Genomic DNA, 113478 nt, shown 5'->3' with positions numbered 1-113478 from the left:
GGTCGGCTCGGCGACGCGGTCCTGCTGCGCACCTCGGCGATGACCGGGCTGCGCGTCGATGCCGCCCGTCGTACGGCCCGTGCCGAGGCCGGCGTGCTCTGGGGTGACGTCATCGCCCGCGCCGGCAAGGTCGACCTCGCCGCGAGGCACATGTCCAGCCCCGGTGTCGGGGTGGTCGGCTCGTCGCTCGGCGGCGGCGTGAGCTGGTACGCCCGGCGGCACGGCCTGCAGTGCAGCGCGGTCACGGCCGCCGAGCTGGTGCTCGCGGACGGGACCTTCGTGCGCGCCACCGAGACCCAGGACGCGGACCTGCTGTGGGCGGCCCGCGGCGGCAGCGGCGGCTTCGGGGTCGTCACCGCCCTCGAGTTCGACCTGCTCCCGATCCCCACGGTGTACGCCGGGATGCTGGCCTGGGACTGGCGGCACGCCGGGCGCGTCCTCGCGGCGTGGGGCGAGTGGACCGCGGACGCACCCGAGTCGGTGACCAGTGTCGCCCGCATCTTCCAGGTGCCCGACGAGGAGTGGATGCCCCCGGACGTGCGCGGCCGGCAGTTCCTCATGCTCCATGCGGTGGTGGAGGGTGACGCCGAGGCGGGTGCCCGCATCCTCGCCCCGCTGCGTGGCCTGAGGCCCGAGACCGACACGTTCGCCCAGGTGCCCGCGGCCGACATCGCCCACCTCCAGCTCGACCCCCAGGAACCCACCGCGGTCTACGCCAACAGCGTCCTGGTCCACGGTCTTCCGCTGGAGGCGGTGGAGGCCCTGGTCGCCTCGGCCGGCCCCGGCTCCGGCAGCAACCTGCTCTTCGTCGAGCTGCGCCACCTCGGTGGCGCCATCGAGCGCCCCGCCCCTCGCGGCGGCGCGCTCGACCACCTCGACGGCTCCTTCCTGGTGCTCGGCGTCGGGCTCGACGTGGGCACCGGGTGGAGCGCCGTACGCGAGGACGCCACGCGGGTCCTGGAGTCACTCGCCCCCTGGACCTCCAGCGCGTCGTACCTCTCGATGGCCTACGAGGCGGCCGCCCGGCGCGGGAGGTCGGCGTCGGCGTACGAGCGCCTCCACCGGATCCGTCGTGCTGCGGACCCGGATGGACTGTTTGTCGCTCCCCAGCGCGCCTCAGGCGACTGATTCCGCACCTCGGGCTCAAGTCGGGCGCAAGTCCACCTCAACCGCGTGGGTGCACCTTCGTCGGGTCAACGACGACACCACACGGAGGAACAATGACCATCGCACAGACCAGCCCCGCGTACGCCGTACCGTTCGCGGAGCTGGACGCACTCACCATCGGCACCGTCGCGGTGCCTGGCGACAAGAGGTACGACGCGCTCGTGGCGCCGTGGAACGTTGCCATCCCCGTCCGCCCCGCGGCCGTCCTCGCGGCGCACGACGCCCAGGACGTCGTCGAGGCCGTGCAGTTCGCGGCCCGGCACGGCATCCGCGTGACACCGCAAGCCACGGGCCACGGCCCGATGGCCGACCTGACCACCGAGCTGCTGGTCACCACCAAGGAGCTCGACGAGGTGGTCGTGCACCCGGAGGAGGGCTGGGCCCGCGCCGGGGCCGGCGTGAAGTGGCTCCGCGTCGTGGAGGCCGCCGCGCCCTACGGCCTCGCGCCGCTCTCGGGCTCGATCACCGACGTCGGCATCGTCGGCTACACCACCGGTGGCGGGCTCGGGCCGATGGCCCGCACGTACGGGCTCGCCATCGACAAGGTCCGCGCCATCGAGGTCGTCACCGGCGACGGCGTGCTCCGGCGGGTGACGCCGACCGAGTACCCGGAGCTCTTCTTCGCCCTGCGCGGCGGGAAGGGGATGCTCGGGATCATCACGGCGATCGAGTTCGACCTCGTCCACCAGCCGAGGTTCTACGGCGGCTCGCTGTGGTTCGACGGGGACGACGCGGCGACCGTCATCGAGCGCTGGCTGCACTGGTCCGACGACCTGCCCGAGCTGGGCACCACGTCGATCGCCCTGTTCCAGCTCCCCGACATGGAGGGCGTGCCGCCGATGCTGGCCGGCCGGTTGACGTTGTCGGTCCGCTACGTGTGGACGGGGTCGGCCGAGGTGGGGGAGCGCTGGTTCGCCGCGATGCGTGCCGCCGCTCCGGTCATCCTCGACGACGTGGCCGACAAGCCCTACACCGCGATCGACTCGGTCCACACGGACCCGCTCGACCCGACGCCGGCGCACGAGGCTGGCGAGGTGCTCACCGACTTCACGGCCGAGACCGCTGACGCGCTGCTCGCCCTGACGGGGCCGGGTGTGGCGTCGCCGCAGATCCTGGTCGAGGTGCGCCAGCTGGGCGGCGCGTTCGCCCGGCCGGGGGAGCACCCGAGCGCCTTCGCCTCGCGCGACGCGGCGTACTCGCTGCTCGTCGTCGGCATCGCGGAGATCCCGGGGGTGGAGGACCACGCCGAGGCGATCCTCACCGCGATGCAGCCGTGGGTCGGCGGCCATCGGCTGCCGAACTTCACGTTCACGCCCGAGGAGTACGTCGACGCGTACGACGAGGTCACCCTCGCCCGGCTGCGCCGGGCGGTCCGGACCTACGACCCGGACGGCGTGATGAGGATCGGCGGCGTGCTGGGGTGACCCCCGCGACTCGTGGCCCTCGCCGGTGGCGGGGGCCACGATCGTGTTGCGGCCGTGGGGACGGAGCACCCCAGGCTCAGACCAGCCCGTGCTCGTAGGCGTACGCCGCGGCGGCGGTGCGCGAGGCGACGTCGAGCTTGCCGAAGATGTTGGACAGATGCCGGGCCACGGTCTTCTCGCTCAGCACGAGCTCGGTCGCGATCTGCGGATTGCTGCGGCCCGAGGAGACGAGGCGGAGCACCTCGACCTCGCGGGCGGTCAGGCCGCCGGGAAGGGAGGGAGGGGCCAGGAGCGACGAGGTGAGGTCGGCCATCGGCGCCGCACCGACCTGCCGGAAGGCGGCGCGTGCGGCGGTCATCTCGCGCTCGGCGGAGGACGTGTCGCCGAGGGCCAGGAGGCAGCGGCCGATGAGCAGTCGCGTGACGGCGGCGTCGTACGGCGAGGACGACTGCGTCCAGAGCTGGTGCGCCTTGCGAAGGTAGGGCAGTCCACCCGCAGCATCCCCGGCGGCGAGCTCGACGGCCCCGTGGGCCTGGGCGGCGGCCGCGGACAGGACCGCCGACCCGGCCGCCGATGCCAAGGACTCCAGCTCGAGCGCCAGCGGTCGCGCGCGCTCGACCGCGTCGCACGCCAGCAGGACCTCGATGGACCCCGGCAGGATCCGGCACCGCTCCAGCGGTCCGGTCGACGAGGCGAGCAGCCGGTCGACGGCCGCGACCGCCGGCGACGACCGCCGCTGGGCCAGCCACAGCAGCGCCAGTCCGGGCTGCGGGTCGACGCCGAGATCGGCGGCGCGCTGGTAGCACTCGTCGGCAGCGGAGAGGTCACCACGCAGCCGCAGCACGTCGCCGGTCTCGAGGGCGGTGAGGCCGATGGGGCCGGGCGTGCCCAGGGCGACGTACCGCTCGGCGGCCAGCGACCACTCCCGCAACGCGCTGTCCCAGGCGCCGCGCAGCCGCATCAGCTGCCCACGGTGCACGGCGCACTGGCCGGTGAAGGCCAGCAGCCCGGGCTGTGCCTGGCACCACCGTTCGAGGGCGGCCGTCCACTCGGCGACCCGGCCGAAGTCGCTGACCTCCTGGGCGCCCTCGATGGCGGTGCAGTAGACGTGCCCCGCGATCACCGGGGACAGCTCGCCCGCCACGACCCGGACCATGGAGTCGTCGAGCTGCGCCAGCCCCTCGGCGAAGTGCCCGGTCATGATCGACACCCGCCCCTGCGCACACGTGCTCATCGCCGTGAGGTCCGCGTCGTGGAAGCGGCGGCCGGCGTCGTGGGCCTCGTCGGCCATCCGTCTCGCCTCCGCGAGGTCACCCTCGCCGAGGGCGCGGAACATCATGAGGAACGCCATCCAGCCGCGCTCCACGCAGTCCGCGCCGATCTCGTCGACGAGCTCGGCCGCCCGGGCGGCCCAACCGCCGGCGAGCGCGTGCTCGCCGTGCTCGGCCAGGCCCATCGACAGACGGACCGCGCACCCTGCGGCGGCGTGCAGGTCGCCCGCCTCCAGGTGCGCGCGGAAGGCGCGCTGCAGGACAGGGACCGCCTCGTCGTGCGTCCCGACGAGCTCGACGACCGCGCCGAAGCAGTCGAGCTCGGCGGCGCTGAGGCCGTCCGGCCCGGTGCGCGACCACGCGTCGTACGCGGCTTGCCAGTCGCCGCGTGTGTAGTGGTCAGCGGCCGTGTCCACGTTTCGAGGGTACGGCGGGTCAGGCGGCACCGGGCAGGCTCGGCGTCGCCTTTCCGAGCGCGCGGGATCGGGCCGCGACCCGGTCCGCGACGTACGCCGCGTCGCGACCGACCCCGGGGAGGACCATCGAGCTGAAGGCGTACTGGAAGCACAGCCCGCAGAAGAACAGCCCGGGTGCGTCGGGGGAGACCCCGCGCATCTCCCGAGGCCAGCCGTCGTCACCCAGCACCGGCAGGTGGATCCAGTCGAAGACCTGCCGGAAGCCGGTCGCCCACACGACGGTCGAGACCTCGCGCGGCGTGCCGTCGACCACGGGAAGGCCGTCGCGGACCTCCTCGACCCGGCTGGTCGTCCGCTCGACGCCGCGCTCGAGCAGGTCCCGCCGTTTCACCCGGAGCATGGGTCCGCCATGGTGGCGGAGCTCGTCCATCAGCGTGGCTCGCATGGGGCTGCGCCGGGTCAGCACGTGCTGCCACGCGAAGAGCAGGACGGGGAAGACGACCCGGAACGCCGGGGACCCGAGCCGGGGCGGGATCTCGCCGCAGTCGCGACCGGCGAGGATCGTCGGGTGCGTCTCGGCCAGCTCGTAGGCGATGTCGGTGCCGGAGTGGCTGGCGCCGACGACCAGCACCGGTCCGTCGTTGACCTGGCCGGGCCGGCGGTACTCGCTGGAGTGCAGCTGGAGGATCGTCGGGTCGAGCGCGGCGGCGATGTCGGGCACGGCAGCCGTGCGCCCGAACGTGCCGGTGCACACCACGACGTTGCGGCAGGTGTAACGGCCGCGGTCGGTGGTGACGACGTACCCGTCGTCATCGGCGTCGAGGGCCTGGACGCGGGTCTCCAGGCGGACCGGGAGGGAGAAGGTGCGGGCGTAGGACTCGAGGTAGTCGCCCACCGCGTCCTTGCCGGGGAAGGTCCAGCGCGGAGCCGGGAACGCCAGGCCGGGCAGCCCGTCGACGTGCGCGGGGGAGTAGAGCTTCAGGCTGTCCCACTGCCGGCGCCAGTTGTCGCCCACCCGAGTGGCGCTGTCGAGGATCACGAACGAGGTCCCTCGCTGCTGGAGGAAGTAGCCGGTCGCCAGGCCGGCCTGGCCCGCGCCGATGATCACGGTGTCGATGTCTGTGTCGAAGTCGGTGGTGTCCATGCGCTCACCGTCGCGCGTTGCGTACGCCGCTCGCGTCGGGCGCGATGCCCATCTCCCGCGATGCGCCGCATGGGTGGATTCACCCATGCGGGGGACCGGACCGAGGACGGAGAAGGCAGACCTCGACGTCGAGCAGGTATGTGTCGCAGCGTCTGAGCCGACCCGATCGCATCGTGCCTTGGTCTAGACCGTGCGCCGAGCGGTGTCGGTGGGCGTCCCTAGGGTCGGCATCGACGGGTCGCGGGGGCGGCCCGGATCGGGGGTCGAGATGAGTGGAGAGCTGGAGCGTCGCTGGGACGACGCGGTGGAGACGGCCTGGCGGGAGCTGCGCCAGCGGCTGGCCGATCGGCTGGCGGAGATGGCCGAGGACGAGTCGCTGGTCGTCGAGCTCGCCGAGGAGACGTCGGTCGGCGCGGCGCCGTACTGCCAGGTGCTGGCCGGCCCGGGCGTGCTCCGGGTGGAGGCGGTGAGCAACGTCTACCTCGCCGAGGAGTACGCCATGGACGTGTTCCAGGAGGGACTCCTGAAGCACCTCGGGTTCGCGGAGCCGGACGCGACGGAGCTGCCGGGCAACACCAACTTCTGGATCGACCTCGACCAGCGCGAGGCCGATCGCGCGGCGGTGATGATGGTGCGGGCGCTGCGCGAGGTGTACGCCGTCGTGCACCCGGTCTACCTGTCCGCGGACGGCCTGCTCGACGAGGTCGCGGACGAGCCGCTGCGGGCGATCCCGCCCAGGCCGCGGCCCGAGGTCGTCGTCCACCCGGAGGGGCCCGACGAGGTGCGGGCGGCGGTCGACCTGGCGGTACGCGGACTCCAGGACGAGCGCCCGGAGTGGGACGAGGACGGCGACCTGCCGCTCGACACCACCCGCGGTGTCGTGTGGGTGACGATCGGCGCCCACCTGCCGCGCATCCTCCTGCACGCGCCCCTCGTGGGCGACGTCGTCGACGAGGCGCGCGCCCTGGTCGAGGTCAACCTGCTCAACCAGCGCGAGTTCGGACTGACCTTCTCCCTGCGGGACGGTCAGATCACCGTCTTCCGCGAACTGGACGCGTCCGCGCTGGTGCCGGCGCAGCTGCGCCTGGAGATCGAGCGCCTCACCACGCAGGTGGACCGGTGGGCCGGTGACCTCGTCACCCGCGTCGGCGGCAGGTGCATGGACGAGCAGACGCCCCGTCAGCCCGCGGACGTGACGGCCCGTCCGCCGGCCCACGGCCGCTTCGCCACGGCGTACGGCGTGATGGTCGAGCTCGAGCGGGGACAGCGCGGCTCGGTCGGGCCCGCCACGATCGCGCGCATCTTCGACAACGACACCGGCCTGCTCCTCAAGGCGGTGCGCATCAACGAGCAGCGCCGGCGCGAGATGCGCGCCAAGGCACGCGCCGCCCGTGAAGAAGGACGGGGTCGCGCCGAGCAGGTGGCCCGGGCCCGGCAGGAGTACCTCCGCGAGCTGACCGCGCGGATGCGCGCCGCGTTGCGCCTGATCGTCGACGCGCCGGTGCGCAAGGTGCAGCTCGACCAGATGGCGCTCTTCGACGAGGACGAGTGCGGGACCGGGCGGTGACGGGGCCGATTCGCGCACGCGCGGACCCGATCGGATGTGAGGGTGAGCGCATGCCGCGCCTGATCCCGGAGTCGCCGACCTTCCAGACGACCTCGGAGGAGCTCGTGTGGGAGCGGCTGCGCGACAGCCTCGGTCCCGACGACGTGCTGCTCGCCAACCTGCGCCTCACCGACGAGGAGAAGGACGTCGAGGCCGACCTGGTCGTGCTCATGCCCGAGGTCGGGATCCTCGTCCTCGAGGTCAAGGGCGGCAGCGTCCACGTGACGCCCGACGAGGCTGACGGACATGCGTGGTGGATCCAGCGCCGGGGCGCGCACCGGAGGATCACGCCGGTGGACCAGGTCCGCACCGCCAAGCACGCGCTCAAGCGCTACGTCGAGCAGCACCCGGACGGCGGGCTGGCGCGGCGCGTCGGCTGGGGGCACGGCCTCGTCACGCCCTACTCCGCGTTCGCCCCCGACTTCACCGTCCCCGAGCTGCCGCGCTGGGCGCTGCACGACAAGGACGACCTGTCCGCGCTCGCCGACCGGGCCCGGGACAACGCGCACGCTCTGCTGCACGGGCAGCGCCCCCCGACGCACGACGACGTCGAGGCGATCGCCGACATCCTCACGGGGCGCTTCGCGGCGCCGTACGACGTCAACGCCGAGTCCGACGACCGCGCGGCCGAGTTCGACCGCCTGACCATGGAGCAGGCCACGATCCTGCGCGTCACCCGGTTGCTGCCGCGGGTCGAGGTGCGTGGCGGTGCCGGGAGCGGCAAGACCGTGCTCGCGCTGCAACAGGCCAAGGAGCTCACCCGCGGTGGTCAGGGCCGCCCTGCGCAGCGGGTCGCGCTGCTCTGCTACTCGATCGGGCTCGCCGAGCACCTGAAGCGGCAGGTCGCCACGTGGGACCGCCGCCACCGCCCGGCGTTCGTCGGGACGTTCCATGCCTTTGGCCAGCAGTGGCGTGCCGCCGACGGGGACCGGTCGGACAGCCAGTTCTGGGAGGAACGGCTGCCCGCCGAGATGGCCGAGCTGGCCGCCGCGCTCCCGGACGGCAAGAAGTACGACGCGGTCATCGTCGACGAGGCCCAGGACTTCGCCGACTCGTGGTGGACCCCGGTGCTGCGCTCGCTGCGGGACGAGGAGGAGGGCGGACTCTTCGTCTACTCCGACGAGAACCAGCGGATCTTCGCGCGGTTCGGGCGCCCGCCGGTGGCGCTCGTCCCGCTGGTCCTCGATCACAACCTCCGCAACACCAGGCAGATCCACGAGTCCTTCGGTCCGTTGGCGCCCAGCCGAATGTACTCACGCGGTGGCGACGGGCCGGTCGTCCGCTTCGTGGAGTCGACGCTGGACGAGGCGATCGGGGCGGCCGACGACGAGGTGGATCGCCTCCTCGACGCGGGCTGGGAGCCGCGCAACATCGCGCTCCTCACCACCGGCCACCGCCACCCGATCCAGGTGGAGCGGACCGCCTTCCACGACCAGGAGGGCTACTGGGGGACGTACTGGGACGACGACGTCTTCTACGGGCACGTCCTCGGCTGCAAGGGGCTCGAGCGCCGCGCCGTCGTGCTGTGCCTCAACGAGGACGGAGCCCGCGACCGGGCTCGCGAGCGGATGTACGTCGGGATGTCGCGCGCCACCGACGAGCTCGTGGTGGTCGGTGATCCCGAGACCGTACGGCGCGTGGCCGGCGACGAGGTCGCCCGACGGCTCGGCGTGTGCTGAGGGCGACTCTCACAGGTCCGCGGTCACGACGTAGGCGTCATGGTCGGAGAGCCGCTTGCCCTCGTTCGCGGCGTCGATCCGCGAAGCCGTCGTGTCGAGTCCGACCGGCACGGCCACGTGGTCGATGGTCAGCAGGCCCTCGATCGCGTGCGGCAGTGCCGTCGTCGCTGCCTCCAACCTGAGGGACTCGAGAGCATCGTGGAGGGCTCGACGACCTCCTTGCGAGCCGGCGTACTCCTTGCCGGTCAGGGCGTGGTTCCAGTCCCCGCCCCAGACGAGCGGCGAGACGCCGCGCAGGTGGACGGCCAGCTCCTGAACGGCATTCTCGGTCCTGTCGACGTGACGGGCTCCGACCCAAGGAGACGCGGAACCGCACGCGCGCCAGGGCAGGACCGAGCTGACGTACGTCGTCGAGCCGATGCGTGCACGCGCGCTCGCGGGATGTGGGTCGGCCTCCGGCGTCAGCGGCAGCCTGCTTGCGACGGCGGCCCAGCGGCGCTTCGCGGCCATGACCGCGGTCGACAGGTGGAGGGAGTGGCCCGCCAGGTCCGTGCGCTCGTTGACCTCGGTGAGCAGCCAGACGTCACAGTCCTCCGCCTCGATCAGGGCGGCGTGCTGGTCGGACCAGCGGCCGGCGAGGTTCCAGGTCCCGATGCGCACGGGCGCAGCATGACCTAGGAATCCGCGTGGCGGGCGCGAATCTCGCTACCCCGCATCTCAAACCGTGAGTGGTCCGCGCCGTACGACGACGTCGGCCGACTCGCGGGTGGCACTCACCAGCGCCGCGTTGGCCTCGTCGCTGCGCTCGACCCAGGCCCGTGCGTCGGCCGGGGACTTCCCGAACTCCTCGTGCCGCTGCACCAGTCGCTCGCGGCGTACGTCGTCGTCGAGGACCACGAACCACGCCTCGGCCAGCAGCGGGCGGACGCGCTCCCAGCCGCCGTCGCGGAGCAGCAGGTAGTTGCCCTCGGTGAGCACCAGCCGCGCGGACGGCGGGATAGCGATGGCCGCGGCGATCGGCTGCTCGAGGTCGCGCTCGAAGCCGGGGACGAACAACGTGCGGTCGGGTCGGTCGTGCAGGCGCTGCAGCGCTGCGACGTAACCGTCGACGTCGAAGGTGTCCGGAGCTCCCTTGCGGTCGCGGCGTCCGAGCCGCTCGAGCTGGACGTCGGCTAGGTGGAAGCCGTCCATCGGGAGGTGGCCGACGGCGTCCGGTCCGAGGCGCGTGAGCAGGGAGTCGAGCAGCGATGAGGTCATCGTCGACTTGCCGGCCCCGGGAGGCCCGGTGATGCCGAGCACCACCCGTCCCGGCCGGTCCAGCAGACGTGTCGCCCGGTCGACCAGCTCAAGGAGGGAGGGCGCGGGCACCTACCGCGTCCCGAAGGTCCGGCTCACGACCTCGTCGAACACCCGGTCCGGCAGCAGGTCGCGTGAGGTCGTGATCATCCGCGCACCCTTGCCGACGGGGTAGCGCGCAGCGGGCCGCTTCGCCACCGCCGCCTTCACGATCTTGTCCGCGACCTCCTCGGGCGTGGAAGCACGCGACGGCTTGTCGAACTCGGTGAGCACCTCGTGCGCCTTGCGGGCGTGCTCGGCGTACGCGCCCGTCCCCGACCGCTCGAGGAGGGAGTCGCGGGCGATCTCGTTCCACTCGGTGAGGATCGGACCGGGCTCGATCAGCACGACCTTGATGCCGAAGGGCCGCAGCTCCATGCGCAGGCTGTCGCTGAAGCCCTCCACGGCGAACTTGGTCGCGTGGTACCACGCGCCGAACGGCTCGTAGAACTTGCCGCCGATCGAGGAGATGTTGATGATCCGGCCCGACTTCTGCGCGCGCATGTGCGGTGTGACGAGCTGGACCAGGCGGGCCAGGCCGAAGACGTTGACCTCGAACTGGCGACGGGCCTCGTCGATCGGCACGTCCTCGACAGCGCCGTACGACCCGTAGCCGGCGTTGTTGACCAGGACGTCGATCCGCCCCTGCTCCTCGACGATGCGGGAGATCCCGGCGACCATCGAGGCGTCGTCGGTGACGTCCATCGCGAAGGTGTGGACGCCGTTCGACTGCAGCGCGGCCATCCGGTCGACGCGGCGGGCGACGGCGTACACCGTGAAGCCCTTGGCAAGCAGGGCGCGCGCGGTGCTCTCGCCGATGCCGGACGAACCACCTGTGACGAGGGCGACGGGGGAGGCCATGCCTGCGAGCGTAGTGCGGGGTCGGGTCCCCCGCCGGTGCCACACCCTCAGAGGGGAGGCGCCTCACCGCAGCATCGTTAGCGTGGGGCGCATGACTGACGAGACCCAGCAGGCAGCGACCGAAGCAGCGCAGCGCGTGGTCGAGGAGGTGAGCTCGTGGCAGTACAGCGCCGACGACTCCACCATCGAGCAGCAGCTCGACGAGGGCCTGCGGAAGGCCGGCGTACGGATCGACGACGAGGAGCGCACGCGCATCCTCGCCGAGATCGACGGCATGAAGGACGAGCAGTCGAGCGCGCCGCAGGTCCGGTCCGCGACGCCGGTGGAGTGAGGCGGCCATGGACGTCAGGGGAGTGCTCACCGAGGGCTTCGGCCGGATCGCCGAGCTGTACGACGACGTGGCCCAGGACCTCGACCAGCGCACGCTCCACGAGCGTCCCGGAGGCACTGGCAACCCGATCGGCTGGCTCCTGTGGCACACCGCCCGCGGGCAGGACGCCCAGGTCGCCCACCTCGCGGGTGAGCGGCAGGTCTGGGAGCGGCACCAGGAGCGCTTCGGGATGGAGAGCGGCGCCGACGACATCGGCTACGGCCACACCAGCGAGCAGGTCGACGCGATCCGGATCGCGGATCCCCAGCTGCTCGTCGACTACCACCACGACGTGACGCTCGCGACCGCGCGCTACCTGCAGACGGTCGACGAGCAGGAGCTCGAGCGGGAGGTCGACCAGAACTGGGACCCGCCGGTCACCGCCGGCCAGCGCCTGATCAGCATCCAAGGTGACTGCCTCCAGCACCTCGGCCAGGCGGCGTACGTCAAGGGACTGCTGTAGCGCCGGCGGCGTACGGTCGCAGCATGGCTGATCTCGCGGCCGCGCTGCGACCCCACGTCGACGCCGGCGAGATCCCCGGCCTGGTGGCGCTCGTCGCCCGCGGGGACGACGTACGGCTCGAGGTCCTCGGCACCCAGGGCACGAGCGGCCGTCCGATGGCTCGCAACTCCATCGTCCGTGCTGCCTCGATCACCAAGCCGCTCACCGCGGCGCTCACGATGATGCTGGTCGAGGACGGACGCCTCACCCTCGACGGCCCCGTCGGCGAGCTGCTGCCCGAGCTCGCCGCACCGCGCGTGCTGCGGACACCCGGCAGCGGGCTCGACGACACCGTGCCGAGCGACCGCCCCATCACCACCCGCCACCTGCTGACGTCGACCGCCGGGCACGGCTTCGCCACGTTCGACTCGGTCGTCGTGCCGCTGCTCATGGAGCAGCTGGGACAGGCGTCGATGGAGGTGGGCACGGTCCCGGCTCCTGACGAGTGGATGCGCCGGCTGGCGGGGATCCCGCTGATGCATCAGCCGGGGGAGGGCTGGACCTACAACGCGTCGTACGACGTCCTCGGCGTCCTGCTCGCCCGCGCCGCCGGTGCGTCGTTCGCCGACCTGATGGCGGAGCGCCTGCTCGAACCGCTGGGCATGGTCGACACGAATTTCCACGTGCCGGCCGACAGGATCGACCGCTTCACCACGCTCTGCGGGCACGACGACCAGGGAGACCTGGAGGTCAGCGACGAGCCCGAGGGACAGTTCGCCACCGCACCCGCGTTCGCCTCGGGCGCCGGCGGTCTCGTCACCACTGCCGACGACTGGCTCGCCTTCGGCCGGATGCTGCTCGCCGGCGGAGGCGGACTGCTGACCCGGGAATCCGTGGAGCTGATGATGACCGACCACACGACGGCGCAGCAGCGCGAGATGGCCGGCTTCTTCCTGGACGGCCAGGGGTGGGGCTTCGGTGGCGGGGTCGACACCGCGGTCCTCAACCCGTGGAACGTCGTCGGTCGCTACGGCTGGGTCGGTGGCACCGGCACGGCGGCGTACGTCGATCCGGTGCACGGCGTCGTGACGGTGCTCCTCACGCAGGTGGAGCTCGGCGGGCCGGACTCGGCCGGCGTGCTCGAGTCGTTCTGGGCGGCCGCGGCGAGCTGAGGAGCGCGCCGACGGGTCACGTTGGACATCGCGGACGCGCGAGTCGTCCTCAGGGAGCCGGCCGCCGGGAGGTGGGTTGGCGGGACGGAGGTGGCGCGGTGGCTGAGTCTGCGCTCCACTTGGGGCATTGCCCCGTCGCGCACATCATCCGGCTCGGAGGGTCTGAGTTGCCTCGATACGGATCCGGCGCAACCACTCTCTGGCGTCGCCGCCTCGAGCGGACGGAACGAAGAACGATCCCAGGCCCAGAATCGCGGCCTCGGCTTCATCAGCTGTGGACGTCGAGTTCAGAAGGTGGTCGATCTCAGTGGCGAGGATCGGCGCGAACGTGGGCTCGTTGGTCATGAAGTCCGACAGCGCTTCAAGGGTATTCGCGTAGTCCTCTTGCCAGTCCTGGTGCAGGTAGGCGCCGAGGAACTGCCACAGAGCGGGATATTCAGCCTGGTTCACTCTGACTCCCTACGGTTGCGGGAACGCGGTGTGGATGCGGTACCCCGACTCGGTCTCATCAGTCCGCCTCAGGATCATTCTGACACCGGAGACCTCGTGGACGTCACCCGCCGCATTCACAGATGTCCCTGTCGGTCGACCCAACAACGCATCAATACGCAACTGGCCCCGGCCGCTTGCGAGCCACTCGTCAACTTCCCGAGCACGACTGCGCAGCACGCTGGCGATGACGCGCTCCGCGTCAGCCTCGTTGGCAAAGGTCGAGGCGAACTTGATTCCCTGCGTCCGAGCACGGTCTGCGAGCTCTTCGGCGCTCTTGCCCACGTGCTTTGACGCAATGTGACCACCCACCGAGTCCTGTCCCGAGAGTGATGTCCTCCAGCCGCCAGGCAGCTTCATCTCCCCCCGCTCGTCCCGGACCCTCACGCGCGCGAAGCGCTCGACCCGAGCCCGTACGACTCCGAGCCCCTCGCGAGCGGTCCGCAGCCGGCCGGCGGTGGCAGCTCCGGTGGCCCGCAGGCTGACGAGCAGCGCGTGGAAGCGCGGTGCATGGGCGCTGATCCGAGCCAGCGCCGCCGAGCCGGCGGCCCCGGCGCCGAGCCCACCGGTGATCCCGCCGACGATGGCGGAGATCGCGACGCCCTCCACGACCATCCTGCCGACCTCGACGAGCAGCGCACGGGTGCGCTCGTGGGTCTCACGGACCGCGGCGGCGTACTCCTCGCACGCCGTCCCCACCGCGATCAAGGCACCAGCCGTGTCGCCGATGAGCGACCGGAGGTCCGCCAGCGCGGAGAGGGCGAGCGGGACCTCGGGGGAGACCTGGTGCTCGATGAAGCCGGCGGCGATGTCGCAGTGCGCGTCGAGGTCGGCAACGGCGGCGCCCGCGCGGCGCCAGGTGGTGGCCGCGTCGAGGAGCAGGTCGACGTCCGCTCCGGGCCACACGAAGCCCTCGACCTGGTCGAGGATCCACGTCTCCACGGTGCCGAGCGACACGGGGTTCGCGCCCAGGCACGACTGCGGCGGGGTGGGGGAGACCCGGACGTAGTCGTCCTCGTCGAGCGAGCCGCCGCTGTAGGACGACACCGCCGCGGAGGCGGCCTCCGCGTCGCGGTGGTTGGCCCCGGTCGCGGTGAGCAGCCGACCCAGTCCGATGAAGGCGTGGGTGAGCTCGGTCAGGGTCTCGAGCGCCTGCCGGGCCCCGTCGTCGTACGACGTCGCGAACTCGGCGCTGGTCGCGTCGTCGCCGGCCATGCCGGCGTACCCACCGAGCTTGCCGGCGAGCGACTCGCACAGCAGTGCGGAGATCTGGTTGCCGGTGCGGCACGCGTCGGCGGCCGAGGTGAAGCCGCCGGTCTCGACCGCGATCCTCACCTGACCTGCTCCCACATCGCGAGGTTGGCCTCGACCGCGACCGCGTAGTTCGCCCGCGCGGTCTCCCCGACCGACCGGAGGCCCGCGAGCGCGGTGCCCATCTCCGCGAACGACGTCCGCCACGACGCGTGCGACGCCGTGTGCGCCTCGCCGGCCAGCCCCGTCCAGTCCGCGTGCAGGGCAGCATGCGCGGCCTCGACGTCCGCGGCCAGGTCGGCGAGCTCTCGGCCGCAAGCGTCCATCGCGGCGATGACGGACGCGAGCTCGTCGACGTCCACGTCGTACGCCGTCATCCGAGCCTCCGCGCCAGGTCGGCGTGGTTCTCGGACGACGAGCCGTCCGCGAGAGTCGCGTCGTCACGAGCCGCCCGTAGGGCCACCGCGCTCGAGGCCAGGCCGGCGATGACGGTGTCCGCGCCGGCGCACCACTCCTCCCACAGCCCGGCGAAGCGGTCGGCCGCGGCGCCGTGCCACCCGGCGAGGAGCGCGTCGACCGACGTCTCGATCCGGGTACGACGGGTCGCCATGTCGGCGGCCCGCGCCTCGACGGCGTCGGCACCGATCGACAGCTGGGCAGGGTCGAGCCTGAGGTTCATCGTGCCTCCCGAGATGCACCCGGCGACGACGCCGGACGAGTACGACTGGAGTCGACTCTTCCCGTCGGGGAGGCGCGACGGAACCCGTCAACCGCGATCTGTGGACAACCCGACGCGGCGGCCGGCCCGCCTCAGGAAGGCCCGGACGATCAGACGCCGATCTTGTGCCACGGCCCCCAGATCGCGAACGACATGCCCCGGCTCGCCTGGATGTTGACGAAGAGCGTCTCGCCGCCCGGGCTGAAGGTCGAGCCCGCGAACTCGTCGTTGGAGCGGTCGGCGCCCGACGCGCTGCGCAGCCGGTTGAGCGCGATGTCCCAGAGCTTGCCGTTCTTGGACAACCCGCGGACGTAGTTGTCGTTGACGTTGTCCTCGCAGACGACGAGGGTGCCGCGCTTGGACGTGGTGATGTTGTCCGGCAGGTCGAGCTCCATCGGTCCCGACGACTGGAAGACGCAGCGCAGCTTGCCCGACGCGGGACGGTAGGCCCAGACCTGGCCGGAGCCGCGCCCGAAGCCCGCGGGGTTCTCCGTGCCGGTCTCGGCCGGCCCGCCGCCCTGGGTCGAGGTGAAGTAGACGACGCCGTCGCGGGCGACCTGTCCCTCGAGCCGGGAGAAGTACGCCGCGCCCTGCGCCCAGCCCTGGCGCGCGACGTGGGTGATCGCGTCGTTGTTGCTGGTCGGTGCCGTCTCGCCGGGCGTGTAGGGGAACTCGGGGGCGGGGTCCTCGATCGGCACCCACTCGACGTCGTACGTCGCGCCCTGCTCCTGCGCGCCCTCGAGGTGGGCGTTGTCGACGCCGACGACCTTGAGCATCTCCAGCGTCCCGCCGTCCTCCAGACGGCCGACGACCATCGGGTCGCTGGGCGGGCGGTAGCGGTAGAAGCCCGACGCGAAGCCGAAGTCGTCCTCGGTGAGGTACAGGTAGCCGCTGCCCTCGTCGTACGACACCGCCTCGTGGGCGAAGCGTCCGGCCGAGCGGATCGGCTGCCGCGACGACTGGCCCTCGCCCGGGAACACGCTGACCGGCACCTCGAAGACGAAGCCGTGCGCCTGGGTCAGCGGGACGTTGGACGTGCCGGTGAAGTCGGGGCCGACGTCGGGACCGTTGACGGTCTCCTCACAGGTCACCCACGCGCCCCACGGCATCTGCCCGCCCGAGCAGTTCATCATCGTGCCGTTGAGGCTGGTGAAGGAGCGGACCACCTCGCCCTTGGTCGTGACCTGGATCGTCGTCGTGCCGCCACCCGCGCGGGGGTCGTACGGCGTGCCGGTGCCGAACGCTGCCGGCACCGGGTTGTTGACCTCGTGGTTGCGGACGAGCACCACGGTGCCGTCGGGTCCCGCGAAGGCGCCCATCCCGTCGTGCCGGCCCGGCAGGACGGTGCCGTCGGTGAGGGTCACCGTCGACTCGGTGTCGTGGAAGGAGCGGTAGCGGAAGCCCTCAGGCACGTGCAGGCGGACGACGCCGTCCCGCTCGTCGGGCACGGCCCGCAGCGGCACCGGCCTGGGGTTGGTCGCCGCGGAGGCCGGCGCGGCCACCAGGCCGGCGAAGGGACCGGCCAACGACGCGGCGGCGGCGGCGGTCTTGAGGATGGTGCGGCGCTCGACGGTCTCTTCGGTCGACATGCTGGTCCTCCCGGGTCGGCTGCTGATCCCGGGACGTTAGCCCCGCACCTCGCCGGGTGTAAACGCCCTTGTCGTCGGGGGCAGGCTCAGGCCAGCCCGAGCTCCGCGCAGCGACACCCGGGGCAGTGACCGGCGGCCTCGGCCGGTGCGGGAGCCGGCGAGGTGGGGGTGCCTGCCGCCTCGATCGCGGTCAGCTGCTCCACCAGCCGCGCGAGGTGGTTGTCGACGTCGTCCATCTGGTAGCCGGTGCGGAAGCGCACCGGCGAGAAGCGGACCTGCTCCACCTCGCGCGCGGTCACGGACCCGTCGCGCATGCTCACCGCCCGGTCGGCGCGGGCCACGAACTGGTCGACCGCGGCCACCTCGTATCCCTCGAGCAGCTTGGTGGTCGGGAAGCGCGTGCCGGCCTGCGGGTCGTAGGTGCTGCTGTCCATGGGGTCTCCTCCGAGTCGGCGATCCCCTGCAGGGTAGTCAGGCCTGGCGCGCCGCCTTCTTCGCGGCCGCGGCGTCGCGACGCTCGACGAAGCGGGTTGCCTCCTCGTCCAGCGCGGCGACGGCGTGGGCGAGCTCGTCGCGGGCCTTCTCCCCGTCGTCGTCGAGACCCTCGAGGTCCCAGACGCCCCACTGCCGCAGCAGCGGCGTGACGATCGCGTCGTGGTGGATCCGCAGGTCGTAGATGCCGGCCTTGGCCATCTGCACCGCCTTGCGGGAGAAGCCGGGGATGACGCTGCCCGGCATCTCGAAGCCGACGACCTCCTCGGTGATGGCGCGCATCGTCTGGCTGGGCGCGAGCTCGAGGGCCGCGGTGACGATGTTGCGGTAGAAGATCATGTGCAGGTTCTCGTCCATGGCGACGCGGGCCAGCAGCTTCTCCGCGATGGGCTCGTCGGTGTAGCGGCCGGTGTTGCGGTGCGACACACGGGTGGCCAGCTCCTGGAAGGACACGTAGGCGCAGACGTTGAGCACCGACTTGTCGAGCGCCTCGTAGCCCGTCTCCATCGTCTCCATCCGGGCCCGCTCGAGCTCGACGGGATCGACGCCGCGGGTGACGAGCAGGTAGTCGCGGATGCAGAACGCGTGCCGGCCCTCCTCGGCGGTCCACCGGTTGACCCACGTCCCCCACGCGCTGTCGCGGCCGAAGGCCCGGTCGATCTCGCGGTGGTAGCTCGGCAGGTTGTCCTCGGTCAGCAGGTTGACCTCGAGCGCCGTACGGGCGATGGGGGAGAGCTGTGACTGGGCGACCTGCCAGGGGTCGCCGCCCAGGTCGGCGAAGTCCCGGCCCAGGCTCCACGGCACGTACTCGTGCGGCATCCACTCGTCCGCGATGCCCAGGTGCCGGTTGAGGTTCTCCTCGACCACCGGCTCGAGCTCGGCCAGCAGCTGGGTGCTCTCGAGTGCTGACATGTCCATCTCCTCGCCGGGGGGACGCGGGGGCTGCCGCCCTCACGGTCCCTGCCTACACCCGTGGCGGCCCGCTGACCATCCCCAGGCACCTGACGAGCGGGACTTCTCCACAGATGGGCGGCAAGGGCTGGTACCGCACAGGGGCCGACGGGTTTGGTGGGGTCATGCCCAGATCCCGTTCCAGGACCCCTCGCAATCGCTCGACCAAGCAACGGCGCCGCACCCGGCAGGCTCGCGCCGTCGCGGATCGGGATGTGGTCGCCACCCTGCGGCCCGGGGAGTCCCTCGACCACCTGCTGACCGCGGCAGACCACGCTCACATGCAGCAGTCGTTGGACGCGGCCGCTCGGGGCGACGCCCAGACGGCGTGGGAGCAGCACATGTCCGGCCTTGTGGTCGAGGAGAGCCTGACCCATCACCGGCTGCACGAGCTCGTTCTGCTGGGGGACGACGCCCCGGCATGGATGTACTCCCGGTGGGCGATGGACCAGGCCGCGCTGTGGATGCTCCACACGAAGGACCCGCGGTGCGACGACCTCGTTCGCCTGGTGCTGGCGGCACTGCACACCGACCGGGTCGCGGCCCTCGCGGACGACCCCCGGGCTCTGCGGGAGTACGGGACCATGATCGCCGCGACGGACTGGGCCTACCAGCAGGTGGCGGTCTTCGAGGCGGGCGGGCTCCGCGACTTCGTCGACGTCCGTGCGGAGGGTGGCCTGATGGACCGGACGGACGAGCTCGACCTCTGGGAGCAGGCGGCCGTCACGGCGTACGAGCTGGAGACGACACTCGAGGGCACCTTGAGAGTGCGACGTCTGGCTGACGACACGACTGTGGAGCTGCTCAACCTCGGAGCCGCTACGGACATCGGCCTCGGCCGCACGGTGCTCGGCAGGGTCGTCCCAGTCTCGGTGTGGCCCTTCGCGATGTTCGCGTCCCGCCCGTTGCCGGTCGACCGCGCCACTGCCCTGGACGCCGCCCAGCACCTCGAGGAGGAGGACGGCCTGGGGTGGCTGTGGGCGCTGTCGCGGGCGCACGACGCGGGCCGGTTGCCGGCCGGGTCGACCTGGGGTCACGGGACCCTGTACTCGACCGACCTGCTCCCGATGGACGACGTGGCCGACCCGGACCGGGCCGCGCAGCCCGGGCGGATGCGAGACCTTCTCGACGTCGGTCTGTCGGAGCAGCTCGCCAACGGTGTGTGCGTAGCCGAGGTGGCGTTGATCGCGGCGCGGGTCAGCCCGACGGGGGCGTCCGCGGTCGCGCCGCACCTGGCAGCCGTGCTCATGGATCCCCGCGTCCACGAGGCGCTCAGGGCGCATGCAGTCCGTCCGGGCGAGGCACCTCAGTGGGAGACCCTGGCGGCGGTGACGCCGTCACCGGTGCGCGAGAGGTGCCTCGACCTGGCGAGGTTGTGCGAGGTGAGAGACGCATCCTGAGCAAGTGCTACGTGGTGCTACATTTGTCGAGGTGAGGACCATCAGTCAGCGCGAGCTGCGCAACGACAACGCGGAGATCATGCGAGCCGTGGAGCAGGGTGAGACCTTCACCGTGACCAGGCGCGGCGTCCCGATCGCTCGGGTGACTCCCGTGCCGGCGGAGTCAGACCTGCGCTGTGTGCGACCGGCGCAGCCGGAACGACGGATCACCGACCGGCAGCGCGTCGTACCGTCTGTCCCCACCGCCGAGCTCCTCGACGACCTACGGGGCGATCGATGAGTCGGTGGTACATCGACACCTCGGCCGCGCTCAAGCTGCTCGTGGAGGAGAGTGAGTCGACAGCACTGGTGCAGGCCCTCGACGACGAGGCCCCGGACATCGTGGCCAGCCTGCTGCTCGAGACCGAGCTACGACGCGTCGTCGCTCGCGAGCCAGCCCTGTCGCAGGCCGCGGTCAGTGACCTGCTCGCGTCCATCAGCGTCTTCGAGCTCTCGCCGTCGGTCTTCACAGAGGCAGGGCTCCTGCCGGGGCCCACCCTTCGGTCACTCGACGCGCTGCACCTCGCAGCGGCCATCCGTCTGTGCGTCGACCAGGTGGTGACCTACGACCGCCGGATGGCGGGCGCAGCGCGAGATCTCGGGCTCGCCGTGCTGGCTCCCGCCTGAGTCCGTCGGCGCCGCCGGGTCGAGCCCGCTCGCACGTTGGATGTGGGATCGGTGTCACCTGGTGGCACCGATCCCACACCTACGAGGCGACGAGCGCCTGGGGGACCCTCAGAGGGCGCCCAGCACCGCTGAGGAGATGAGGTGGTCGAGCCGGCGGATGTCGACCCCCTTGTTGAGCTTGACCTTGATGTGCCCGGCACGGGTCCACAGCTCGAGCTCGGCGTTGAAGTCGAGCATCCGGCCCGCGTTCTCCGAGGACCACATGTTGATGGCGGAGTAGGGCAGCGAGTACATCTCGACCTTCTTGCCGGTCAGCCCCTGGGCGTCGCGGACGATGAGCCGCTTCGTGGTGAAGACGGCGCTGTCGCGGAACGTCTTGTACGCCACGACCGGCTTCTCGCCGGCCACCAGGATGGGACCGATGTCGTCGGGGATCGGGATCTCGGACACGAAGGTCCAGGCAACGATGGGTGCGGTTTCCACGGGTGGGTCTCCTTGTTCGACTGAGAGCGCAACCCTGCTCCACCACGCGCCTGCGCGTCGGCGAATCGGAGAGATCCGAGTGCTCGCGGGCCGGCAACTACGGTGGCGCCATGACGACGCGGTGGCTCTTCGGGGACCAGCTCGGCCCGCACTTCACCGACGACCACCGCGGCCCGCTGCTGATGGTCGAGTCGAGGGCCGTCTTCCGGCGCCGGCGCTTCCACCGGGCCAAGGCGCACCTCGTGCTCAGCGCGATGCGGCACCGCGCGGCCGACTTCGGCGACCGGCTCACCTACGTGAAGGCCGACACGTACGCCGAGGTCGTCGCGCAGCACGACGACATCGAGGTGGTGCACCCCACGTCGTACGCCGCCCTCGGACTGGTCGAGCGCCTCGGCGCGACCGTCCTCGAGCCGCGCGGCTTCGCGACCCCACGCCAGGACTTCCAGCGGTGGGCAGCCGGACGCGGCAGCAAGCGCCTGCTGATGGAGGACTTCTACCGCCGGGCGCGGCTCGCCCACGGCGTGCTCGTCGACGGTGGCGAGCCGGCCGGCGGGCAGTGGAACTTCGACCACGACAACCGCCAGCCCCCGCCCAGGGGCGCGACGACGCTCGGGGTCGCCGAGCCGTGGTGGCCGACCGAGGACGACATCGACGCCGGGGTGCGCGAGGACCTCGACCGGTGGGAGCGCGACGGCGACGTGCAGTTCATCGGGCGCGACGGCGTACGCCGCTTCCCGGCGACGAGGCGTGAGGCGCTGGCCGCGCTGGACCACTTCGTCGAGCACCGGCTGCCGGAGTTCGGCGCGCACGAGGACGCGATCCTCGAGGGCGACCCGTGGATGGCCCACAGCCTCGTCAGCGCGCCGATGAACCTCGGGCTCCTCGACCCGCTCGAGGTCGTCGAGCGCGCTGAGGCGGCGTACCGCAGCGGGGCCGCGCCCATCGCGAGCGTCGAGGGCTTCGTGCGGCAGGTCATCGGCTGGCGCGACTACGTGTGGCACCTCTACTGGCACCAGGGTGACGGCTACCGCCGGCAGAACGCGCTCGGGGCCCGGCAGCGGATCCCGCAGTGGTTCGCCGAGCTCGACGGCGACGCGACCGACGCGCGCTGCCTGTCCCACACCCTCGACCAGGTCGCCGAGCACGGCTGGGTCCACCACATCCCGCGGCTCATGGTGCTCGGCTCGTACGCCCTCCAGCGCGGGTGGGCGCCGACCCAGGTGACCGACTGGTTCCACCGCGCCTTCGTCGACGGCTACGACTGGGTGATGGTGCCCAACGTGGTCGGGATGTCGCAGCACGCCGACGGCGGGGTGATGGCCACCAAGCCCTACACGTCGGGCGGCGCCTACATCAACACGATGAGCGACCACTGCGGGTCGTGCCGCTTCGACCCGAAGGTCCGCGTGGGCGACGACGCGTGCCCCTTCACCGCCGGCTACTGGTGGTTCCTCGACCGGCACCGCGACGCCTTCGCCGGCAACCACCGGATGGCGCGGGGGGTCAACGGCCTCGACAGGCTCAAGGACCTCGACGGGCTCGTCGAGCAGGAGGACGCCCGCGGCAACCGCGCACCGTGAGTGCTCAGCTCGCGCCCGGCCGGTCCCGGGTGGGGGACCGACCGGACGCGGGGCTCAGCTGAAGACCGAGGCCGCCCACTCGGGGTGGTCGACGAACGGGTTGCGGTTGCCCTGCCAGGTGGAGTGGATACGGTCGTTGCGGCGCATCTCGAAGGCGTCGACGGGGTCCGCTGCGCTCCAGGCGAGCAGGACGTCGAGGTCGCCGAGGCGCGGGACCGCGCTGCCGGAGACGGTGCTGAGCTCGAGGTCGTCGAAGCCGTCGCCGCCCTCGTAGCGCACCGCCATGTAGAACAGCATCCGCGCCACGTCGCCCTTGACCGCGTCGCGCGGCTCGAAGGAGTCGGCGTCGGTCCAGCAGTCGGTGCAGCCCGGGACCGCGGAGCCGCCGTCGTCGAAGTCCTTGTTGCCGCGGGTGCCGTTGACGGTCACGTCCTCCGCACGGAGGTGGTGCAGGTCGGTGCCGGGCCCGGCGCCGGTGTCGAATCCGCCACGGGACTGCGCGAAGACGTGCTCACGGTTCCACTGGCCGCTCCCGCCGCCGTTGTTGGTCTTGGCGATGGAGCGACCGGTGTAGAGCTCGATGACGTTGGCGGTGTTGCTGGGGTCCTGGTCGGTGTCCTTGAGCGCGGTCCACACCTGGTCGTAGGAGAGCCGGGTGTTGCCGTCGATGATGTCGTGCAGCGAGGTGCGCAGCGCCGTACCGGTCTTGCCGATCGCGGGCGCGTAGTAGGTCGAGTCCCACGGACTCGTGCCGCCGGTGGGCGGCGGGTCGGTGGGCGGCGTCGTGCCGCCCGACAGCGCGAAGGCCGACGTGCTGGTCATGCCGGGGTGGGAGAAGTACGCCGACAACGCACCGGTCACGTCGATCTGCTTGCCCATCAGCGACGGGTTGGTCCGCAGGCCCCACTGCGCGCGGAACGCGGAGGGGATCTGCACGTAGAGCATCTGCGACGTGCTGGTCTGGCCGGCGGTGTCGGCGATGGCCAGCGCGTAGTCGTTGGGGAAGCCCGACGTCACGACCGTGCTGGTCGCGGTCGGCTGCCCCACGACGTAGCCACGCACGGTCTGGGTCGTGCCGCCCTGCTGGGAGACGGCCTGCGACACCGTGATCGGTGTCGCCGCCTGCGCGGCGGGGGTGGTGGAGGGGATGAGGACGAGGAGGGCACCGACGAGCGCGAGCGCAAGCGCCCGACCCGTCCCGAGATGACGGTTCATGGCCGGAGCCTGCCGTACGGCGGCGGCCGTGGAAAGGGGTCCTGGGTGACGCGGGGGTGTACGGCGAGGTGGGGGGTCAGATCGTGGTGTCGGCGTCGTCGGGGGTCGCCTCGTGGCCCTCGCGGCCCCGGGTGCGTCGCAGCTCCTTCATCTCGGCCTCGAAGACGTGCCGCCGCCCGTCCATCAGCTCGTCGATGGCGCGCTGCTGGATGCCCTTGGCCTCCGCGTAGTAGCCGTCGTCGAAGGACTCGACCATCTGGAAGGACCACATGCCCGGCAGCGGGTTGCGCCCCAGCACGCCCCGGTCGAGGGCGTCGGCGATGTCGTCGTGGCCGGCGTCGCGGACCATCGCCGTCGCCTCCTCGAGCGTGGTCTCGGCGCTGCCCATCAGGCGGTGGAAGGCGTAGAGGTGGCCGCGCGCGTCCTCGACGTGGTCGAGTGCGGCGGACAGCTTGCCGAGGGCCTCGACGGTGGCGTCGGTGACCCCGTCGGGGCGGCGGTGCTCGGGGGCGGGTACGTCGTGGCTCATCCGGCGAGCATCACACGGCCCCGTCGGGCCCACCACCCCCTCCGGGGCCCACTCGGTCGCGGTGGGCCAGCGACTCGCCCCACGCCTGCGCGCGTCCGAGCTCGCCGGCCGACAGCGGGCCTTGGCCCTCGTCGACGTAGCAGCTCTCGCTGGCCACCAGCCGGCCGACGTGGTGGTGCCGGACGTGCCTGCCCGCTGCCTTGGCGGCCGAGCCGGGCAGGTGCTGCATCGGCCCACCGATCCGGGTGTCGAAGGTCGCGACGTCCACCAGGTCGGTGACCTCGACCTCGTCCAGCCACTCGCGGATGCCGCGCTCGACGTGAGCGGGATCGGCCCCCTGCTCGACCGCGCTGCGGCGGGTCTTGGCGCGCGTCATGGAGAAGGCGTGCGTCGGCCCGCCCACGACCAGCAGGTCGAGGCCGGCGGGCAGCCGGGCCGGGGCGTCGGACACCTCGACCACGGTCACGTCCTCCCCGAGCCGGTCGGCGACCGCCTCGGCGACCGCGCGGGTGTTGCCCCACATCGACTCGTAGACCATCAGTGTGCTCATGTCTCCTCCTCCAGGGTGCGCCACCAGGCGGTGACCAGCCAGCCGCTCGCGGCCAGCAGCAACAGGCTCGGGCCGGCGTCCGGTCCGAGGTCGACGGGCCCGCCGGTGGCCAGGGCGTAGGCCGGTCCGGCCCACAGCGCGACGAACAGCGTCACGATCTTGACGAGGGCGACCATCGCGAGCGGCGGCCCGAGCCGGTGCCGACGCAGCAGGAGCACCCCGACGGCAGCCATGGCCGGCAGCACGACGACGAGGTCGAGCACGAAGACCGGGTACGGCGTCCCGCCGACGCCCTCGGGGTCGGGCGGGCTCCCGCCCAGCGCGAAGGGGAGCAGCGTCGACAGCCACAGGCCGGCGAACAGCACGGCGACGACCACCAGCATCCAGCCGGTCCCGCGGCGGAGCCGGGGCGTCGGCACGTTCGGCCAGCGCATCGCGGTCACCCGCCACAGGCCGGCGAGCAGCGCCGCCCCGGCCACCGACTCGATCACGACGTAGACGAGGAACACCCGGTTCATCGGCACGCCGGTGAGGTAGATCGCGTAGCTGTAGACGACGTACGCGAGCACCCCCAGCCAGGCCAGCAGGCGTGGGGGCGTGAGGCGCGCCGGCAGTGCCAGCACGACCAGGAGCAGGGCCGCCACGAGGCTGACCACGTCCTGCCCGCGGGCACCGAGGACGGTGGCCTCCGGCAGGTCGCGGTAGGGATCGTCGGCCAGGAGTCCGTAGGCCGAGGCGGCCACGATGCCGAGCGCGACCACGATGCTCGCGCCCAGCATCGCCTGGGCGCGGGTGACGGCGGGGCGCGCCGGCCCGGCCCGGTGCACGACCGTCGGGCCGGTGAGCTGCGTCGAGCCCATCAGTGCTCCTGTCGTGGTGGCGTCGCACCCATCCTCGGGACGCCGGGAGCGGGGCGGCAGGGACCTCGGTCCCCGCACCCGCCGCCGTTGGTCCCGGTGCCTCACCGATGCGGCTCCGGGCGGCGTACGGTCGCGGGGTGGACGTCCGCACCCTGCGTCGCGATCAGGGCACGGCGGTCGGAGCATGTCCCTTGACGTACGCGGCCTGGCCGAGGTGCTGACGGCAGTCGCCCTGGATGCTGGCCGGCCAACCCGAACCGCGGCTGCCAGCGCTCCCTCGCCTGCGTGCGCACCTGCGCAGCCCTGAAGGGTGGGACGGTGGCACCGAGGCCTCCATGACTGCGCGGGCGCGCGGGCAAGGGCGCCGCGCTGTCCCCGACGCTGCGCATGCGCGCAGTCGAGGCCAGGAGCGCAGTCCGCGTCAGGCCTGCGAGGACCGCCGACGGGTGAGGAGCCGGTACAGCAGGTAGCCGACCGCGAGCAGCGCCAGCGCGAGCGGCACCCAGTCCGCGGTGTTCCCGGACGCCTCGGCACCCTCGGCGGCACCCTCGGCGGCGGACCCGTCGGCCACCGCGGCGGACGCGGAGGAGCCGGAGCCCGCCCCCGCGCCGGTGCTGGGGTCGACGACCTCGGTCACCGGCCCGAGCACCACGTCGGAGGCCGCGAGGTCCCCCCGCAGGGCGCGCGCCAGGCCGGGCGTGTGGGTGGCGCGCCAGTCGGCCACCTCGCCGTCGATCTCGGCCTCCGGGCGGGTGAGCTCCAACCAGCTGATGGCGCCGATCGCAGGGTGCGTCGCGGTCGAGTCGAGCACCTGGCGCCACCACGACCGCTTGAGGTCGCGCTGGGAGTCGCCGCCCTCGTACGCCGTGTTCCACAGCGCCGACGTCTCCACCAGCATCGGCCGGTCCGGGCTCGCGAAGCGGCCGAGGAAGGGCTCGCGCCGACGCGCGACGCCGTACCCGAAGCGTTCGTCGAGGCGGGCCTCGAGCTCGCCGGGGGCCGGAGCCGTGTTGTCGCCGAAGTCCTGTCGGGCGCCGTAGTGGTAGAGCGACAGCCCGACCCAGTCGACCCAGCGGTCGCCGGGGAAGTAGGGCGCGTACGGGTCGTCGCCGTCGTCGACAGAGCCGTTCCCGTCCGTGTCGAGGACCTCGGCGACGCGGGCACCGGCCGAGTCCACGGCGCCGTACGCGCGACCGAAGGGGTAGCCCGCGCCGTACGCCGGGGACCACACCATCTCGGCGTGGTCGGTCGCGCCGTGCACGGCATCGGCCACGGTGCGGAAGGCTGCGACGTAGCGGTCCGGCTGCTGGCCCCAGATGACCCACGACCCGTTCATCTCGGGGGCGAAGCGGACCAGGAAGTGGGCGTCGTAGTGGTGGTGCAGGTCCGCCAGCTCCTCGGCCAGCACCTCCGCGTCCCGCGAGGTCAGCGCCGGGAGCGCGACCTGCGGCTCCAGCGTCAGCACCGCCACGGCACCCTGGGTGGCGGCCTGCCGCGCGAAGTCGTCGAGGTAGCCCCGGTCGTCCGCCGTCAGCGGGTAGTGCACGCGCTGGGCGTAGAGCGACGGCGCCTCGCCGAGGCGCTCGGCGTAGTCGGCGGGCAGGTCCCGCGTCCAGTCCAGGCCGGGACCGAACCACGGCCGACCCGGCTCCGGGGACGGCGCGGAGCCGTCAGGCGGGCCGTCGGCGGTGTACGTCGGGGTGGTGCCGGAGGCGGGCAGGGCACCCGCCACCAGGAGCACCCCCAGGACCATCGCGCCCGCCAGCGCGGGCCACCGCCGACCGAGGAGCGTCAGTCGGCGTTCCGTCGGCACACGAGCCTCCAGTGGTTGCGGCCCTCGACCCGCTCGTAGCCGACCTCGTCGACGGCCGCGACGGCGAGCGCGAGCCCGCGCCCGGAGGTGGCCTCCTCGCCGGGCATCGTCGCCGACTCGAGGTCGATCGCCGCCGGGAGGCCGTTGTCGGAGAGCACGGCCTCGATCTGGTCGGGACCCAGCGTGAGCGCCACGGTGAGCAGGCGACCGCGGGCGTCGGCGTCCAGCTCGAAGGCGTGCTCGACGATGTTGCCGACGATCTCCACGAGCGCCATCTCGAACCGGATCCGGTCCGCGGCGGACACCGACTCGTCGTGGGACCACAACGTCTCGAGCCGGTCCTGGACCAGGTCCAGGCTCTCCGGCTCGACGGGGGCCTCGAAGACGTCCACGGCCTCCCGCCCCTCAGACATCGAACGCGCTCTCGACGTCGTCGCGCGCACGCAGCACCTTGTCCATGTTGGTCAGCCGGAAGACCGTCATCACCGACTCGGTGGGCCGCGCGATCCGCAGGTCCCCACCGGCCTGCCGGGCCGTCTTGAGGCCCGCGACCAGCGCGCCGAGCGCGGACGAGTCGAGGAACGTCGTACCGGCGAGGTCCACGACGATGCGGCGCGTACCGCCCTCCACGAGGCCGGTCAGGGTCTCGCGCAGCTGCCGCGCCGCGACCATGTTGAGGCGTCCCCGCGGGGCGACGACGCCGATCCCGTCGTCGGTGGTGCGGACGTCGAACTCGATCATGCTGCTCCTTCGTCGGACGGACGGGCGGACGCGGTCTCCGGCGGGGACGCGTCGAGGTCGCTGTCGGGGGCCGTGTCGGGCTCGAAGCCGCGGTAGCGCACGGCCGAGATGATCACCGAGAAGACCACCAGGTCGAAGACCACCCACACCATGTTGAAGACGGTGCCGAACGGGCTCGCCTCGCCCAGCGCGAGGCGGACCGCGCCGGCGACCAGGGCCAGCACCAGCAGGCCCATGGCCACCAGCTGTGGCTTGACCAGGTCCCAGCGGTGCCCGGTCGGGGCGCGCTTCTCCTTCGGTGTCACCGCGAAGTCCAGCGACCGGCCCAGGAAGACGTTGCCGAACGCGGAGGTGAAGGAGCGGATCCACACCGGGAAGAGCGCGAGGGAGTACTGCTGGCCACGCCAGGTCGGTCTGCCGTCGGCGACGACGAAGAAGAGCAGCTGGTTGACCAGCAGGAACGGCACCAGGCGGACGAAGAAGTCGGTGCTCAGCGCCTGCACCGGCAGCACGCCGAGGGTCAGGTAGGTGATCGGAGCGGCGATGTAGACGAGCGCGGCGAAGCCGGAGAGGTAGGTCCACATCGTCGCGAAGTACATGAGCCGCTGCGCCAGGGTGAGGCCCTTCTGGACGAGCGGGTTCTCCCGGAACATCACCTGCATCGTGCCCTGCGCCCACCGCAGCCGCTGGGTCAGCATCGTCTGCAGGTCCTCGGGAGCGAGGCCCTTGGCCAGGATCTCGTCGTGGTAGGCCGTGCGCCAGCCGAGGCCGTGCAGCCGCATGCAGGTCGCCATGTCCTCGGTCACCGAGATGGTGGCCATCGGCATCACCGGCTGCGCCTCGCCACCCCGGTCGACGTCGATGGAGCGCACCAGCGCCTCGACCGTCTCGACCGCACCGAGCGGGGACCACTCGCGGTCGGCCAGCTGGAGCAGCGCGGTCTCGTCGATGGTGGCGAGGCTGACGTCGGGGTCGTCGGCCACCCGGTCGAGGCCCGCGATGATCGCCAGGTCCTCGTTCAGGGTCCGCAGGTCGGCGTCGACCAGCTCGCGCCGGGTCGTGGCCACCCGCTTCTGGAAGCGGTAGGTGACGTCGAAGAGCGCCTCGCCGCGGTCCAGGTCGCGCCGGGCCCGGGCGATCGCGTAGTCGATCTCCTCGAGAGCACCGAGCACCTGGACCTGGTCGGCGTCGAGGTCCTTGCGCGCCTTGCGGATGACCGAACGGGCGGTGCGGAGCGCGCGGTGGACGCCGACCTCGACCTCCCCGGCGTACCGGGCGACCCCGAGCTGCATGAGCGCCTCGCGCCGGATCACGGCGTTGGAGCCGCAGAAGAAGGCGGCGTTCCAGCCGTCCTTGCCCTCCTGGATCGGGCCGTAGAACAGCGGCGCCTGGCTGCCGAGGGGGTCGTGGTCGGGGACGTTGACGAAGTACTGCGGGGTCTGGACCAGGCCCATCCGCTCGTCCTCGAAGTAGCCGAGGGTGCGGTCGAGGATCTCGGGGGACGGGACCATGTCGGCGTCGAGGATCAGCAGGAACTCGCCCTCGGTGACCGACAGCGCGTTGTTGAGGTTGCCGGCCTTGGCGTGCCGCGGCATGTCGGCCCAGTCGGCCGACCGGGTGATCCAGCCGATGCCCTCCGCCTCGGCGCGGGCGCGCAGCTCGGCGCGGTTGCCGTCGTCGAGGATCCACGTCCGGTGGGGGTAGGCGATGCGCTGGGCCGCGCGGGCGGTGTCCAGGACGAGGTCGAGAGGCTCGTTGTACGTCGCGATGAAGACGTCCACGGTCAGGTCCCGGGCCGGCACGGGGGGCTCGCCGCGGCCCTTGAGCCGCCACACGGTCATGCCGAACAGCAGCGAGTCGACGAGGCTGTAGGTCTCGGCGAGGACGAGGGGGACCGCGATCCACCACGCGTCCCAGTTGACCGAGAACAACCAGCGCCAGGCGACGTAGTTGATCCCGAGGATCGCAGTGACGAGCGCGACGACCCGGACGAAGAAGCGCCGGGCGTCGCTCACTCGCGGGCCTCCGGGCTGCGGTACACCGCCACGGCGGTGACGTCGTCCAGGGCGACCTGCGCGGCGGTCAGCTCGCGCACGGCCAGCAGCAGCCCGGCCGGGTCGGCGTGCTCGCCGACCAGGGTGCCCACCTCGGGCCACCACTCGACCTGGTCGTGGAGGAGGTCGAGCAGGCCGTCGCTGAAGACCAGCAGCCGGTCGCCGGGGTCGATGGTCGTGCGGTGCTCGGTCCAGGTGTCGTCGGGCAGGATCCCGAGCGGGCGGTCCTCGCTGGTCAGCCGCTCCACGGTCCCGTCGACGCGGAGCAGGACGCACAGGCCGGCGCCGGCGTCGGCGTACCGCACGGACCCGCTCGCCACGTCGATCGCGCACTGGAACAGCGTCACGAAGGACTCGTTGCGCTCCAGGTCGCCGCGCAGGGTGCGGGCGACGCGGTGGGTCGTGGTGCCGAGGTCGGTGCCGGTCACGACCTCGGGGTGGGTGCTGCGGACGGCGGCCCGGACCCCGGCGCCCACGAGGGCGGCACCGGTGCCCTTGCCCATCACGTCGCCGAGCCCGATGTGGATCACGCCGTTGGTGAGCGCGAAGTCGAACAGGTCGCCACCGACTGCCAGGGCCGGCAGGCAGATGCCGTCCACGTCCCAGCCGTCGCGGTGGAGGGGGGCCGCGGGGAGCATGGCCTTCTGCACCTGGCCGGCCCGGAGCATCTCGCTCGACCCGACGAGCTCGGACTGGGCCCAGGCGGCCAGGTCCTCGAGCGTCTCCAGGTCCCGACCGGGCATGGTGCGGGGGGAGTGGTCGTAGACGCAGAAGACCCCGATGACGTTGCCCAGCGTGTCGGTCATCGGCACCCCCGCGTAGAAGCGGATCCCGTCGTTGACGACCGCCGGGAGCCCGGCGTAGTCCGGATCGAGGGTCGCGTCGGGCACCACCGTCAGGCGGGCGTTGCTCGTCGTGCGCGAGCAGAACGTGTCCTCGCGAGGCATGAGCGGGATGTCGAAGCCCTGCGCGCTGGGGAACCAGGCCTGGTCGCCGTCGAGCACGGTGATCCCCGCCCAGGAGGCGTCGAAGATCCGCGCGGCCAGCCGGGTGATGCGGTCGAAGCGGTCATCGCGCTGCTGCCGGGCCGGGACGCTGAGCCCCAGGCTGTCCACGGCCCGCTGCCGGCGCCGCTCCACCCCGTCCGGTGGCGTCCCGGCGCGGTCGGCACGGTCGGCCCGACGCCGTCGCTCGACCGGACGCCCGTCGGGACCTGCGTCACGCGTCGACGTAGGACGATCTTCCGAGAACATGCGGTGGCCTTCAGTGCGACGCGATGGGACGGCGCCAATCTAGCGGGTCATGCCGGTGGGTAAAGAGGACTACGTGCCATCGGGTACGGATGTCCACCGGACGAGACGCAGGGCTCATCCCCACGCACTGAGGTCGGGCGGCACGTCCACCGAGAGCTCGCGGAGGATCTCGATCTCCACCACCTCCAGCGCCCGCTCGGACGTGGAGGCCAGGACGACGGGCGCGGGTACGCCGGCGGCGTACGCCTGGAGCCAGCGCGCGGCCACGACGCACCAGCGATCACCGGGCACGAGTCCGGGGAAGCCCCACTCGGGCCGGGGGGTCGACAGGTCGTTGCCGACCGCCGCCTGGTGGGCGAGGAACTCGTCGGTCATCACCGCGCAGACGGCGTGCAGGCCCGCGTCGTGCGGACCCACGGTGCAGGAGCCGTCACGGTGGAAGCCGGTCATCGGGTCGGTGCCGCAGGGCTCGAGCTTGCCGCCGAGCACGTTGCGCTCGACCGCCGGGGGGCCGGAGGCGGTGGGCTCGCTCATCCGCCCACCAGCCGGCGCAGGGCGAGGCGGGCCAGGGGAGCGTAGGCGCGCACGAGCAGCGCGGGGGCGTGGACGTCCGCCCACGCCGTCGTGCCTCCGGTGCCACCGGGCTCGACGGGGTCGACGCCGTGGTCGAGGACCACCGTGACGGGCCGGATGCCGACCCGCCACCGCCAGCGCCGGGCGTCCGGGTCGACCGAGACGATCGTGAAGGGCACCCGGACCGGGAAGGGGCCGTGGACCACGCCACGGTCGCCGGCCGCGATGCGTCCGCCCACCCCGCGCACGCTGCGGATCTGCGGCGCCCACTCCGCCCACGCCGCGGGCCGGGTGTACTGCTCCCAGCTGTCGTCGACCGGGCGCGGTCCGCTGGCCTCGATGCGCACGGCTTCCTCCTGGGTGGGTCCGGCTGGGGGTCCGGGTGCCGCGAGCGGCCCCGGGGGCATGTCGCCAGCCAACCACCCGGCCGGTGACCCGGGTCCACCGCGGTGAGGCAGGTCGCACGCGCGGCACCCGTGGGGAGGGTCCCCCGCCACGGGTGCGTGGCTAGCGTCGACCGCAGGACGAGCCCGTCGTCCGCCACCCGAGGAGACCCATGGCCCCCGTGCCGCGACGACCCGACCAGCCGGCTCGCCCCGTGCTGCTCGCCGACCTGCCCGACGACCAACGCGACGCGCTGGCCGCCCTGGCCGATGGGGCCCGGTCCGCGGCGGCCGACGTCCCTGCCGCCATCGCGCTCGCGTCCCAGGTGGGCGCGACGCTGCCGCAGCCCGGGGGAGGCGCGACGTCGCTGCTGTGGTCGGCGCTCGCCACCCTCGGCGCCACCGACCTGACGGTCGCCCGGGTGCTGGAGCCGCACCTCGACGCCCTCGCGATCCTCGGCCAGGCCGATGTCGAGCCGTCGCCGGGCGCCTGGGGCGTGTACGCCGCCGAGGGTCCGGGCACCCCGCTGCAGGGCGCGTACGACGGTTCGTCGTGGACGCTGACCGGCCGCAAGCACTGGTGCTCGCTCGCCGGGCAGCTCGACCGGGCGCTGATCAGCGCGTGGGTCGGGCAGGAGCGCCGGCTCTTCGAGGTCGACCTGCACCACGCGGGGGTCGCCCCCGTCGCAGGCACCTGGGTGGCGCGCGGGCTGCCGGACGTCGACTCCGGGCCGGTCGACCTCGACGCCGTGCCGGCGCGTGCGGTGGGCGAGGCCGGGTGGTACCTCGAGCGTCCCGGCTTCGCCTGGGGCGGCATCGGCGTGGCCGCCGTCTGGTACGGCGGAGCGGTCGGTGTCGCTCGCCGGATGCTGGCCGCCGCGACGGGGGGCCGCGAGCCCGACCAGGTCGCCCTCATGCACCTCGGTGCCGTCGACGCCCTGCTGCACGCCGCCCGCTGCGCCCTGACCGACGCCGCGGGGGCGATCGACGCCGGCCTCCTGCTCGGCGTCGACGGCGCCCGGGCCGCGCTCCGGGTCCGCCAGGCGGTGGCCGCGGCGGCGGAGGAGGTGCTGGCCCGGTCCGCCCACGGGCTCGGCCCCGGACCGCTCGCCACCGACGAGGACCACGTGCGCCGGGTCGTCGACCTCGAGCTCTACGTCCGGCAGTGGCACGCCGAGCGCGACCAGGCCGCCCTCGGCGGCCTGGTGCTGGACGCTTCTGGGCACGCTTCTGGGCACGCCTCTGGGCCCGCATGGTGAGCGCCCCCGGCACCGGCCCGGGGGCCCGTCCGGCGGTGGACGCCCGCGGTGGCCCGGCCTTCCGGCACGACGAGGCAGGCACACCCGCGGCCGCCTGGACCCGCGCGCTCGCGGAGCGGTCGCTGCCCGGGCTCGACCCGGGCACCCGGGCCGTGGGCACGCTCGACCGCCTCGTCGTGGTCGGGGCGCACCCCGACGACGAGACGCTCGGCGCGGGCGGGCTCGTGCACGTCGCGGCCCGCGCCGGCTGGGAGGTGCTGGTCGTCTCGGCGACCGCAGGCGAGGGCTCGCACCCCGCCTCCCCGACGCACGACCCGGCCACGCTCGCCGACCGGCGCCGCGACGAGCTCGAGCGGGCCGTCGCGCTGCTGGGCCGCCAGGCCCGGGTCCGGTGCCTCGGCCTGCCCGACGGCACGCTGGCCGGGCGCGAGGAGGCGCTCGTCGCCGAGCTGGTCGACGTGATCGGGGTCGCCGGCGGGCGCACCCTGCTGGCCGCGCCCTGGCGCCACGACGGGCACCCCGACCACGAGGCGGTGGGACGCGCGGCGGCCGTGGCCGCGCGTCGTACGGACGCACGGCTGGTGGAGTACCCCGTCTGGGCGTGGCACTGGGGGACGGCAGCGACCCTGCCGTGGCCCGACGTCCGCGTCGTGCGGCTCGACGCCGCCGCCCGCGCCGCCAAGCGCGCCGCGGTCGCCGCCCACGCCAGCCAGGTCGCCCCGCTCTCGCCCGCGCCCGGTGACGAGGTGCTGCTCGGCCCCGCGCTGCTCGAGCACTTCGACCGCGACGTCGAGGTCCTCCTCGAGACGGGCGAGCCGGTGCCCGACGACGCCCTCGACCGGGTGCACCGCGACCGTGACGACCCGTGGGACGTGGACGGCTGGTACGAGCGCCGCAAGCGCGCGATCACCCTGGCCAGCCTGCCCCGCGAGCGGTACGGCCGGGTGCTGGAGGTCGGCTGCTCGGTGGGCGCGCTGGCCGTCGACCTGGCCACCCGGTGCGACGCCCTCGTGGCCCTCGACTCCAGCGCGGCCGCGGTCGACGCGGCCCGGCGGCGGCTCGCCGGCACCGACCACGCCGACGTACGCGGCCACGTCGACGTCCGTCGCGCCGACCTGCCGGCGCAGTGGCCGGAGGGCCGCTTCGACCTGGTGTCCGTCTCCGAGGTCGGCTACTTCCTCAGCCCCGCGGCGCTGGGCGAGCTCGTTGCGCGGGCGCTGGCGGCGCTCGGCGAGGACGGGCACCTGCTGCTGTGCCACTGGCGCCACGACCTCGTCGGTTGGCCGCTCACCGGGCCCGGCGTGCACGACGTCTTCCTCGCGACCGGTGCGCGGGTGCTGGCCGAGCACCACGACCCGGACTTCGTCCTGCACGTCCTGGGGGTCGGGCCGTGACCGTCCCCGTCGCACTGGCCGTGGTCGTCCCCGCCCGGGACGAGGAGCGGCTACTGCCCGACTGCCTCGACTCGCTGGCGCGAGCGAGCGACGAGCTGTCCCGCACCCGCCCCGGCCTCGAGTGCCGGGTCTTCGTGGTGCTCGACTCGTGCGTGGACGGGACGGCCGAGGTCGTCGCCGGACGGCCCGGCGTGACCGCGGTGCCCGTGTCCTCCGGGCAGGTCGGGGCCGCGCGGGCCGCCGGTGTCGACGCCGCCGCGGCGTGGGCCCGCGGCGCCGACCCGGACCGGGTCTGGATCGCCAGCACCGACGCCGACACGGTCGTGCCGCCGCACTGGCTCGACGCCCAGGTCGCCCTCGCCGACGGTGGGCACGCGCTGGTCGTCGGGACCGTCCTGCCGGACCCCCGCGACCTCAGCGACGAGGAGCACGCGCTGTGGCGGGCGCGGCACTCGCTGGGCGACGGCCACGAGCACGTGCACGGGGCCAACCTCGGCTTCTCGCTCGCCGCCTACCGCGCGGCCGGGGGCTTCCCCCACCTGCCGGTGCACGAGGACGTCGAGCTGGTCCGGGCGCTGCGTGGCTCGGGGGTGCGGTGGATCGCGGCCGGCGGACTGGCGGCCGTCACATCGGGGCGCCGGACGGCCCGCGCGCCGCACGGCTTCGCGGCGTACCTCGACAACCTCGGGGTGTGACCCGTTGTCCCCGGCCGCTGGCATGCTGCGACCCATGAGCATCCGCACCGGCACGAGCGTGAAGTGGAAGTGGGGCAACGGCTGGGCCGAGGGCACCGTCTCCGAGGTGCACCACGACACGGTCTCCCGCACGACCAAGGGGGAGGAGGTCACCCGCCACGGCAGCGACGACGACCCGGCCTACGTGATCGAGCAGGAGGACGGCACCACCGTGCTCAAGCTGGGCAGCGAGGTCGAGCGCGCCTGACGCAGCCGATACGCTCGTCCCCGATGGCTGACGAGTACTGCGACCTGTGCGACCTGCCCAAGGCCCACTGCATCCACGGGATGCCCCCCGCGCCCCCGCCCGAGGCACGGACGGTGGCACCGCGCGCGACCGCGCGGAAGGCCAGCACGCCGCGCGCCACCAAGGAGTCGACCCCGGCCGCGCCGGTGCGTCGCGCCCCGCGCAAGTGGACGCCGCCGGAGGCGATCGCCCCGGTCATCGTGGCCGTGCTCGACGAGGCCGGGGGACAGCTGGCCGCCGACGACGTCCTCGAGGCGGTCGGCGCCCGCATCGACGAGCACCTGCTCGAGGGCGACCGGCAGCTCACGCCCGAGGGCGAGCTGCGCTGGCGGTACGCCGCCCGGCGCGCCCGCCAGCAGCTGGTCAAGGAGGGCCTGCTGACGACGCCCCGCCCCGGGATCTGGGAGCTCACGTCCGCCGGCCGGGGGCGCTGACCCCTCGCCGTACCCCACCCGGGGACCGCTCGGGAAGTCGACACACGGGGCGAACATCAACATGTCTGCCCCAGTATTGGTGAAACGCCTGCACGGGCCCGTCGCACTGCCTATCTTCGTCCTCGCCCCCTGTTGAGGGGCCGGTCGCCACGGTGGCGGCTGACACCTCGAAGTAGGGGGCACGATGAGCAACAAGCGCCCGTCCGACGAAGGACGAGCCTCGACGCTCGCCATCTCCGGCTGGCCTCTGAGCCGCAAGGTCGCGCTCGCGCTGGCGATCCCGCTGCTGCTCGCCGCGACCCTCGGTGGCCTGCGGGTGAAGTCGGACCTCGACGAGTCGTCGAACGCGTCGGCCAGTGCCAAGCAGGTCACCGTCCTGCGGCCGGCCGTGGACTACCTGACGGCTGCCGAGCGCGCGATGGTCGCGGCCCAGTCGTCCACCGGCGCCAGCCAGACCGAGCTCGACGAGGCGGTCGAGGACATCAAGGCCGCCGCCGACGACCTCACCGCGACGGTCGACACCGCGGACCTGACCTTCGAGCAGCGCCTCCAGGTCGCCACCCTGCTGGACCTGAGCCGCTCCATCCGTGACGACAACACCGCCACGCTGAGCGCCGACACCTGGATCGCGCAGCTGCGCCAGCTCCAGTCCGGTGTCACCAAGCTCATCACCACGATCACCAGCGCGCAGAACACCCCCGAGCCCCGCCTCGAGCTCCTCGCCCAGGCGCTCGGCGGTCGCTTCTCCCTCGCCATGCAGCAGGCCCTCGGCACCGACGAGAACCGCAGCCGCAGCGTCTCGCAGGCCCTCTACTCCGAGCTCGGCGCCGAGAGCGCGGCCATCGACCGCCTCGCCGGTGCCCTCGATGACGCCGAGAGCGCCGTCCGCACCCTGCGCACCAACAACGGCGAGCGCACCCGCGCGGTCCGTACCGGCACCAGCACCGAGCTCGGCGGCGCCGACGCGTACGACGAGTACGACAACCTGTCCGAGACCCTCCTGCTCGAGGTCGACCAGGGCCTCGCGGCCACCGCGACCAACGCCCGCGAGCGGGCCCTCTTCGACGCCGCGGTCACCCTCGGCGCACTGCTCGCGGCCATCGCCCTCGCGCTCGTCATCTCCCGCTCCCTGCTCGGCCCGATCCGCAAGGTCCGTGAGGGCGCCCTCCAGGTCGCCAACGAGGACCTGCCCGACGCCGTCGCCCGGATCCGCTCCGGTGGCGAGCCGGCCGAGTTCGTGCCGATCGACGTCCACACCCACGAGGAGATCGGCCAGCTGGCCCGCGCCGTGGACGACCTCCACCGCCAGGCCGTGACGCTGGCCTCCGGTGAGGCCCAGCTGCGTAGCCAGGTGGGGGAGATGTTCGTGACGCTGTCGCGTCGCAACACGACCCTCATCAACCAGCAGCTCAACCTGATCGAGACGCTGGAGAAGGACGAGGAGGACCCCAAGCGACTGGAGAGCCTCTTCCGTCTCGACCACCTCGCGTCCCGCATGCGTCGTACGTCGGACTCGCTGCTGATCCTCGCCGACGCCCCCACGCGGTCCAGCGGCTGGGAGAGCCTGTCGGTCACGGAGGCCACCCAGGCCGCGACCGCCGGTGTGCAGGACTACCAGCGCGTGCGCATCGACTCGACCCTGGACAGCCGGATCGGCGAGGCCGCGGCCGGCGACCTGATCCACCTGCTCACCGAGCTCGTCGACAACGCGCTGTCCTACTCCTCCCCGTCGACCCACGTCACGCTGTCCACGGCCCCCGCGCCGGGCGGCCTGACCATCGACGTCAGCGACTCGGGCCTCGGCATCCCCGAGGAGTCGCTGCGCCAGATCAACAAGACCCTGGAGTCGGGCGCCGACGTCACCCCGGACACCGCCCGCCGCATGGGCCTGTTCGTGGTCAGCCGTCTCGCCAAGCGCCACGGCATCGACGTCGCCCTCGCCACCAACGCGGCGTCCGGCATCACCGCCACCGTGTTCGTGCCGGAGTCGGCGCTGCGCGACGGCGCCCCGCCGATGCCGGAGGCCCCCGCCGAGCTCGAGCCCGCCCTCGACGAGAGCGTCGAGGCCGAGCAGGCACCGGTCGTGCCCGACGTCGAGGCCGACGAGACCTCGGTGCCCGAGGTCGAGCCCGCTGCGGAGGAGACCGAGCAGCCGGCCGCCTCGGCCACCGTCATCGGCCTGCCGACCCGCTCGCCCGGCTCGTCGATCGCTGACCGCGCGGCCGCGACCGGCCTGCCGTCCCGCGCTCCCGGTGCGACGATCCCGTCGACCGACGCAAGCACCGGCCTGCCGTCCCGCCAGCCCGGCGGCACCCTGGCCCAGCGTGGCCTGGCCACCGGTGCCGACGTCGCCTCCAACACGCCCTCGGCGCTCAACACGGCGGCGCCCAAGCCCAAGCGTGGCGCCATGCCGCTGCGCTCGCGGCGGACGCTCGCCGGCACGCCGTCGGCCACCGAAGAGCCCACCGCGACCGGTGCCCCGGCGCCCGCGGAGGAGCCCGCCATCGCGTCGGTGACCCCGCTGCACGACGACGTCGTCACCGAGGACACCTCAGTCGACAGCCCCGCGGTCGAGAGCCCGGCGGTCGAGAGCCCTGTGGTCGAGACCTCTGTGGTCGAGACTCCTGTCGTCGACGAGACCGTCGCCGAGCCGACCGTCGAGACCGACGCGGAGACTGCTGCCGAGACTGCTGCCGACGACTCCGTCGAGGAGCCCGAGGTCGCGACCGCTGACGCCGGCACGGACGCGGACGCCGAGACGGACACGGACGCCGAGGCGCCGTCGTACGACGAGGCGCCCGCCGAGACGGAGACCGTCGCCGAGGCGTCCCCGCAGCCGGAGCTTCCGGCCCCCGCGGTGATGGCTCCCGTGTCGAGCCTGCTGACCGACCCGCTGTTCGACCCGCTGACCGACCCGCTCCCCGAGGAGCAGGCCGACGAGTCGGCCGAGCAGGACCGGACCGCTCCGGAGCCCGAGGCGCCCGTCGCTCCGGCCGCGTTCGGCGGCCTGCCGACGCGTCAGCGTGGCGGCACCCTGTCCGACCAGGAGGCGGCGACCAAGCCCTTCCGTGACGCGGCCCCGATCGCCTCGGCAGCTCCGGTTGCCCCGGTGGAGCCGGCGGCCCCGGCAGCCCCGGCTGCGATCGGCGGCGGTCTCGGCAGCGGACTCGGTGGCCTGCCGACGCGTCAGCGTGGCGGCACACTTTCGGACCAGGAGGCGGCGACCAAGCCCTTCCGTGACGCGGCCCCGATCGCTCCGGCAGCTCCCGTTGCCCCGGCGGCGTCCGCGCCCGCCGAGGTCACTGTCGAGGAGCCCGTCGAGGAGCCCGCAGCCAAGGCTCCCGAGGTCGAGACGCCGGAGACCCCGGCCGCGCTGGTCGACGGTCCGGGCAGCAGCTCGGGTGGCAGCCTCACCGGCCTGCCGACCCGTCGTCGCGGCGGCACCCTGTCGGACCAGGAGGCGGCGACCAGCCCCTTCCGCGAGTCCACGATCGAGGCGCCCGTCGCCCCGTCGAGCCCGGCCGCACTGGCCGGGGTCGGTGGTCCCGTCCCGTCCGCCGGTCCGTCCGGGGGTCTGGGCTCCTTGCCGACGCGCCAGCGCGGCGGCACCCTCGCCGACCAGGCCGACGCCAACAAGCCCTTCCGTGACGGTGGCCTCGGCGCCCGCCCGGCAGAGGTCACCTCGCTCGCCGAGCGGCGTGAGCACCAGGCGCCGGTCCAGGCGCCGGTCCAGGCGCCGGTCGCCCGTACGACGCCCGCTCCCGCCCGCCCGCAGGTCGGACGCGCGTCCTCGCTCACCCGCTTCCGCCCGGCGTCCGCGACCCGCCGCGCCAGCTACGAGGCGTCCGGCGGGGGACCGCAGCAGCCGCTGCGCACCCCTGCTGTCGCCCTCGGCGGGAGCTCGCGCACGGCCCTGGACGGCGACGTCCAGGTCGAGCCCGACTCCGAGGACGGCTCGATCTTCGGCACGATGCGCTCGAGCTGGCTGACCGCCGACGGCGGCTCCGGCTGGCAGTCCACCGAGGTGGAGGCCGGCTGGCAGCGCGCCGAGCAGGTCGAGAAGTCCGCCAAGGACGCCCCCGCCGCAGGTGGTGGCCTCCCGATCCGTCGCCCCGGCACGCTCCTCGTGCCGGGTGGCATCACCAAGCCGACGACCGTCGCGCCGCGTGATCCCGAGGCCATCCGGGCCCGCTACGCCGCGTACGCGGCCGGCGTGTCCCGCGGCCGCCAGACGTCACACCAGTCCACCGACGACCGCACCAACTAGCAGGAACGGAAGTAGTCCCCATGACCGAATACGACTCTGCTGCCTACGCGCAGCCCGACGAGCGCAACCTCGACTGGCTCGTGTCGCGCTTTGTCGAGGAAGTCACCGACGCGGCGCACGCCATCCTCGTGTCCGCCGACGGGCTCCTCATGGCCATGAGCGAGAGCATCCCGGACGAGCGCGCCGAGCAGGTGGCAGCCGTCTCCTCGGGTCTCGCCAGCCTCGCCGTCGGTGCCGCCCGCCTCTTCGACGGCGGAGCAGTGCTCCAGACCGTCGTGGAGATGGAGCACGGCTACCTGATGCTCATGAGCGTCGGCGACGGCTCCAACCTGACCGTCCTCACCGAGGAGGCCGCTGACATCGGCCAGGTCGGCTACGAGATGGCCCTGCTGGTCGAGCGCGTCGGCCGGATGGTGCAGGCCGAGGCCCGCGTCACCACCGGATGACGTGAGTGGCCGTGGCACCCCTTGACCTCAGCGGCATGGACGACGAGGCGACTCCCAAGCCTCGCTTCGTCCGGCCGTACACCATCACGTCAGGTCGCACCGAGGCTTCGGTCGACCTGCCGATGGAAGCCACCCTCCGCACGCAGGAGGAAGGCACCGGTGCCCTCAGCGCAGCCGCGCTGCAGGTCCTGGAGGTCTGCGACACCCGTTCAGTCGCCGAGGTAGCTGCTCTGGTCCACATGCCGATAGGCGTGGTCCGGGTGCTGCTGAGCGACCTGGTCGAGCACGGACACATCCGTGTGCAGGCCACCATCACCAACGACTCGTCTCGTGACGAGCGTATTGAGCTCATCGAAAGGACCCTCCGTGGACTTCGCACCTACTAGCGCCTCGCGCAAGGCGGCGTCGACGAAGATCGTGATCGCCGGTGGTTTCGGCGTGGGCAAGACGACGCTGGTGGGCTCGGTCTCCGAGATCCAGCCACTGCGTACCGAGGCCCTCGTCACCAACGAGTCGGAGGGTGTCGACGATCTCGCCGCGGTGCCCGCCAAGTCGACGACCACCGTGGCCATGGACTTCGGACGCCTCACCCTCGCCGAGGACCTCGTCCTGTACCTCTTCGGCACCCCGGGCCAGCGCCGCTTCTGGTTCATGTGGGACGACCTGTGCCTGGGCGCGATCGGGGCGATCGTCCTGGTCGACACCGCCCGCCTGGACGAGTCGTTCTCGCCGCTGGACTACTTCGAGCACAAGGGGCTGCCGTTCATCGTGGCGGTCAACCAGTTCGAGGGCGTGCAGCAGTACTCGCTCGACGAGATCGCCAATGCCTTGGCACTGCCCCCCGAGGTGCCGATCATCGCGATCGACGCGCGGGATCGTGAGTCTGCCAAGACCGCGCTGCTGCGCATCACCGAGTACTCGCTGGAGAAGCTGACCGCCCAGCTGTCCGTGGGAGTCCACTGACATGTCCATCACGTCTCGTGTCCGGCGACCGTCCGGCCCGTCCTCGCGCCGTACCGCTCCCGGTCTCGCCCTCCTCGCGGTGGTCCTGACCGCCGCGGGGTGTGGCGGCACCAGCTCGGCCGCCAGCACCGACCCGGACCCGCAGGTCATCCGGGCGGGCTACCTGACCGTCTGCACGTCACTGCCCTACGAGCCGTTCGAGTTCGAGCGGAACGGCGAGACGGTGGGCTTCGAGATCGACCTGGCCAAGGCCGTGGCCAAGGAGCTCGGCGTCGAGCCGGACTTCAAGAACGACGACTTCGACGCCGTGCAGTCGGGCCAGCTCCTCAACGAGAACGCCTGCGACCTCGCGGCCGCCGGACTCACCATCACCGGTGACCGGGCCCGCGTGCTCGACTTCTCCAGCCCGTTCTTCAACGCGGCGCAGGCGCTCGTCGTCACCGGCGACAGCGGCATCCGCAGCCTCGACGACCTGCGGGGCGGACGGATCGCCGTCCAGGCCGGCACCACCGGCGAGCTCTACGTCACCGACAACGCGCCGCGCAACGCGCAGGTCGTCGCCTTCGACGACATCGGCGAGATGTCCAGCGCCCTCAACGGCGGGACGGTCGACGCCGGCGTGTACGACAACACCGTCGCCGGCTCCGCGATCAAGGAGTACCCCTCCTTCGAGATCGCCGCGGAGTTCGACACCGGTGAGCAGTACGGCATGGCCGTCAAGAAGGACGGCAACGTCGACCTGCTGTGCGTCGTCAACACCGTCATCGCCGACCTCAAGGCCGACGGTGGCTACGACAAGCTGTACGCCGAGTGGTTCGGCGCCAAGAAGAAGTCCTGATCCTGCTGGACTGATCCGGCTGTCCTGATTCTGCTCGGCCGGTCGCGCTGTCGGCGAGGAGCTCCCGCACCCGCGGGACGACCTCCTCGCCGTACAGCCGCACCCAGCCGCACTCAGCCGCACCCGGTCCCGCATCACCAGAGACGTCGGTCCCGCGTGTGACCATATGGCGGTGACGGCCACCTTCGTGAAGCACCGGGAGCCGGCCCGGCCGGGATCCATCCCCGACCGGCTGCAGATGTTCACCCGGGAGGTCCGGTTCTACACCGAGGTCGCGCCCTCGGTCGGGGTGAGGGTGCCGACGGCCTTTCGCGCCGAGGTCCGCGACGGGTCCACCGTCCTGGAGCTGGAGGACCTGTCGTCCTGGCGTGCCGGCGCCGACCCGGTGGCTGCGGCGCGAGCGCTCGCCTCGCTGCACGAGCGGTGGGTCGGGCAGGCGGAGGCCAGCTGGCCGTGGCTGCCCCGGCCCGACGCGTCCGACCTGGTGGGTGCGCTGTACGAAGAGCGCTGGCCCGTCCTGCGGGGTCGGTCCGACGTCACGGACGCCGTACGACGTATCGGCGACGCCCTGGTGGGCGAGGTCAGCGCCGTCGAGCGCGTGGCGCACACGGCTGGTCACAACACCCTGACGCACGGCGACGCATCGGCGCCCAACCTGCGTACCGGCCCGGACGGGGAGGTCGCCCTCCTGGACTGGGAGGACGTCGGGTCGGGTCCGGGGATCTGCGACGTGGCGTGGTTCCTCATGTCGTCGGTCGAGCCGGCCGACTGGGACCGGGTGCTGGATGCCTACGGCGATGCCTCCGGCCTCGGCGAGGCGCTGCCTGCCATCAGCGTGCAGGCCCTTCTCTCCCTCGACGGTGAGGAGGAGGGGTCCGTGGACGCGCTCGAGTGGATCGGCTGCCTCGAGGAGGCGACCGGACGCCTGTAGGCCGTTGCCCGCAGCATGCGGGGTGCTCGTGCCGTTGCTATCTGCGGCGGTGGAAGCGGAGGTCGCCGTTGGGGAGTCGGTCGTGGAGGTAGCGGTCGTCGTGGGCTCGATGGTGGTGATGCGAGCAGAGCAGGAGGCCGTCGTCGAGGTCGGTCCTGCCGCCCTGGCTCCACGGGATGAGGTGGTGGGCCTCGCACCAGGCGGCGGGGATGTCGCATCCCTGGGCGCGGCAGTGTTGGTCCCGGATGCCCATCGCCTTGCGCTGGGCGGTGTCGTAGAGCCGCTTCGCGCGTCCGAGGTCGAGGACCTCGGACGTCCCGCCTAGGACGGCGGGGACGATCTTGGCGGTGCAGGCGAGTCGGCGGGCCTCGGCGGCGGTGATCCGGCCCCCGGTGCTGGTGGTCGCGACCCCGAGCCCGGACGTGAGCTTGTCGAGGTCCATCGTGATCACCACAGTGGTGGCGGTGCCGCCATGGACCGGAAGCTTCGTCGGGTCGAGGTGCTCGAGCAGTGAGCAGAACGCGTGCCCGAGGCGGGTGGAGTACGGCACCGTGCTCCGGTCGTCCGCACCGTGCGTGCCCTCCGGGCCGGCGCCGTCGTGTGTTCCGGCGTGCTTGCGGGGGTTGGTCCAGGCGTGGAGGTAGGTCAGCAGCCGGCCTGCGGTCGCGTCGGGGACCCGGATCCGGATGGTCGTCGTACCGTCGCCGTGCGAGCGAGTCGTCAGCGACGTGGTCCTGCGGGCATGACGCTCCTCGTCCTCCAGCTTGCGGCGTTCCTGCTCCTCACCGACCTCGGGAGCGACGACGTCGAGGATGCGGCTGCCCAGGACCCGCAGCTCCTGCGGCGCGAACGACGCCGCGTGCGCGACCAGCACCCGCTCCGCCTTCAACACGACGTCCGAGGGGGTGTCGTCGGGCAGTTCGTCCAACGCGTGGGCGATGACGTCGGCCTGCGCACTCGACACCTCACCCGACGCGTGACCCTCCGCCAGCATCGCCCACCGCAGCTCGAGCGCGCGAGCCAGGCGCATGTCCCGACGAGCCGGACCACGGTCCACTCGCGCGGTGCAGGCGAACCACGCCGCGACATCCCGATCACCCGACTCCTCGGCCACGTCATCGGCCACCGCCATCAAACGCAGCCGAGTCGATGCCACCCGGGACTCCAGCCGGGCCAGCTCGACCAGCGCGGCCGCCTTCTCGGCCGGGGACAGGTAGAGGAGCTCGACCCGTTGCACCTTGTCCAGGGCGGCTGAGATCGCCTCACCACACTCCTGGACCAGGTGTCCGGTCGTCATCTCAGCCCCCCGCTGATCCCCCGCTGCGCATCCCCTCCGAGTGAGGCTGGCTGCGTACAGACAGTCTAATCGAACTCCTGTTCGAATCACATACTCACAATCGGGGATGATCCTGCGCGGCAACAGGCCACGCGGTCCCGCGCGAGCGCTCGCTGAACCCGCCGTCCAAGGATGGGGAGCTCGACGTACCCCAGCGGCCAGGATGTGCCCGCTCGCCGTACCCAGCGGTCAGAAGGTGCCCACTCGGCGCCTCCCAAGCGCAAAGAAGTGCCCGCTCGGCGCTCCTGAAGCGCCAGGAAGTGCCCGGTCGGTGCCTCCCAGCGGCCAGGAAGTGCCCGGTCGGCCTCAGCCCTGGGCGAGGAGCTCCCGCACCCGCGGGATGACCTCCTCGCCGTACAGCCGCACCGACTCCAGCCGCTGGTCGTGGGGGAGCGCCCCCACGGAGTACTTCAGCTGGAAGCGGGACAGGCCCAGCGTCGTGATCGCCCACGCGATCTTGCGGGCCACCGTCTCCGGCGAGCCGACGAACATCGCGCCCTCGGGACCGGCCGCCTGGTTGAACGCGATCTGCGAGTAGGGGCCCCAGCCGCGCTCGCGGCCCAGCCGGGTGTAGAGGTCGGCCTGGTGCGGGTACAGCTGCTCGCGCGCCAGCTCGTCGGTGGCCGCAACGTGCCCGGGCGAGTGCATGCCGATGGGCAGCTCCTCGCGGCCGTACTCGGCCAGGGCGCGGCGGTAGAGGTCGGCGAACTGGACGAAGCCGCGCGGCGAGCCCCCGATCACCGCCAGCACCAGCGGCATGCCGTAGTGCGCCGCCCGCACGACCGACTCCGGGGTGCCGCCGACGGCGATCCAGGCGGGGAGCCGGCCCGCGGCGGTCGTGGGGTAGACCTGCTTGCCCTCGAGCGGCGGGCGGATCGTGCCCTCCCACGACACCGGCTGCTCGGACTGCAGCGCCGAGAACAGGTCGAGCTTCTCGGCGAAGAGCCGGTCGTAGTCGTCGAGCGAGAGCCCGAAGAGGCCGAAGGACTCGATGAAGGACCCGCGCCCTAGCTGCACCTCCGCGCGCCCCGGCGCGATCGCGTCCAGGGTCGCGAAGCGCTGGTAGACGCGGATCGGGTCGTCGGAGCTGAGCACGGTCACCCCGGTGCCGAGGCGGATCCGCCCGGTCTGCCCCGCGATGGCGGCCAGCACCACGTCGGGCGCCGAGACGGCGTAGTCGGCGCGGTGGTGCTCGCCGAGGCCGAGGTAGTCGACCCCGACCCGGTCCGCCAGCACCCCCTCGGCGACGACCTGCCGGATCACCTCGGCGTGGTCGCCGGGCCGGCCCTCCGGGTCGAGGGGCACGTCACCGAAGGTGTCGAGGCCGAGGGTCGGGCGGGCGCGGGTGCCGAGGGCGTCGTACGACATGTGAGTGAACCTATCGACCCCGGGCTAGCGGCAGGGCGTGTCGCCGAGGCGTGCGAGGCCCTCGAGATCGCCCGGCCCGTAGGTGGTGCGGGTGTTGGTGGGGTGCATCAGCTCGCCGGCGTCGTCCACGTGCGCCAGCCCTACGAGGTGTCCGAGCTCGTGCAGCACCACCGCCTCGAGGGGTTCGCGCCCGCCCGGGATCCAGCCGGACACGTCGAACTGGTCGCGGTCCAGGGTCAGCGCGCCGGTGGCGTACTGCCGCAGCCCCGGGCGCACCTCGTACGACGCGCTGCCGCCGAGGCCGACCACGTCGCCCTCGAGGTCCGGCACCTCCTCGGGGGTCGCCCACGCGACCAGCACCGGCGGCGCGTCCGCGGCGACGAAGCCCGCGTCGTACGACGCCGGTCGGGCCTCGCTCGTGCCCTCGTAGGTGAACTCCAGGCCGCTCGCGCGGCTGGTGGACTCGACGGCGTCGCGGATGAGCGTCTCCCAGCCGTCGGGAGCACCCTCCGGGTTGACGACGTACTCGATGGGCCGGCACGGGCTGTAGCCGACCGGGTCGTCGCTGCCGGGCTGGGTCTCGGCGAACGCGAAGGACCCCTCGCCCACGGCGTACGCCGGGATCTCGCGCAGCCGGTCGTCGCCGAGACCGAAGAGCTCGCGCACCCGCGCCATCTCGCTGCCCGGGTGGAGCAGGACGATCCCGGCGAGCAGGAGCGCGGTGATGAGCAGGCCCGGCAGCACGGGACCGTGGCCGCGGCGCGGGCCGGTGCTCAGCGCGTGACCAGCCAGATGCCGATGGCCGCCGGGACGAACCCGACGAGCAGCCACGGGGTGAGCGGGCGGCGGCCGTGGATGAGGAAGGCCAGCGCGACGCCGATGACGCCGAAGGCACCGGCGATCAGGCACAGGCCGACCTGCGCGCCGGGGCGGGGGTCGTCGAGGAAGTACGCCGCTACGATCAAGCCCACCTCGAGGTGCAGGATCGTGGTGACGGCGAGGACCGACATGACCCAGCGCTGGACCCGGGAGAGCGACTTCTGCTCGCGCTCGCGCTCGTCGAGGGTGCGGCGCGGCGCGTTCGGGTTCATCAGGTGCCGCGCGCGGCGCGGCTGCTGCTGCTCGGTCACCCTCCGAGTATCGCCGGTGGCCCCTAGGCGCCGGTCAGGGCGGTCGCCGCGGCCTCGACGGCCTCGGGGGACAGCACGTGCTCGATGGCCATGGCGGCCGCGCCGAGGACGCCGGCCTCTGCGCCAGCGCGGCTGGTCTGGATGGACAGGTGCTCGGTGGCCAGCGGCAGCGAGCGCTGGTAGACGACCTCGCGGATGCCGGCCAGCAGGTGCTCGCCGGCGGCCGAGAGCTGGCCGCCGATGACGACCGTCGAGGGGTTGATGACGTTGACCATCGTGGCCACGACGCCGCCGATGTCGCGGCCGGCCTGGCGGACCACGTCGATGGCGTTGCCGTCGCCGGCGCGCACGAGGTCCACGACGTCCTGCCCGGACGTGGCCGGTGACCCCCGCGAGGCGAGCGCGGCGGCCAGCGCCGGACCGGCCGCGACGGCCTCGAGGCAGCCGAGGTTGCCGCACCGGCACCGGACGTCGTCGTGGCCGGCGACGTGCACGTGCCCGAGGTCGCCCGCGGTGCCCTGGGCGCCGCGCTGGAGGCGACCGCCGGAGACGATGCCGCCACCGATGCCGGTGGCGACCTTGATGAAGACCAGGTCGTCCACGTCGGACAGGTGGGTCTGCCGCTCGCCGAGGGCCATGATGTTGACGTCGTTGTCGATGAGCACCGGGACGGCGAAGTGCTTCTGCACGAAGCCGGGGACGTCGTACCGGTCCCAGCCGGGCATGATCGGCGGGTTGATGGGCCGACCGGTGGAGTGCTCGACCGGACCGGGCAGTCCGATGCCGATCGCGGCCAGGGCGTCCATCCTGCGCTGACCGCGCCGCAGCAGCGACCGCACCGTCGAGACGACCCACCCCAGCACGACCTCGGGTCCCTCGACGACGTCGATCTGCTCGGAGATCTCGGCCAGCAGCGCACCGGAGAGGTCGCTGAGGACCGCACGGGCGTGGGTGGCGCCGATGTCCACCCCGACGACGACGCGTGCGGCCGGGTTGAGCGCGAAGAGGGCGGGCGGCCGCCCGCCGGTCGACTGCCCGCCGCCGAAGGGGGCGATGAGGCCGAGCCGCATCAGCGTGTCGATGCGCGCGGCCACCGTCGAGCGGGCCAGTCCCGTCGTCTCGGCGAGCTCGGAGCGCGTCCACGGACGACCGTCGCGCAGGAGCTCGAAGACGTCACCGGTGCGCATGGGGGTCAGTAGACCACCTCGCACTTCTCGCGTCTAGGCGGCAACTTTTGTCAGGTGCTCGACAAAAGTGTGTGAGGCGTGCCACAGTGCTCGCGTGGACAGCCTCGACACCCCCGCCAGCACCCCGGACACCCGTCCCGTGCTCACCGTGCGCGGGCTCCGCAAGAGCTTCGTGGGCAACCTCGTCCTCCACGGCGCCGACCTCGACCTGCTCCCGGGGCGGGTGCTCGGGCTCGTGGGGGAGAACGGGGCCGGCAAGTCGACCCTGATGAAGATCCTCGCCGGGGTGCACCAGGCCGACGAGGGCACGGTCGAGATCGCCGGCGAGCCGGTCTCCTTCAGCCACCCGGTGCAGGCCCAGCAGGCCGGGCTGTCCACGGTCTTCCAGGAGTTCAACCTGCTGCCCGAGCGCTCGGTCGCGGAGAACATCTGGCTGGGTCGCGAGCCGCGGCGGCGCGGTCTCGTCGACACCCGCGCGATGAACCGGGACACCGACGAGCTGCTCACCGGTCTCGGGATCACCGGCCTCGCGGCGACCCGCCGGGTCCGCTCGCTGTCCGTCGCCGAGCAGCAGGTCGTCGAGATCGCGAAGGCGGTGAGCTTCGACGCGCGGATCATCCAGATGGACGAGCCGACCGCCGCGCTGGCCGACCACGAGGTCGAGCTGCTCTACACGATCATCCGCCGGCTCACCGAGCGCGGCGTCGCGATCATCTACGTCTCCCACCGGCTCAAGGAGGTCTTCGACCTCTGCGACACCATCACGGTGCTCAAGGACGGCGTGCAGGTCACCACCCAGCCGGCCGCCGACCTCGACGAGGCCGCCCTGGTGCGCCTCATGGTCGGCCGCTCGATCTCCTCCTTCTTCCCCGACCCCCTCGAGGGCACGGCGGTGGGGGAGCCGCGACTCGAGCTGCGCGGGGCCGGCAACGGCTACGTCGACGGCATCGACCTGACCCTGCGCGGCGGGGAGGTCGTCGGCATCGCCGGGTTGCAGGGCTCCGGACGCACCGAGCTCCTCGAGGGGATCTTCGGCGTCACCCCCTTCACCCGCGGCGAGCTCCTCGTCGACGGGTCGGCGGTCACGATCCGGACGCCCCGCCGGGCCGTCCGCCGCGGGCTCGCGCTCATCACCGAGGACCGCAAGGCCACCGGCCTCGCGCTGCACCAGTCGATCCTCGACAACGCCCTGGGCGTGGTCCGCGCGGTCTTCCCGTCGCGCACGGGTGCCGCGCGCTCCGCCGTACCCGCCACGCTCTCGACCCTGGCGGTCTCGGCCCGGTCGCTGGCGCAGGAGGCGCAGTTCCTCTCCGGCGGCAACCAGCAGAAGGTCGTCCTGGCCCGGTGGCTCTCCGCGCACCCCGGCGTCGTGCTCATGGACGAGCCCACTCGCGGCATCGACGTCGGGGCCAAGCACGCCATCTACGAGGTCATGCGCAGCCTGGCCGCCGAGGGAGTCGCGGTGCTCATGGTCTCCAGCGAGCTGCCCGAGGTGATCGGCATGTCCGACCGGATCCTGGTCATGAGGGACGGCCGGATCGCGGGCGAGCTGCCGCGCGGGTCCTCCGAGGAGGAGGTCCTGTCCGCGGCCACCGGCGTCGTCGCGGGCGCGCCGGCGCCCGACCAGCAGCAGGCAGACCGAGAGGTGGCGCGGTGAAGGTCCGTCCGAGCACAGTCACGTCCACGACCATCGTGTACGGCGTCCTGGTGATCGCCGTCGTCGTGGGGGCGATCCTCACGGCCGTCAACGGCCGCAACTTCTTCAGCGTCGGCAACATCGACAACATCCTCACCACCACCAGCATCCTGGGCTTCATCGCGATCGGGCAGACGTTGGTGATCCTCGGCGGCTCGCTGGACCTGTCGGTGCCCTTCGTGGTGAGCCTGTCCAGCGTCGTGGGCGCCGGGATCATGGCCGGCGACCCGGGCAACATCGTGCCGGCGGTGGTGGTCACCCTGGCCCTGGCCATGGCGGTCGGCTTGGCCAACGGCCTCATCGTCACCTTCCTGCGGGTGCACGGCTTCATCGCCACCCTCGGCACCGGCCTGATCATCTCCGGCTACCTCGCGAGCAGCTACAAGGGCAGCCACGGCCGCGCCCCGCTGGACTTCCGGCTCCTCGACGGGACCCGCATCGGGCCCGTGCCGATCTCCACCCTGATCATGCTCGGCTGCGCCGGCCTGGCGATCCTCATGCTGCGGCGCACCCGGCTCGGCCTGCACCTGTACGCCGTCGGCGGCAACGCCGAGGTCGCCCGCCTGTCCGGCCTGCGCACCTCGGTGCCCGTCATCGCCGCGCACGTCCTCTGCTCGGCCCTGGCCGCGGTGGCGGGACTGCTGCTGCTGGCCCGCCTCAGCGTCGGCAACCCGACCATCGGCTCGCAGGGCGGCTACGACCTCATGTCGATCGCCGCGGTGGTCCTCGGCGGCACCCTGCTGTCCGGCGGCAAGGGCAACATCACCGGCACCCTCGCCGGCGTCGCCATCTTCGCCGTGATCGACAACGTCATGGGCGTCATGCAGGTCAACCCGTTCCTGCGCGACGTCGTCCGCGGCGTGGTCATCGTGGTCGCCGTGGCGGTCTACGCCCGCCGTGAGCTGGACACGCGCCCGCCGCGCTTCGAACGACCCACCGGACTCGACGCCGCCCTCCAGGAGGCCCGATGAATCACCCCACGCAACCGCTCGCTGCACTCGCGCTCCCGCGGGGACCCCGATGAGCACCGCCACGCCCGCGATCACCACGACCGAGACGAAGGCCCGTCCCGAGCTTCCCGCCCACCAGGGCAGCCTCGGGTCGCGCATCGCGGCCGGGCTCGCGACCCCCGGCGGCGCCGTCTTCGTGCTGGTCGGCGTGCTCCTGGTCGCGATCATGGTCTCCAACCCCAACTTCACGGACCCCGGTGCGCTCATCCGCTTCGCCGGGCGGACCGCGCCGATCGCCATCGCCGCGATGGGGCAGTACTACGTCATCGTCAGCGGCGAGTTCGACCTCTCCATGGGCGCGGTGATCGCCACCCAGGTCGTGCTCGCGGGCAACTTCATCGGGCAGGACGAGGGCAGGATCGTCCCGGGACTGCTGCTGATGCTGGCCGTCGGCGCCCTCATCGGCGTCGTCAACGGCCTGGTCACCACGCTGCTCAAGGTGCCCAGCTTCATCGTGACCCTGGGCATGATGCTGGCCCTCTCGGGGCTGGTGCGCTACATCACCGGCGGCGCGGCCAGCGGCAACCCGGTCGACTCGTTCCGCCAGATCGGTCGCGGCGGCATCGAGGACGTCCCGGTCGTCGACGTGATCCCCTACCCGCTGATCATCCTCGTGGTCATCGCGGCGGCGTCGGTCTGGCTGATGCGCCGACCCTTCGGCCGCACCCTGATCGCCGCGGGCGACAACCCCGAGTCCACCCGCTACTCCGGGGCACCGCTGTGGTCCTACAAGACCCGCGCGTTCGTGCTCTCGTCGCTGGCCGCCACCGTCTCCGGCATCCTGCTCGTCGGGTACGCCGGGGTGCACCCGTCCGTGGGTGACGGCTACGAGTTCACGGCCATCACCGCCGTCGTGCTCGGCGGCGTGCTGCTCGGCGGCGGCCGGGGCTGGGTCCTCTCCGCCGCGGCGGGCGCCTTCGCCCTCGAGCTCCTCTTCACCCTGCTGACCTCCCTCGGGGTCACCTCCACCTGGAGGGACACGGTCCAGGGCCTGATCATCATCGCCGCCGTCGCGGTCTCCGCGCGGGCCTGGCAGGTCGGCCGACGCCCGCGGCGTACGACCGCCCCCACCGATCCCTCTCGGGACGCACCTCCGGCACCACCATCACCCCACCAGCCCGCAACGGGCGCAACCACAGGAGATAACTGATGCGCAGGACCATCAGGGGGACGCTCGCGTCCGCCGCAGTGCTGGCCGTGCTGGCTGGCTGCAGCACCGACGTCGAGGAGCCCGCTGACTCGACGGCCACCGAGTCGACCAGCGACTCCACCGACGACGCCGCCGCCGGCGACGAGAGCGAGTGGTTCGTCCAGGCCGACTACGACGAGCAGGACGAGCAGCGCTCGGCGACCTTCGAGGGCGACGAGTCCGAGCCGTGGCTGCAGTACATCGACGGCGAGATGACCGACACCGCGGACTTCAAGTCCAGCGGGGCCAAGAAGGTCTGCTTCGCCAACGCCTCGGTCAGCAACCCGTGGCGCCAGACCGGCTTCATCACCATGACCCAGCAGCTCGAGGCCCTCAAGGACAAGGGCGTCATCTCCGACATGGAGGTGCGTGACGCGCAGGACGACGACAACACGCAGCTGGCCGACATCGACTACTTCATCTCCGAGGGCAACTGCGACGCCTTCGTCATCTCGCCCAACTCGACGGCCGCGATGACGCCGGGCGTCGAGCGGGCCTGCGAGACCGGCAAGCCGGTCGTCGTCTTCGACCGTGGCGTCGAGACCGACTGCGCCACCACGTTCATCCACCCGATCGGTGGCTACGCGTGGGGCATCGACACCGCGGAGTTCCTCACCGACAACCTGGAGGAGGGCGACAAGGTCATCGCGCTGCGCATCCTGCCCGGCGTCGACGTGCTGGAGACCCGCTGGGCCGCCGCCAAGAAGATCTTCGACGAGAACGGCATCGAGGCCGAGGACTTCTTCACCGGCGCCGACCCGACCAAGATCAAGACGATCATCACCGACGCGCTCAACCAGGGCGAGGTGGCCGGGGTCTGGATGGACGCCGGTGACGGTGCCGTCGCGGCCATCGAGGCGTTCGAGGACGCCGGCGTCGACTACCCCGTCATGACGGGCGAGGACGAGATGAGCTACCTGCGCAAGTGGGAGGACACCGGCCTCACCGGCCTGGCCCCCGTCTACTCCAACTTCCAGTGGCGCACCCCGCTCCTGGCACTGGAGAAGATCTTCGCCGGCGAGGAGGTCCCGAAGGAGTGGGTCCTGCCGCAGACGCCGATCACCGAGGACGAGCGCGCCGAGTACCTCGAGGCCAACGACGGCATGCCCGACGGCCACTACGCCAAGTTCGGTGGTGAGGACCTCCCCGGCTTCCCCGAGGCCTGGCAGGACCGCTGATCCCCGGGTCCCGCGACCCAGCACCATCCGCAGGCCGGCCGGCCACGAACCCGCGAACGTCGGGCACGTCGTGGCCGGCCGGCACCACCCACCCGCTCCCTGGGAGGACGTCCTCGTGCGCCCCATCGGCATCAACACCTGGGTCTGGGCCTCACCCCTGACCGATGCCACGCTCGACCCGCTGCTCGACCACGTCGCCGACCTCGGCTTCGACGCCGTCGAGCTCCCGCTGGAGAGCGTGGGCGACCTCTCGGTCGACGCCGTGGGGGCCGCCCTCGAGCGGACCGGCCTCGCGCCGTACGTCGTGGGGGCGATGGCCCCCGGTCGCGACCTCGTCGGCACGGACCCGGCGACCGTCGCCGCCACCCAGGACTACCTCCGGGCCTGCGTCGACCTGGCCGCCGGCATCGGCGCCCCCGCCGTCTGTGGCCCCTTCTACGCCAGCACCGGACGGGTCTGGCGCCTCGACGCCGACGAACGTGCGCAGGCGTACGCCGAGTGGCGTGCCGGTCTCGCGCCGGTCGTCGATCACGCTGGCGAGCGCGGGATCGTGATCGGCATCGAGCCGCTCAACCGCTACGAGACGTCGCTGGTCAACACCGTCGACCAGGCGCTGACCGGACTCGGGACGCTCCTGGGCCCCGCCCTGGGGCTGGCCCTGGACACCTACCACCTCAACATCGAGGAGCGCTCCAGCGCCGACGCGCTCCGCGCCGCCGGTGCGCACCTGGCCCACCTGCAGGTCTGCGGCAGCGACCGCGGCGCCCCGGGCGGCGACCAGACCGACTGGCCGGCCCTGGTGGCCGCGCTGGACGACGTGGGCTACGCCGGCCCGCTCAACATCGAGAGCTTCACCGCCGACAACGCCTCGATCGCGACGGCCGCGTCGATCTGGCGCCCGCTGGCGGCCACCCAGGACGACCTGGCCCGCGACGGACTCGAGTTCCTCCAGTCACTCGTCGCGACGGCCGCACACCCCGGAGGAGCCCCATGACCGAGTCCGCGACGGATCCCGTGCACGCTGACGGTCCCGCCCGCCCGACCGTGGGGGTCGCCGTCATCGGCTACTCCTTCATGGGCAAGGCCCACTCCAACGCCTGGCGCAACGTCGCGGCGTTCTACCCCGACGTGCCCCGTGCCGTGCAGCGCGTGCTCGTCGGCCGCGACCCGGACGGGGTCCGCGAGGCCGCGGACCGCTACGGGTGGCAGGAGTCCGCCACCGACTGGCGCGCGGTCCTCGAGCGCGACGACGTCCAGGTCGTCGACATCTGCACCCCGGGCCACCTGCACGCCGAGATCGCCGAGGCCGCGCTGGCCGCCGGCAAGCACGTCCTGCTCGAGAAGCCGCTGGCCAACACGGTCGCCGAGGCCGAGGCGCTCGTCGCCGCCGCCCGTGCCGCCTCGGCCCGGGGCGTGCAGTCGATGGTGGGCTTCAACTACCGCCGGGTGCCGGCGCTGGCCCTGGCCCGCGAGCTCATCGCGGCCGGCCGACTCGGCGAGGTCCGCGAGGTGCGCGCGGCGTACCTCCAGGACTGGCTCGTCGACGCGAGCGCCCCGATGGCCTGGCGGCTGCGCAAGGAGGAGGCCGGCTCCGGCGCCCTCGGCGACCTGGGCTCGCACGTGGTCGACCAGCTGCAGTTCCTCCTCGACGACACGATCACCTGGGCGAGCGGACACCTGCGCACGTTCGTCCCGACCCGTCCCGGCGCCTCGGGCCCCGAGGACGTCACCGTCGACGACGCGGCCTGGGCCACGCTCGGCACCTCGCGCGGGGCGGTGGCGAGCCTCGAGGTGAGCCGGATGGCACACGGGCGCAAGAACGGCCTGGCCCTCGAGGTCTTCGGCTCGCAGGGCTCGCTGAGCTTCCAGCTCGAGGCCCTCAACGAGCTGGTGGTCGACACCGGCGCCGGTGGCACCCGCATCCTGGTCACCGAGTCCGACCATCCCTACCTCGACGCCTGGTGGCCGCCGGGACACGTGCTCGGGTGGGACGACACCTTCGTCAACCAGGCCGCCGACCTGCTCTCCTGCATCGGTGAGGGGCGGGCGCCGTCGCCGTCCTTCGCCGACGGCGCGGCCGTCCAGCGGGTGCTGGCGGCCATCGAGGCCAGTGCGGCACAGTCGGGCACCTGCGTCACCGTCGAGGCGGGCCCCAAGGCCTCGACGCCTCCCGTCCCGGTGCCTGCCGCGGCACCGGCCGTCAGCCTGGAGCCGCGCCCATGACCCGTCCGTACACCCTCTTCACCGGCCAGTGGGCCGACCTGACGCTCGAGGAGGTCGCCGCGCTGGCGGCAGGCTGGGGCTACGACGGGCTCGAGGTCGCCGTCTCCGGCGAGCACCTCGACGCGTGGCGCTGGGACGACGAGGACTACGTCGCCGGCCGGCTCGAGATCCTCGAGCGGCACGGTCTGGGGCTGTGGGCCATCTCCAACCACCTCACCGGCCAGGCCGTCTGCGACGACCCGATCGACTTCCGGCACGAGGCGATCGTCGGACCGCGGGTGTGGGGCGACGGCTCGCCCGAGGGCGTGCGCGCCCGGGCGGCCGAGGAGATGCAGCACACCGCCCGGCTGGCGCAGCGGCTCGGCGTGAAGACGGTCGTCGGCTTCACCGGCTCCGCCATCTGGCAGTACGTCGCGATGTTCCCGCCCGTGCCCGGCTCCCGGATCGAGGCCGGCTACCAGGACTTCGCCGACCGCTGGAACCCGATCCTCGACGTCTTCGACGAGTGCGGCGTGCGGTTCGCCCACGAGGTGCACCCCTCCGAGATCGCCTACGACTACTGGTCCACGGTGCGCACACTCGAGGCCATCGGCCACCGGGAGGCCTTCGGGCTCAACTGGGACCCCAGCCACATGATGTGGCAGGACCTCGACCCGGTCGCCTTCATCACCGACTTCGCCGACCGGATCTACCACGTGGACTGCAAGGACACCCGGATGCGGCTCGGCGGCGGGCGCAACGGCGTGCTCTCGTCGCACCTGCCGTGGGGCGACCAGCACCGCGGCTGGGACTTCGTCTCCGCCGGGCGCGGCGACGTGCCCTGGGAGGACTGCTTCCGCGCGCTGCGGGCGATCGGCTACGACGGACCGATCTCGGTGGAGTGGGAGGACGCCGGGATGGACCGCCTCCGCGGCGCCCCCGAGGCGCTGGAGTTCCTCCGCGGCTTCGACTTCGAGCCGCCCAGCGCGTCGTTCGACGCCGCGTTCTCGCAGTAGCCCGCCGCTGCTGGGGAACGAGACCGGCCGCGCGCGCCCGGCGTACGCCGACCTGGTTCCCCGGCCGCGGTCAAGGGGCGATCGTCAGGAACACGAACGCCGCCAGCACGACCAGGTGGACCCCACCCTGCAGCGGCTTCGAGCGACCCGGCAGGACCGTGAGGACGCTGACGATCACCGTCATGAAGAGCAGCACGATCTGCACGCTGTCGAGGCCGAGCGCCAGCGGGCCGTCCAGCCAGATGGACGCGATCGCGATGGCCGGGATGGTGAGGCCGATCGACGCCATCGCGGAGCCGAGCGCCAGGTTGAGGCTGACCTGGACCCGCTCGCGGGCGGCGGCGCGCACGGCGGCGATGGACTCCGGCGCCAGCACCAGCAGCGCGATGACCACGCCCACCACGGCGTTGGGGAAGCCCACCGCGTCGACGGCCTTCTCGATCGACGGCGACTCGACCTTGGCCAGGCCGACCACCGAGACGAGCGACACGACGAGCAGGCCCAGGCTGGTGAGGGTGGCGCGCCGGGTCGGCGGGTCGGCGTGCCCGTCGCCGTCCTGGTCGAGGGTGACGCCGTCGCGACCGACCGGCAGGAAGAAGTCGCGGTACTGCCCGGTCTGGGTCACCACGAACATGCCGTAGAGCACGAGGGAGGCGACCGCCACGAACGCCAGCTGGGTGCCGGAGTACTCCGGCCCGCTCTCGGAGGTGGTGAACGCCGGCAGCACCAGGCAGATGGTGGCCAGGATGACCACGGTGGTCAGCGCCGAGGCGGTGCCCTCCGGGTTGAAGACGGCCAGCCGGTGCCTCCTCGCGCTCACCAGCAGCGACAGGCCCATGATGCCGTTGACGGTGATCATCACCGCGGCGAAGACGGTGTCGCGCGCGAGCCCCGAGGTATCGCCCTTGCTGGTCACCATCAAGGTGACGATGAGGCCCACCTCGATGATGGTCACGGCGACCGCGAGCAGCAGGGACCCGAACGGCTCCCCGACCTTGTGGGCCACCACCTCCGCGTGGTGCACGGCGCTGACGACCGCGCCCATGAGGAGGACGGCCACGAGGACCAGGACGACCGCCGGTGGGTAGCGCCCCCAGGTGAGCACCAGCATGACCGCCGCCAGGATCGGGGTGTACGTCGTCCAGCTCGGCACTCGCATGCCCTCACCCTATTTGGTGACCGGTCAGCCGCCGGGCGTGCTCAGCTTCTCGAGCCGCGCGGTCAGCAGCGGAACCCGGTGGGCGTTGCCGGTGAGCTCGACGTACTGCCGTCCGAAGATCGCGAGCAGCGCGTCGTCGAGACGGCGTACGGCGCCCGCCGGGTAGCGGTAGCCCATCCGCCGGATGATCGCGTCCGGGTCGACCGAGGTGAGCAGCCCGCCCAGCTCGTCGAGGGAGGTGACGCCCAGCTCGAGGAGCAGCCCGGCGATCCACCCGTAGTGGTCGGTGTGCGACCACCCCGCGTCGGCGTACTGACCGGCGAGGAAGGTGGCCAGCTCCTGCCCGCTGATGCGCGGGTCGCTGGGGTCCTCCTCGTGGGGCAGGTGGGGGGCGGCGGCCTGGAGGCGCTCGCGGATCGCGGAGAACTCGTGGTCGGCCAGCTCGAGCAGTCCGGCCGCGAGGGTGAAGCGGCGGTCCAGGTCGGGAGCGTGCTCGGCCGGGACGGTGCCCTTGTAGCGGATGTCGTGCTCGAACTCGGCCCACGCGTGCTGCAGCACGGTGCGTACCTGGACGCTCGCGCGGTGCCGGGCCAGGTCGTCGTACGACGCGGGCGCGGGGTCGTCGGGCGTCACCAGGAGGTGCCGGCTGGCGTAGCCGAAGCGACCCTCGCGGGCGGTCTCCTGGCCGAGGTCGCGGTCGTCGAGCATCTGCATCTCGTCGTCGAGGAGGCTGGCGACCGCGGCCACGTCGGCGTGCACGTAGGTGATCACCCGGACCCCGACCTGGTCGGTGATCTGGTGCTGCGGGTCGGGGTAGAGGAGGCGTCCGTCGACGGTGCGGGCGGCCTTGGCCGCGAAGGACGCGACGCTCTTGGTGCGGCCGTCGACGCTGAGGTAGTTGATGCCCGCGTCGTCGAGCAGGGTCCGGATCAGCTCCACGAAGCGTGCCGTGACCGGCACCAGCGTCGGCTGGAGGGCGGCGTACTCCCGCACGGCCTCGCGCACCGGCTGGTCGTCGAGGAGGTGCGGGCCGTCGGGGCCGTCGGACTCGGTGACGGCAGCGTCGGCGGTGGGGTTCTCGGACGGGGGCACGCGCCCAGCCTGCCCTGTCCCGCCCGAGCGCGCACGCAGGACCCACAGGCTGGCTGTCGCGCCGTCGCGATCCGGCCGGACCGGGGCCAGCACGCGTCCACAGGTCGCGCGGCGGGCGTCGCCCTCCACAGGCGTACGCCGCGGGGGCGTGGATGTCGGTGCCCGTCGGGATGGTCCCGACATGGCCACCGACACCTCCGGCACCACCTCCGCCACCTCCGACGGCATCCACCACGACGGCGCGGGTCGTGCGCGGCTGCGCGTGACGCCCCCACTGCCGCCGGACGACGTCGTCTTCCTGGCCGGCTTCGGCCGGCACCCGGTCCACGACCACGCCGGCGAGGGGCTCGCGCTGCCGAGCCGCACGGCCCGGATCTGGCCGGGTCAGCCGCCGGGTCCGTGCCCGTGGGTGCCGTGCGCCGACGGCTGCTGCCTGCACCTCGCCGGGAGGACGGGGGTGGTGGCGGCCGGCGGCTGGCTGAGGTTCCTGCTCGCGGAGTTCCTCGAGCGGTCCCACGTGGTCAGCGGCACGGTCGAGGTCCCGGGGCACGGGCGGGCCCGCGCGGTGCTCATCGTCGAGGGGCCCGAGGTCTTCGAGGGCGAGATCGACGCGCGGCCGGGGCCCGGCGCCGGTCGTCCCGGCGGCGGCTGCGAGGAGGAGTCGTGGTCCGGGTGAGTCCCGGGTCGTGGCTCAGCCGAGGACCCCCGCGGCTCGCGCGGGCTCGGCGTAGGCCTGCGCCAGCGTGGCCACGGTGTGGTGCGCGTTGAGACCGCTGGGATTCGGCACGACCCACAGCCGGGCAGGGCCGAGCCGTGCGGGCTGCTCCCCGACGGCGGCACGGGGCAGGCCGAAGGCCTGGCGGTAGGCGGTGATCCCGGCGACGGCGACGACCCGCGGCGCGCGTTCCTCGACGAGCGTGGTGAGGGCCACGGCCCCGTCTCGCAGCTCGTCGCGCGAGAGCTCATCGGCCCGGGCGGTGGCCCGGCGGACCAGGTTGGTGATGCCGATGCCCCGCTCCCGGAGGTGGTCGCGGTCCGTGTCGGTCATGCCGGCGGCCGGGTCGATGCGGTGCTCGAGGATCCCTGCCTCGAGCAGGGCCGGGTAGAAGCGGTTGGCCGGGTGGGCGAAGTGCGTGCTCGTGGCCGCGGTCCACAGCCCCGGGTTGATGCCGACGAAGAGCAGCCGCAGGCCCGGGCCGAGCAGGTCGGGGACCTCCGCGTCTCGGAACGACTCGAGCTCGGCGCGGGTGAAGCGAGGCATGCGCAGACCCTAGGTTGCCCTCGGTCGCCCTCGGTCACGCCGTGTCGGGAACGGCCGCGGCCTCGCTATCGTCCCAGTCACCATGACGCACATGCTGAGCAGCGCAACGGTCCGCCTCGCCCTTGCCGGAGCACTCTGTGCCGCTGTCCTCGCGGGCTGCGGCCAGTCCGACGGGAGCGACTCCGCCGACAGCGCGAGCGACACCACGAGCAGCTCCGGCGCGGGCGAGGAGTCCACGCCCGGGGCGGGCGACTCCTCGAGCGCGGGCGGCGGCACGTCCACCGAGGGCGACACCTCGAGCGGCGGCGGGGCCGTCCTGGTGGCAGGCGAGACGCCCACGACCACCGAGACGCGCATCGTCAGCGCCTCCAACGCCGACGGAGACGTGACCCCGCGTCCGGTGCCGCTCGTCGACGCCGCCGCCGTGCGCGAGTTCGTCGCCCCCTTCGGTGCCGATCTCGCCCCGCAGGTGCAGGCGGCCGTGCGGGAGACCGAGGTGCCGGACGGCCAGACGCTGATGGGCGCGGTGGTCGCGATCGGGTGCGACGAGCCGACCGGGATCGAGCTCACCCAGACCTTCGAGGGCTACGAGGTGAAGGGCATCGTCCCCAAGTCCGGGGTGCAGTGCCTCGTGGCCGTCACCTCGGTCGCGCTGTTCCTCGTCGACGCCCCCTGACCGACCGGGCACTTCCTGACACCTCAGACCTGCCGACCGGGCAGTTCCTGACGCCTCAGACCTGCCGACCGGGCGCTTCCTGACACCTGGGGCGCGCCGACCGGGCGCTTCCCGCCCCGGACGTCCGTCAGGGGGTGGTCGGCGGGGGAGTGGTCGGAGCCGGGGTCGGTGTGGGGGCCGGGGGCACCGGCGTGGTGACCGGCGGCAGCACGCCGTTGTAGAAGATCCCGAGCGCGTTGGCCACCTTGCGCTCGTGGCCGTCGGAGGGCTCGTTGATGAGGCCCATCGCGCCGGTGATCGTGCGCGAGTACATGGTGGAGGAGCCGCCGCCGTCGAAGTTGAGCGCGTTCTCCGCGCCGAGGGACAGCATCATGTTGGCCAGCTCGACCATCGTGTAGCCACGGCTGTACGCCGAGCGGCCGTCGATCACGAGGATGAGCAGCTTGGCGCCGTCGGCGTCGATGCCGATCGCGGTGCGCGGGTGCAGCAGCCGGTCGTTGACCACCGTCCGCACGCCGTCGAGCAGGATCGACCGGTCGCCGGAGACGGCCATGGTGGCGCTCGGCTTGACCTTGTACTTGAACGTCAGCTTGCGCCCGACCTCGAGCTGCTTGAGCAGCTTGGCGGCCGACCCGCGGCCGACGAGGACCTGGCCCTTGACCTTGTGGCCCTTGGAGAGCACCGACTTGTTGGACCTGATCCGGCCGTCGACCACGACGACCTCGCGGACGTCCTTGGCGCCGTCGGTGACCGAGTAGCCCTTGGTCCAACCCCAGTCGGAGGTGTAGAGGCCGATCGTGTTGTCGGCGACGGTCGCGGCGTTGATGCCGGAGACGGGCCACCGCGGGCGCTGGCGCAGCTTGGTGCGCGTCACCATCGGGCCGACGTGGTAGCCGGTGGCGTCGAGGTAGAAGGTCGCGTTCTCCGGGATCCAGCCGGTCGCCGGGCCGTGGAGGAGTCCGCGCTCGCGGTCGACCGCGGGGCCGAGGGCCGCGCCGGTGTCGGAGATGTCGAAGAAGTCGCCGTTGACGGCGCCGAGGGCGCCCTCCATGGCCCCGAACTGGCTCACGGTCTTGCGGCGCACGGCGTACTTGCTGCCGATGTGGTCCAGGCTGATGTTGGGGGCGTTGAGGTCGACGGTGATCAGGTTGGCGCGGATCGGGCCGCGTGCGTCGACCTGGTCCCACTCGCGGATCTGCACGCCCGGGGCGATGTCGTAGGTGACGTCGCTGGTCACCCGGGCCTTGGCCCGCCGGCCCGCCGGCCACGGCTTCGCGATCTCCCCGCGCACGCCGTCGGAGGTCTGGCCGGGCGTCCCGAGCACCGTGCCGGGCTCCCTCAGGGCGCGACGCTGGGCAGGCGTCAGGCCCGCACGGTCACCCCTCGAGGCGTCACCCGCTCGGGACGAGGTCCCACCGGTGTCGGCGCTGCTCGACGTGGCGCCCGCGACGAGGGCCCCCGCGACCAGGGCAGAGGCGAGGGCACCGGCCGAGAAGGCCGCGGTCAGTCGGTTCGAGGCAGGCACGCGCTCCACAGTAAAGGGATCAGGGTGACTGGAGGGGCAGGTGGGCCTGAGTTTCTTCGAGCGTGATCACGCCCGGCGCCCGACTGCCCATGCCCACGAACGTGTCGCTGAGCGCCGAGACGAGCAGGTAGAGCTTCTGCCCGGCCGGGACGTCGACGGCCACGGAGGGCAGGTCGATCCGGCGCGGCCGGCCGACCACGGGAGCCTCCTCGTCGACGGGCAGGACGTTGTTCTGGACCAGGGTCGCGTCCACCGGGCTGGTGCCGACCGCGAGACCGTAGAAGGCGCGGCTGCGGACGCCGAGCGCGGTCATGGTTCCGGTGAGGTGGGGGGTGCCGGCGAGGCGCAGCGGCCCCGGGGCGATCTCGTAGGCCAGCGGCACCCCGGCCGCGGTCGGGCTGGTCACGGTGCCGACGGACCGGACCGCCGTCGGGGCGGGGGAGCGGACCGTCGTGCACGTCGAGGACGGGGTGGCCAGGTGCAGCCGGCCGTAGCCGCGCAGGCCGGTACGACGCCCCTTGAGCTGCTCGTCGAAGAACCGCTTGCTCAACGCCTCGAAGTCGCCGCCCGCCAGCTGCTGCGAGCAGGGGTCCGAGGTCACGTCGATGCCGCGCGGGAGGACGCCGGGCAGGACGTGCCCGCCGTTGTAGGCGACGAAGATGCTGTGCCGGCGCGCCGTGCGGGTGATCGCCGAGCGCCAGTTGGCCAGCCCCTGCTGGAGCGGGAAGAGGCTGTCGGTCGTGCCCTGCCCGAAGAGCACCGGGATCGGGAGCCGACGGCCCTGGGCGACGTGGAAGGCCGGCCCGTTCTGGGCGAAGAACGTGGGCATGTCCTCCGTCCCCGGGACCGAGCCGTCCGGCCAGGTGCCGGTGGCGGCCCCCTCGACCAGGGCCTTGTAGACGCGCGGCGGCAGCGCGTCGGTGGGCAGCGAGGCGGCCGACAGGGCCGCCGCCCACGCGGTGCGGACCACGCCCTCGGGGGCCAGGCTCTCGTTGAGGTCGTTCCAGGTGATCTCGGGGGCCATCGCGTCGAGGACCGGCGTGCCGCGGCGCTCGAGGCTCGTGAAGGCGGCGAGGAACTGGTAGCCACCGCCGTAGGACCCGCCGATCGCGCCGAGCCGGGGGTCGCCCGGCCCGTCCTGGCGGACCCACGGCAGCCGGGCCATCACCCGGATCAGTCGCGCCACGTCCTTGCCCTCGACGGCCGGGTTCTCGACGTACGCGTGACCGCCGGACTCGCCGAAGCCGCGCTGGTCGAAGGACAGGACGCCGTACCGGCTGTCGAGGAAGGTGGCGAAGGCCGCGGGGTCCGTCGTCCGCGAGCCGCCCCAGCCGTGGCTGTGCCAGATCATCGGGACCGGGTGGCGGCGGGACGCGCCGGCGGGCTTGAAGAGGGAGTAGCAGATCTCGATCGGGGTGCTCGAGCCCGGGTCCGGGACCGAGCGCACGCAGTCCTCGACGACCTTCACGCCCGACGGGGCGGGGGCCACCGGGGCGGCGTACGACGAGGTGGTGGTGGCCGGTGCCAGCGCGAGCAGCGGGGCGACCAGCGCGAGCAACGGGGTGGCCAGGGCGAGTTTCCTCATGGATGGGACAACTGCCCGGCCGGCGCGAGGTCACGCACCGGGGCGCCCGCGACTCATAGGGTGCCGTCGTGACCGTGCGCCCGTGCAACACCTTCGTCGAGGGGGACAACCTCGACGTGCTGCGCTCGCTGGCGCCGGGCAGCGTCGACCTCGTCTACACCGACCCGCCGTACAACACCGGCAACGACTTCGCCTACGCCGACCGCTTCCGCGCCCCCGACGGGGCGCGGGCCGGGCGGCACGAGGCGTGGGCGGCGATGATGCGGCCCCGGCTGGAGGCGATCCGTGAGGTGCTCTCGGAGCGGGGCGCGCTCTTCGTCAGCATCGACGACAACGAGGCCGCGCGCCTGCGGCTGATGCTCGACGAGGTCTTCGGCGAGGCCTGCTTCCTCGCCCAGGTCGTGGTCAACCTCAACCCCAAGGGCCGCCAGCTCGGCCGGGGCTTCGCCACCAGCCACGAGTACGTCCTGGTCTACGCCCGCGACCCCGGTGCCTGCGTGGTCGACGCGAGCAGCGCCGAGCACGTCGACGAGGCCGACTTCCCGCTCACCGCTCCCGACGGACGGCGCTTCCGACACCTCCCGCTGCGCAACACCAACAAGAAGTTCAACCCCGTCACCGCGCGCACCCTGCACTTCCCGCTGTACGGCGACCCGGCCAGCGGGCGCGTCGCCACCACCGCCTTCGAGGGCTCGGTCGAGCTGCTGCCGGTCTTCGGCGACGGACGTCCCGCGGTGTGGCGCTGGTCGGCCCCGCTGGTCGACGAGCGTCCCGACGACCTGGTCTGCCGCACGATCCAGGGCAAGCTCGGCGAGCGCGCCGACGTCTTCCAGCGCGACTGGCTGCACCGCGACGGCGGGCGGCGCAAGAAGCTGCGCACGATCTGGCTCAGCGAGGAGATCGGCTCGACCGACACCGCCGTGGCCGAGCTCAAGGACCTCGTGGGCCACGTCTTCGAGTCGCCCAAGCCGACCGGGCTGGTGCGCCGGATCCTCGGCACCATGCCGTCGGACGCCAGCGTGCTCGACCCCTTCGCCGGCAGCGGCACCACCGGGCACGCCGTCGCGCTGGCCAACGCCGAGGACGGCGGGACGCGGCACTGCCTGAGCATCAACTCGCCCGAGCCGACCCGTCCCGGCTCCAACGCGCAGCTGGCCGGACTGCCCACGGTCGCGGCCATCACCCAGGCCCGGCTGGCGGCCGTCGACGCCCGGATCGGTGGTGGCTTCAGCGAGCTCCCGCCGCACGCTCCAGCGCCGTGAGCTCGTTGTCGAGGTGCCCGAGCAGCCGCTGCAGGTGCGGGACCGTGCGTCGGCAGCCGGTGAGCCCGAAGCCCATCTTCCCGTCGTACGACGTGCAGGTGATGTTGAGCGCCATCCCGTTGATGGGGATCGAGAGCGGGTAGGTCCCGACCAGCTTCGCGCCGTTGAGGTACTGCGTGGAGCGCGGCCCCGGCACGTTGCTGATGATGACGTTGAACGGCGGTCGCACGAGGCCCTGCATGCGCAGCATCGGGGTGAGGATCGAGGGCGCCATCCCGATCGCGCTCATGGCCAGGATCTGGGTCGGGGTCATCGACGACAGGGCCTGCTTGCCGTCGCGCATCGACCGGTGGATGGCGACGAGCCGGGCGGCCGGGTCGTCGAGGTCGGTGGCGAGCTGCACCATCACCGAGCCGACCGCGTTGCCGCCGTCGGCCGAGGCGACCTGCGCCTGCTTGGCGTTGAGCCCGACCGGCACCATGGCGACCAGACCCGTGTCCGGCAGCGCGTCGTGGTCGATCAGGTAGGCACGCAGCGCGCCGCTGCACATGGCCAGCACCACGTCGTTGATCGTGGAGCCGGTGGCCTGCCCGATCGCGCGCATCCGCTCGATCGGCCAGTCCTGGGCGGCGAATCGCCTCGAGCCGGTGATCGACTGGTTGAACATCGTGCGCGGGGCGTAGAGGGAGACCGCCGAGGTCTCGTTGCGCAGCCCGCGGGTGATCGTCTTGACCAGCGCCGAGGGCAGCCCGGCCGCCTCGGCGGTGAGTCCGTACGCCGAGCGCAGCGCGCTCATGGGCACCTGGGCCAGCGACGACTCGGCCGCCTCGCGGGTGCGCTGCGCCTTCGCGCTGGCCGGGCGGGCCGCCCACGGCGCCGGCATGTCGCGTCGCTCCGGGTCGGTGGTGAGCACGCTGGCGAGCAGCCGCATGGCGGAGACGCCGTCGACGAGCGCGTGGTGGGTCTTGGTGTACATCGCCACCCGGCCGTCGCGCAGGCCCTCGATGATGTGGGCCTCCCACAGCGGTCGCTCCCACGCGAGGCGCTGGCTGTGCAGCCGCGAGCAGAGGTCGAGGAGCTCGCGGACCCGGCCCGGCCGGGGCAGGGCGCTGTGCCGCACGTGGTGCTCGATGTCGAAGTGCTCGTCGGGGACCCACACCAGCTGGCCGGCCGTGCCGATCGAGCGGTGCGGCCGCTTGAGGAACAGCGGGGCGATCTCCTCGGGCGCGCTCATCGCGGCGTACATCTGCCGGGCGTAGTCGCGTCCGGCCCCCTCCGGCTTCTCGAAGAGCTGGAGACCGCCGACGTGCATCGGCTGGGTGCGGCTCTCGGCGTAGAGGAACGCCGCAGATGTCGGATCGATGGGGTTGACCACGCGTTGACCTCCTGGGGTTGGGCGATCCTCGCCTGTTGCGACGATGTCCACAAGCAGGGTCCACGAGCAGGGTCCCTCACGAGCGTCCACCGGGAACGTCCTGCAGGACTGTCCACCCGGGCCCGTCGCGCCGGGCGCGGTGCTCGGTCGGTGCGAGGATGACGCCATGCAGGCCGCACCCGCCGACGGACCGCTCGAGGCGATGTGGAGTCGCGGTCGTACGTCGATGCGGGTCCGGGTCGCGCGGTTGCGCTCGAAGTCGTTCGCCATCGCGCAGTGCGCCCTCGCCGCCGGTGTCGCGTGGCTCGTCGCCTCCGACCTGCTGGGGCACGAGACCCCGTTCTTCGCCCCGATCGCGGCGGTGGTGAGCCTCGGGACGTCGTACGGGCAGCGCCTGCGCCGGGTCGCGGAGGTGACCGTGGGCGTCGCGGTCGGGGTCATGCTGGGCGACCTGCTGGTCTACTGGCTCGGCTCGGGCTGGTGGCAGGTCTCCCTCGTGGTGGCACTCGCGATGTCGCTGGCCTTCCTGCTCGACGGCGGGCCGCTGCTGGTCACCCAGGCGGCCGTGCAGTCGATCGTCATCACCACGCTCATCGCCGACCCCGGCGCCGCGTTCACGCGCTGGACCGACGCGCTGGTGGGCGGGTGCGTCGCCCTGGTCGCCGCCACGGTGGTGCCCGCGGCGCCGTTGCGCCGCCCCCGCGAGCAGGCCTCGGAGGTGCTGCGCAAGGTCTCGGCGCTGCTGCGGGCCGCCGCCGACGTGATGGTCGACGGGGAGGTGGAGCACGCGCTCGAGCTGCTCGCGGACGCCCGCGACACCGACTACCTCATCCAGGAGCTGCGCGCGGCGGCCGACGAGGGGCTCGACGTGGTGGCCTCCAGCCCGTTCCGCGTGCGGCACAAGGGCGGGCTGAGACGCATGGTCGAGCTGGTCGACCCGCTGGACCGCTCGCTGCGCAGCACCCGGGTGCTGGTGCGCCAGGTCGCGGTCGCGGCGTACCGGCGGCGGCCGTTCCCCTCGTCGTACCCGATGGTCACCCGCGAGCTGGCGGCGGCGGTCGACGCCGTGGCCGACGAGCTCCGGGCCGACCGGATGGCGATCGCCGCGCAACCCGCGCTGCTCGCCGTCGGGATGGCCACCGCGGGGGTCGAGCGCAGCGACGCGCTCTCGGTGGAGGTCGTGCTCGCCCAGCTGCGGGCCGTGGTCGCCGACCTCCTGATGCTCACCGGGATGGGGCAGCTGGAGTCGACCGACGCGCTCCCGCCCCCGCGCTGAGGACCTCCCGGGGTAGTCCGTGACGATCGGACCCCCGAACGGCCCGGATCGGGGTCCGTTCGTCGGGGACTACCCCGCCAAGCGCGGGGCTAGTGGGGGACGATCTGGTCGCTCGGACGGCCCCAGGACCCCCCAGATCGTCCCAACTACGCACCGGGGCGGGGTCAGCGGGCGAGCGAGTCGCGCAGCTCGGCGACGACGGAGTCCACGACGGCGGTCAGGTCGCCACCGACCTCCTTGGCCACGGCACGCTGGCGCTGGTACGACGCCCCGCGGCGCACGATGTCGGCGACCGAGCGCAGCTCCTCCTCGCAGTCGAGGCGCCGCGCCACGGGGGTGAGCTGCTCCAGCAGGTCGTGGAGGTCGTCGGTGACCAGGCGCTCGCGGGAGCCGGCGTCGAGGATGACGATCGCGTCGAGGCCGTAGCGGGCGGCGCGCCACTTGTTCTCCTGCACGTGCCACGGCGGCATGGAGGGGAGCTCCTCCCCGGCTGCGGCGCGGGTGTCGAGGTCGACGACCAGGCAGTGCATCAGCGCGGTGAGGGCGGCGAGCTCGTCGATGTCGGACATGCCGTCGCAGACGCGGTTCTCGATGGTGCCCAGGTGCGGGGCGGGGCGCACGTCCCAGCGCACGTCGGACATCGAGTCGATGACGCCGGTGGTCGTCTGGTCCGCGATGCACGCCTCGAACTCGGACCACTCGCGGAACTGGAAGGGCAGCCCGGCGGTCGGCAGCTGCTGGAACATCAGGGCCCGGTTGGAGGCGTAGCCGGTGTCCTGGCCGGCCCACACCGGCGAGCTGGCACTGAGGGCGAGGAGGTGCGGGTAGGTGTTGAGCATGGCCGACAGCACCGGCATCACCCGGTCGCGCTCCGGCATCCCGACGTGCACGTGCACGCCCCAGATGAGCATCTGGCGGCCCCACCACTGCGTGCGGTTGATGAGCTCGGCGTACCGGTGGCCCTCGGTGAGCTGCTGGTGCGACCAGTCGGCGAAGGGGTGCGCGCCGGCCCCGAAGAGGTCCACGCCGAGCTCGTCGGCCGCCGGCATCACCACCGCGAGGGTCTCGCGCAGGTCGGCCACCGCCTCGGCCACGCTGCCGCACACGCCGGTCACGATCTCGACGGTGTTGCGCAGCAGCTCCTTGTGCAGCCGCGTCGGGTCGACCAGCCGCGGACTGGCCGCGGCGAAGAGGTCGGCGGCGGTGTTGGACAGGTCCCGGGTCGTCTGGTCGACGAGCGCGAACTCCCACTCCACGCCCAGCGTGGGGGAGGCCGAGGCGTGGAAGTCGAGGCGCACGACACCATGCTAGGGACGACGGCAGGCCCCGGCCTCACCCGCACGAGCCGGATGCCACCATGACGACGTGGAGGAGGAGACGCGCATGACCGTCCAGGACGGCACCCAGCTCGAGCCGGCCGTCGAGGCCGCGGTGGAGGCAGCCGTGGAGGCGGCGGCGGCCGAGGCTGCGGAGGCGGCGGCCGGGCCCGCGGCCGAGGCGGCCGTCGAGGCCGTCGTGGTGGCCGCCGCGGCCGAGGAGGCCGAGGCAGCCGAGGAGGCAGCGGAGCTGGCCCGGGAGCTCAACCTCAGCCTCGACCTGTGCCTGCGGATCGGCGAGGTGCTCCTCTCCTCGGGCGCCGGCGCCGCCGACGTGACCGCCACGATGCAGTCGGTCGCGCACCACCTGGGCCTGCGGCACCCCGAGATCGACGTGACCTTCACGTCGCTGTCGATGAGCTACCACCGCGACCCTGCCGAGCCGCCGGTGATCATGCTGCGCAACGTCAAGCACCGCGACATCGACTACGAGGACCTGACCCAGGTCGACCACCTCGTCCACGAGATCATGGCCGGGCAGCTCGACCTCTACCTCGCCCGCACCCGGATGGCGACGATCATGTCGACCGGCCACCCGTGGCCGCGCTGGTCGGTCACCCTGGGCTGGAGCGCGATGTGCGCCAGCGTGGCGGTCTTCCTCGGCGGCGACTGGCTGGTCGCGCTCATCGCCGCCGCGTCCGCCGCGTCCATCGACCGCCTCCAGCTGGTGCTGTCGCGACGCCGGCTGCCGACCTTCTACCTCCAGGTCGCCGGGGGAGGGGTCGCGACGCTGTGGGCCGCGGGCCTGGCGGCGACCCCGGTGGTCACCGACCTGTCCCTGGTCGTCACCGCCAACATCGTCATGCTGCTCGCCGGGATCGGCTTCATGGGCGCCATCCAGGACGCGCTGACCGGCTTCTACGTCACCAGCGGGGCGCGGGTCATCGAGGCGCTGCTGGCCACCGCGGGGATCATCGCGGGGGTCAGCGGCGGCCTCTCCTTCGCGACCGTGGTCGGGATCGACCTCGGCCAGCTGGTGCCCGGCCGGGCGCTGGGCAACCACGTCCTGGTCGGTGTCGTCGGCGCCGCCGTCTGTGCCGCGGCGTTCGCGTTCGCGTCGTACGCCCCGCCCCGGGTGCTGCTGCCGATCGCCGGCACCGCGGGCCTCGCCACGCTGCTCTACTCGGTCGTCGCCCAGTCCGGCTTCGGCAAGACCTGGGCGGCGGCGGTCGGCGCCTTCACCATCGGCCTGGTGGCGTACGCCGTCGCGGACCGGTTCCGGGTGCCGCCCCTGGTGGTCGCGGTGTCGGCCATCGTGCCGCTGCTGCCCGGTCTGTCGATCTACCGCGGCCTCTCGCTGCTGGCCGCCGGCGGCTCCGGCACGTCGTACGGCATCGTCGCGATGATGACCGCCGCGTCGGTGGCCGTGGCGCTGGCCTCGGGGGTGATCCTCGGCGAGTACCTCGCCCAGCCGCTCAAGCGCGAGACGCGGCGCCTCGAGGACCGGCTGGCGGGGCCGCGCCTGGTCGGTCCGTTCCGCGCCCGTACCAAGGGCGAGACCCGCGCCGACCGCATCACCTGAGGGCGCTCAGCACCTCGAGCCAGGTCCGGGACGCCCCGTCGTACGGCGCGTGGCCACCGCGCACGGCCGCCAGCACCGCCTCGCAGCTCGCCCGCGCCCCGGCGACGACCTCGTCGGGGTAGCCGTAGGCCACCTGGTGCTCGGCGAACTCGTCCTCGTCGTCGACGATCACCATGCCGTTGAAGCCGCGGACCACGTCGAGGTCGAGGTCGACCGCGCGGAGCGTCGTCCCGTCCCACTCCGCCGGCGTGGTCATGTCGACGTAGACCTCCACGGCGGAGTCCTCGAGCAGCGGCCAGCGGGTGCCCTCGACCGCGTAGAAGGTGGCGAGGTGCCAGGCATCCGCGGCGGGAACGAGACCCACGTGGTCGATGTCGAGGACGAAGGTGTGTCCCGGGCGGGTGTAGGTCGTGCCGGCGGCGAAGCCGAGCCACAGCCCGTGCTCGTCCTCGCCGAGCACGACCGCGTCATACTCCCAGTGCGGGGTCCCGCCCCACTTGGTCATCTCGCAGCGGACGCGGGTCCCGGGCGCGTGGGTCATGGACCTGTTTCTACACGGTTCCGTCCACACGTCCCTACCGGTCGCCGGTGACCCGCGGCGCGATCCGTGCGACCACGTCCTGGTAGCGCGAGCCGGTCAGCTTGGCGAAGTGGTGCATCACGTGCGCGTCGGCCCCGACGAGCACCCGGGCCCGGCCGGCGAGCGCGCCGTCGAGGATGATCCGGGCGGCCTTGTCGGCCGGCATCTTGGCCAGCTTGGTGTCGAACAGCGCGGCCAGCCGGTCGTGGTCCTCGCCGGCGGTGGTCCGACCGTTGCGGGCGATGCCCGTCCTGATCCCGCCGGGGTGCACGCAGGTGACGCTCACCGGGTGGTCGTTGACGATCATCTCCTCGCGCAGGGCCTCGGTGAAGCCGCGCACGGCGTACTTGGTGGCGTTGTAGGCGCTCTGGCCGGGCATCGAGATGAGGCCGAAGAGGGACGAGATGTTGACCAGGACGCCGTCGCCCGACGCGATCAGGTGGGGGAGGAACTCCTTGGTCCCGTTGACCACCCCGAGCAGGTTGACCCCGAGGATCCAGTCGAACTCCTCGTAGGACATGTCCTCGAAGTCGCCCGACATCGACACCCCGGCGTTGTTGACCAGCACGTCGACGCGGCCCAGCTGCCCGACGACGTCGTCGGCCCACTGCGCCATCGCGGCGCGGTCGGACACGTCGAGGACGTCGCTGCGCACCTCGGCGCCGAGGGTCTTGACGAGGTCGACGGTGCCGGCGAGGGCATCGGCGTCCCAGTCGGAGATCGCGAGCAGTCCGCCGCGGCGGGCGGCCAGCAGGGCCATCTCGCGGCCCATGCCACCGCCGGCGCCGGTGATGGCGACCACCTTGTCGCGGAGCGTGCGGGCGGGGCGGTTGATGCCGATCCTCATGCGGGGATCCTCTCGTCGGTGCGGTGGGCCTCCACGTCGTACGCCTCGACGTCGAAGCGGGCGAGCAGGGAGCGGAAGGTGAAGGTGGCGCGCGGCCACAGGGTGGTGTTGCGCCCGTGGGCGTCGAGGTACCAGCTGGCACAGCCGCCGGTCGACCAGACGGTCCGGCGCATGCGGCGCTGGAGGTCGCGGTTCCACGCGTCCTGGACGTCGCGCCGCGGCTCGAGCGCGGCGTACCGGTGGATCCTCATGGTGGCGATCGCGTCGAGCACGTAGGCGATCTGGCTCTCGATGATGAAGACCATCGAGGAGTGGCCGAGGCCCGTGTTGGCGCCGACGAGCTGGAAGAGGTTGGGGAAGCCGTGCGTGGTCGTGCCCTTGTACGACGCCATCCCGGTGTCGGCCCACACCTCGGCGAGGGTGCGCCCGCCGCGGCCGTGGATGCGCTCGGCGATGGGCTGCTCGGTGGTGTGGAAGCCGGTGGCCACGATGATCACGTCGACCGGCCGCTCGGTGCCGTCGGCGGTGACGATCGAGTCGCCGGTGATCCGGACGATCGGGTCGGTGACGAGGTCGACGTGGTCCCGGGCGAGGGCGGGGTAGTAGGTGTTGCTGATCAGGATTCGCTTGCAGCCGATCTCGTAGTCCGGCGTGACCCGCGCCCGCAGCTCGGGGTCGGGGATGCCGCGGGCGATGTTGAGCAGGGCCGCCTTCTTGGCGGGCAGGGCGAGGCGGGGCTGCCGGACGAAGGCCGGGACGTAGGACTCGCGGCCCCAGTAGGTCGCCGTGCGGTAGGCCTTCTGCACCGCCGGCACGTGGCGGAACAGCAGCCGCTCGACGCGGGTGTAGCGCCGGTCGTTGCGCGGGATGACGTACGGCGCGGTGCGCTGGTGGACGTCGAGGTGCGCGGCCACCTTCGCGACCTCGGGGACCAGCTGGATGCTCGACGCCCCGGTGCCGATGACCGCGACGCGATTGCCGGCGAGGTCGACGTCGTGGTCCCAGCGGGCGGAGTGGAAGAGCTCGCCGCGGAAGTCCTCGATGCCCTCGATCTCCGGCAGCCTCGGCTCGGAGAGGCCGCCGGAGCCGCTGATCAGCGTGGTCGCGGTGATCTCGCCGCGGCTGGTGCGCACCACCCAGCGCCGGGCCACCTCGTCGTACCGCGCCTCCTCCAGCGTCGTGCCGAAGGCGAAGCGGTCCAGCACGCCGGACTCGCGGGCGACCCGGCGCAGGTAGGCGTGGATCTCCGGCTGCGGCGAGAACGACCTCGTCCACTCCGGGTTGGGCGCGAAGGAGAAGGAGTAGAGCTGGCTCGGGACGTCGCACGCCGCGCCGGGGTAGGTGTTGGCGCGCCACGTGCCGCCGACGTCCCCGTCCTTCTCGATGACCAGGAAGTCGCTCTCCCCGGCCTCGTCGAGCCTGATCGCAGCCCCGAGCCCGGCGAAGCCGGCGCCGACGACCAGGTGGGTGACCGCGGTCGGGAGGGTCTGCGAGGTGGGCTCGGCGTCCATGGCTGCGAACGTACTGGCGTTGTTGAATATCCGTCAATAAGGTGGGGCGGGTGAGCACGCCCACAGCCCGCGTCCGCCTCTCCCCGGAGCAGCGCCGCCGCCAGCTCCTCGACCTCGGGACCCGCCTCTTCGCGACCCGGGCGGTCGAGGAGATCTCGATCGACGTGCTGGCCGAGGAGGCCGGGGTCTCGCGCGGGCTGCTGTACCACTACTTCGGCAGCAAGCAGGACTTCCGCGAGGCCGTCATCCGGCACGCGGTGGAGGACCTCGTCGAGCAGACCGCCCCGCCCGCCTCGGGCGAGCCGCTCGAGCGGCTCGCCGCGTCGGTGGGGGTGTACGTCGACTACGTGCTCGCCAACCTGACCGGCTACCGCTCGCTGGTCCGGGCCGCGGCGGGGGGCAGCGAGGAGCTGCGGGCGATCTACGAGGAGGCGCGGGCGGCGCTCACCGACCGGATCTTCCGCGAGGACTCGCTCGGCGAGCACCTCAGCGACGACCCGGCCACCCGGCTCGTGGTCCGCGGCTGGTCCGCGCTGGTCGAGGAGACCGTGCTCACCTGGGCCCAGGAGCCCTCCGCGATGAGCCGCGACGCGCTCGTCGACACCCTGGTCGCGGCGCTCCCGGCGCTGGTCGGCGTCATCGCGGACGGTGCCGCCGGCTGACGCGTAGGCTGGCGTCGGGTGACAGGTCCTCGCCGGCAGCGTGGCGGCGGATCGCACCGCGGACCGCACAGTGGCGGCGGACTGCACGATCAGGGGCGATCCCCATGCGATGTGCCGCCACCCTGGACGGGCCCGCGCGATGTGCCGCCACCCTGGACCGCGGCCGCGGAGTGGCGGCGGCCCGCCTCAGGAGCGCGGGGGCAGGGTGACCGCCACCGTCGTGCTGCCGGGGCGCGAGTCGAGGGCCACCGTCCCGCCGTGCGCGCCGGTGATCGCCCGGACGAGCGCGAGCCCCAGGCCGGCGCCCCCCTCGCGGTGCCGGGCCGCGTCGCCGCGGACGAAGCGCTCGAAGGCGTGCTCGACGATCCCGGGCGCGAAGCCCGGCCCGTCGTCGTGCACGTCGAAGCCGTCGGGGCGGGCGGTGACGGTGACGGTGGTGCCCGCGGGGGTGTACTTGCGGGCGTTGGTCAGCAGGTTGGTCACCACCTGGTGCAGGCGCTGCTCGTCGCCGACCACCTCGACCGGCTCGTCCGGCAGGGACAGGCGCCAGGTGTGGTCGGGCGCGACGACCCGGGCGTCGTTGACCGCCTCCATCAGCAGCAGCGACAGGTCGACCGGCTCGCGCACCAGCGGGCGGCCGGCGTCGAGGCGGGCGAGCAGGAGCAGGTCCTCGACCAGCCCGGTCATCCGGGCGGCCTCGCCCTCCACCTTGGCCAGCGCCGTGGCCTGCGCGTCCGGCCGGTGCCGGGCCAGCTCGGTGTAGCCGGCGATCGTGGCGAGCGGGGTCCGCAGCTCGTGGCTGGCGTCGGCGACGAACTGGCGCACCTGCTGCTCGCTGCGGTGCCGGACCGCGAGGCTCGCCTCGACGTGGTCCAGCAGGGAGTTGAGCGCGGCCCCCACCTGGCCGACCTCGTTGCGCTCGTCGGTGAGCCGCTCCGGGACCCGGTCGGACAGGTCGATCTCGCCCTCGGACAGCGGCTTCTCGGCGACCCGGTGGGCGGTGGCGGCGACCTCGCGCAGCGGCGCGAGCTGGCGTCGTACGACGATCGTCCCGCCGATCGCCGCGGCCCCGATCCCCAGGAGGGTGAGCAGCGCCTCCCAGCGCACCAGTGACTCGAGGAGGTCGTGCACGTCGCTGGCCGGGAGGCCCGCCACGGCGGTCACGCCGCGGTCCTCGGCGATCACGCGGTAGGAGCCGAGCCCCGGCAGCTCCACGTCGTGGGGCGCGCCGTCCACCGGGACCGCGGCGAGCGCGGCGATGACGTCCCGGTCGAGCGCGACGGCGGCGCTGTAGCCGTCGTCGCCGCCCTGGGTGAGCAGGATCCCGCTCCCGGCGGTGCCGTCGATGGTGGCGCTGACGGTCCCGACGGCCTGCCCGAGCCGGCCCGGCCCGTCGTCGCCACGTCCGCGTGAGTCGTCCTGGTCGTCGTCGAAGCGCGGGGGAGGCGCGCCGTACGCCCGCCCGAGGGACGCGCGCACGTCGTCGTCCAGCTGGTGGTCGAGGTAGGAGCGCATCGCCAGCGTGGTGGCGAGCGCGATGAGCACCGAGACCAGCGCGACCAGGGCGACCGCCGTCACCACCAGCCGCTGGGTCAGCGTCCTCACGGTGCCGATTCCTGGGAGACCGACTCCTGCACGGCCGGCTTGAGGACGTAGCCGGCGCCGCGCATCGTGTGGATCATCGGCTCGCGCCCGGCGTCGATCTTCTTGCGGAGGTAGGACACGTAGAGCTCGACGACGTTGGCCTGGCCGCCGAAGTCGTACTGCCAGACCCGGTCGAGGATCTGCGCCTTGCTGAGCACCCGTCGCGGGTTGCGCATGAAGAAGCGCAACAGCTCGAACTCGGTGGCCGTCAGGCTGATCTCGGTGCCGCCGCGGCTCACCTCGTGGCTGTCCTCGTCGAGGGTCAGGTCACCCACAGACAGCACGTGGGAGCTCGCCGCCTGCTGGGCACCGGAGCGGCGCATCAGCGCGCGCAGCCGGGCGACCACCTCCTCCAGGGAGAACGGCTTGGTGACGTAGTCGTCGCCTCCTGCCGTGAGCCCGGCGACCCGGTCCTCGACGGCGTCGCGAGCGGTGAGGAACAGGACGGGTACGTCGGGCTGGGTCGCGCGCAGCCGGCGCAGCACCTCGAGGCCGTCGAAGTCCGGCAGCATGATGTCGAGCACCACCGCGTCCGGGCGCAGGTCGGCCGCCTCGCTCACGGCCGTGCGGCCGGTGTGCGCCATCCGGACCTCCCAGCCCTCGTAGCGCAGCGCCATGGCCAGCAGCTCGGCGATGTTGACCTCGTCGTCGACGACGAGCACGCGCACGGGGGCGCCGTCGGGCCTGGTGAACTCCATGTCGACCATCGTGCCGCCCGTTCCTGTGAGCCTGCTGTGCACCTCCTGTGCCCGGAGTGGGGACTCGCCGACCGCTCAGGAGCTGCTGGAGTCGTCCGGCTGGCCGTCGTCGTCCTCGTCGGAGGGCGGGGTGGTCTGGGGGGCGGTGCCGGGCGGGACGGGCACCGCGCCCGGCGGCAGCTGGCCGAACGAGCCACGGTCGTCGTCGCCCGGACCACCGGGGAAGCCGCGCTCCATGTGCCCGAACCGGTCGCCGCGGTCGTGGTCGTCGCCCGAGACCGCGGCGCCGATCGCGCCGCCGGCCGCGCCGCCGATGATGAGCCCGGCGAGCGTGCCGGCCACCAGGGCGCCGAGGCCGAACGTGCGGCTGCCACCACCCGCCGTACCGCGTCGGAGGCGGTCGCGCCACGACCGCCCGGAGCCCGGGTCGGAGGCGGGCGGGACGTCGTACGCCGCAGCGGGCGGCGGGTCCGCCGGCGCCGGCGCCGGAGCGGGTGCCTCGGTGCCGGCCGGGGGCGGTGCCGGTGCGGGCTCGGGCGCCGGGTCCGGGGTGGACCCGGACGGGCGATGCCCCGCGATCGGGGCGGTCTCGTCGGAGGGGGGCGGGGTCTTGTCGTCCATGCGCACGACACTGCGCCCCGCACCTGTGCGCCACCTGTGCGCGAGCGATGACCCGGCTCAGAGACGGGCCACGACAGGTCGACACGACTGTGTGTGGGATCGGTGCCACCCGGTGACACCGATCCCACACACAATCGGGTTGCGGCCGTGCGGAAGAATGGCCGGGTTGTGCAGATCTCCTATCCCGCCGAGCTCCCGGTCTCCGCACGCCGCGAGGACATCGCCGCGGCCATCCGCGACCACCAGGTGGTCATCGTCGCCGGCGAGACCGGCTCGGGGAAGACGACCCAGCTGCCCAAGATCTGCCTCGAGCTGGGACGCGGGGCCGACGGGCGGCTGATCGGCCACACCCAGCCCCGCCGGATCGCGGCGCGCAGCGTCGCCGAGCGGATCGCCGACGAGCTCGGGACCGAGCTGGGGGACCTGGTCGGCTACCAGGTGCGCTTCACCGACCGCACGTCGCGCTCGAGCCGCGTCAAGCTGATGACCGACGGCATCCTGCTCGCCGAGCTCCAGCGCGACCGCCAGCTGCGCAAGTACGACACGATCATCATCGACGAGGCCCACGAGCGGTCCCTCAACATCGACTTCCTGCTCGGCTACCTGCGTCGGCTGCTCCCCAAGCGGCCCGACCTCAAGGTCATCATCACGAGCGCCACCATCGACGTGGACCGCTTCGCCGAGCACTTCAGGGCCCCGGTCGTCGAGGTGTCGGGGCGCACCTACCCCGTCGAGGTCCGCTACCGCCCGCTGCTCGAGCTGCCCGAGTCCGACGAGGAGGGCGAGCCCGTCCAGCGCGACCAGACCGAGGCGATCCTCGACGCGGTCCGCGAGCTCTCGCAGGAGGGTCCGGGCGACGTGCTCGTCTTCCTGCCCGGCGAGCGCGAGATCCGCGACACCGCCGACGCGCTCGCGGCCCTGCAGTCCGACCGCCTCGAGGTCGTGCCGCTCTACTCCCGGCTCTCCGCCGCCGAGCAGCACCGGGTCTTCAGCTCGCACCCCTCGACGATCCGCCGCGTCGTGCTGGCCACCAACGTCGCCGAGACGTCGCTGACCGTCCCCGGCATCCGGTACGTCGTGGACACCGGCGTCGCGCGCATCTCCCGCTACTCGCTGCGCACCAAGGTGCAGCGGCTGCCCATCGAGCCGATCAGCCAGGCCAGCGCCAACCAGCGCTCGGGCCGCTGCGGCCGGGTCGCGGAGGGCATCGCGATCCGGCTCTACAGCGAGGAGGACTTCGAGGGCCGCCCCGAGTTCACCGACCCGGAGATCCTGCGCACCAACCTGGCCAGCGTCATCCTCCAGATGACCTCCCTGGGCCTGGGCGACATCGCCCGGTTCCCGTTCGTCGAGCCGCCCGACAAGCGCAACGTGCGGGCCGGCGTCGACCTGCTCGAGGAGCTCGGCGCGATGCAGCCGCAGGGCCCGACACCCCTCGACGTACGACCGTCGGCCGACCAGCGGCGACGCGGCGGGCGCCCCCAGGACGGGCCGCGCCTCACCCAGCTCGGGCGGAGGCTGGCCCGGCTGCCGATCGACCCACGCCTGGGCCGGATGATCCTCGAGGCCGAGCGTCTCGGCTGCGTGCGCGAGGTGGTGGTCATCGCCGCCGCGCTCAGCCTCCAGGACCCGCGCGAGCGTCCCGCCGAGCAGCAGGCGCAGGCCGACCAGCAGCACGCCCGCTTCAAGGACGAGACGTCCGACTTCCTCACCTGGCTCAACCTGTGGCGCCACGTCAAGCAGCAGCAGCGCGAGCTGTCCAGCAGCGCCTTCCGCCGCATGTGCAAGCGCGAGCACCTCAACTACCTGCGCATCCGGGAGTGGCAGGACTTCGAGTCCCAGCTGCGCCAGGTGTGCAAGGAGATGAAGGTCGACGTCGGGCAGCCGGCCGACACCCCGGACTCCGACGGCATCCACCAGGCGCTGCTGTCCGGCCTGCTCAGCCACGTCGGCGCCCTCGAAGAACGCGACACTTCGACGGGCTCAGCACAGCGCAAGGCGCGCCCCGGCGAGCGGCGACCGATGCGTGAGTACGTCGGGGCCCGCGGCGCCCGGTTCGCAGTCTTCCCCGGCAGCGTCCTCAAGGGCCGCAACCCGCAGTTCCTGATGGCCGGTGAGCTGGTCGAGACCTCGCGGCTGTGGGCGCGCCAGAACGCCGCCATCAAGCCCGAGTGGGCCGAGAGTCTCGGCGCCCACCTCGTCAAGCGCAGCTACTCCGAGCCGCACTGGTCGGCCAAGCGGGCCGCCGTCATGGCCCACGAGAAGGTCACCCTGTACGGCGTCCCGCTCGTCGCCGACCGCCTCGTCACCTACGGCAAGGTCGACCCCGCCCTGGCCCGCGAGCTCTTCATCCGCCACGCCCTCGTCTACGGCGAGTGGCGCACCCGGCACCGGTTCGCCACCGACAACGCGCGGCTGCTCGAGGAGGCCGAGGAGCTCGAGCACCGGGCCCGGCGCCGCGACATCGTGGTCGACGAGCACACCCTCTTCGACTTCTACGACGACCGCGTCGGACCCGACGTCGTCAGCGGCGCCCACTTCGACCAGTGGTGGAAGCGCGAGCGGCAGAAGCGTCCCGACCTGCTGACCTTCGACCCCGAGATGCTCACCCACGCGAGCGCGGAGGAGATCCGGCAGGCGGACTTCCCGACCAGCTGGCAGGACAGCGACGAGGAGGAGCTGACCTTCCCGATCAGCTACCACTTCGAGCCGGGCTCGGTCGACGACGGACTCACCATCGAGGTGCCGGTCAGCACCCTCAACCGCGTCGACGCCGGCGACTTCTCGTGGCTGGTGCCGGGCCTGCGCGAGGAGCTGGTCACCGAGCTCATCCGCAGCCTGCCCAAGAACCTGCGCGTCAGCTTCGTCCCCGCCCCCAACACGGCCCGCGAGTTCCTGGCCGCGACGCCGCCGGGGGAGGAGCCGATCCTCGACGCCCTCGAGCGCTACCTCCGCTCCACCACCGGCGTGGTCGTGCCCCGAGAGGCCTGGGACTGGACCCGGGTGCCCGCCCACCTCCAGCCGACCTTCCGGGTCGTCGGCGACGACGGCTCCGAGGCGGCCCGCGGCAAGGACCTCGAGTCGCTCAAGGAGCCGCTGCGCCCGTCGCTGGCCCGGGCCATCGCCGACGTGGCCGCCGACTCCGGCGTCAGCGCGACCGGGCAGACCTCGTGGACCTTCGGGACGATCGAGGAGTCGTTCGTGCAGCGCCGCGCCGGCCACGAGGTCCGCGGCCACCCCGCGCTCGTCGACGAGGGCGCCCCCGTCGGTCTCCAGGTCTTCGCCTCCGCCGAGGAGGCCGCCTCCCGGCACCGGCTCGGCGTACGACGCCTCCTCCTGCTCGCCCTTGGGCCGGCGCCGTCGGTGGAGCGGCTCGGCCTCGACCAGCGGGCCAAGCTGGCGCTCGTCGGCTCGCCGTACCCCTCCATCGCCGCGCTGTTCGAGGACGTGCGCGCCGCCGTCGTCGGCGACGTCGTCGACGCCCGACCGCCCGTGCGCGACGAGGCGGCGTACGACGCGCTGCTGGTGCAGGTGCGCCGCGACCACGACGCGGCGTTGCTCGCCGGTGTGCACGACGTCATCCGGGTGCTCGACGCCTGGCGGGCGGCCGACCGGGCGCTGTCCGGGCGCGCCGAGCTCGCCACCCTGCCCGCCCTCACCGACATGCGCGCCCAGGTCGGGCGGCTCATCACCCCGGGCTTCGTCGGGGAGGCCGGGGCCGCGCAGCTGCGGGAGATCCCGCGCTACCTCGCCGCCGTGCAGTACCGCCGCGAGCGCCTCGACGCGCAGGTGGCCCGCGACCGCCAGCTGATGGACCAGATCGCCGACCTCCAGGACGCGTGGCTGCACCAGGTCGAGGCGCTGCCCGACGGACGACCGCCGAGCGCCGCACACCGTGCCGTGCGCTGGATGCTCGAGGAGTACCGCGTCTCGCTGTGGGCCCAGCACCTGGGCACCCGGCACGCGGTGAGCGACCAGCGGATCCGCAAGGCGCTGGCCTGACGCCTAGGCTGGCGTCCGTGTCCGACCAGCCCCGCCACCACAAGCCGACCACCCCGGGTGCGGCCTTCTTCGAGGACCTCGGGGGCGGGTCCGACCCGGCCCTGCTCCGCGAGGCCGGCGACCGTGCCGCCACCCTGCTCGTCCGCGGCGCCCGCGACACCGACGACCCGGCCGTCGTGGAGCGGGTGCTCCACCTCGCCGAGACCGAGGGCCTGGAGACCCTGGCCCAGGTCTGGGCCGGGGCGCCGCCCGACACGCTGGCCGGCAGCCTGTGGCGCCTCTACGTCCTGCGCGCCTGGGTGCACGCCTCCCCGCTGGCCGTCTCCCGCGAGTACGACGCCGGTCGCGCCCGCGCACAGGTCGCCCGGGTGGTCGCCGGGGTCGCCGACCCGCCCGGCCCCGAGGAGCTCAAGGCGATGGTCGACGAGACGCTGCGGGGCATCGCCGGCGGGGACTTCGCGATCACCCTGCTGCGCGCCGCGGCCTTCGCCCGGGTCGTCGCCACGGGTCGCGCGGGGGCCCGGGGGAGCAACCACGACGAGACCGTGAGGATGCTCACCCTGTCCGAGCAGCTCGAGTCGGCAGGACACCTCGAAATGCGCCACGCGCTGGACTGACGACCTACACTCGACCCCGGAGTGCGTCGGGCTGTGGCAGCCCCGGGTCCCAAAATAAGCCGCTACGAGCGGCCATGCGCCGTGAGGCGCTCCCGGTCCGGCGCACTCCACGAGAACCTCCCCCTATCCTCGGGAGATGTCCTCGCTGCGCGACCGTCTCGCCCGCCTCCTCACGCCGGCCTCGCGGTCGACGGCCCCGCGCTCGACGGCCCCGGGACCGACGTACGCCCCGCAGGCGGACGGCGAGCCGGACCCCGGCGAGGTCGTCTGGGCGTGGGTGCCCTACGAGGACGACCCGAGCCAGGGCAAGGACCGACCGGTGCTGGTGCTGGAGGAGGCCGACGGCGGCTGGACCGGGCTGATGCTGAGCAGCCAGGACCACGACCGCGACGCCGCCGACGAGGCGCGCTGGGGTCGCTACTGGATGGACGTCGGCAGCGGCGGCTGGGACTCCCAAGGGCGTCCCAGCGAGGTCCGGCTGGACCGGCGCATCCCGCTGGCGCGCGACGCCGTACGACGGGAGGGTGCGGCCCTCGATCCGGAGATCTTCGCCACGGTGCTCGCCGCGGCGCAGGCGTACCGGTAGGGAACGTCGGGCCGGGGCCGCCGATCGGCGCGGGACCGGTGCCCAGCCGCCCACTAGGGTTGCGACCGCTCGTGACGATGAGTTCCGGCGCGGGCCGGGACGAGGGAGGACACCAGGGATGCTTCGGCGGTTGGCGGCGGCAGCGACCGCGATGACCCTGTGCGCGGGGTTGGCCGCGTGCAGCGACGACGGCGGTTCCACCGAGCCGCCGCCGTCCAGTGCGACCACGGACACGCCCACCGCGACGCCCAACGAGGTCACCCGGCTCACCTTCGGCGCCTACGGCAGCGCCGACGAGCTGGAGGCCTTCCAGCGCGTCGTCGACGCGTTCAACGTCGGCTCCACCACCCGCAAGGTCGAGCTGGTCACCTGGCCGGACCACGAGGCCGCCCTCGAGGCGGTGCTGGCCGGTGACGCCCCGGACGTGTTCATGGCCTCGCGGCGCGACCTGGCCCACCTCACCGAGGCCGAGGCCACCCAGCCGGTGAGCCTGCTGCTCGACGAGCGCGGCGTCGACTTCGGGGACCGCTACTCGCGCGACGCGGTCGACGCCTTCGGCGTGGACGGCGACCTGCAGTGCATGGCCTACTCGGTCTCCCCGATGGTCATCTACTACAACGACGAGCTCATCGACTTCGACAAGATGGAGCGTCGCGGCCTCGACGTGCCGGGGGAGGACACCCTGGGTGCCCGCACCCGGTGGAACCTGGCCGAGTTCGCCGCCGCCGCCCAGTTCGCGACCCGCCGCGGCAAGGCCGACGGAGTGTGGATCGAGCCGACGCTCCAGGGCCTGGCGCCGTTCATCTACTCCGGTGGCGGGAAGATCTTCGACGACGACGACGAGCCCACCTCGTTGGCGCTCTCGGACGAGGCCACGGTCGACGCCCTCGACCGCACGTTGGCGATCCTGCGCGACTCGGCGCTGACGCCGAGCCCGAGCGAGCTCGAGGAGAGCTCGGCGCTCCAGCGCTTCCGGCAGGGCAAGCTGGCGATGATCGCCGGCTTCCGCGACCTCGTCCCCGACCTGCGCCAGCGCGCCGAGCTGTCCTTCGACACCATCGCGATGCCGACCCTGGAGGAGTCCGCGACCGTCGGCGACATCGACGGCCTGTGCATCTCCGCCGACACCGAGCACGTCAACGAGGCCGCCGACTTCCTGGCGTACGCCGTGTCCGACTCGGCCATCGAGACCGTCACCCGCACCGGCTACATCGTCCCGGCCAACACTGAGGTCGCCGGCTCCGAGGTCTTCCTCGGTCCCGGGCGCCAGCCGCTGACCTCCAAGGTCTTCAACTCCGCCATCCGCGGCATGGTGGTGCCGCCGCTGCTCGACAACGGCCCCGAGCTCCTCGACGCCGTGGGGCCGCAGATCGACGACCTCGTCACCGACCCCGGCGTGCTCGACCTCGAGCAGGCCACCGAGGAGATCGACGAGTCCTCCAAGGCCGTGCTCAGCCCCGAGGAGCCCAGCGAGTCGCCCTCGGAGTGACGCCCGCCTCGGCGCGCCGGTCACCCCGGTCAAAGTCCCCGCTTCGACGGGGAACTTTGACCGGCGCGGCTCAGCCGGGCTGGTCGGTCTCGACGTCGACGTCGACGTCGACGTCAGGCGTCCTCGTCGGCCCCGTCGTCGAGGAGCTCGTCCTCGCTCGCCTCGGGCGGCTCGACGTCTCCGAGGAGCACCGCTCCGGTGAGCGCCCCGGTGACCAGCTCGACCTGCCAGGGCCGGGCGCCGAGGTCGCGCAGCTGCTGGCGCAGTGCGTCGGCGAGGTCGGCGGGCTCCCGGGTCGCGGGCGGCGCCCACATCGTGCGGCGTACGTAGTCGGGCGTGAGGAGGTTCTCCACCGGCAGTCCCAGGTCCTGGGCGAGCGTCAGCATCGCCGCGCGGGCCGCCTTGAAGCGGCGGTCCGCCACCGGGTCGCGGTCGGCCCACAGCCGCGGGTGCGGGGGTCCTTCCTGGCGGGGGGCGCGGGTGGGGAGGTCGTCCTCGGGCATCTCGAGCACGGCCTGGATGGTGCGCACCCAGGTGCTGGCGTAGCGATCGGCGCCCCGGCCGTGGAAGCCCCGCGTGCCGAGGAGCGCGGCGCGGTCGGTGGGCAGGGCGGCCGCCGCGGCCACGATGGCGCCGTCCGGGATGACCCGGCCGGGCGTCACGTCGCGACGTGCGGCGATCTCGTCGCGGGCCTCCCACAGCGCCCGCGCGGCTCCGACGGAGCGGCGCCCGCGCAGCTTGTGGACCCCGGAGACCCGGCGCCACGCCTCCTGGCGGACGGTGGGCTCGAAGTCGAGCAGGTGGTCGAACTCCTGGCGTGCCCAGGTCGCCTTGCCGGTCTCCTCGAGCTCGGCGGCCATCAGGTCCCGCAGCTCGACCAGCACCTCCACGTCGAGGGCGGCGTACTCCAGCCAGGCCTCGGGCAGCGGTCGGGTCGACCAGTCGGCGGCCGAGTGCTCCTTGCGCATCCGCTCGCCCAGCAGGGTCTCGACCAGGGTGGCCAGCCCGACGCGCGGGTAGCCGAGCAGCCGACCGGCCAGCTCGGTGTCGAACAGGGAGGTCGGCTCGAGGCCGACCTCGCGCAGGCAGGGGAGGTCCTGGGTCGCTGCGTGCAGGATCCACTCGGTGCCGGCCAGCGCCTCCTGGAGGGGGGCCAGGGACTCGAAGGCGATCGGGTCGACGAGCCACGTGCCGGCGCCCTCGCGACGCAGCTGGATGAGGTAGGCCCGGGCGGAGTAGCGGTAGCCCGAGGCCCGCTCGGCGTCGATGGCCACCGGCCCGGTCGCGGCCGCGAGTGCCTCGCACGCCTCGGCGAGGCCGGCCTCGGTGTCGGTGATGCTCGGCAGGCCGTCGCGCAACCGCAGCAGCGGGACCTCGGGGGCGTCGTCGAGCTGCCCGTCGACCTGCTGTCCGTCGACCCGCTGCCCGTCGACCGGCGGATCGGTGGTGGACGAGTCGGTCGCCGAGTCGCCCGCCGGGTCGGGCGCTGAGCTGGACCTGCGTCGGGTCATCGTCAGGAGCCGCGCTGCCCGCGTCGGCTCGGGATGGCGGTGACTCCCTCGGGGACCGGCGGCAGGCCGACGGCGGTGCACAGCAGCTCGGCCCAGGCCTCCACGTGCGCCTTCATGTCGGGGACGCCGTGCTCGTCGGTGGCGGGGGTCCAGGACGCGCGCACCTCGAGCTGGGCGGTGCCGTCCTCGTCGGCCATCCCGCCGAAGCTCTCGGTGGCGACGCTGGTCACGGTGCCGGAGGCGGCGGCGTACTCCGCGGAGTGCGCGTCCAGCGCCTCGGTCAGCCACGTCCACCCCACGGCGGCGAGCATCGGGTCGCTGACCAGCTCGGGGTCGATCTCCGCGCGGGCGTAGGCGACGCAGCGGAAGGTGCCGTCCCAGGCGTCGTTGCCGGCCGGGTCGTGGAGCAGGATGATCCGGCCGGTGCCGAGGTCCACCTCGTCGACGGTCACGTCGGCCGACAGCGCGGTCGACCACGGGGCGATGCGCTGCGGTGCCGGCATCTCCTCGCAGAAGACCTCGGGCCGGAGCGCAGCGGCACGCATCTGCTCTGCGGCCGCGCGGAACTCCGCGGGACCGGCGGCACCCGTTGCCGGGTGCGACTCCTGACGGGCCACCATGAGGCCACAGTAGGTCAGGACCGGCCCGAGGCGATGTGTCGCCACGCCGCCTGACCTGCGAGGATTCGGCCCGTGACCAGCCTCGCCGACAGCCCGTTCCTCCGAGCCGCGCGCGGGGAGGAGCCCGGTCACACGCCCGTCTGGTTCATGCGACAGGCCGGTCGCTCGCTGCCGGAGTACCTCGCGCTGCGCGAGGGCACGGCGATGCTCGACGCCTGCATGGACCCCGACATGGTCGTCGAGATCACCCTCCAGCCCGTGCGGCGGTACGGCGTGGACGCGGCCATCTTCTTCTCCGACATCGTGCTGCCCCTCAAGGCCGTCGGGGTCGACCTCGACATCAAGCCCGGCGTCGGGCCCGTCGTCGCGCAGCCGGTGCGCACCCTGGCCGACGTGGAGGCGATCGACGACCTCACCGCCGACCACGTCCCCTTCATCACCCAGGCGGTGCAGGGGCTGGTGGGCGAGCTCGGCGGCACGCCGCTCATCGGCTTCGCCGGCGCCCCGTTCACCGTGGCGTCGTACCTCGTCGAGGGCGGTCCCTCCAAGGAGCACGCGAAGACCAAGGCGATGATGTTCGGCGCCCCCGAGGTCTGGGACGCGTTGATGACCAAGATCGCCGGCATCGCGGCCACCTACCTCCGGATCCAGGTCGAGGCCGGCGCGAGCGCCGTACAGCTCTTCGACTCCTGGGCCGGGGCGCTCACCCCCGCGGACTACCGCACACACGTGATGCCGCACTCCGCACGCGTGCTGGCCGCGGCCGGCGAGCTCGGCGTGCCGCGCATCCACTTCGGGGTCGGCACCACCAACCTGCTCGGCCTGATGGGCCAGGCCGGCGCCGACGTCGTGGGCGTCGACTGGCGCACCCCGCTCGAGAACGCCATCCCGCTGGTGGGGGACAAGGTCGTCCAGGGCAACCTCGACCCGACCCTGGTCTTCGCGCCGACCGACGTGATGACGGCCCGCGCGGGCGAGATCATCGAGGCCGGGCGGGCCGCGAAGGGTCACATCTTCAACCTCGGCCACGGCGTCATCCCGAGCACCGACCCCGACCAGCTCAAGCGGCTGACGGAGTTCGTGCAGTCCTACCCCCGCTGATCGCGGGCCGGGCGGGACCGCTCGGCGCCCGATCGCGGGGGCTGCGCGGGGCTGCTCGCGCTCGATCGCGGGGTAGTTGGGGACGAGCTGGTGGGCGTTCGGGCCCAGCTACGGCCCTGGCGGGCCGGCCCGGGCTCAGGACTCCGACGCGGGCGCCTTCCTGGTCGCCGTACGCCGCTGCGTCCGGGTCACGGTCGGCCTGGTGGTCGCGCTCCCGGCCACGCTCGGCGGGGTCGCCTCGGCCTGCGGCGTCGCAGCCTCGGGTGCCGGTGCCTCGGCAGCCTTGGTGACGCGCGGGGTCCGGGTCCGGGTGGTCTTCGTCGCCCTGACCACGGGAGCCTTGGCCTCCGGAGCCTCAGCCGCCGGAGCCTTCGTCGCCGGAGCCTTCGTCGCGTCCGACTTCGCCGCCGACTTGGCCGCCGCTGTCTTGCTGGCCGCCGCCTTGGTCGGTGCCTTCTTGGTCGCCGCCCTCGTGCCCCTGCCGGACGAGCCCTTGCCGGCCCCGGAGGTGGTCTCGGTCGTCGCCGGCTCGGACGTCGCCGGCTCGGCCCTGGCGGGCGCGGTCTTCGCGGCGGGCGCCTTGTCACCCGCCGCCTTGTCGGTTGCCTTGTCGGTTGCCTTGTCCGCCCCCTTGTCACCCGTCTTGGCCGGCGTGCCCTTGAGCCGCACCAGGATCTGACGACCCTCGGGGCGCGACTCGAGGTAGGGCTGGGCGCCGACCAGCGAGGAGAGCTTGGCGTGACCGAAGTTGCGGGGGTCGAAGCTGGCCTGGGTGCGGCTCAGGTGGTTGCCGATCGAGGAGACGCTGGTCCAGCCCTCGTCGTCGGCCGTCGCGTTGACGGCCCGGGTGAGCGCGCTCTCGAGGTTGAGCTGCGGCGCGTCGTCCTCGGTCAGGCCGTCGGCGCCGTCGGGCGCGTCCGGTCCGGCGCTGCGCCCGGAGGTCCCGGCCGGCTCCGCGGGCTCCTCGCCCAGGACCTCGAGGGCGATGAACCGGTCGCAGGCGTTCTGCAGGGACTGCGGGGTGCGCTGGCGCCCGAGGCCGTAGACGACCTTGCCGGACTCCCGCAGCCGCAGGGCGAGGCCGGTGAAGTCCGAGTCGCTGCTCACCAGCGCGAAGGCCTCGACGTTGCCGGCGTACAGCAGGTCCATCGCGTCGATGATGAGCGCCGAGTCGGTGGAGTTCTTGCCGACGGTGAAGGCGTTCTGGTGGATGGCGCGGATGGCGCGGGCGTTGAGCTCGCGGGTCCAGCCGCTGAGGCGCTGCGACGAGAAGTCGCCGTACGCGCGCTTGATGGTGGGGGTGCCGTACTTGGCGAGCTCCTCGAGCAACGCCTCCGCGTACTTGGGTGAGGTGTTGTCGGCGTCGATGAGCACGGCGATCCGGACACTGCTGCTGGGGTCGTGGTCCACCCCGGCACCCTACTGACGATCCGTGTCCGCGCGTACGCCGGAAGGCGCGGGCCGGGTGGTCGCCTCCCGGCCCGCGCCCGTGGTGCCCGCGCGTGGACGTCGACGGGTCGCGTGCCGACGTCCCCGCGCGGAGGGCCGCCGACGGTTCACACGCCGACGGCCCGGCTCGGGTGGCCTGTCGTGACAACTAGACCATATCGACCAAGTTACTAGACACAAGCGCGGAGTCCGGCACGGATCGAGCCTCGTCGTGCGCGGTTCTGCCGAGGGTGGACTCGGCGTCGCCTGTCGCCACCCCGCTCCCGGCCCCGGTCGCGGCCCCGCGGTAGCCGCCGGCGTGCCGCAGCAGGGCGACCTGCAGGTCCCGCAACGGTGCCGGCACGTGCTCGACCCTGCGTCGCAGCATGAGCAGCGAGACGGTGGTGGTGTCCCCGCGGATCGGGCGCGTGGTGATCACGCCGGCACCCACCAGCGGGTCGGCGGAGATGGAGAAGTCCGGCAGCACCGTGATGCCCAGCCCCTCCGCGACCATGGCCTTGCCCATCTCGGCCCCGTCGGTCGAGTACGTCGTCGCGGGCGGTCGGCCGTCGAAGAGCCGGTGCGCGAAGCGGTGCATCACGTAGCCCGGTCGCATCCCCACGAAGGGCTCGGCGCGCAGGTGGTCGACGCTCAGCTCCTCGAGCGCCGCCAGCGGGTGGTCGGTGCGCAGGCAGGCGACCGGTTGGCCGTGGACCAGCTCGCCCGCGACCAGGGTGCTGGGCACGTCGTCGCCGGGCAGCACGTTGACGAGTCCCAGGTCGAGCGTGCCCTCGGCCAGGCCCTGGTGGATCTCGGCCTGCTGGGCGTTGACGACCTCGACCCCGCCGTGGCCGTGGCGCTCGCGCAGGTCCCGCAGGGCGGGGGCCAGCAGCGTCGAGCTGGCGGTGTTGACGGTGCCGATCCGCAGCTCGCGGGCGCGGACGGCCTGGTCGCCCGCGGCCTGGCGGAGCCGGTCGACCGACTCGAGGACCTCGGTCATGTGCTGGAGCAGGTCGAGGCCCTCGCGGCTGATGCGCGAGCCGGAGCGGCGGCGGTCGAGGAGGGTGAGACCGAGCTCCCGCTCCAGCTTGGTCACCGCCTCGCTGAGCGCCGGCTGGGAGATGTGCAGCGCCTCGCTGGCCCGCCGCAGGGACCCGTGGGTCGTGACGGCCGCGACGTACTCCAGCTGTTCGATGCGCATGCGTGTGCTCCTGCTCGGTGGTGGGTGCGGCCTTGCACCGTGCTCGGAAGAACCTGCCGTGTCGTGCTGGTCCAGCCGGGGCTCGTGTGCCTAAAGTCTAGTAAACCACTACAGATACCCGAAGACGGGGATCCCGGCCCGAGCGCCCACCGGCGCGCCGAGGTCGGTCGCACGACCGGCTCGGGGCGACCCCCCGAGCCCGCCCGGCACACCTGAGGAGCGCCCGATGACCACACTCGAGACCCCGCCGCAGACCCCACGGCAGCCCCCGCAGCAGGCGGCGTCGCAGGCCCCGGCCGAGGCCCGCAACGTGGTGGGCAGGCCCGCCCACGACACCCCGCTGCTGCGACGCCTGCGCGCCGAGTGGGCACCCGTGCTGGAGGAGATCCGGGCCGGGGTCCTCCAGCGTGAGCTCGACGGCGAGCTGCCCGTGGGCGCCGTGCGCCGCCTCAAGCGCGCCGGGCTCGGCGCCGTCCGGGTGCCCACGGCACTCGGCGGGCGCGGAGCGACCCTGGTCGAGCTCACCCAGCTGTGGATCGAGCTGGCTGCGGTCGACGCCAACCTGCCCCAGGCCTTCCGCGGCCACTTCGCGTTCGCCGAGGACCGCCTCTGGCACCACGCACGCGGCTCGGACCAGCAGACGTGGTTCGACCGCTTCGTGGTCGGCGAGATCGCCGGCAACGCCTGGGCCGAGGTCGGCTCCACGTCCATCGACACGCAACGGACCACGGTGCGTCGCCGGGAGGGCGGGGACTTCCGCCTCGACGGCACGAAGTACTACACGACCGGCAGCATCTTCGCCGAGTGGGCCGACGTCCACGCCCGCGTGGTCAATCCCGATCGTCCCGACGAGGCCGACGACGACGTCGTCATCGCGATCGTGGACACCAGGGCGCCCGGCGTGAGCATCGTCGACGACTGGGACGGCTTCGGCCAGAAGGGCACGGGCAGCGGCACGACGACCTTCGACAACGTGCGCGTGCCGGAGGCGCGGGTGCTGCCCTTCGCCGAGCGGTTCCCGTACCAGACCGGCCTCTACCAGCTGAACCTGCTCGCCACCCTGGCCGGCATCGGGCGGGCCGCGCTGGACGACGTCGTCGACCGGGTCCGGGCCCGGACCCGCAACTACTCGCACGCCAACGCCCCCCGGGCGCGCGACGACGCACAGGTGCTGGCCAGGATCGGCGACATCGCGTCGGCCGTGTATGCCGCCGAGGCCGCCACCATCCGGGTCGCGGCCAGCCTCCAGGCGGTCGCGAACCTCGCGAACGCGCACCCCGACCTGGTCCGCGAGGCCGTCGAGGTGAGCGAGGTGGAGTCGTCGGCCGCGCAGGTGGTCGTGACCGACCTCGTGCTGGGGGTGACCAGCGACCTCTTCGACGCGCTCGGCGCCTCGGCGACCTCGCGCGCCGAGGGGCTCGACCGGCACTGGCGCAACGCCCGGACGGTGGCCTCGCACAACCCGCGGATCCTGAAGTCCCGCGTGGTCGGCGCCCACGTCGTCAACGGCACGCCGCCGCCGTACGCCTGGGTCGTGGGAGGCACCCGGCGCTCCCAGGACTGGCCGACCACCGGCTGACCCGACCGACCGGTCACGCACCGGCTCCACGAGGGGGTGACAGGTCCCGCCTGTCACCCCCTCGTCAACATCTGGCGCGCGGGGGACGGCGCTGCCTTGCATCTGCCCGATCAATTGTCCATAGTTTCAATAGACATAGACCACCAATCCAGGAGATCCCATGAGCGCCGCCGTCCACGTGGTCCCCGAGCCGGGGACCGTGCCCGTGCTGTCGGCCGACGAGGCGGTCGCCGTGGCCCGCGAGCTCGCGACCGGGCTCGCCGCGACGTCGGCCGAGCGCGACCTGCACCGGATCCTGCCGGAGCGGGAGGTGGAGCGGCTCTCGGCCTCCGGCCTGCTCGCCGTCACCGTCCCCGCGGCGTACGGCGGCGCCGACCTGCCCGCGGGCACGCTCGCCGAGGTCTTCCGGATCCTCGCCAGCGGGGACCCGAGCGTCGCGCAGGTCCCGCACAGCCACTTCGTCTACGTCAACGCGATGCGCCACCAGGGGACCCCGGAGCAGCAGGAGTTCTTCTTCGGCGAGGTGCTGGCCGGCAAGCGCCTCGGCAACGCCCAGTCCGAGATCGGCACCCGGCACGTCCGCGACATCCGCACCACGCTGACCCCCGCCGGGGGCGGGCGGTGGCGCCTCGACGGCACCAAGGGCTACGCCACGGGAGCGCTCTTCGCGCACTGGATCCCGGTGCTGGCCCACCTCGACACGCTCTCGGACCCGGGCCACGGGCCGCTGCACGTGGCGTGGGTCGAGCGGGACGCCGAGGGCGTCACGGTCACCGACGACTGGGCCGGGATGGGCCAGCGCACCACGGCCAGCGGCACCGTCGAGCTCGTCGACGTCGAGGTCGACGCCTCGCGGATCACCCCGTTCCACCTGACCTTCGAGGGTCCGCAGACCTACGGCGCGTTCGCGCAGCTACTGCACTCGGCGCTCGACGTCGGCATCGCCCGCGCGGCCGTGGACGACGCCGCGCTCTTCGTCCGGACCACGAGCCGGCCCTACCCGGACGCCGGCGTCGAGCGGGCCGCCGACGACCCGCTCGTCGTGCAGGCGCTCGGCCAGATGGAGCTCGGCGTGCGCGCGGCGGAGGCGCTGCTGCGCGAGGCGGGACGGGCCGTCGAGGCGGCCGACGCCGACCTCGACGAGGAGAGCGCCGGGGCCGCCAGCCTCGCGGTCGCCGCGTCCCGGGCGTCCTCGACCCAGGTCTCGGTCGACGTCGCCAGTCGGCTCTTCGAGGTCTGCGGCACCCGGTCGGCCCTCGACCGGCTCAACCTCAACCGGCACTGGCGCAACGCGCGCACCCACACCCTGCACGACCCGGCCGCCTGGAAGGTCCAGCACCTCGGCCGGTACGTCGTCGACGGCACCCTGCCGCCGAACCACGGCCAGCTGTGAGGGCTGCGGGCCACCGCCAGCACCTCGTCCACCGATCTCCACGAGAGGACCCCCCATGAAGTTCCACTGGTTCCTGCCCACCAACGGCGGCGACGGTCGCCACGTCGTCAGCGGCGGCCACGGCGTCTCCCACGGCGCAGGCGGTCGCCCGGCCAGCGTGCCCTACCTCGGACAGATCGCGCGGAGCGCGGAGCAGCTCGGCTTCGAGGCGGCGCTCACGCCGACGGGTGCCTGGTGCGAGGACGCCTGGCTGTCCACCGCGATGCTGGCCCCGCTCTCGGAGCGGCTGAAGTTCCTGGTCGCGTTCCGCCCCGGGATGACGTCGCCGACGCTGGCGGCGCAGATGGCCGCGACCTTCCAGAACCTCTCCGGCGGCCGGCTCCTGCTCAACGTCGTCACCGGCGGTGAGTCCCACGAGCAGCGGGCCTACGGCGACTTCCTCGACAAGGACGAGCGCTACCAGCGCTGCGACGAGTTCCTCGAGATCGTGACCAGGCTCTGGAAGGGCGAGCAGGTCACCTACACCGGGAAGCACCTGCGGGTCGAGGAGGCGCAGCTCCAGCAGCTGCCCGACCCGATCCCCGAGATCTACTTCGGCGGGTCCTCGCCGGCCGCCGGGGACGTGGCGGCCAAGCACGCCGACGTCTACCTCACCTGGGGCGAGCCGCCGGCGGCCGTGGCGAAGAAGATCGCCTGGATCCGCGAGCTCGCCGAGAAGCAGGGCCGCGAGATCCGCTTCGGCATCCGGATGCACACCATCAACCGCGACACCTCCGAGGAGGCGTGGGCCGAGGCCGACCGCCTGCTCGAGGGCATCGACGACGCGGAGATCCGGCGGGTCCAGGAGGGCCTGAAGAAGTCCGAGTCGGTCGGCCAGCAGAACATGCTCGCCCTCAACAACGGCTCCAAGGACTCGCTGGAGGTCTACCCGAACCTCTGGGCCGGGGTCGGCCTCATCCGCGGCGGTGCCGGGACGGCGCTGGTCGGCAGCCACGAGGAGGTCGCGGACCGCGTCGAGGAGTACGCCGCGCTCGGCATCGAGGAGTTCGTGCTCTCGGCCTACCCGCACCTCGAGGGCGCGTACCACTTCGGCGAGGGCGTGCTGCCCCTGCTGGAGAGGCGCGGCCTGTGGACCAACCCGGCCCCCGTCGTGGCCACCTCCTCGGTGCCCTTCGGCGGCCAGAGGGCCGCCTCGTGAGCAGCACCCCACGCGTCGCCGTCGTCGTCGGCAACCCCAAGCCGCTCTCGCGCACCCATGCAGCGGCCCTCACCCTGGCCGAGCGGCTGGGCGGCGCCGACCTGGTGGTCGACCTGGCGGACGTGGCCGGCGAGCTCTTCGACTGGTCCTCGACCCGGGTCACGGACCTCGTCGAGCAGGTGGCGGCCGCCGACCTGCTCGTCGTCGCCAGCCCGACGTACAAGGCGACCTACACCGGCCTGCTCAAGGCCTTCCTCGACCGTTTCCCGCACGAGGGGCTGGCCGGGGTGGTCGCCGTACCGCTGATGCTGGGGGCCGCGCCCGTCCACGCGCTGGCCCCCGAGCACGGGCTGCGCCCGCTGCTCGTCGAGCTGGGCGCCTCGGTGCCCACCCGCGGGCTGTACGTCCTCGACTCCCAGCACGCCGACCCCGCGCCGTACGACGCGTGGTTCGAGACCGCGGGCCCGCTGCTGGCCCGACCGAGCACGACCGACCTCCAGGTGGTGTCCGCATGAACGCCCAGACCCTCTCCCCGCTCGACCAGCGCACCCTGCGCGACGCCTTCGGGGCCTTCCCGTCCGGCGTGGTCGCGGTGGCCGCCTCCGTGAGGGGCCAGCTGACCGGCATCGCGGCGTCGTCGTTCACCTCGGTGAGCATCGACCCGCCCCTGGTGTCCTTCTCCATCGCCACGACCAGCTCGACGTGGCCGCTGCTGCGCGAGGCGAGCCACCTCGGCATCAGCGTGCTCGCCGACCACCACGACGACATCTGCCGCCAGCTCGCCGGCCCCCGCGAGCAGCGCTTCGACGGACTGCCGTTCGCGGTCACCGAGGACGGCGCGGTGCTGCTCGACGAGGCCGTGGCCACCTTCGACGTCACCGTCCACGAGGAGATCGAGGCCGGTGACCACCTCATCGTGCTGCTGGCCCTGCACGCCGTGGGCACCGGCGACGGCGAGCACCCGCTGGTGTTCCACCGCTCCGGCTTCGCCAAGCTCCACCGCGACGACCTCGACCCCGCCAGGCTCGACGGCCGCATCAACGGCGCGGAGGTCTCGCGCGCACCCGCGGCGGACACCGAGGGAGACGCCGCCTGAGCGTGGGCGGTTCCGGTCCACCGATGACCGGAGCCGCCCACGCTTCGGGCACTCGCCCCTCAGGCGGTGGTCGGGGGAGCCGGCGCCGGCCGGCGCCGGCGTGCCGCCCGGCGCACGAGCAGCCACGCCGGCAGCCCGAGCAGCGCCAGCACCACCGCGAACGGCAGGAGGGCGCCGGTGATGGTCGCCAGCCCGACGGCGACCGCGCCGAGGGCCTTCATGCCGCCGGTGAAGCCGGCGAGGAAGCCCGCGTCGCCCTCCTCCTCCCGGGGCTCGTCCTCCGGCGTACGGCTGATGTCGACGACGATCGTGGAGTCCCGGGTCTGGTCGGCGAGCCAGGCCTGCTGGCCCTTGAGGGAGTCGAGCTCGGCCTGCCGGCGCGTCAGCTGCGACTCGATCCAGATGATGTCCTTGAGGCCCTGGGCGCGGGCGAGCAGCTGCTCCACGCGCCGCAGGCTGGCCTCCTGGGCGCGCACCCGCACGTCGGTGTCGATCACCTGGGTGCTGACGTCCTCCGAGGACCGGTCCGAGCCCCGCAGGTCCGCCACGCCCTCCAGCGCGGTCATCGCGTCGCCGAAGCTCGCTGCGGGCACCCGCACCACCAGCCGGGCGTAGACGGGGCGGCCGTCCGCGTCGGTGTCGGTCTGCTCCTCGGTGACCTCGCCCCCGCTGCTGTCCACGACCCGCTGCACGTCGCGCCGGGCGTCGCGCACGTCGTCGCTCGTGAGGGAGACGGTGCCGGTGGAGATGACGCTGCGCTGCGACACCGCGGGCGGCCGGTTGACCCCGTCGGTCCCGGAGCCCGCTCCGGAGCCGGCCGACGAGCTGCTCGAGGTGTCGCCCGCGGCGCCGGTGTCCCGGTCCTGCGCCGCCTGGCCGCCGGCCGCTCCGTCCTCCTCGGCGGGGGCGACCTCGGAGGTGACCGCCCGGTCCTCGGACCCGGACGCCGCGTCCGAGCCGCCGTCGGAGGAGCAGGCGGCCAGCACGGCCGTCATGGAGATCGCGGCCGCGAGGCCGAGCAGCCGGCGGGTGCGCCGGGCGGTGTGCGGGTGAGTGGTCATGGGCGTCGGACGCCGGGTCGCCCGCCCGCGGTTCCCACCCGTCGTACGCCGTGACCGCATCGTGATGGGCGAGCGTGGGCGATCGCAGTGCTCGACGGCGGGGATCGCCCACGGTCGGGGCCGGGCCGCGTGGCAGGCTGGCCCGCGTGGGAGGCCGTGTGTGGGACGTCGTCGTGGTGGGTGCCGGGATCGGGGGCCTCACCGCCGCGCGTGACCTGGCGGCCGCGGGCCGCGAGGTGCTGGTCCTTGAAGGCTCGCCCGAGGTCGGCGGCAAGCTCCGGCGCGAGTCGGTCGGCGGGGTGGTCGTCGACGTCGGCGCGGAGGCGATGCTGGCCCGTCGGCCCGAGGGCGTCGCCCTGGCCGCGGAGCTGGGGATCGACGTCGTCCACCCGACGCCCGCCGCCTCCCAGGTGTGGTCGCGCGGCGCGCTGCGCCGGCTGCCGCGCAGCCTGATGGGGGTCCCCTTCGACCTCGACGACCTCGCCTCGAGCGGGGTCCTCTCGCCGGAGGGCCTGGCCCGCGCGAGCGTTGAGCGCGTCGGCGCCGCCCCCGACGGCGACGTCTCGGTGGGCGACCTCGTCGCCGACCGGCTCGGCGACGAGGTCGTGGAGCGGCTGGTCGAGCCGCTCCTGGGCGGGGTGTACGCCGGGAGCGCACGGCGCATCTCGACCGCCGCCGCCGTGCCCCAGCTCCTGGCCATGGCCCGTCGCGGGTCGCTGCTCGACCAGGCGTCGGCGATCGTGCCGTCCGACGCGCCGGTGTTCGCCGGGATCGCCGGTGGCATGGGCCTGCTGGCCGAGGCGCTCGCCGCGGGGCTCGAGGTGCGCACGTCCGCCACCGTCCGGGCCCTGGAGCAGGCGCCCGGGGGCTGGCGGCTCACCGTCGGCCCGGCCTCCGCGCCGGAGACCGTCACCGCGCGCTCGGTCGTGCTGGCCACCCCGGCCGCGCCGACGGCCCGGCTGCTCCGGGCGGTCGCGCCCGGCGTCGCCCGCGACCTGGCCGGCATCGAGGCGGCCAGCGTCGCGGTGGTGACCCTGGCCTTCGAGGCGCCCGCGGTCGCGGCGCTCGCGGACCGCTCCGGGGTGCTCGTGCCGCCCGTCGAGGGGCGGGGCATCAAGGCGAGCACCTTCTCCTTCGCCAAGTGGGACTGGGTGCGCGAGGCGGGCGACGGGCTGGCGCTGCTGCGCACCTCGCTGGGCAGGCACGGCGAGGAGGCCACGCTGCGACAGCGCGACGAGGCGCTCGTCGCGACCTCGCTCACCGACCTGGGGGCGCTGGCCGGGATCACCGCCACCCCGGTCGCCACGCACGTCCAGCGGTGGGGCGGGGGACTGCCGCAGTACGCCGTCGGCCACGTCGACCTGGTGGCCCGGGTGCGCGCCGGCCTGCCGCCCGGGATCGCGGTCTGCGGGGCGGCGTACGACGGGGTCGGGATCCCCGCCGTCATCGGCTCCGCCCACCGGGCGGCGGTTGTGCTGGCCCGGGCAGAATGAGCCCATGGCCAACAGCAACGCAGCCCGGACCCGCGAGCTCAACGACACCATCCGCTACACCATGTGGTCGGTCTTCAAGCTCCGTGACGTCATCGGGGACGCCGACCGGGAGGCCGAGGCGGCCGACCTGGAGGCGTTCCTGGAGGTGCTCGCCGAGGACGACGTGGTCGTGCGGGGCCTCTACGACGTCTCGGGCCTGCGCGGCGACGCCGACGTGATGGTGTGGTCGCACGCCGCGGACTCCGAGCAGCTCCAGGTCGCCTACAACGCGTTCCGGCGTACGGCGTTCGGTCGCCGCCTCGAGCCGGTCTGGTCGCAGATGGCGCTGCACCGTCCCGCGGAGTTCAACAAGTCGCACATCCCGGCCTTCCTGGCCGACGAGGAGGCGCGGCGCCACATCTGCGTCTACCCCTTCGTCCGCTCCTACGAGTGGTACCTCCTCGAGGACTCCGAGCGGCGCCGGATGCTGGCCGAGCACGGCCAGATGGCCCGCGACTACGCCGACGTCCGCGCCAACACGGTCGCGTCGTTCGCGCTGGGCGACTACGAGTGGATGCTGGCCTTCGAGGCCGACGAGCTGCACCGGATCGTCGACCTGATGCGCCACCTGCGCGCCTCGGACGCACGGCGCCACGTGCGCGAGGAGGTCCCGTTCTACACCGGGTCGCGGCTCTCGCCGAGCGAGATGCTCACCCGCCTGCCCTGACCGGGAGGAACCCGCCGTGCCCGCGCCTCGTCGTACCGCCATGAAGACCCTCGCCGCCGCCGTGACCGCCACCGCCCTGCTCGCGCTCGGTGCCTGCTCCACGGAGCAGGAGATGCGCGCGGTCGACCCCGCGGGTCGCCCGGACTCTTCGGCAGCGGAACCCACGGGGGCGATGCCGACCACGGCGCCCGCCGCCGAGGGCGAGGTCACGACCGGCGGCCTGGTGACCGTGCTGGACGACGGCGACGGTCCCGAGATGTGCCACGCGGTCGCCGAGTCCCTCCCGCCCCAGTGCGAGGGCGTGCCGATGGCCGACTGGGACTGGGCCGACCACCCCGAGCACGAGGACCAGGCGGGGGTGAAGTGGGGCAGCTTCGCGCTCACCGGCACCTTCGACGGCACGACATTCGCGGTCACCGACGCCGTCCCGGCCGCGTTGTACGACGCGCTCAACGAGGAGCCCGAGCCGCTGCCCGGCACGCCGTGCGAGCCGCCCTCCGGCGGGTGGGGGGTCGTCGACGCGGCCAAGGTCACCCCCGAGGCGATGGACGCGACCCTCACCGAGGCGGCCCGGCTGCCCGGCTTCGGCGGCACCTGGATGGACACCTCGCGCGATCCCTCGTCCACCAACGACCCGACCAAGGTGATCATCAACGTCGCCGTCACCGGGGACGTCGCGGCCGCCGAGGCGACCCTGCGCGAGACGTGGGGCGGCGCGCTGTGCGTGAGTCCCGCGCGCTACACCGAGGCCGAGCTCAACGAGGTCTCGCTGGAGCTCCAGAAGCTGCCCGGCGTGCTGTCGTCCTCGGCCGCCGACGACGTGGTGACGGCCGACGTGCTGTACGACGACGGGTCGCTGCAGTCGTGGGCCGACGAGGAGTACGGCGAGGGGCGCGTCGAGATCACCTCGGCGCTCCAGCCGGTGGAGGGCTGAGCCCGACGCTCCTGCGGCGGAGGTCCTGATCGGGCGGGTCGAAGAGCACTACTGGCCGGTAGTCGGCCCCGTCACGATGTGGGTGGAACCCCACACGAGGTGATCGCATGGCACGGCAGCACAGCGGGCACGGAATCGTCGCTCTCGACGGGCTCCCGGCGCTCGTGGTCGCGCGGCACCCGCTGGCCATGGTGTACGGCGGCGGCGGCGTCTTCGGCATCGCCTACACGGCGGGGGTCGCGGCGGGCCTGGCCGCCGGTGGGGTGCCCGTCGCCACCGCACCGTCCCTGGGCACCTCCGCCGGCTCCTGGACGGCCTCGGCCCTGGCCCTGGGCGTCTCCTACGAGGACTTCGCGGCCGTCAGCTCGCCCCGGGTCCCCACGCGACGGCCCGGGGTGCTGGCGGACGTGGCCCGGGAGCTCTTCGGCGAGCGGCGCCACCCGCTGGTCGCCGTGTCGGCCGTCTGCGTCCGGACGCGGCGGCGACACATCCTCGACGGTGGCCGGTACCCGCTGGCCGACCTGGTGGCCGCCTCCTCCGCCGTGCCGGGACTCTTCCCCCCGCACCGCATCGACGGGCGGCTCTACGTCGACGGGGGCATGTGGTCGGCGACGTCGGTCGACGCCGCGGCCGAGGCGGACCACGTCATCGTGATCGCGCCGCTGGCCGGCCTGGTGCTGGGTCCGCTGGGGCAGACGGCAGGGTTCCTGCTGGCGCGCGAGCTGCGCCGCTGGCGCCGTCGGCACCCCGACACCACCGTGACGTTGGTCCGGCCGGACCGCGCCATGGCACGCATGGCGGGCCTGCACCCCCTGGCGCTCTTCGACGACGAGCGCGCCCACGACGTGCACCCGCTGGCGTTCGACCAGGGGCTGCGGGTCGCCGAGGCGCTCGCGGCCGACCGGGACGACGAGGATCGCCTGGCTTCCGGCTCCGATCCCGCGGTGCTCGACACGGACCCGGCGGCCTGAGGCGGCCGTGGGCCGCCGGCGTACGGGTCAGGCGGGCTTGAGGTCGATGCTGATCGAGTTGATGCAGTAGCGATCGCCGGTGGGCGTGCCGTAGCCGTCGGGGAACACGTGGCCGAGGTGCGAGCCGCAGCTGGCGCAGCGCACCTCGACGCGCTTCATCCCGTGCGAGACGTCCTCGATGTACTCGATGGTGTCGGTGATCGGCTGGTAGAAGCTCGGCCAGCCGCAGCCGGAGTGGAACTTCGTCGTGCTGGTGAACAGCTCGGCACCGCATGCCTTGCAGGAGTAGGTGCCCTGCGTCTCGGTGTCGGTGTACTCACCGGTGAAGGCGCGCTCGGTCCCGGCCTGACGGAGCACGGCGTACTCCTCGGGGGACAGCTGGGCGCGCCACTCCTCGTCGGTCTTCTCCACGTCGTAGGCCATGGCGCCCACGCTACTGCGCGGCTGGTCGTCCGGGCGCCCCGTCGTCCGAGCGGGGCGCTGAGGGGGCTTGACGAATCGAGTGTACGAGTGTTCACTCAATTCCGAAGAGCACGACGGCCGCCCCCGGAAGGGACGCACGCATGGCAGTGATCGACCGACTGGCCTGGGCCCGCACGGCGGGTGCCCGGCTGACGACCCCGCTGCACCCCGACGACTACCTCTCGCTGGTCAACCCGCTGTGGACGGCCCGCGAGCTGCGCGGACGCATCGAGCGGGTCGTCCCCGAGACCGAGGACGCCGCCACCGTCGTGATCCGCCCCGGCTGGGGGTGGCGCTACGACCACAAGCCCGGCCAGTACGTCGGCATCGGCATCCAGGTCGAGGGCAAGTTCCACTGGCGCTCCTACTCCGTCAGCTCGCCGCCCCGCCGCGACGGTCGCACCATCGCGATCACCGTGCGGGCGATGCCGGAGGGATTCCTGTCCCAGCACCTCGTCGACGGCCTCGAGCCCGGCACCATCGTCCGGCTGGCCCTGCCGGCGGGGGAGTTCGTGCTGCCCGACCCGCCCCCGGCGCGGATGCTGATGCTGGTGGGCGGCTCCGGGATCACCCCGGTGATGTCGATGCTGCGCACCCTGGACCGCCGCGGCACGATGCCCGACGTCGTCGTCCACTACTCCTCGACCAGCGAGGAGCGGATGATCTTCCGCGACGAGGTCTGCGCGCTCGCCGACCGGCACGACGGCCTGACGCTGCACCGGCGGCACACCGACGACGAGGGCGTCCTCGACCTGGCCGACCTCGACACGATCGTGCCGGACTGGCGCGAGCGCGAGACCTGGGCCTGTGGCCCGGCACCGATGCTCGACGCGGTCGAGGAGCACTGGGAGCGCGCCGGGCTCGACGACTCGCTGCACCTCGAGCGCTTCTCGCTCAAGCTCGACGGGGACGGCGGCGAGGGCGGCACGCTCCGCTTCCAGAACTCCGGCAGGTCCATCGAGGTCGACGGTGCGACCACCGTCCTCGAGGCCGGCGAGCAGGCGGGCGTGGGCATGCCCTACGGCTGTCGCGTCGGCATCTGCCACACCTGCACGCTCACCCTCGTCAGCGGCACCGTGCGCGACCTGCGCACCGGCGACGAGTACGACGACACCCACGACTCGGTGCAGACCTGCGTGACCGTCCCGGTCGGCGACTGCACCCTCGCGATCTAGAGGTTTCGAGGCTCGCTGCGCTCGCACCTCAACCACCGAAGGGAAACCGCAACCATGGCCATCAGTGACGTCAAGGAGTACACCCACCTCACCACCGAGGAGGTCGACCAGCTCGGGCGCGAGCTCGATGCCCTGCGCGCCGAGGTCGAGGAGTCCCGCGGCGCGGACGACGCGGCGTACATCAACCGCATCATCACCATCCAGCGCCGCCTCGCGGTGGCGGGGCGGATCACGCTGTTCGCGTCGCGCTGGAGGCCGGCGTGGGTCGCCGGTGCCGCCATGCTCGGCGTGGCCAAGATCCTGGAGAACATGGAGATCGGCCACAACGTCATGCACGGGCAGTGGGACTGGATGAACGACCCGGAGATCCACTCCTCCACGTGGGAGTGGGACACCGCCCAGCCGGCCGAGCAGTGGAAGCACAGCCACAACTACGTCCACCACCAGTTCACCAACGTGCTCGGGCACGACAACGACATCGGCTACGGCATCCTGCGGATGGCGCACGAGCAGCGCTGGCACCCGGCCAACCTCGGGCAGCCGGTCTACAACGCGCTGCTGGCCACGCTGTTCCAGTGGGGCGTCGCGCTGCACGACCTCGACCTCGAGGCGATCCGCAAGCGCGAGAAGGACCCGAAGGTGCTGGCCAAGCAGCTGGCCCAGATCAAGCGCAAGATCAGCCGCCAGATCGGCAAGGACTACGTGTTCTTCCCGCTCCTGACGGCGGCCACCGGCCCGGCCAACGTGGTGCCGACCATCACCGCCAACGCCACCGCCAACCTCGCCCGCAACCTGTGGTCCTACATGATCATCTTCTGCGGGCACTTCCCCGACGGGGCGCTGCACTTCACCGAGGAGGAGCTCGAGGACGAGACGCGCGCGGAGTGGTACCTGCGCCAGATGCTCGGCTCCGCCAACTTCGAGGGCGGCAGGCTGCTGCACGTCATGAGCGGCCAGCTCGGCTACCAGATCGAGCACCACCTCTTCCCGGACCTGCCCTCCAACCGGTATGCGCAGATGTCGGTGCGCGTGCGCGAGCTCGCCGCGAAGTACGACATCCCCTACACGACCGGCCCGCTGCACCGTCAGTACGGCCAGGCGCTGCGCACGATCATGAAGCTCTCGCTGCCCAACCGCTTCACGGCCACCGACCAGCCCGCCCAGCCGGGGCAGGCCACGGCGGACACGCAGGTCGAGCGCGGACGGCGTACGGACGCCGAGCGGCCGACCCGCAGCGCGCAGACCGGCGACTGGTACTCGCGGAGCTCATCGGGTGGCTCGTCGCGTGGCTCGTCGGGCGGTGCGTCGTGAGGGAGGACCTGCGCGACGGCTCGACCCGGCTGCGCGAGCCGACGCGTGCCTGGGTGACCCAGTGCGCCCTGTCGCGGATCTGCGGCCTCTGCGAGGGCGGGCTGGGACGCCCGATCGCCTTCGTCGGCACGCCGCAGGAGAGCGACCGCAACGAGTTCCACCAGCCGCCGATGCACGTGGCGTGCGCGGAGCGGGTGCGTACGCCGGACCAGGTCGTCGTCACCACCGCCGGCTTCGACGTCGTCCGGCCCGACCGCGAGGACCCGGACCGGGCGCCGCGCTTCGCCCCCAACTCGCGGCTCTGAGCCGCGCGGGTGTCGCACCGGGGGTGCCGCACTCGTTGAGAGGGTGAGCGGCGACCCACCGGGTCGCCCCGCACCCCAGGAGGAGCTGATCCGCGATGCAGTACCTGATCTCCGTGATCGACGACGCGAGCGAGTCCGGCACGGCCGAGGAGATGGCGGCCACCGGCGCCTTCAACGAACGGCTGCGAGCGCAGGGCCACTGGGTCTTCGCCGGCGGTCTCGGCGCGCCCGCCACGGCCACCGTGATCGACAACCGGCAGGGCGAGGCGGTGTGCAGCGACGGGCCCTTCGTGGAGTCGAAGGAGTACCTCGCCGGCTTCTGGATCATCGAGGCCCCGGACCTCGACGCGGCGCTCGCCCTCGCGGCCGACGGCTCGGCGGCGTGCCACCGCAAGGTCGAGGTGCGGCCGTTCCTGCACGACTGAGAGGGCGCACCCTCACGCCCAGCCGGTCACCGCGCTGAGCGTCAGGGTCGCGAGGGTGACCGCCAGGACGGCGACGAGGGCGCCGGTGAGCGCGAAGCGGCCCCAGTGGATCGACAGCCCGGCCGCGTGGCAGCGCTGGGCCCACAGCACGGTCGCCAGGCTCGCCCACGGCGTGACCAGGGGACCGACCCCGACGCCGATGAGCAGGGCGCCGAGGCGCTCGGGGCTGCCGGCGGTGACGGGCTCCAGCGCCAGGTAGGCCGGCAGGTTGTCCAGCACGTTGGCGCTGCCGGCCGCCACCCCGGCCAGGCGGAGCAGGGCCAGGGGCCCCTCGCCGGTCCCGGTGAGCCGGGCGGCCACCGTCGTCAGGCCGTGCTCGTGGGCCAGCTGCACCGCGAAGAAGAGCACCCCGACGGCGACGACCAGCACCCACGGGACGAGCCTCAGGTGCAGCAGGTCCCGGCGCCAGACGAGGCAGGCGAGCACGACCGCGCCGCAGGCGATCCCGGACACCACCGTCACCCGCCCGGTCAGGGTCAGCGCCGGGCCCAGCGCCAGGCAGGCCAGGGCGGCGACCACGACGGGCGCCCGCGGGCCCGTGAGCGGTGCCGGCTCGTCGTACCCGCGTCGGGGGAGGGCGAGGGTGCGCCGGTGCAGGACGGCGAGCACGGCGACGGTCACCAGCACGGCGACCAGGCCCGGCAGCGCCATCAGCGCGACGTACTCGACGGCGCTCATGTCGAGGTGGCTCAGGGCGAGCAGGTTGGTCAGGTTGGAGACCGGCAGGAACAACGAGGCGGTGTTGGCGAGCAGCACCGTGGTCATCGCGAAGAGCACGGGGTTGATCCGCAGCCGTACGGCGACGGCGAGCACCACCGGGGTGAGCAGCACGGCCGTGGTGTCGAGGGAGAGCACGGCGGTGCTCGCGACGGCGACCGCCACCAGCCCGACCCAGACCCGGCGTACGGACCCGTGCGCGGCGTGCACGACGCCGTCGGCGACCAGGTCGAAGAGGCCCAGGCCCGCGCACAGCTCCGCGAGCACCGTCGCGAACACGAGGAACAACAGGATCGGTCCGATCCGCGCCACCAGGTCGGCCGTCACGACGGAGCAGGCTACGCGGGGGGTGGGGACCACTACGGTGGCGGCATGGCAGCAGCGAAGGCAGCGATGGTCGTCGCCGGGGGGCGCGAGGTGCGGGTGTCCTCCCCGGACCGGGTGATCTACGAGGCGACGGACGACACCGCCGAGGTCACCAAGCTGATGGTGGCGGAGTACTTCGCCTCCGTCGAGGACGGCCTGATGCGCGCGTTGCGCGACCGGCCGACGGCGCTGGAGCGGTGGACCAGCGGGGTCCGCCCCGGCATGAAGCTCGCCACCGGGCCGATGGACAGGGACGCCGACGCGTTCTACCAGAAGCGCGTCCCCAAGGGCGCTCCCGACTACCTCGAGTCCGTCGAGATCACCTTCCCCTCCGGCCGCACCGCCGAGGAGATCTGCCCGACCGAGATCGCCGTACCGGTCTGGTGCGCGCACATGGGCACGCTGACCTTCCACCCCTGGCCGGTCCGTCGTGCCGACGTCGACCATCCCGACGAGCTGCGCATCGACCTCGACCCCCAGCCCGGCACCTCGTTCGCGGACGCCGTGCGCGTCGCCGGGGTCGCCCGCGAGCTGCTCGCCGACCTCGGCATGGCCGGCTTCGCCAAGACCTCGGGCAACCGGGGGATCCACGTCTACGTGCGGATCCAGCCGTCGTGGGAGTTCGCCGACGTCCGCCATGCGGCGATCGCCTTCGGCCGCGAGCTGGAGAAGCGCGACGACGGGGTCACCACCGCCTGGTGGAAGGAGGAGCGCGGCGAGCGGATCTTCGTGGACTTCAACCAGAACACGCGTGATCGCACCATCGCCTCGGCGTACTCGCTGCGTCCGCTCCCGGGCGCGCCCGTCTCGACGCCGCTCGCGTGGGAGGAGCTCGCCTCGCTGTCCTCGCCGGCGGCCCTCAACCTCTTCACCGTGCCGGAGCGCCTCGCCGCAGGCGGCGACCCGTGGGCCACGATCGACGACGTGCACCACTCGCTGCAGCCGCTGCTGGACCTGTGGGAGGAGCACCCGGTCGAGCTCAACTACCCGCCCGACCACCCCAAGATGCCCGGCGAGCCGCCGCGGGTGCAGCCGTCCAAGAAGGTCGCCTCCCACTGGGACGAGGACGGCAACCGGGTGGAGGGCACGTGAGCGACGAGCCGGCCCGGTCGGCGCCGGGGGGCGCGCAGCGGTGGGCGGGCTACCTCGACTGGGTGCGCGCCGAGATGGTGCGTGGCGTCCTCGCCCTGTCGTACGACGACCAGCGGACGCCGCGGGTGCCGTCGGGGTGGACGCCGCTCGAGCTCCTCAACCACGTGCTCCACATGGAGCAGCGGTGGTTCGTGTGGGGCTTCCTCGCCGAGCCGGTCGCCGAGCCGTGGGGCGACTGGACGACCCCCGAGCCGTGGTCCTCCGACGACTCCGACGCCGCCGTGCCCGGCGCCCGGTGGGCGGTGCCCGCCGCGGTGACGGCGGAGGAACTGGCGTCCCGGCTCGACGCGGTCGGCGCCCGGACGCGCGGGGTGCTGGCGGACTTCCCGCTCTCCGCGACCGCCTCGGCCGGGGGCCGGTTCGCCGACGACCCGCCGACGCTGGAGTGGATCTGCTTCCACGTGCTCGCGGAGTACGCCCGGCACGCGGGGCACCTCGACATCGTCGCCGAGCTGGCCAGCGACTAGCCTCGACCGCGTGAATCCCCGCCTCGTCCTCGTCACCGGTTCCGGCCGCTCCGGCACCTCGAGCGTGGCCGGCACCCTCAAGCGCCTCGGCCTGCACGTCCCCCAGCCGGAGGTGCCCGCCGACGACAAGAACCCGCGCGGCTACTACGAGCCGATGTGGGTGACCGAGTTCCACAAGCGGGTGCTCAACCCGGTGCCCGTGCGCACCATCGACACCCGGCCCGACGCCGCCGCTGTGGCCGACGCCGCGATCACGCCGGCGGTGGAGGCCGAGCTCCGGGACTGGCTCAGCGGTGAGCTCGACCAGCCCCAGGTGCTCATCAAGGACCCGCGCGCCTTCTGGATCCTGCCGGCCTGGACCCGGGTCGCCGCCGAGCTCGGCGCGGACGTGTGCACCCTGACGATGCTGCGGCACCCCACCGAGGTGGTGCGCTCGCGCGACTCGGCGTACCTCACCGAGCAGACGCCGACCTTCCGCCGCCAGCGCGAGACGGCCAACGTCGCCGCCTGGGTCAACGCCGCCTTCGCGACCGAGGCGGCCACGCGCGGCCTGCCGCGCGCCTTCGTCCGGTACGACGACCTGCTGGCCGACTGGCGATCGGCCATGTCCCGCGCCGGGGAGCAGCTCGGCCTGACCTTCTCGCCGGACCCCTCGGTGACGCCGCACCCGGTGGACGACTTCGTCGACGCCAAGCTCAACCGCTCCGCCATCACCTGGGACGACATCGCCGTCCCGGCCGTCCTGCGCGACCTCGCCGAACGCACCTGGCAGGTCATGAACGTCCTGGTCTACTCCCCGTCCGACGCGGGGGCCATCGACGAGCTGGCGGGCCTGCAGGAGGAGTACGGCGAGCTCTTCGACTTCTCCGAGGCGATCGCGATGGACGCGACCACCGCCCGCGTCGCCGCCGGCCGCCGCGACGTACGACGCAAGAAGGACGCGCAGCTCGACGAGCTCCGCGCCGAGCTGGACACCGCCCGGGCCGAGGTCGCGGAGCTGCGGGCCCGGCCCTCCGGGCTGGCCGCCCTTTTTCGGCGCTGAGGTCGTGGGAGAGTCCCCGCCTGGGCGGGGACTCTGTCACCGTGTGACCGTTGCAACAGTCACACGGTGACGGACTCCCCGCCTGAGCGGGGACTTCGCCGCAGCCCCTCAGCGCTCCCAGGGAGCCGCGACGGGGAAGTACTCGCCCAGGAACTGCGAGAGCATCGCGTCCACGGCGTCCGCGTCCACGGCGTACTCGTGGTGGTCCCCGATGCAGAAGAAGTCCCGGTCGCGGGCGCGCAGCTGGCGCAGCTGCCGCTCGATGCGGGCGTTGCTGAGGTCGACGAAGGCATGGTCCGCCGAGGCGACGTACGCCGACCCGGTCACCAGCCCGTAGTGCTGGCCCAGCGACGACAGCATCGACACGTCGGTCTCGGCGCGGAACGGGGAGCGGGCGGTGCGCCCGACCGCGTCGGCGAAGCGCGCCTCGACCTCCTCGAGCACCGACACCCGGTGCGGGTGGGGGGAGTGGGCCATCACCTGGGTGATCGCGACGCCGAAGGCCTCCTCGACCAGCGCCCGGTTGGTCGCCGCCGCGTGCAGGAAGGGTTTGTCGGCGGTGCCGGGCAGCCCGATCGCGCCGTCGCCGACGAACGCCGCGAACCCGCCGCCCGGGCTGAAGAAGAGCTCGGGCCGGGTCGCGCGGCCGAGGAAGACGTCGTCGTTGAGGTAGACGAAGTGCTCGGCCAGCCCGGGCACCCGGTGCAGCGCGGTCTCGATGGCCTGGGAGTTGAAGGTCGGCAGCGCGTCGGCCGGCAAAATGTCGCGGTGGTCCACGACCCGCACGCGCCCGTCGAGCAACGCGTCGTCGAGCAACCAGTCCGGTCGCTGGCCGGCGGTGACGAGGTGGATCGTGCGCACCCACGGCGCGAAGAGGTGCACCGACCGCATCGAGTGGCGCAGCTCGTCGCGGCTGCGGAACCGCGCCTGCCCGCCCGCCTCCGGCCGGGCGTCGTCGCCCCCGCGTGCCTGTCGCGAGGCGTTCCACTCCGGGTCGTTGCCGTCGACCCACGTGTAGACGACGTCGACGGGGAACGTCACGTCGTACGCCGTCGGCAGCACCATCAGCGGCAGCGTCGGCACGGAGATCCCGGCGACCTCGACGCTCGCCGTCGCGGCGCCCGCGGGCGCCTGGGGCGTCCACCGGTTGGGGCGCGGCGCGACCAGGGTGCCGTCGGGCAGCCGGTCCCAGAACTCGATCTCGACGCCGGCGTCGTCGGCGAGGTGGGTTCGCCGCCCGTGCGCGCGCGGCCACGGCTCGAGGACGAGCCGGTTGGGGGCCGCGTTGCGGAGCGCGTCGACCAGCTCGTCGACCCGGAGGCGGCGCTCGGGCCAGCCGCGGTCGCCGGGGTCGCGGAGCGCGAGGTGGGCGGGGGCCGTACGCAGGTGCTCGAGCAGGGCACGCCGCTGCGCGGTCGGTACGACGAGCGTCGGAGCCGGGCGGTCGTGCGCCGGGATGACGAACCACCCGCCCCCCGAGTGCTCGGCGGCCGCGACGACGAGCCGCAGGACCTCGGCACGCGCCTCGGCGGGGGTGACCATCGGGAGGTCGACGGGCATCCCCTCGCGGCTGAACGGCGGGGTAGTCCGTGACGAAGGGACCCCCTCCGCCGGCGCGTCGGGGGTCCGATCGTCACGGACTACCCCAGCAGGGGCGGACGCCCGGGCGAAGATCGCCTCCCACCGCGCAGCGATCGCGTCGGCGTCGTACTGGCGCGACGCGGCGAATGCGCCCTCACCGAGCCGGGCGAGCAGCGCGTCGTCGGTGGTGACCCGGCGCAGCGCGGCCGCCAGCCCGGCCTTGGCGCCGGCGCCGACGAGGAGCCCGGAGACCTCGTCCTCGACGAGCTCGCGGGGGCCCGACGGACAGTCGTAGGTGACGACCGGGACCCCGGCCGACATCGCCTCCTGGGCGACAAGCGGGAAGCCCTCGGTCCGCGACGACATGGCGCAGACCGAGGCCCGCGCCCACTCCGGGGCCATGTCGGACACGGCGCCGGGCAGCTCGACCCGGTCGCCCAACCCGGCCTTCGCGGCGTGGGCGAGGAGCTCCTCACGCAGCGGGCCGTCGCCCAGGATCCGCAGCCGCCAGCCGGGCGCGTCGTCGGCGACCTGCTCGAAGGCGCGCAGCAGGTGGATGAACTGCTTCTCCGGCACGATCCGCCCGGCGCTCACGATCGTGCGCGAGTCCAGGGGCGAGCGGGGCTGGGGGGTGATCGGCAGGGGGTTGGGCATCACCACGATCTCCGGCGCGGTGGCGCCGAGCTCGGCCCGCAGCCACGACGCGGTCGACTCCGTGAGCAGCGCGACCGCGGCCGCGCGCGGGGCGAAGGCGAGCAGCGGCTCCATGCCGCCCACCCGGTCGGCCGACGAGCGGTGCTCCTGGTGCACGACCGCGACCTCGCGGCGTACGAGCATGATCGCGGCCGCCATCAGGGCGGGGGTGACGGTGACGAGGACGTCGACGTCGAGGTCGGGCAGCGCGGCCTCGAGCCCGACGTCGGTGAGGGCGGAGAACTGCCCGTCCCAACGCGCCGGGACCAGCCGCGACGGCTCACGGTGGCGCGGGTCGTCACCACGGACGTCGACGAGGTGCTCCACGGCCACCGCCGGGTCGATCGCGTAGTGCGGGGCGTCCGCCGACCGGGTCACCGACAGCAGGCGTACGTCCACGTGCCCGCGCCGGGCGAGCGCGTTGGCCTGGGTGATGGCCGCGCGGGACGTGCCGCCCATCCCGTCGAGGTTGAAGACCAGGAAGGCGACCCGCGGCCGGCCGGACCGACGCAGGCTGGAGCGGCTCAGGCGGGGCGCGATCTTCACGCCGCCACCCTAGGGGGCAGTCTCAGAGCCCGGTGATGCCCTCGCCGGTGCCGCCGGCCTGCTCGTCGAAGTTCTCCTGCTCGAGCAGGTGCAGCACGGGGACGCCGAGCTTGCGACGGGCCCGCGACGTCCAGTCGACGTGGAAGAACTCGGCCACGACGTGCGGACGGGTGAGGATGATCGCCTCCCGGGCGCCGACCTCGGCGACCTTCGCCGCCAGGGCGTCGACCGGGGGCTGCCCGGTGACGGCGCCGCGCGCGGTGGCGCCGGCGGCGGCCAGGGCCGCGAGCGTGATGTTGAGGTCGTGGTCGGAGCGCTCGCGGCACTCCTCGCGCACCGCCTCGAGCTCCTCCTCGCTCATCGCCATGGAGGGGGCGGACATGACGTCGCCGGCACCGAGCATGCCGACCGAGGCCTCGACGCGGGCCGCCGCGTCCTCGAGGGGCATGAGCACGTGGTAGATCACCTGGTCGACGATCTCGCTGTGCAGCGAGCGGACCTGCTCGGCGTCCTGCCTGCTCAGTCCCTGCTCGACGAGGAGCACGACGTCGTAGGTGCCCCGTCCGTCGAAGATGTCTCCGTCGCCGGCCGCGCCGCCCTCGACGTTGCCGCCGGTGACGTCGCCTCCGGTCGTGTCCTCGGGCTGGTTGCCGCTGGTCTCACTCATGGTGATCGCCTCCACTCAAAATTCTAGCCAGGTCATAGCTCACCGGTTCCTCCAGCTGGTCGTAGCCGCACGACTCCGGGTCACGGTCCGGGCGCCACCGCTTGAACTGGGCGGTGTGCCGGAAGCGGCGGCCCTCCATGTGGTCGTACTTCACCTCGAGCACCCGCTCGGGCCGCAGCGGGGTGAACCCTAGGTCCTTGCCGGCACTCCACCGGCTCTGGGTGCCGGGGATGCGGTCCGGGTTGGCGGTGAGGAACTCCTGCCACCGGCCCCACGGGTGCTCCTCGATCGGGCAGACGAGGGGCTGCAGCTCCTCGATCAGCTCGGCCCGGCGGGCGGCGGTGAAGGAGGCGCTGACGCCGATGTGCTGCAGCTCGCCGTCGGCGTACAGGCCGAGCAGCAGGCTGCCCAGCAGCGGCGCCTCGGGGGTGGAGGTCTTGTGCTCGCGGTAGCCGGCGACGACGACGTCGGCGGTGCGCTCGTGCTTGACCTTCATCATGGTGCGGCCGTTCTGGACGTACGGCGCGTCCAGCGGCTTGGCGATCACCCCGTCGAGGCCGGCGCCCTCGAACTCCTCGAACCACAGCTCTGCCTCGGCCGGGTCGGTGGTGGTGCGGGTGAGGAAGCACGGCCCGTCGAGGTGGGCGAGCGCCTCCTCCATGGCCGCCCGGCGCTCGGCGAGCGGCCGGTCGACGTACGACGTGTCGCCCAGCGCGAGCAGGTCGAAGGCGACGAAGCCGGCGGGCGTCTTCTCGGCGAGCATGTCGACGCGGGACTTCGCCGGGTGGATGCGCTCCTGGAGCACCTCGAACTCGAGGCGCTGGCCCACGGCGACGAAGACCTCGCCGTCGAGCACGATCCGCTCCGGCAGCTGCTCCTTGATGGCGGCCACGAGCTCGGGGAAGTAGCGGGTGAGCGGCTTGGTGTTGCGGCTGGTGAGCTCGACCTCGTCGCCGTCGCGGAAGACGATGCAGCGGAACCCGTCCCACTTGGGCTCGAAGCTCAGGCCCCCGTGCTTGGCCGGGTCGGGGATCCCCGTGACCGCCTTGGCGAGCATGGGCTGGACGGGTGGCATCACGGGCAGGTCCACGCGGGTGACCCTAGTCCTCGCCGCGCAGGGAGAACGAGCGCAACCGGTCGCCGCAGAACCAGACCCCGCCCACCGTGACGACGAGGCTGGCCAGCGCTGCCCACGGGACGTTGGTCGGGTCGGGGAGCTCGGTGGAGACCTCGTGGCCGATCCGCAGCCCCCACTGCGCGACGCTCAGCCAGGCCACCCCGGTGAGGAGGTTGCCCAGCAGCCCCTCCCAGATGAGCACGAAGAGCAGCGACACGATCACGGCGTGCCGGGTGATCGCGGAGACGGCCAGGAAGAGCGCGGAGTACGTCGTCCCGGCGACCACGGCCGCGAGACCGGCCGCCGACGCGCGGTCACCGCCCCCGGCCACCAGCGCGGAGACGTAGAGGGGGAGGGCGCCGGCGACCATCGTCGCCGCCCAGGCGACGACCCACTTGCTCAGCGCCACGGCGTGCCGGCTGATCGGCT

At 73.1% G+C, this 113478-nt stretch carries 109 protein-coding genes (2 of these 109 running past the window's edge); 56 read left to right on the top strand and 53 right to left on the bottom strand.

Annotation, left to right across the window (positions count from 1 at the left end; all coding sequences use genetic code 11):
• On the top strand, positions 1 to 1128 hold the 3' portion of the coding sequence (locus tag ASG94_RS06165; protein ID WP_200958022.1) for an FAD-binding oxidoreductase. It extends 231 nt beyond the left edge of the window; 1128 of the gene's 1359 nt are visible here — the last part of the coding sequence; its start codon lies beyond the left edge, outside the window; its stop codon occupies positions 1126 to 1128.
• A gap of 92 nt (positions 1129 to 1220) precedes the next feature.
• Positions 1221 to 2591, top strand: a complete 1371-nt coding sequence (locus ASG94_RS06160; RefSeq protein WP_056925455.1) for an FAD-binding oxidoreductase — start codon at positions 1221 to 1223, stop codon at positions 2589 to 2591.
• Between the two features lie 76 nt (positions 2592 to 2667).
• On the opposite strand, the gene ASG94_RS06155 is transcribed toward ASG94_RS06160, so the two are convergent.
• The gene (locus ASG94_RS06155; RefSeq protein ID WP_056925454.1) at positions 2668 to 4278 is read right to left on the bottom strand and encodes a LuxR C-terminal-related transcriptional regulator; all 1611 of its coding nucleotides are present in this window, start codon (positions 4276 to 4278) and stop codon (positions 2668 to 2670) included.
• A 19-nt stretch (positions 4279 to 4297) separates the two neighbouring features.
• Entirely contained in the window at positions 4298 to 5422 is a 1125-nt protein-coding gene (locus ASG94_RS06150) for a flavin-containing monooxygenase (RefSeq protein ID WP_056925453.1), read from the bottom strand.
• Between the two features lie 268 nt (positions 5423 to 5690).
• Between ASG94_RS06150 and ASG94_RS06145 the strand changes: the two genes are divergently transcribed.
• The gene (locus ASG94_RS06145) at positions 5691 to 6989 is read left to right on the top strand and encodes a type III secretion system chaperone (RefSeq protein WP_056925452.1); all 1299 of its coding nucleotides are present in this window, start codon (positions 5691 to 5693) and stop codon (positions 6987 to 6989) included.
• Between the two features lie 50 nt (positions 6990 to 7039).
• Positions 7040 to 8707: a nuclease-related domain-containing DEAD/DEAH box helicase gene (locus tag ASG94_RS06140; protein ID WP_056926322.1), complete on the top strand. Its 1668-nt coding sequence runs from the start codon at positions 7040 to 7042 to the stop codon at positions 8705 to 8707.
• A 9-nt stretch (positions 8708 to 8716) separates the two neighbouring features.
• On the opposite strand, the gene ASG94_RS06135 is transcribed toward ASG94_RS06140, so the two are convergent.
• Genes ASG94_RS06135 through ASG94_RS06125 form a run of 3 tightly spaced genes read right to left on the bottom strand, consistent with a single transcriptional unit; the run spans position 8717 to position 10903 of the window.
• Entirely contained in the window at positions 8717 to 9367 is a 651-nt protein-coding gene (locus ASG94_RS06135) for an endonuclease/exonuclease/phosphatase family protein (RefSeq protein ID WP_056925451.1), read from the bottom strand.
• A gap of 57 nt (positions 9368 to 9424) precedes the next feature.
• Positions 9425 to 10075 carry a nucleoside/nucleotide kinase family protein gene (locus ASG94_RS06130; protein WP_056925450.1) on the bottom strand — a complete coding sequence of 217 codons (651 nt, stop codon included), beginning with the start codon at positions 10073 to 10075 and terminating at the stop codon, positions 9425 to 9427.
• Positions 10076 to 10903 (bottom strand): oxidoreductase, encoded by an 828-nt coding sequence (locus ASG94_RS06125; RefSeq protein WP_056925449.1) that lies wholly within the window; start codon positions 10901 to 10903, stop codon positions 10076 to 10078.
• A 91-nt stretch (positions 10904 to 10994) separates the two neighbouring features.
• Between ASG94_RS06125 and ASG94_RS06120 the strand changes: the two genes are divergently transcribed.
• The 3 genes from ASG94_RS06120 to ASG94_RS06110 are packed head-to-tail and all read left to right on the top strand — an operon-like array spanning position 10995 to position 12887.
• Positions 10995 to 11234: a hypothetical protein gene (locus ASG94_RS06120; RefSeq protein WP_156411436.1), complete on the top strand. Its 240-nt coding sequence runs from the start codon at positions 10995 to 10997 to the stop codon at positions 11232 to 11234.
• Between the two features lie 7 nt (positions 11235 to 11241).
• Positions 11242 to 11736 carry a mycothiol transferase gene (locus ASG94_RS06115; protein WP_056925447.1) on the top strand — a complete coding sequence of 165 codons (495 nt, stop codon included), beginning with the start codon at positions 11242 to 11244 and terminating at the stop codon, positions 11734 to 11736.
• 23 nt (positions 11737 to 11759) lie between these two features.
• The gene (locus ASG94_RS06110; RefSeq protein ID WP_056925446.1) at positions 11760 to 12887 is read left to right on the top strand and encodes a serine hydrolase domain-containing protein; all 1128 of its coding nucleotides are present in this window, start codon (positions 11760 to 11762) and stop codon (positions 12885 to 12887) included.
• A gap of 144 nt (positions 12888 to 13031) precedes the next feature.
• Here the strand turns inward: ASG94_RS06110 and ASG94_RS06105 are convergent, their stop codons facing one another.
• The 7 genes from ASG94_RS06105 to ASG94_RS06075 form a co-directional block, all read right to left on the bottom strand.
• Positions 13032 to 13337: a contact-dependent growth inhibition system immunity protein gene (locus ASG94_RS06105; protein WP_056925445.1), complete on the bottom strand. Its 306-nt coding sequence runs from the start codon at positions 13335 to 13337 to the stop codon at positions 13032 to 13034.
• Between the two features lie 9 nt (positions 13338 to 13346).
• Entirely contained in the window at positions 13347 to 14711 is a 1365-nt protein-coding gene (locus tag ASG94_RS06100; RefSeq protein WP_056925444.1) for an RNase A-like domain-containing protein, read from the bottom strand.
• Positions 14708 to 15004 carry a WXG100 family type VII secretion target gene (locus ASG94_RS06095; RefSeq protein WP_056925443.1) on the bottom strand — a complete coding sequence of 99 codons (297 nt, stop codon included), beginning with the start codon at positions 15002 to 15004 and terminating at the stop codon, positions 14708 to 14710. Before ASG94_RS06095 ends, ASG94_RS06100 begins: the two co-directional genes overlap by 4 nt.
• The gene (locus ASG94_RS06090) at positions 15001 to 15306 is read right to left on the bottom strand and encodes a WXG100 family type VII secretion target (protein ID WP_056925442.1); all 306 of its coding nucleotides are present in this window, start codon (positions 15304 to 15306) and stop codon (positions 15001 to 15003) included. Before ASG94_RS06090 ends, ASG94_RS06095 begins: the two co-directional genes overlap by 4 nt.
• Positions 15307 to 15455: 149 nt before the next feature.
• Positions 15456 to 16934: a PhoX family protein gene (locus tag ASG94_RS06085; RefSeq protein WP_056925441.1), complete on the bottom strand. Its 1479-nt coding sequence runs from the start codon at positions 16932 to 16934 to the stop codon at positions 15456 to 15458.
• Positions 16935 to 17020: 86 nt separating this feature from the next.
• Complete coding sequence (locus tag ASG94_RS06080) at positions 17021 to 17368, bottom strand: DivIVA domain-containing protein (RefSeq protein ID WP_056925440.1); 348 nt, start codon at positions 17366 to 17368, stop codon at positions 17021 to 17023.
• Between the two features lie 37 nt (positions 17369 to 17405).
• Complete coding sequence (locus ASG94_RS06075) at positions 17406 to 18338, bottom strand: acyl-ACP desaturase (RefSeq protein ID WP_056926321.1); 933 nt, start codon at positions 18336 to 18338, stop codon at positions 17406 to 17408.
• A 254-nt stretch (positions 18339 to 18592) separates the two neighbouring features.
• Here ASG94_RS06075 and ASG94_RS06070 point away from each other — a divergent pair, with 254 nt between their 5' ends.
• Genes ASG94_RS06070 through ASG94_RS06060 form a run of 3 tightly spaced genes read left to right on the top strand, consistent with a single transcriptional unit; the run spans position 18593 to position 20443 of the window.
• A complete protein-coding gene (locus ASG94_RS06070; RefSeq protein ID WP_056925439.1) occupies positions 18593 to 19777 on the top strand; it encodes a hypothetical protein in 1185 nt (394 codons plus the stop codon).
• Positions 19778 to 19808: 31 nt separating this feature from the next.
• On the top strand, positions 19809 to 20057 hold the full coding sequence (locus ASG94_RS06065) for a type II toxin-antitoxin system Phd/YefM family antitoxin (protein ID WP_056925438.1): 249 nt from the start codon (positions 19809 to 19811) through the stop codon (positions 20055 to 20057).
• Positions 20054 to 20443 carry a type II toxin-antitoxin system VapC family toxin gene (locus ASG94_RS06060; protein WP_056925437.1) on the top strand — a complete coding sequence of 130 codons (390 nt, stop codon included), beginning with the start codon at positions 20054 to 20056 and terminating at the stop codon, positions 20441 to 20443. Before ASG94_RS06065 ends, ASG94_RS06060 begins: the two co-directional genes overlap by 4 nt.
• Before the next feature lie 108 nt (positions 20444 to 20551).
• Here the strand turns inward: ASG94_RS06060 and ASG94_RS06055 are convergent, their stop codons facing one another.
• Positions 20552 to 20926, bottom strand: coding sequence for a PH domain-containing protein (locus ASG94_RS06055; protein ID WP_056925436.1), 375 nt, complete (start codon positions 20924 to 20926; stop codon positions 20552 to 20554).
• 110 nt (positions 20927 to 21036) lie between these two features.
• On the opposite strand from ASG94_RS06055, the gene ASG94_RS06050 reads away from it, so the two are divergent.
• Complete coding sequence (locus ASG94_RS06050) at positions 21037 to 22509, top strand: cryptochrome/photolyase family protein (RefSeq protein ID WP_056925435.1); 1473 nt, start codon at positions 21037 to 21039, stop codon at positions 22507 to 22509.
• Positions 22510 to 22563: 54 nt separating this feature from the next.
• On the opposite strand, the gene ASG94_RS06045 is transcribed toward ASG94_RS06050, so the two are convergent.
• From ASG94_RS06045 to ASG94_RS05995, 11 genes are all read right to left on the bottom strand, one after another.
• Entirely contained in the window at positions 22564 to 23724 is a 1161-nt protein-coding gene (locus tag ASG94_RS06045) for an endonuclease (RefSeq protein ID WP_056925434.1), read from the bottom strand.
• A 76-nt stretch (positions 23725 to 23800) separates the two neighbouring features.
• On the bottom strand, positions 23801 to 24253 hold the full coding sequence (locus ASG94_RS06040; protein ID WP_056925433.1) for a hypothetical protein: 453 nt from the start codon (positions 24251 to 24253) through the stop codon (positions 23801 to 23803).
• Between the two features lie 10 nt (positions 24254 to 24263).
• A complete protein-coding gene (locus ASG94_RS06035; protein WP_056925432.1) occupies positions 24264 to 24803 on the bottom strand; it encodes a flavodoxin family protein in 540 nt (179 codons plus the stop codon).
• On the bottom strand, positions 24800 to 25663 hold the full coding sequence (locus tag ASG94_RS06030) for a hypothetical protein (RefSeq protein WP_056925431.1): 864 nt from the start codon (positions 25661 to 25663) through the stop codon (positions 24800 to 24802). The genes ASG94_RS06035 and ASG94_RS06030 overlap by 4 nt, the downstream gene beginning before the upstream one ends.
• Positions 25664 to 26084: 421 nt before the next feature.
• Positions 26085 to 27476, bottom strand: coding sequence for a hypothetical protein (locus ASG94_RS06025; RefSeq protein WP_056925430.1), 1392 nt, complete (start codon positions 27474 to 27476; stop codon positions 26085 to 26087).
• On the bottom strand, positions 27455 to 27889 hold the full coding sequence (locus tag ASG94_RS06020; RefSeq protein ID WP_082623964.1) for an ATP-binding protein: 435 nt from the start codon (positions 27887 to 27889) through the stop codon (positions 27455 to 27457). The genes ASG94_RS06025 and ASG94_RS06020 overlap by 22 nt, the downstream gene beginning before the upstream one ends.
• Complete coding sequence (locus ASG94_RS06015) at positions 27882 to 28217, bottom strand: STAS domain-containing protein (protein ID WP_056925428.1); 336 nt, start codon at positions 28215 to 28217, stop codon at positions 27882 to 27884. Before ASG94_RS06015 ends, ASG94_RS06020 begins: the two co-directional genes overlap by 8 nt.
• The gene (locus tag ASG94_RS06010; protein WP_056925427.1) at positions 28214 to 30232 is read right to left on the bottom strand and encodes a glycosyltransferase family 2 protein; all 2019 of its coding nucleotides are present in this window, start codon (positions 30230 to 30232) and stop codon (positions 28214 to 28216) included. Before ASG94_RS06010 ends, ASG94_RS06015 begins: the two co-directional genes overlap by 4 nt.
• Positions 30229 to 31386 carry a PP2C family protein-serine/threonine phosphatase gene (locus ASG94_RS06005; RefSeq protein ID WP_162260791.1) on the bottom strand — a complete coding sequence of 386 codons (1158 nt, stop codon included), beginning with the start codon at positions 31384 to 31386 and terminating at the stop codon, positions 30229 to 30231. The genes ASG94_RS06010 and ASG94_RS06005 overlap by 4 nt, the downstream gene beginning before the upstream one ends.
• Positions 31387 to 31638: 252 nt before the next feature.
• Positions 31639 to 32058 carry a DUF2237 family protein gene (locus tag ASG94_RS06000; RefSeq protein ID WP_056925425.1) on the bottom strand — a complete coding sequence of 140 codons (420 nt, stop codon included), beginning with the start codon at positions 32056 to 32058 and terminating at the stop codon, positions 31639 to 31641.
• Positions 32055 to 32444: an SRPBCC family protein gene (locus ASG94_RS05995; RefSeq protein WP_200958021.1), complete on the bottom strand. Its 390-nt coding sequence runs from the start codon at positions 32442 to 32444 to the stop codon at positions 32055 to 32057. Before ASG94_RS05995 ends, ASG94_RS06000 begins: the two co-directional genes overlap by 4 nt.
• A gap of 209 nt (positions 32445 to 32653) precedes the next feature.
• Here ASG94_RS05995 and ASG94_RS21630 point away from each other — a divergent pair, with 209 nt between their 5' ends.
• The 11 genes from ASG94_RS21630 to ASG94_RS05940 all read left to right on the top strand — a co-directional run bounded on the left by ASG94_RS21630 (position 32654) and on the right by ASG94_RS05940 (position 43993).
• Positions 32654 to 33739 carry a hypothetical protein gene (locus ASG94_RS21630; protein WP_056925423.1) on the top strand — a complete coding sequence of 362 codons (1086 nt, stop codon included), beginning with the start codon at positions 32654 to 32656 and terminating at the stop codon, positions 33737 to 33739.
• Positions 33733 to 35133, top strand: coding sequence for a bifunctional PIG-L family deacetylase/class I SAM-dependent methyltransferase (locus ASG94_RS05985; RefSeq protein WP_082624078.1), 1401 nt, complete (start codon positions 33733 to 33735; stop codon positions 35131 to 35133). Before ASG94_RS21630 ends, ASG94_RS05985 begins: the two co-directional genes overlap by 7 nt.
• Complete coding sequence (locus ASG94_RS05980) at positions 35130 to 35828, top strand: glycosyltransferase (RefSeq protein WP_056925421.1); 699 nt, start codon at positions 35130 to 35132, stop codon at positions 35826 to 35828. Before ASG94_RS05985 ends, ASG94_RS05980 begins: the two co-directional genes overlap by 4 nt.
• Positions 35829 to 35862: 34 nt before the next feature.
• Positions 35863 to 36075 carry a DUF2945 domain-containing protein gene (locus ASG94_RS05975; RefSeq protein WP_056926320.1) on the top strand — a complete coding sequence of 71 codons (213 nt, stop codon included), beginning with the start codon at positions 35863 to 35865 and terminating at the stop codon, positions 36073 to 36075.
• A 23-nt stretch (positions 36076 to 36098) separates the two neighbouring features.
• Complete coding sequence (locus ASG94_RS05970; RefSeq protein WP_056925420.1) at positions 36099 to 36548, top strand: winged helix-turn-helix domain-containing protein; 450 nt, start codon at positions 36099 to 36101, stop codon at positions 36546 to 36548.
• A gap of 184 nt (positions 36549 to 36732) precedes the next feature.
• Entirely contained in the window at positions 36733 to 40815 is a 4083-nt protein-coding gene (locus ASG94_RS05965; RefSeq protein WP_056925419.1) for an ATP-binding protein, read from the top strand.
• Positions 40816 to 40835: 20 nt separating this feature from the next.
• Positions 40836 to 41261 (top strand): roadblock/LC7 domain-containing protein, encoded by a 426-nt coding sequence (locus tag ASG94_RS05960; protein ID WP_056887795.1) that lies wholly within the window; start codon positions 40836 to 40838, stop codon positions 41259 to 41261.
• 35 nt (positions 41262 to 41296) lie between these two features.
• Positions 41297 to 41647 carry a DUF742 domain-containing protein gene (locus tag ASG94_RS05955; RefSeq protein ID WP_082624077.1) on the top strand — a complete coding sequence of 117 codons (351 nt, stop codon included), beginning with the start codon at positions 41297 to 41299 and terminating at the stop codon, positions 41645 to 41647.
• Positions 41628 to 42224 carry a GTP-binding protein gene (locus ASG94_RS05950; protein ID WP_056925417.1) on the top strand — a complete coding sequence of 199 codons (597 nt, stop codon included), beginning with the start codon at positions 41628 to 41630 and terminating at the stop codon, positions 42222 to 42224. The genes ASG94_RS05955 and ASG94_RS05950 overlap by 20 nt, the downstream gene beginning before the upstream one ends.
• A gap of 1 nt (position 42225) precedes the next feature.
• Positions 42226 to 43062: an ABC transporter substrate-binding protein gene (locus ASG94_RS05945; RefSeq protein WP_056925416.1), complete on the top strand. Its 837-nt coding sequence runs from the start codon at positions 42226 to 42228 to the stop codon at positions 43060 to 43062.
• Between the two features lie 172 nt (positions 43063 to 43234).
• Positions 43235 to 43993 carry a phosphotransferase family protein gene (locus tag ASG94_RS05940; protein WP_162260790.1) on the top strand — a complete coding sequence of 253 codons (759 nt, stop codon included), beginning with the start codon at positions 43235 to 43237 and terminating at the stop codon, positions 43991 to 43993.
• A 37-nt stretch (positions 43994 to 44030) separates the two neighbouring features.
• Here the strand turns inward: ASG94_RS05940 and ASG94_RS05935 are convergent, their stop codons facing one another.
• From ASG94_RS05935 to ASG94_RS05915, 5 genes are all read right to left on the bottom strand, one after another.
• Positions 44031 to 45290, bottom strand: coding sequence for an HNH endonuclease signature motif containing protein (locus tag ASG94_RS05935; protein ID WP_056925414.1), 1260 nt, complete (start codon positions 45288 to 45290; stop codon positions 44031 to 44033).
• 345 nt (positions 45291 to 45635) lie between these two features.
• Entirely contained in the window at positions 45636 to 46697 is a 1062-nt protein-coding gene (locus ASG94_RS05930; RefSeq protein WP_056925413.1) for an LLM class flavin-dependent oxidoreductase, read from the bottom strand.
• A 24-nt stretch (positions 46698 to 46721) separates the two neighbouring features.
• Positions 46722 to 47441, bottom strand: a complete 720-nt coding sequence (locus ASG94_RS05925; protein ID WP_056925412.1) for a matrixin family metalloprotease — start codon at positions 47439 to 47441, stop codon at positions 46722 to 46724.
• A gap of 29 nt (positions 47442 to 47470) precedes the next feature.
• A complete protein-coding gene (locus tag ASG94_RS05920; protein WP_235537145.1) occupies positions 47471 to 47827 on the bottom strand; it encodes a hypothetical protein in 357 nt (118 codons plus the stop codon).
• A gap of 23 nt (positions 47828 to 47850) precedes the next feature.
• Positions 47851 to 49014, bottom strand: coding sequence for an ROK family transcriptional regulator (locus tag ASG94_RS05915; RefSeq protein ID WP_056925411.1), 1164 nt, complete (start codon positions 49012 to 49014; stop codon positions 47851 to 47853).
• 94 nt (positions 49015 to 49108) lie between these two features.
• On the opposite strand from ASG94_RS05915, the gene ASG94_RS05910 reads away from it, so the two are divergent.
• The 7 genes from ASG94_RS05910 to ASG94_RS05880 all read left to right on the top strand — a co-directional run bounded on the left by ASG94_RS05910 (position 49109) and on the right by ASG94_RS05880 (position 57305).
• Positions 49109 to 50671 (top strand): sugar ABC transporter ATP-binding protein, encoded by a 1563-nt coding sequence (locus ASG94_RS05910; RefSeq protein WP_056925410.1) that lies wholly within the window; start codon positions 49109 to 49111, stop codon positions 50669 to 50671.
• A complete protein-coding gene (locus tag ASG94_RS05905; RefSeq protein WP_056925409.1) occupies positions 50668 to 51681 on the top strand; it encodes an ABC transporter permease in 1014 nt (337 codons plus the stop codon). The genes ASG94_RS05910 and ASG94_RS05905 overlap by 4 nt, the downstream gene beginning before the upstream one ends.
• 49 nt (positions 51682 to 51730) lie before the next feature.
• Positions 51731 to 52870 (top strand): ABC transporter permease, encoded by a 1140-nt coding sequence (locus ASG94_RS05900; RefSeq protein WP_056925408.1) that lies wholly within the window; start codon positions 51731 to 51733, stop codon positions 52868 to 52870.
• Positions 52870 to 54087, top strand: a complete 1218-nt coding sequence (locus tag ASG94_RS05895; RefSeq protein ID WP_056925407.1) for a substrate-binding domain-containing protein — start codon at positions 52870 to 52872, stop codon at positions 54085 to 54087. The genes ASG94_RS05900 and ASG94_RS05895 overlap by 1 nt, the downstream gene beginning before the upstream one ends.
• Before the next feature lie 115 nt (positions 54088 to 54202).
• Entirely contained in the window at positions 54203 to 55081 is an 879-nt protein-coding gene (locus ASG94_RS05890) for a sugar phosphate isomerase/epimerase family protein (RefSeq protein WP_056925406.1), read from the top strand.
• Entirely contained in the window at positions 55078 to 56310 is a 1233-nt protein-coding gene (locus tag ASG94_RS05885; protein WP_056925405.1) for a Gfo/Idh/MocA family protein, read from the top strand. Before ASG94_RS05890 ends, ASG94_RS05885 begins: the two co-directional genes overlap by 4 nt.
• Positions 56307 to 57305 (top strand): sugar phosphate isomerase/epimerase family protein, encoded by a 999-nt coding sequence (locus tag ASG94_RS05880; RefSeq protein WP_056925404.1) that lies wholly within the window; start codon positions 56307 to 56309, stop codon positions 57303 to 57305. Before ASG94_RS05885 ends, ASG94_RS05880 begins: the two co-directional genes overlap by 4 nt.
• Before the next feature lie 70 nt (positions 57306 to 57375).
• Here ASG94_RS05880 and ASG94_RS05875 read toward each other — a convergent pair whose 3' ends face one another.
• Positions 57376 to 58464: a calcium:proton antiporter gene (locus ASG94_RS05875; RefSeq protein WP_056925403.1), complete on the bottom strand. Its 1089-nt coding sequence runs from the start codon at positions 58462 to 58464 to the stop codon at positions 57376 to 57378.
• A 24-nt stretch (positions 58465 to 58488) separates the two neighbouring features.
• Positions 58489 to 59556, bottom strand: a complete 1068-nt coding sequence (locus ASG94_RS05870; RefSeq protein WP_327152770.1) for a GTP pyrophosphokinase — start codon at positions 59554 to 59556, stop codon at positions 58489 to 58491.
• Between the two features lie 181 nt (positions 59557 to 59737).
• Between ASG94_RS05870 and ASG94_RS05865 the strand changes: the two genes are divergently transcribed.
• A complete protein-coding gene (locus ASG94_RS05865) occupies positions 59738 to 60232 on the top strand; it encodes a hypothetical protein (RefSeq protein ID WP_056925402.1) in 495 nt (164 codons plus the stop codon).
• 15 nt (positions 60233 to 60247) lie between these two features.
• Here the strand turns inward: ASG94_RS05865 and ASG94_RS05860 are convergent, their stop codons facing one another.
• Positions 60248 to 60817: a mismatch-specific DNA-glycosylase gene (locus tag ASG94_RS05860; protein ID WP_056925401.1), complete on the bottom strand. Its 570-nt coding sequence runs from the start codon at positions 60815 to 60817 to the stop codon at positions 60248 to 60250.
• A 91-nt stretch (positions 60818 to 60908) separates the two neighbouring features.
• Between ASG94_RS05860 and ASG94_RS05855 the strand changes: the two genes are divergently transcribed.
• The gene (locus tag ASG94_RS05855) at positions 60909 to 61493 is read left to right on the top strand and encodes a hypothetical protein (RefSeq protein ID WP_056925400.1); all 585 of its coding nucleotides are present in this window, start codon (positions 60909 to 60911) and stop codon (positions 61491 to 61493) included.
• 127 nt (positions 61494 to 61620) lie between these two features.
• Here ASG94_RS05855 and ASG94_RS05850 read toward each other — a convergent pair whose 3' ends face one another.
• Complete coding sequence (locus ASG94_RS05850; protein ID WP_056925399.1) at positions 61621 to 63018, bottom strand: phosphodiester glycosidase family protein; 1398 nt, start codon at positions 63016 to 63018, stop codon at positions 61621 to 61623.
• 19 nt (positions 63019 to 63037) lie between these two features.
• Entirely contained in the window at positions 63038 to 64603 is a 1566-nt protein-coding gene (locus tag ASG94_RS05845; RefSeq protein ID WP_056925398.1) for an alpha/beta hydrolase family protein, read from the bottom strand.
• Positions 64604 to 64671: 68 nt separating this feature from the next.
• Here ASG94_RS05845 and ASG94_RS05840 point away from each other — a divergent pair, with 68 nt between their 5' ends.
• Positions 64672 to 65865 carry a site-specific DNA-methyltransferase gene (locus tag ASG94_RS05840; RefSeq protein WP_235537144.1) on the top strand — a complete coding sequence of 398 codons (1194 nt, stop codon included), beginning with the start codon at positions 64672 to 64674 and terminating at the stop codon, positions 65863 to 65865.
• On the opposite strand, the gene ASG94_RS05835 is transcribed toward ASG94_RS05840, so the two are convergent.
• Positions 65831 to 67240, bottom strand: coding sequence for a WS/DGAT/MGAT family O-acyltransferase (locus tag ASG94_RS05835; protein WP_056925397.1), 1410 nt, complete (start codon positions 67238 to 67240; stop codon positions 65831 to 65833). The genes ASG94_RS05840 and ASG94_RS05835 overlap by 35 nt on opposite strands.
• Before the next feature lie 166 nt (positions 67241 to 67406).
• Here ASG94_RS05835 and ASG94_RS05830 point away from each other — a divergent pair, with 166 nt between their 5' ends.
• Entirely contained in the window at positions 67407 to 68516 is a 1110-nt protein-coding gene (locus ASG94_RS05830) for an FUSC family protein (RefSeq protein WP_056926316.1), read from the top strand.
• Between the two features lie 164 nt (positions 68517 to 68680).
• On the opposite strand, the gene ASG94_RS05825 is transcribed toward ASG94_RS05830, so the two are convergent.
• A complete protein-coding gene (locus ASG94_RS05825) occupies positions 68681 to 69814 on the bottom strand; it encodes a glutamate--cysteine ligase (protein WP_056925396.1) in 1134 nt (377 codons plus the stop codon).
• An 85-nt stretch (positions 69815 to 69899) separates the two neighbouring features.
• On the opposite strand from ASG94_RS05825, the gene ASG94_RS05820 reads away from it, so the two are divergent.
• Positions 69900 to 71414, top strand: coding sequence for a threonine/serine ThrE exporter family protein (locus ASG94_RS05820; protein ID WP_082624076.1), 1515 nt, complete (start codon positions 69900 to 69902; stop codon positions 71412 to 71414).
• On the opposite strand, the gene ASG94_RS05815 is transcribed toward ASG94_RS05820, so the two are convergent.
• The 3 genes from ASG94_RS05815 to ASG94_RS05805 are packed head-to-tail and all read right to left on the bottom strand — an operon-like array spanning position 71407 to position 74352.
• Positions 71407 to 71955: a DUF402 domain-containing protein gene (locus ASG94_RS05815; RefSeq protein WP_056925395.1), complete on the bottom strand. Its 549-nt coding sequence runs from the start codon at positions 71953 to 71955 to the stop codon at positions 71407 to 71409. The genes ASG94_RS05820 and ASG94_RS05815 overlap by 8 nt on opposite strands.
• Positions 71956 to 71989: 34 nt before the next feature.
• The gene (locus tag ASG94_RS05810; RefSeq protein WP_056925394.1) at positions 71990 to 72841 is read right to left on the bottom strand and encodes an SDR family NAD(P)-dependent oxidoreductase; all 852 of its coding nucleotides are present in this window, start codon (positions 72839 to 72841) and stop codon (positions 71990 to 71992) included.
• Complete coding sequence (locus tag ASG94_RS05805; RefSeq protein WP_056925393.1) at positions 72838 to 74352, bottom strand: flavin-containing monooxygenase; 1515 nt, start codon at positions 74350 to 74352, stop codon at positions 72838 to 72840. Before ASG94_RS05805 ends, ASG94_RS05810 begins: the two co-directional genes overlap by 4 nt.
• Positions 74353 to 74402: 50 nt before the next feature.
• Between ASG94_RS05805 and ASG94_RS05800 the strand changes: the two genes are divergently transcribed.
• Entirely contained in the window at positions 74403 to 75014 is a 612-nt protein-coding gene (locus tag ASG94_RS05800; RefSeq protein ID WP_235537143.1) for a TetR/AcrR family transcriptional regulator, read from the top strand.
• Positions 75015 to 75200: 186 nt separating this feature from the next.
• On the opposite strand, the gene ASG94_RS05795 is transcribed toward ASG94_RS05800, so the two are convergent.
• From ASG94_RS05795 to ASG94_RS22135, 3 genes are all read right to left on the bottom strand, one after another.
• Positions 75201 to 76619, bottom strand: coding sequence for a sensor histidine kinase (locus ASG94_RS05795; RefSeq protein ID WP_235537142.1), 1419 nt, complete (start codon positions 76617 to 76619; stop codon positions 75201 to 75203).
• The gene (locus ASG94_RS05790; protein ID WP_156411435.1) at positions 76616 to 77356 is read right to left on the bottom strand and encodes a response regulator transcription factor; all 741 of its coding nucleotides are present in this window, start codon (positions 77354 to 77356) and stop codon (positions 76616 to 76618) included. Before ASG94_RS05790 ends, ASG94_RS05795 begins: the two co-directional genes overlap by 4 nt.
• A gap of 75 nt (positions 77357 to 77431) precedes the next feature.
• Positions 77432 to 77977: a hypothetical protein gene (locus ASG94_RS22135; RefSeq protein WP_056925389.1), complete on the bottom strand. Its 546-nt coding sequence runs from the start codon at positions 77975 to 77977 to the stop codon at positions 77432 to 77434.
• Between the two features lie 168 nt (positions 77978 to 78145).
• Here ASG94_RS22135 and hrpA point away from each other — a divergent pair, with 168 nt between their 5' ends.
• From hrpA to ASG94_RS05765, 4 genes are all read left to right on the top strand, one after another.
• Complete coding sequence (gene hrpA, locus ASG94_RS05780) at positions 78146 to 81979, top strand: ATP-dependent RNA helicase HrpA (protein ID WP_056925388.1); 3834 nt, start codon at positions 78146 to 78148, stop codon at positions 81977 to 81979.
• 17 nt (positions 81980 to 81996) lie between these two features.
• Positions 81997 to 82596 (top strand): hypothetical protein, encoded by a 600-nt coding sequence (locus ASG94_RS05775; protein ID WP_056925387.1) that lies wholly within the window; start codon positions 81997 to 81999, stop codon positions 82594 to 82596.
• 136 nt (positions 82597 to 82732) lie between these two features.
• A complete protein-coding gene (locus ASG94_RS05770) occupies positions 82733 to 83182 on the top strand; it encodes a type II toxin-antitoxin system PemK/MazF family toxin (protein ID WP_082623960.1) in 450 nt (149 codons plus the stop codon).
• A 118-nt stretch (positions 83183 to 83300) separates the two neighbouring features.
• Complete coding sequence (locus ASG94_RS05765) at positions 83301 to 84671, top strand: extracellular solute-binding protein (RefSeq protein ID WP_082623959.1); 1371 nt, start codon at positions 83301 to 83303, stop codon at positions 84669 to 84671.
• Positions 84672 to 84784: 113 nt separating this feature from the next.
• On the opposite strand, the gene ASG94_RS05760 is transcribed toward ASG94_RS05765, so the two are convergent.
• Both ASG94_RS05760 and ASG94_RS05755 read right to left on the bottom strand, forming a co-directional pair.
• Entirely contained in the window at positions 84785 to 86182 is a 1398-nt protein-coding gene (locus tag ASG94_RS05760) for an HRDC domain-containing protein (protein WP_056925385.1), read from the bottom strand.
• 2 nt (positions 86183 to 86184) lie between these two features.
• A complete protein-coding gene (locus ASG94_RS05755; protein WP_056925384.1) occupies positions 86185 to 86802 on the bottom strand; it encodes a DUF3000 domain-containing protein in 618 nt (205 codons plus the stop codon).
• A 63-nt stretch (positions 86803 to 86865) separates the two neighbouring features.
• On the opposite strand from ASG94_RS05755, the gene hemE reads away from it, so the two are divergent.
• Positions 86866 to 87903 (top strand): uroporphyrinogen decarboxylase, encoded by a 1038-nt coding sequence (hemE, locus tag ASG94_RS05750; RefSeq protein WP_056925383.1) that lies wholly within the window; start codon positions 86866 to 86868, stop codon positions 87901 to 87903.
• Positions 87904 to 88038: 135 nt separating this feature from the next.
• On the opposite strand, the gene ASG94_RS21265 is transcribed toward hemE, so the two are convergent.
• Positions 88039 to 89313: an NYN domain-containing protein gene (locus tag ASG94_RS21265; RefSeq protein ID WP_082623958.1), complete on the bottom strand. Its 1275-nt coding sequence runs from the start codon at positions 89311 to 89313 to the stop codon at positions 88039 to 88041.
• Positions 89314 to 89500: 187 nt separating this feature from the next.
• On the bottom strand, positions 89501 to 90532 hold the full coding sequence (locus ASG94_RS05740) for a LysR family transcriptional regulator (RefSeq protein WP_082623957.1): 1032 nt from the start codon (positions 90530 to 90532) through the stop codon (positions 89501 to 89503).
• 226 nt (positions 90533 to 90758) lie between these two features.
• Here ASG94_RS05740 and ASG94_RS05735 point away from each other — a divergent pair, with 226 nt between their 5' ends.
• The 5 genes from ASG94_RS05735 (at position 90759) to ASG94_RS05715 (ending at position 95798) form a co-directional block, all read left to right on the top strand.
• Complete coding sequence (locus ASG94_RS05735; protein ID WP_082623956.1) at positions 90759 to 92111, top strand: acyl-CoA dehydrogenase family protein; 1353 nt, start codon at positions 90759 to 90761, stop codon at positions 92109 to 92111.
• Positions 92112 to 92271: 160 nt separating this feature from the next.
• On the top strand, positions 92272 to 93504 hold the full coding sequence (locus ASG94_RS05730) for an SfnB family sulfur acquisition oxidoreductase (protein WP_056925382.1): 1233 nt from the start codon (positions 92272 to 92274) through the stop codon (positions 93502 to 93504).
• 55 nt (positions 93505 to 93559) lie between these two features.
• Positions 93560 to 94702 (top strand): LLM class flavin-dependent oxidoreductase, encoded by a 1143-nt coding sequence (locus ASG94_RS05725; protein WP_056925381.1) that lies wholly within the window; start codon positions 93560 to 93562, stop codon positions 94700 to 94702.
• Positions 94699 to 95217 carry an NADPH-dependent FMN reductase gene (locus tag ASG94_RS05720; protein ID WP_056925380.1) on the top strand — a complete coding sequence of 173 codons (519 nt, stop codon included), beginning with the start codon at positions 94699 to 94701 and terminating at the stop codon, positions 95215 to 95217. The genes ASG94_RS05725 and ASG94_RS05720 overlap by 4 nt, the downstream gene beginning before the upstream one ends.
• Positions 95214 to 95798: a flavin reductase family protein gene (locus ASG94_RS05715; protein ID WP_082623955.1), complete on the top strand. Its 585-nt coding sequence runs from the start codon at positions 95214 to 95216 to the stop codon at positions 95796 to 95798. The genes ASG94_RS05720 and ASG94_RS05715 overlap by 4 nt, the downstream gene beginning before the upstream one ends.
• Positions 95799 to 95857: 59 nt before the next feature.
• On the opposite strand, the gene ASG94_RS05710 is transcribed toward ASG94_RS05715, so the two are convergent.
• A complete protein-coding gene (locus ASG94_RS05710; protein WP_056925379.1) occupies positions 95858 to 96859 on the bottom strand; it encodes a DUF4349 domain-containing protein in 1002 nt (333 codons plus the stop codon).
• A gap of 146 nt (positions 96860 to 97005) precedes the next feature.
• Between ASG94_RS05710 and hemG the strand changes: the two genes are divergently transcribed.
• From hemG to ASG94_RS05690, 4 genes are all read left to right on the top strand, one after another.
• Entirely contained in the window at positions 97006 to 98352 is a 1347-nt protein-coding gene (gene hemG, locus ASG94_RS05705; RefSeq protein ID WP_235537140.1) for a protoporphyrinogen oxidase, read from the top strand.
• 4 nt (positions 98353 to 98356) lie between these two features.
• Entirely contained in the window at positions 98357 to 99058 is a 702-nt protein-coding gene (gene hemQ / locus ASG94_RS05700) for a hydrogen peroxide-dependent heme synthase (RefSeq protein ID WP_056925377.1), read from the top strand.
• Positions 99059 to 99074: 16 nt separating this feature from the next.
• The gene (locus tag ASG94_RS05695) at positions 99075 to 99992 is read left to right on the top strand and encodes a hypothetical protein (protein ID WP_162260789.1); all 918 of its coding nucleotides are present in this window, start codon (positions 99075 to 99077) and stop codon (positions 99990 to 99992) included.
• Between the two features lie 107 nt (positions 99993 to 100099).
• The gene (locus ASG94_RS05690; protein ID WP_056925375.1) at positions 100100 to 100963 is read left to right on the top strand and encodes a patatin-like phospholipase family protein; all 864 of its coding nucleotides are present in this window, start codon (positions 100100 to 100102) and stop codon (positions 100961 to 100963) included.
• 27 nt (positions 100964 to 100990) lie between these two features.
• Here the strand turns inward: ASG94_RS05690 and msrB are convergent, their stop codons facing one another.
• A complete protein-coding gene (msrB, locus tag ASG94_RS05685) occupies positions 100991 to 101386 on the bottom strand; it encodes a peptide-methionine (R)-S-oxide reductase MsrB (RefSeq protein ID WP_056925374.1) in 396 nt (131 codons plus the stop codon).
• 140 nt (positions 101387 to 101526) lie between these two features.
• On the opposite strand from msrB, the gene ASG94_RS05680 reads away from it, so the two are divergent.
• From ASG94_RS05680 to ASG94_RS05665, 4 genes are all read left to right on the top strand, one after another.
• Complete coding sequence (locus ASG94_RS05680) at positions 101527 to 102600, top strand: ferredoxin reductase (RefSeq protein WP_056925373.1); 1074 nt, start codon at positions 101527 to 101529, stop codon at positions 102598 to 102600.
• Positions 102601 to 102654: 54 nt separating this feature from the next.
• Positions 102655 to 103911 (top strand): fatty acid desaturase family protein, encoded by a 1257-nt coding sequence (locus ASG94_RS05675; RefSeq protein WP_056925372.1) that lies wholly within the window; start codon positions 102655 to 102657, stop codon positions 103909 to 103911.
• Positions 103908 to 104216 (top strand): hypothetical protein, encoded by a 309-nt coding sequence (locus tag ASG94_RS05670; RefSeq protein WP_056925371.1) that lies wholly within the window; start codon positions 103908 to 103910, stop codon positions 104214 to 104216. The genes ASG94_RS05675 and ASG94_RS05670 overlap by 4 nt, the downstream gene beginning before the upstream one ends.
• Positions 104217 to 104311: 95 nt before the next feature.
• Positions 104312 to 104641, top strand: a complete 330-nt coding sequence (locus ASG94_RS05665) for a YciI family protein (protein WP_056925370.1) — start codon at positions 104312 to 104314, stop codon at positions 104639 to 104641.
• Positions 104642 to 104653: 12 nt separating this feature from the next.
• On the opposite strand, the gene ASG94_RS05660 is transcribed toward ASG94_RS05665, so the two are convergent.
• The gene (locus ASG94_RS05660; protein ID WP_056925369.1) at positions 104654 to 105745 is read right to left on the bottom strand and encodes an SLC13 family permease; all 1092 of its coding nucleotides are present in this window, start codon (positions 105743 to 105745) and stop codon (positions 104654 to 104656) included.
• 45 nt (positions 105746 to 105790) lie between these two features.
• Here ASG94_RS05660 and ASG94_RS05655 point away from each other — a divergent pair, with 45 nt between their 5' ends.
• The 3 genes from ASG94_RS05655 to ASG94_RS05645 are packed head-to-tail and all read left to right on the top strand — an operon-like array spanning position 105791 to position 108445.
• Positions 105791 to 106876 carry a DNA polymerase domain-containing protein gene (locus ASG94_RS05655; RefSeq protein WP_056925368.1) on the top strand — a complete coding sequence of 362 codons (1086 nt, stop codon included), beginning with the start codon at positions 105791 to 105793 and terminating at the stop codon, positions 106874 to 106876.
• On the top strand, positions 106873 to 107403 hold the full coding sequence (locus ASG94_RS05650) for a mycothiol transferase (protein WP_056925367.1): 531 nt from the start codon (positions 106873 to 106875) through the stop codon (positions 107401 to 107403). The genes ASG94_RS05655 and ASG94_RS05650 overlap by 4 nt, the downstream gene beginning before the upstream one ends.
• Positions 107404 to 107413: 10 nt before the next feature.
• Positions 107414 to 108445: a sulfotransferase family protein gene (locus ASG94_RS05645; protein ID WP_056925366.1), complete on the top strand. Its 1032-nt coding sequence runs from the start codon at positions 107414 to 107416 to the stop codon at positions 108443 to 108445.
• Between the two features lie 108 nt (positions 108446 to 108553).
• Here the strand turns inward: ASG94_RS05645 and ASG94_RS05640 are convergent, their stop codons facing one another.
• The 4 genes in view from ASG94_RS05640 to ASG94_RS05625 are tightly spaced (at most 22 nt apart) and all read right to left on the bottom strand, a layout consistent with a single transcriptional unit that may run on beyond the window.
• Positions 108554 to 111265 (bottom strand): stealth conserved region 3 domain-containing protein, encoded by a 2712-nt coding sequence (locus ASG94_RS05640; RefSeq protein ID WP_056925365.1) that lies wholly within the window; start codon positions 111263 to 111265, stop codon positions 108554 to 108556.
• A gap of 22 nt (positions 111266 to 111287) precedes the next feature.
• Positions 111288 to 111932, bottom strand: a complete 645-nt coding sequence (locus tag ASG94_RS05635) for a hypothetical protein (protein WP_235537139.1) — start codon at positions 111930 to 111932, stop codon at positions 111288 to 111290.
• Entirely contained in the window at positions 111925 to 113022 is a 1098-nt protein-coding gene (locus tag ASG94_RS05630; protein WP_056925364.1) for an ATP-dependent DNA ligase, read from the bottom strand. Before ASG94_RS05630 ends, ASG94_RS05635 begins: the two co-directional genes overlap by 8 nt.
• Before the next feature lie 10 nt (positions 113023 to 113032).
• A protein-coding gene (locus tag ASG94_RS05625; RefSeq protein WP_162260788.1) for an ABC transporter permease crosses the window boundary here: on the bottom strand, positions 113033 to 113478 show its 3' portion. Its footprint extends 247 nt past the window's final position; the window shows 446 of its 693 coding nt (coding positions 248-693); its start codon lies off the right edge, out of view — the gene reads right to left on this strand; its stop codon occupies positions 113033 to 113035.

The sequence above is a fragment of the Nocardioides sp. Soil805 genome, assembly GCF_001429625.1.
Lineage (GTDB): Bacteria > Actinomycetota > Actinomycetes > Propionibacteriales > Nocardioidaceae > Nocardioides.
This window is presented reverse-complemented; position numbering and strand designations above follow the sequence as displayed.

Coding starts and splice junctions, on each gene's coding strand:
- ASG94_RS21630 (WP_056925423.1), top strand. CDS start 32,654: ATGGCCCCCGTGCCGCGACGACCCGACCAGCCGGCTCGCCCCGTGCTG.
- ASG94_RS05900 (WP_056925408.1), top strand. CDS start 51,731: ATGAGCACCGCCACGCCCGCGATCACCACGACCGAGACGAAGGCCCGT.
- ASG94_RS06075 (WP_056926321.1), bottom strand. CDS start 18,338: ATGTCAGCACTCGAGAGCACCCAGCTGCTGGCCGAGCTCGAGCCGGTG.
- ASG94_RS05930 (WP_056925413.1), bottom strand. CDS start 46,697: ATGTCGTACGACGCCCTCGGCACCCGCGCCCGCCCGACCCTCGGCCTC.
- ASG94_RS05965 (WP_056925419.1), top strand. CDS start 36,733: ATGAGCAACAAGCGCCCGTCCGACGAAGGACGAGCCTCGACGCTCGCC.
- ASG94_RS06030 (WP_056925431.1), bottom strand. CDS start 25,663: ATGGGCTCGACGCAGCTCACCGGCCCGACGGTCGTGCACCGGGCCGGG.
- ASG94_RS06095 (WP_056925443.1), bottom strand. CDS start 15,004: ATGACGGCGTACGACGTGGACGTCGACGAGCTCGCGTCCGTCATCGCC.
- ASG94_RS05860 (WP_056925401.1), bottom strand. CDS start 60,817: ATGCCTCGCTTCACCCGCGCCGAGCTCGAGTCGTTCCGAGACGCGGAG.
- ASG94_RS06115 (WP_056925447.1), top strand. CDS start 11,242: ATGGACGTCAGGGGAGTGCTCACCGAGGGCTTCGGCCGGATCGCCGAG.
- ASG94_RS06145 (WP_056925452.1), top strand. CDS start 5,691: ATGAGTGGAGAGCTGGAGCGTCGCTGGGACGACGCGGTGGAGACGGCC.
- ASG94_RS06140 (WP_056926322.1), top strand. CDS start 7,040: ATGCCGCGCCTGATCCCGGAGTCGCCGACCTTCCAGACGACCTCGGAG.
- ASG94_RS05945 (WP_056925416.1), top strand. CDS start 42,226: ATGTCCATCACGTCTCGTGTCCGGCGACCGTCCGGCCCGTCCTCGCGC.
- ASG94_RS05665 (WP_056925370.1), top strand. CDS start 104,312: ATGCAGTACCTGATCTCCGTGATCGACGACGCGAGCGAGTCCGGCACG.
- ASG94_RS05680 (WP_056925373.1), top strand. CDS start 101,527: ATGGCAGTGATCGACCGACTGGCCTGGGCCCGCACGGCGGGTGCCCGG.
- ASG94_RS05985 (WP_082624078.1), top strand. CDS start 33,733: ATGGTGAGCGCCCCCGGCACCGGCCCGGGGGCCCGTCCGGCGGTGGAC.
- ASG94_RS05715 (WP_082623955.1), top strand. CDS start 95,214: ATGAACGCCCAGACCCTCTCCCCGCTCGACCAGCGCACCCTGCGCGAC.
- ASG94_RS05790 (WP_156411435.1), bottom strand. CDS start 77,356: ATGGAGTTCACCAGGCCCGACGGCGCCCCCGTGCGCGTGCTCGTCGTC.
- ASG94_RS05975 (WP_056926320.1), top strand. CDS start 35,863: ATGAGCATCCGCACCGGCACGAGCGTGAAGTGGAAGTGGGGCAACGGC.
- ASG94_RS06050 (WP_056925435.1), top strand. CDS start 21,037: ATGACGACGCGGTGGCTCTTCGGGGACCAGCTCGGCCCGCACTTCACC.
- ASG94_RS05740 (WP_082623957.1), bottom strand. CDS start 90,532: ATGCGCATCGAACAGCTGGAGTACGTCGCGGCCGTCACGACCCACGGG.
- ASG94_RS05915 (WP_056925411.1), bottom strand. CDS start 49,014: ATGCGCACCGGTGACGTCTTCGAGCTCCTGCGCGACGGTCGTCCGTGG.
- ASG94_RS06160 (WP_056925455.1), top strand. CDS start 1,221: ATGACCATCGCACAGACCAGCCCCGCGTACGCCGTACCGTTCGCGGAG.
- ASG94_RS05970 (WP_056925420.1), top strand. CDS start 36,099: ATGGCTGACGAGTACTGCGACCTGTGCGACCTGCCCAAGGCCCACTGC.
- ASG94_RS06015 (WP_056925428.1), bottom strand. CDS start 28,217: ATGATCGAGTTCGACGTCCGCACCACCGACGACGGGATCGGCGTCGTC.
- ASG94_RS05955 (WP_082624077.1), top strand. CDS start 41,297: ATGGACGACGAGGCGACTCCCAAGCCTCGCTTCGTCCGGCCGTACACC.
- ASG94_RS05730 (WP_056925382.1), top strand. CDS start 92,272: ATGAGCGCCGCCGTCCACGTGGTCCCCGAGCCGGGGACCGTGCCCGTG.
- ASG94_RS05655 (WP_056925368.1), top strand. CDS start 105,791: ATGGCAGCAGCGAAGGCAGCGATGGTCGTCGCCGGGGGGCGCGAGGTG.
- ASG94_RS06150 (WP_056925453.1), bottom strand. CDS start 5,422: ATGGACACCACCGACTTCGACACAGACATCGACACCGTGATCATCGGC.
- ASG94_RS06125 (WP_056925449.1), bottom strand. CDS start 10,903: ATGGCCTCCCCCGTCGCCCTCGTCACAGGTGGTTCGTCCGGCATCGGC.
- ASG94_RS05845 (WP_056925398.1), bottom strand. CDS start 64,603: ATGAGGAAACTCGCCCTGGCCACCCCGTTGCTCGCGCTGGTCGCCCCG.
- msrB (WP_056925374.1), bottom strand. CDS start 101,386: ATGGCCTACGACGTGGAGAAGACCGACGAGGAGTGGCGCGCCCAGCTG.
- ASG94_RS05735 (WP_082623956.1), top strand. CDS start 90,759: ATGACCACACTCGAGACCCCGCCGCAGACCCCACGGCAGCCCCCGCAG.
- ASG94_RS05635 (WP_235537139.1), bottom strand. CDS start 111,932: ATGAGTGAGACCAGCGGCAACCAGCCCGAGGACACGACCGGAGGCGAC.
- ASG94_RS05830 (WP_056926316.1), top strand. CDS start 67,407: ATGCAGGCCGCACCCGCCGACGGACCGCTCGAGGCGATGTGGAGTCGC.
- ASG94_RS05895 (WP_056925407.1), top strand. CDS start 52,870: ATGCGCAGGACCATCAGGGGGACGCTCGCGTCCGCCGCAGTGCTGGCC.
- ASG94_RS06040 (WP_056925433.1), bottom strand. CDS start 24,253: ATGAGCCACGACGTACCCGCCCCCGAGCACCGCCGCCCCGACGGGGTC.
- ASG94_RS06080 (WP_056925440.1), bottom strand. CDS start 17,368: ATGGACAGCAGCACCTACGACCCGCAGGCCGGCACGCGCTTCCCGACC.
- ASG94_RS05725 (WP_056925381.1), top strand. CDS start 93,560: ATGAAGTTCCACTGGTTCCTGCCCACCAACGGCGGCGACGGTCGCCAC.
- ASG94_RS06060 (WP_056925437.1), top strand. CDS start 20,054: ATGAGTCGGTGGTACATCGACACCTCGGCCGCGCTCAAGCTGCTCGTG.
- ASG94_RS06120 (WP_156411436.1), top strand. CDS start 10,995: ATGACTGACGAGACCCAGCAGGCAGCGACCGAAGCAGCGCAGCGCGTG.
- ASG94_RS05690 (WP_056925375.1), top strand. CDS start 100,100: ATGGCACGGCAGCACAGCGGGCACGGAATCGTCGCTCTCGACGGGCTC.
- ASG94_RS05960 (WP_056887795.1), top strand. CDS start 40,836: ATGACCGAATACGACTCTGCTGCCTACGCGCAGCCCGACGAGCGCAAC.
- ASG94_RS22135 (WP_056925389.1), bottom strand. CDS start 77,977: ATGGACGACAAGACCCCGCCCCCCTCCGACGAGACCGCCCCGATCGCG.
- ASG94_RS05885 (WP_056925405.1), top strand. CDS start 55,078: ATGACCGAGTCCGCGACGGATCCCGTGCACGCTGACGGTCCCGCCCGC.
- ASG94_RS05815 (WP_056925395.1), bottom strand. CDS start 71,955: ATGACCCACGCGCCCGGGACCCGCGTCCGCTGCGAGATGACCAAGTGG.
- ASG94_RS05875 (WP_056925403.1), bottom strand. CDS start 58,464: ATGCGAGTGCCGAGCTGGACGACGTACACCCCGATCCTGGCGGCGGTC.
- ASG94_RS05810 (WP_056925394.1), bottom strand. CDS start 72,841: ATGAGGATCGGCATCAACCGCCCCGCCCGCACGCTCCGCGACAAGGTG.
- ASG94_RS05820 (WP_082624076.1), top strand. CDS start 69,900: ATGACCGTCCAGGACGGCACCCAGCTCGAGCCGGCCGTCGAGGCCGCG.
- ASG94_RS05710 (WP_056925379.1), bottom strand. CDS start 96,859: ATGACCACTCACCCGCACACCGCCCGGCGCACCCGCCGGCTGCTCGGC.
- ASG94_RS06085 (WP_056925441.1), bottom strand. CDS start 16,934: ATGTCGACCGAAGAGACCGTCGAGCGCCGCACCATCCTCAAGACCGCC.
- ASG94_RS06090 (WP_056925442.1), bottom strand. CDS start 15,306: ATGAACCTCAGGCTCGACCCTGCCCAGCTGTCGATCGGTGCCGACGCC.
- ASG94_RS05865 (WP_056925402.1), top strand. CDS start 59,738: ATGGCCACCGACACCTCCGGCACCACCTCCGCCACCTCCGACGGCATC.
- ASG94_RS06110 (WP_056925446.1), top strand. CDS start 11,760: ATGGCTGATCTCGCGGCCGCGCTGCGACCCCACGTCGACGCCGGCGAG.
- ASG94_RS06020 (WP_082623964.1), bottom strand. CDS start 27,889: ATGTCTGAGGGGCGGGAGGCCGTGGACGTCTTCGAGGCCCCCGTCGAG.
- ASG94_RS06000 (WP_056925425.1), bottom strand. CDS start 32,058: ATGAGCGAGCCCACCGCCTCCGGCCCCCCGGCGGTCGAGCGCAACGTG.
- ASG94_RS05755 (WP_056925384.1), bottom strand. CDS start 86,802: ATGGTGGCCCGTCAGGAGTCGCACCCGGCAACGGGTGCCGCCGGTCCC.
- ASG94_RS06045 (WP_056925434.1), bottom strand. CDS start 23,724: ATGAACCGTCATCTCGGGACGGGTCGGGCGCTTGCGCTCGCGCTCGTC.
- ASG94_RS05855 (WP_056925400.1), top strand. CDS start 60,909: ATGCTGAGCAGCGCAACGGTCCGCCTCGCCCTTGCCGGAGCACTCTGT.
- ASG94_RS05935 (WP_056925414.1), bottom strand. CDS start 45,290: ATGACGACCGGACACCTGGTCCAGGAGTGTGGTGAGGCGATCTCAGCC.
- ASG94_RS05675 (WP_056925372.1), top strand. CDS start 102,655: ATGGCCATCAGTGACGTCAAGGAGTACACCCACCTCACCACCGAGGAG.
- ASG94_RS05760 (WP_056925385.1), bottom strand. CDS start 86,182: ATGACCCGACGCAGGTCCAGCTCAGCGCCCGACCCGGCGGGCGACTCG.
- ASG94_RS05765 (WP_082623959.1), top strand. CDS start 83,301: ATGCTTCGGCGGTTGGCGGCGGCAGCGACCGCGATGACCCTGTGCGCG.
- ASG94_RS05770 (WP_082623960.1), top strand. CDS start 82,733: ATGTCCTCGCTGCGCGACCGTCTCGCCCGCCTCCTCACGCCGGCCTCG.
- hemQ (WP_056925377.1), top strand. CDS start 98,357: ATGGCCAACAGCAACGCAGCCCGGACCCGCGAGCTCAACGACACCATC.
- ASG94_RS06035 (WP_056925432.1), bottom strand. CDS start 24,803: ATGAGCACACTGATGGTCTACGAGTCGATGTGGGGCAACACCCGCGCG.
- ASG94_RS05805 (WP_056925393.1), bottom strand. CDS start 74,352: ATGGACGCCGAGCCCACCTCGCAGACCCTCCCGACCGCGGTCACCCAC.
- ASG94_RS05880 (WP_056925404.1), top strand. CDS start 56,307: ATGACCCGTCCGTACACCCTCTTCACCGGCCAGTGGGCCGACCTGACG.